The organism is Rhodococcus sp. CH91 (genome assembly GCF_022554085.1).
Taxonomy (GTDB): domain Bacteria; phylum Actinomycetota; class Actinomycetes; order Mycobacteriales; family Mycobacteriaceae; genus Rhodococcus.
Genome location: NZ_JAKFYR010000003.1, coordinates 115,344 through 230,686, shown reverse-complemented (window position 1 = coordinate 230,686; position 115,343 = coordinate 115,344). Strand labels below are relative to the sequence as shown.

Annotated in this window: 81 protein-coding genes and 2 pseudogenes (1 of these 83 only partly in view); 45 read left to right on the top strand and 38 right to left on the bottom strand. The window is 65.9% G+C overall.

Translation table 11 applies throughout. The features are described 5' to 3' along the window. The 8 genes and pseudogenes from MOM01_RS23415 to MOM01_RS07715 form a co-directional block, all read left to right on the top strand. A pseudogene (locus tag MOM01_RS23415) lies at window positions 1-1,346 on the top strand (sugar transferase); it begins 285 nt to the left of the window's first position. 286 nt (window positions 1,347-1,632) lie between these two features. After that, complete coding sequence (locus tag MOM01_RS07730) at window positions 1,633-2,979, top strand: O-antigen ligase family protein (protein ID WP_241384823.1); 1,347 nt, start codon at window positions 1,633-1,635, stop codon at window positions 2,977-2,979. A 3-nt stretch (window positions 2,980-2,982) separates the two neighbouring features. Next, the gene (locus MOM01_RS23410) at window positions 2,983-3,747 is read left to right on the top strand and encodes a WecB/TagA/CpsF family glycosyltransferase (protein ID WP_374112279.1); all 765 of its coding nucleotides are present in this window, start codon (window positions 2,983-2,985) and stop codon (window positions 3,745-3,747) included. A gap of 1 nt (window position 3,748) precedes the next feature. Further along, the gene (locus MOM01_RS23405) at window positions 3,749-4,666 is read left to right on the top strand and encodes a glycosyltransferase family 2 protein (protein ID WP_374112278.1); all 918 of its coding nucleotides are present in this window, start codon (window positions 3,749-3,751) and stop codon (window positions 4,664-4,666) included. A gap of 262 nt (window positions 4,667-4,928) precedes the next feature. Further along, the gene (locus MOM01_RS07725) at window positions 4,929-5,759 is read left to right on the top strand and encodes a glycosyltransferase (protein ID WP_241384822.1); all 831 of its coding nucleotides are present in this window, start codon (window positions 4,929-4,931) and stop codon (window positions 5,757-5,759) included. Next, window positions 5,759-6,574 carry a polysaccharide pyruvyl transferase family protein gene (locus MOM01_RS23400; protein WP_374112277.1) on the top strand — a complete coding sequence of 272 codons (816 nt, stop codon included), beginning with the start codon at window positions 5,759-5,761 and terminating at the stop codon, window positions 6,572-6,574. Before MOM01_RS07725 ends, MOM01_RS23400 begins: the two co-directional genes overlap by 1 nt. Continuing rightward, window positions 6,561-8,009: a lipopolysaccharide biosynthesis protein gene (locus MOM01_RS07720; RefSeq protein WP_241384821.1), complete on the top strand. Its 1,449-nt coding sequence runs from the start codon at window positions 6,561-6,563 to the stop codon at window positions 8,007-8,009. The genes MOM01_RS23400 and MOM01_RS07720 overlap by 14 nt, the downstream gene beginning before the upstream one ends. A gap of 78 nt (window positions 8,010-8,087) precedes the next feature. After that, on the top strand, window positions 8,088-9,416 hold the full coding sequence (locus MOM01_RS07715) for a UDP-glucose dehydrogenase family protein (protein WP_241384820.1): 1,329 nt from the start codon (window positions 8,088-8,090) through the stop codon (window positions 9,414-9,416). 1,205 nt (window positions 9,417-10,621) lie between these two features. Here the strand turns inward: MOM01_RS07715 and MOM01_RS07710 are convergent. Then, complete coding sequence (locus MOM01_RS07710; RefSeq protein WP_241384819.1) at window positions 10,622-12,454, bottom strand: DUF4012 domain-containing protein; 1,833 nt, start codon at window positions 12,452-12,454, stop codon at window positions 10,622-10,624. A gap of 208 nt (window positions 12,455-12,662) precedes the next feature. Between MOM01_RS07710 and MOM01_RS07705 the strand changes: the two genes are divergently transcribed. Together MOM01_RS07705 and MOM01_RS07700 are read left to right on the top strand one after the other, a co-directional pair. Beyond that, the gene (locus MOM01_RS07705; RefSeq protein WP_441347286.1) at window positions 12,663-31,436 is read left to right on the top strand and encodes an amino acid adenylation domain-containing protein; all 18,774 of its coding nucleotides are present in this window, start codon (window positions 12,663-12,665) and stop codon (window positions 31,434-31,436) included. After that, window positions 31,436-33,172 carry a polysaccharide biosynthesis tyrosine autokinase gene (locus MOM01_RS07700; protein ID WP_241384817.1) on the top strand — a complete coding sequence of 579 codons (1,737 nt, stop codon included), beginning with the start codon at window positions 31,436-31,438 and terminating at the stop codon, window positions 33,170-33,172. Before MOM01_RS07705 ends, MOM01_RS07700 begins: the two co-directional genes overlap by 1 nt. On the opposite strand, the gene MOM01_RS07695 is transcribed toward MOM01_RS07700, so the two are convergent. Beyond that, entirely contained in the window at window positions 33,143-33,658 is a 516-nt protein-coding gene (locus tag MOM01_RS07695; RefSeq protein ID WP_241384816.1) for an arsenate reductase/protein-tyrosine-phosphatase family protein, read from the bottom strand. The genes MOM01_RS07700 and MOM01_RS07695 overlap by 30 nt on opposite strands. 156 nt (window positions 33,659-33,814) lie before the next feature. On the opposite strand from MOM01_RS07695, the gene MOM01_RS07690 reads away from it, so the two are divergent. After that, window positions 33,815-35,230: an Hsp70 family protein gene (locus MOM01_RS07690; RefSeq protein WP_241384815.1), complete on the top strand. Its 1,416-nt coding sequence runs from the start codon at window positions 33,815-33,817 to the stop codon at window positions 35,228-35,230. A gap of 22 nt (window positions 35,231-35,252) precedes the next feature. Here MOM01_RS07690 and MOM01_RS07685 read toward each other — a convergent pair whose 3' ends face one another. Next, window positions 35,253-36,509, bottom strand: coding sequence for a YibE/F family protein (locus tag MOM01_RS07685; RefSeq protein WP_241384814.1), 1,257 nt, complete (start codon window positions 36,507-36,509; stop codon window positions 35,253-35,255). A gap of 318 nt (window positions 36,510-36,827) precedes the next feature. Then, window positions 36,828-38,084: a pyridoxal phosphate-dependent aminotransferase gene (locus MOM01_RS07680; RefSeq protein WP_241384813.1), complete on the bottom strand. Its 1,257-nt coding sequence runs from the start codon at window positions 38,082-38,084 to the stop codon at window positions 36,828-36,830. Between the two features lie 166 nt (window positions 38,085-38,250). Between MOM01_RS07680 and MOM01_RS07675 the strand changes: the two genes are divergently transcribed. From MOM01_RS07675 to MOM01_RS07665, 3 genes are all read left to right on the top strand, one after another. After that, a complete protein-coding gene (locus MOM01_RS07675; protein WP_120280264.1) occupies window positions 38,251-38,454 on the top strand; it encodes a cold-shock protein in 204 nt (67 codons plus the stop codon). A gap of 209 nt (window positions 38,455-38,663) precedes the next feature. After that, window positions 38,664-39,836, top strand: a complete 1,173-nt coding sequence (locus MOM01_RS07670; RefSeq protein ID WP_241384812.1) for an alkane 1-monooxygenase — start codon at window positions 38,664-38,666, stop codon at window positions 39,834-39,836. Window positions 39,837-39,930: 94 nt separating this feature from the next. After that, window positions 39,931-40,890 (top strand): type IV toxin-antitoxin system AbiEi family antitoxin domain-containing protein, encoded by a 960-nt coding sequence (locus MOM01_RS07665; protein ID WP_241384811.1) that lies wholly within the window; start codon window positions 39,931-39,933, stop codon window positions 40,888-40,890. A gap of 61 nt (window positions 40,891-40,951) precedes the next feature. On the opposite strand, the gene MOM01_RS07660 is transcribed toward MOM01_RS07665, so the two are convergent. Continuing rightward, on the bottom strand, window positions 40,952-44,065 hold the full coding sequence (locus tag MOM01_RS07660) for a (Fe-S)-binding protein (protein ID WP_241384810.1): 3,114 nt from the start codon (window positions 44,063-44,065) through the stop codon (window positions 40,952-40,954). Window positions 44,066-44,497: 432 nt separating this feature from the next. On the opposite strand from MOM01_RS07660, the gene MOM01_RS07655 reads away from it, so the two are divergent. Then, window positions 44,498-45,190, top strand: coding sequence for an ammonium transporter (locus MOM01_RS07655; RefSeq protein WP_241384809.1), 693 nt, complete (start codon window positions 44,498-44,500; stop codon window positions 45,188-45,190). 509 nt (window positions 45,191-45,699) lie between these two features. Here MOM01_RS07655 and MOM01_RS07650 read toward each other — a convergent pair. From MOM01_RS07650 to MOM01_RS07630, 5 genes and pseudogenes are all read right to left on the bottom strand, one after another. Beyond that, window positions 45,700-47,004, bottom strand: coding sequence for a S1 family peptidase (locus tag MOM01_RS07650; RefSeq protein WP_241384808.1), 1,305 nt, complete (start codon window positions 47,002-47,004; stop codon window positions 45,700-45,702). 160 nt (window positions 47,005-47,164) lie between these two features. After that, window positions 47,165-48,496, bottom strand: coding sequence for a S1 family peptidase (locus MOM01_RS07645; RefSeq protein ID WP_241384807.1), 1,332 nt, complete (start codon window positions 48,494-48,496; stop codon window positions 47,165-47,167). Window positions 48,497-48,631: 135 nt separating this feature from the next. Then, window positions 48,632-50,218: a hypothetical protein gene (locus tag MOM01_RS07640; protein ID WP_241384806.1), complete on the bottom strand. Its 1,587-nt coding sequence runs from the start codon at window positions 50,216-50,218 to the stop codon at window positions 48,632-48,634. Then, a pseudogene (locus tag MOM01_RS07635) lies at window positions 50,209-50,435 on the bottom strand (LuxR C-terminal-related transcriptional regulator); the annotation flags it as partial. The gene MOM01_RS07640 and the pseudogene MOM01_RS07635, both read right to left, overlap by 10 nt. A gap of 124 nt (window positions 50,436-50,559) precedes the next feature. Beyond that, on the bottom strand, window positions 50,560-51,471 hold the full coding sequence (locus MOM01_RS07630; RefSeq protein WP_241384805.1) for a hypothetical protein: 912 nt from the start codon (window positions 51,469-51,471) through the stop codon (window positions 50,560-50,562). Window positions 51,472-51,858: 387 nt separating this feature from the next. Here MOM01_RS07630 and dnaK point away from each other — a divergent pair, with 387 nt between their 5' ends. The 5 genes from dnaK (at window position 51,859) to MOM01_RS07605 (ending at window position 57,671) form a co-directional block, all read left to right on the top strand. Next, window positions 51,859-53,700 (top strand): molecular chaperone DnaK, encoded by a 1,842-nt coding sequence (dnaK, locus tag MOM01_RS07625; protein WP_241384804.1) that lies wholly within the window; start codon window positions 51,859-51,861, stop codon window positions 53,698-53,700. Continuing rightward, complete coding sequence (gene grpE / locus MOM01_RS07620; RefSeq protein ID WP_241384803.1) at window positions 53,697-54,341, top strand: nucleotide exchange factor GrpE; 645 nt, start codon at window positions 53,697-53,699, stop codon at window positions 54,339-54,341. The genes dnaK and grpE overlap by 4 nt, the downstream gene beginning before the upstream one ends. A 33-nt stretch (window positions 54,342-54,374) precedes the next feature. Continuing rightward, window positions 54,375-55,553, top strand: a complete 1,179-nt coding sequence (dnaJ, locus tag MOM01_RS07615; RefSeq protein ID WP_241384802.1) for a molecular chaperone DnaJ — start codon at window positions 54,375-54,377, stop codon at window positions 55,551-55,553. After that, a complete protein-coding gene (locus MOM01_RS07610; protein ID WP_241384801.1) occupies window positions 55,553-55,957 on the top strand; it encodes a heat shock protein transcriptional repressor HspR in 405 nt (134 codons plus the stop codon). The genes dnaJ and MOM01_RS07610 overlap by 1 nt, the downstream gene beginning before the upstream one ends. Before the next feature lie 178 nt (window positions 55,958-56,135). Then, entirely contained in the window at window positions 56,136-57,671 is a 1,536-nt protein-coding gene (locus MOM01_RS07605) for an FAD-binding protein (protein WP_241384800.1), read from the top strand. A gap of 77 nt (window positions 57,672-57,748) precedes the next feature. Here the strand turns inward: MOM01_RS07605 and MOM01_RS07600 are convergent, their stop codons facing one another. The 4 genes from MOM01_RS07600 to MOM01_RS07585 form a co-directional block, all read right to left on the bottom strand. Continuing rightward, complete coding sequence (locus tag MOM01_RS07600; RefSeq protein WP_241384799.1) at window positions 57,749-58,198, bottom strand: hypothetical protein; 450 nt, start codon at window positions 58,196-58,198, stop codon at window positions 57,749-57,751. 83 nt (window positions 58,199-58,281) lie between these two features. Beyond that, a complete protein-coding gene (locus tag MOM01_RS07595) occupies window positions 58,282-59,271 on the bottom strand; it encodes an LLM class flavin-dependent oxidoreductase (protein ID WP_241384798.1) in 990 nt (329 codons plus the stop codon). Between the two features lie 82 nt (window positions 59,272-59,353). After that, window positions 59,354-59,848, bottom strand: coding sequence for a flavin reductase family protein (locus MOM01_RS07590; protein ID WP_241384797.1), 495 nt, complete (start codon window positions 59,846-59,848; stop codon window positions 59,354-59,356). A gap of 78 nt (window positions 59,849-59,926) precedes the next feature. Further along, on the bottom strand, window positions 59,927-60,316 hold the full coding sequence (locus MOM01_RS07585) for a nuclear transport factor 2 family protein (RefSeq protein ID WP_241384796.1): 390 nt from the start codon (window positions 60,314-60,316) through the stop codon (window positions 59,927-59,929). 197 nt (window positions 60,317-60,513) lie between these two features. On the opposite strand from MOM01_RS07585, the gene MOM01_RS07580 reads away from it, so the two are divergent. Next, entirely contained in the window at window positions 60,514-61,137 is a 624-nt protein-coding gene (locus MOM01_RS07580) for a PadR family transcriptional regulator (protein WP_241385116.1), read from the top strand. Between the two features lie 24 nt (window positions 61,138-61,161). Here the strand turns inward: MOM01_RS07580 and MOM01_RS07575 are convergent, their stop codons facing one another. Together MOM01_RS07575 and MOM01_RS07570 are read right to left on the bottom strand one after the other, a co-directional pair. Continuing rightward, on the bottom strand, window positions 61,162-61,923 hold the full coding sequence (locus MOM01_RS07575; RefSeq protein WP_241384795.1) for an IclR family transcriptional regulator: 762 nt from the start codon (window positions 61,921-61,923) through the stop codon (window positions 61,162-61,164). 106 nt (window positions 61,924-62,029) lie between these two features. Beyond that, entirely contained in the window at window positions 62,030-62,899 is an 870-nt protein-coding gene (locus MOM01_RS07570; protein ID WP_241385115.1) for an LLM class F420-dependent oxidoreductase, read from the bottom strand. A 249-nt stretch (window positions 62,900-63,148) separates the two neighbouring features. Between MOM01_RS07570 and MOM01_RS07565 the strand changes: the two genes are divergently transcribed. Next, the gene (locus MOM01_RS07565; protein ID WP_241385114.1) at window positions 63,149-63,946 is read left to right on the top strand and encodes an SDR family NAD(P)-dependent oxidoreductase; all 798 of its coding nucleotides are present in this window, start codon (window positions 63,149-63,151) and stop codon (window positions 63,944-63,946) included. A 37-nt stretch (window positions 63,947-63,983) separates the two neighbouring features. After that, on the top strand, window positions 63,984-64,466 hold the full coding sequence (locus tag MOM01_RS07560) for a nuclear transport factor 2 family protein (RefSeq protein WP_241384794.1): 483 nt from the start codon (window positions 63,984-63,986) through the stop codon (window positions 64,464-64,466). A gap of 63 nt (window positions 64,467-64,529) precedes the next feature. On the opposite strand, the gene MOM01_RS07555 is transcribed toward MOM01_RS07560, so the two are convergent. Together MOM01_RS07555 and MOM01_RS07550 are read right to left on the bottom strand one after the other, a co-directional pair. Further along, window positions 64,530-65,984 (bottom strand): FAD-dependent oxidoreductase, encoded by a 1,455-nt coding sequence (locus MOM01_RS07555; RefSeq protein WP_241384793.1) that lies wholly within the window; start codon window positions 65,982-65,984, stop codon window positions 64,530-64,532. Window positions 65,985-66,038: 54 nt separating this feature from the next. Further along, window positions 66,039-67,076 carry an alpha/beta hydrolase gene (locus tag MOM01_RS07550; RefSeq protein WP_241384792.1) on the bottom strand — a complete coding sequence of 346 codons (1,038 nt, stop codon included), beginning with the start codon at window positions 67,074-67,076 and terminating at the stop codon, window positions 66,039-66,041. Between the two features lie 210 nt (window positions 67,077-67,286). Here MOM01_RS07550 and MOM01_RS07545 point away from each other — a divergent pair, with 210 nt between their 5' ends. After that, window positions 67,287-68,207: an alpha/beta hydrolase gene (locus MOM01_RS07545; RefSeq protein ID WP_241384791.1), complete on the top strand. Its 921-nt coding sequence runs from the start codon at window positions 67,287-67,289 to the stop codon at window positions 68,205-68,207. A gap of 72 nt (window positions 68,208-68,279) precedes the next feature. On the opposite strand, the gene MOM01_RS07540 is transcribed toward MOM01_RS07545, so the two are convergent. The 4 genes from MOM01_RS07540 to MOM01_RS07525 all read right to left on the bottom strand — a co-directional run bounded on the left by MOM01_RS07540 (window position 68,280) and on the right by MOM01_RS07525 (window position 72,065). Beyond that, window positions 68,280-68,921 (bottom strand): Dabb family protein, encoded by a 642-nt coding sequence (locus MOM01_RS07540; RefSeq protein WP_241384790.1) that lies wholly within the window; start codon window positions 68,919-68,921, stop codon window positions 68,280-68,282. Continuing rightward, on the bottom strand, window positions 68,914-69,261 hold the full coding sequence (locus MOM01_RS07535; protein ID WP_085469123.1) for a hypothetical protein: 348 nt from the start codon (window positions 69,259-69,261) through the stop codon (window positions 68,914-68,916). The genes MOM01_RS07540 and MOM01_RS07535 overlap by 8 nt, the downstream gene beginning before the upstream one ends. A 118-nt stretch (window positions 69,262-69,379) precedes the next feature. Further along, entirely contained in the window at window positions 69,380-70,546 is a 1,167-nt protein-coding gene (locus MOM01_RS07530) for a Rieske 2Fe-2S domain-containing protein (protein WP_241384789.1), read from the bottom strand. A 76-nt stretch (window positions 70,547-70,622) separates the two neighbouring features. Next, window positions 70,623-72,065, bottom strand: coding sequence for an MFS transporter (locus tag MOM01_RS07525; RefSeq protein WP_241384788.1), 1,443 nt, complete (start codon window positions 72,063-72,065; stop codon window positions 70,623-70,625). A gap of 278 nt (window positions 72,066-72,343) precedes the next feature. Between MOM01_RS07525 and MOM01_RS07520 the strand changes: the two genes are divergently transcribed. Next, window positions 72,344-73,798 (top strand): FAD-dependent oxidoreductase, encoded by a 1,455-nt coding sequence (locus tag MOM01_RS07520; protein WP_241384787.1) that lies wholly within the window; start codon window positions 72,344-72,346, stop codon window positions 73,796-73,798. A 21-nt stretch (window positions 73,799-73,819) separates the two neighbouring features. Here MOM01_RS07520 and MOM01_RS07515 read toward each other — a convergent pair whose 3' ends face one another. The 6 genes from MOM01_RS07515 to MOM01_RS07490 are packed head-to-tail and all read right to left on the bottom strand — an operon-like array spanning window position 73,820 to window position 80,457. Further along, window positions 73,820-74,875 carry a hypothetical protein gene (locus tag MOM01_RS07515; RefSeq protein WP_308196969.1) on the bottom strand — a complete coding sequence of 352 codons (1,056 nt, stop codon included), beginning with the start codon at window positions 74,873-74,875 and terminating at the stop codon, window positions 73,820-73,822. Continuing rightward, a complete protein-coding gene (locus MOM01_RS07510; RefSeq protein WP_241384786.1) occupies window positions 74,872-75,897 on the bottom strand; it encodes an ABC transporter ATP-binding protein in 1,026 nt (341 codons plus the stop codon). The genes MOM01_RS07515 and MOM01_RS07510 overlap by 4 nt, the downstream gene beginning before the upstream one ends. Further along, entirely contained in the window at window positions 75,898-77,022 is a 1,125-nt protein-coding gene (locus tag MOM01_RS07505; protein WP_241384785.1) for an ABC transporter ATP-binding protein, read from the bottom strand. After that, window positions 77,019-77,966, bottom strand: a complete 948-nt coding sequence (locus MOM01_RS23300) for an ABC transporter permease (RefSeq protein ID WP_241384784.1) — start codon at window positions 77,964-77,966, stop codon at window positions 77,019-77,021. Before MOM01_RS23300 ends, MOM01_RS07505 begins: the two co-directional genes overlap by 4 nt. After that, entirely contained in the window at window positions 77,963-78,907 is a 945-nt protein-coding gene (locus tag MOM01_RS07495; protein ID WP_277609417.1) for an ABC transporter permease, read from the bottom strand. The genes MOM01_RS23300 and MOM01_RS07495 overlap by 4 nt, the downstream gene beginning before the upstream one ends. Beyond that, window positions 78,907-80,457: an ABC transporter substrate-binding protein gene (locus MOM01_RS07490; protein ID WP_241384782.1), complete on the bottom strand. Its 1,551-nt coding sequence runs from the start codon at window positions 80,455-80,457 to the stop codon at window positions 78,907-78,909. The genes MOM01_RS07495 and MOM01_RS07490 overlap by 1 nt, the downstream gene beginning before the upstream one ends. 222 nt (window positions 80,458-80,679) lie before the next feature. Here MOM01_RS07490 and MOM01_RS07485 point away from each other — a divergent pair, with 222 nt between their 5' ends. Both MOM01_RS07485 and MOM01_RS07480 read left to right on the top strand, forming a co-directional pair. Beyond that, window positions 80,680-81,495, top strand: coding sequence for an SDR family NAD(P)-dependent oxidoreductase (locus tag MOM01_RS07485; protein WP_241384781.1), 816 nt, complete (start codon window positions 80,680-80,682; stop codon window positions 81,493-81,495). Continuing rightward, window positions 81,492-82,307: an SDR family NAD(P)-dependent oxidoreductase gene (locus tag MOM01_RS07480; RefSeq protein ID WP_241384780.1), complete on the top strand. Its 816-nt coding sequence runs from the start codon at window positions 81,492-81,494 to the stop codon at window positions 82,305-82,307. Before MOM01_RS07485 ends, MOM01_RS07480 begins: the two co-directional genes overlap by 4 nt. 89 nt (window positions 82,308-82,396) lie before the next feature. Here the strand turns inward: MOM01_RS07480 and MOM01_RS07475 are convergent, their stop codons facing one another. Continuing rightward, on the bottom strand, window positions 82,397-83,938 hold the full coding sequence (locus tag MOM01_RS07475; RefSeq protein ID WP_241385112.1) for an ABC transporter substrate-binding protein: 1,542 nt from the start codon (window positions 83,936-83,938) through the stop codon (window positions 82,397-82,399). 261 nt (window positions 83,939-84,199) lie between these two features. On the opposite strand from MOM01_RS07475, the gene MOM01_RS07470 reads away from it, so the two are divergent. Continuing rightward, window positions 84,200-85,243 carry a hypothetical protein gene (locus MOM01_RS07470; RefSeq protein WP_241384779.1) on the top strand — a complete coding sequence of 348 codons (1,044 nt, stop codon included), beginning with the start codon at window positions 84,200-84,202 and terminating at the stop codon, window positions 85,241-85,243. Window positions 85,244-85,318: 75 nt separating this feature from the next. On the opposite strand, the gene MOM01_RS07465 is transcribed toward MOM01_RS07470, so the two are convergent. Together MOM01_RS07465 and MOM01_RS07460 are read right to left on the bottom strand one after the other, a co-directional pair. Next, a complete protein-coding gene (locus MOM01_RS07465; protein WP_241384778.1) occupies window positions 85,319-86,110 on the bottom strand; it encodes an SDR family NAD(P)-dependent oxidoreductase in 792 nt (263 codons plus the stop codon). Between the two features lie 17 nt (window positions 86,111-86,127). Next, window positions 86,128-86,520, bottom strand: coding sequence for a VOC family protein (locus MOM01_RS07460; protein WP_241384777.1), 393 nt, complete (start codon window positions 86,518-86,520; stop codon window positions 86,128-86,130). 177 nt (window positions 86,521-86,697) lie between these two features. Between MOM01_RS07460 and MOM01_RS07455 the strand changes: the two genes are divergently transcribed. Next, entirely contained in the window at window positions 86,698-87,630 is a 933-nt protein-coding gene (locus MOM01_RS07455; protein WP_241384776.1) for an SDR family NAD(P)-dependent oxidoreductase, read from the top strand. A 51-nt stretch (window positions 87,631-87,681) separates the two neighbouring features. Here MOM01_RS07455 and MOM01_RS23295 read toward each other — a convergent pair whose 3' ends face one another. Beyond that, entirely contained in the window at window positions 87,682-89,544 is a 1,863-nt protein-coding gene (locus MOM01_RS23295) for a sensor histidine kinase (RefSeq protein WP_241384775.1), read from the bottom strand. A 536-nt stretch (window positions 89,545-90,080) separates the two neighbouring features. On the opposite strand from MOM01_RS23295, the gene MOM01_RS07445 reads away from it, so the two are divergent. The 9 genes from MOM01_RS07445 to MOM01_RS07405 all read left to right on the top strand — a co-directional run bounded on the left by MOM01_RS07445 (window position 90,081) and on the right by MOM01_RS07405 (window position 100,784). Continuing rightward, complete coding sequence (locus MOM01_RS07445; RefSeq protein ID WP_374112276.1) at window positions 90,081-91,325, top strand: ABC transporter substrate-binding protein; 1,245 nt, start codon at window positions 90,081-90,083, stop codon at window positions 91,323-91,325. A 32-nt stretch (window positions 91,326-91,357) separates the two neighbouring features. After that, window positions 91,358-94,144 carry a branched-chain amino acid ABC transporter permease/ATP-binding protein gene (locus MOM01_RS07440; protein ID WP_241384773.1) on the top strand — a complete coding sequence of 929 codons (2,787 nt, stop codon included), beginning with the start codon at window positions 91,358-91,360 and terminating at the stop codon, window positions 94,142-94,144. Beyond that, complete coding sequence (locus MOM01_RS07435; protein WP_241384772.1) at window positions 94,141-94,896, top strand: ABC transporter ATP-binding protein; 756 nt, start codon at window positions 94,141-94,143, stop codon at window positions 94,894-94,896. Before MOM01_RS07440 ends, MOM01_RS07435 begins: the two co-directional genes overlap by 4 nt. A gap of 123 nt (window positions 94,897-95,019) precedes the next feature. Beyond that, window positions 95,020-95,832 carry an SDR family NAD(P)-dependent oxidoreductase gene (locus MOM01_RS07430; RefSeq protein ID WP_241384771.1) on the top strand — a complete coding sequence of 271 codons (813 nt, stop codon included), beginning with the start codon at window positions 95,020-95,022 and terminating at the stop codon, window positions 95,830-95,832. 160 nt (window positions 95,833-95,992) lie between these two features. Beyond that, window positions 95,993-96,940, top strand: coding sequence for an SMP-30/gluconolactonase/LRE family protein (locus tag MOM01_RS07425; protein ID WP_241384770.1), 948 nt, complete (start codon window positions 95,993-95,995; stop codon window positions 96,938-96,940). 34 nt (window positions 96,941-96,974) lie between these two features. Beyond that, window positions 96,975-97,880: an SDR family NAD(P)-dependent oxidoreductase gene (locus tag MOM01_RS07420; protein WP_241384769.1), complete on the top strand. Its 906-nt coding sequence runs from the start codon at window positions 96,975-96,977 to the stop codon at window positions 97,878-97,880. 41 nt (window positions 97,881-97,921) lie between these two features. Continuing rightward, window positions 97,922-99,172 carry a cytochrome P450 gene (locus MOM01_RS23290; protein WP_241384768.1) on the top strand — a complete coding sequence of 417 codons (1,251 nt, stop codon included), beginning with the start codon at window positions 97,922-97,924 and terminating at the stop codon, window positions 99,170-99,172. Window positions 99,173-99,181: 9 nt separating this feature from the next. Continuing rightward, on the top strand, window positions 99,182-99,502 hold the full coding sequence (locus MOM01_RS07410; protein WP_241384767.1) for a 2Fe-2S iron-sulfur cluster-binding protein: 321 nt from the start codon (window positions 99,182-99,184) through the stop codon (window positions 99,500-99,502). Between the two features lies 1 nt (window position 99,503). Next, window positions 99,504-100,784 (top strand): NAD(P)/FAD-dependent oxidoreductase, encoded by a 1,281-nt coding sequence (locus MOM01_RS07405; RefSeq protein ID WP_241384766.1) that lies wholly within the window; start codon window positions 99,504-99,506, stop codon window positions 100,782-100,784. A 68-nt stretch (window positions 100,785-100,852) separates the two neighbouring features. On the opposite strand, the gene MOM01_RS07400 is transcribed toward MOM01_RS07405, so the two are convergent. From MOM01_RS07400 to MOM01_RS07380, 5 genes are all read right to left on the bottom strand, one after another. Then, window positions 100,853-101,461, bottom strand: a complete 609-nt coding sequence (locus tag MOM01_RS07400) for a GntR family transcriptional regulator (RefSeq protein ID WP_241385111.1) — start codon at window positions 101,459-101,461, stop codon at window positions 100,853-100,855. 132 nt (window positions 101,462-101,593) lie between these two features. Beyond that, window positions 101,594-102,901, bottom strand: a complete 1,308-nt coding sequence (locus tag MOM01_RS07395) for a CaiB/BaiF CoA transferase family protein (protein WP_241384765.1) — start codon at window positions 102,899-102,901, stop codon at window positions 101,594-101,596. Next, the gene (locus tag MOM01_RS07390; protein ID WP_241384764.1) at window positions 102,898-103,998 is read right to left on the bottom strand and encodes an acyl-CoA dehydrogenase family protein; all 1,101 of its coding nucleotides are present in this window, start codon (window positions 103,996-103,998) and stop codon (window positions 102,898-102,900) included. The genes MOM01_RS07395 and MOM01_RS07390 overlap by 4 nt, the downstream gene beginning before the upstream one ends. Next, window positions 103,995-105,152: an acyl-CoA dehydrogenase family protein gene (locus MOM01_RS07385; protein WP_241384763.1), complete on the bottom strand. Its 1,158-nt coding sequence runs from the start codon at window positions 105,150-105,152 to the stop codon at window positions 103,995-103,997. Before MOM01_RS07385 ends, MOM01_RS07390 begins: the two co-directional genes overlap by 4 nt. After that, complete coding sequence (locus MOM01_RS07380) at window positions 105,149-105,961, bottom strand: enoyl-CoA hydratase-related protein (RefSeq protein ID WP_230791484.1); 813 nt, start codon at window positions 105,959-105,961, stop codon at window positions 105,149-105,151. Before MOM01_RS07380 ends, MOM01_RS07385 begins: the two co-directional genes overlap by 4 nt. Before the next feature lie 123 nt (window positions 105,962-106,084). Between MOM01_RS07380 and MOM01_RS07375 the strand changes: the two genes are divergently transcribed. Then, window positions 106,085-106,843 (top strand): SDR family NAD(P)-dependent oxidoreductase, encoded by a 759-nt coding sequence (locus tag MOM01_RS07375; RefSeq protein WP_241384762.1) that lies wholly within the window; start codon window positions 106,085-106,087, stop codon window positions 106,841-106,843. Continuing rightward, window positions 106,840-107,241 carry a VOC family protein gene (locus tag MOM01_RS07370; RefSeq protein WP_241384761.1) on the top strand — a complete coding sequence of 134 codons (402 nt, stop codon included), beginning with the start codon at window positions 106,840-106,842 and terminating at the stop codon, window positions 107,239-107,241. The genes MOM01_RS07375 and MOM01_RS07370 overlap by 4 nt, the downstream gene beginning before the upstream one ends. 62 nt (window positions 107,242-107,303) lie before the next feature. On the opposite strand, the gene MOM01_RS07365 is transcribed toward MOM01_RS07370, so the two are convergent. Next, on the bottom strand, window positions 107,304-108,074 hold the full coding sequence (locus tag MOM01_RS07365) for an IclR family transcriptional regulator (protein ID WP_241384760.1): 771 nt from the start codon (window positions 108,072-108,074) through the stop codon (window positions 107,304-107,306). 214 nt (window positions 108,075-108,288) lie between these two features. Here MOM01_RS07365 and MOM01_RS07360 point away from each other — a divergent pair, with 214 nt between their 5' ends. From MOM01_RS07360 to MOM01_RS07340, 5 genes are read left to right on the top strand one after another with little or no spacing between them, the layout of a single operon-like run. Beyond that, window positions 108,289-109,488 carry a Rieske 2Fe-2S domain-containing protein gene (locus MOM01_RS07360; protein ID WP_241384759.1) on the top strand — a complete coding sequence of 400 codons (1,200 nt, stop codon included), beginning with the start codon at window positions 108,289-108,291 and terminating at the stop codon, window positions 109,486-109,488. A gap of 40 nt (window positions 109,489-109,528) precedes the next feature. Then, a complete protein-coding gene (locus MOM01_RS07355; RefSeq protein ID WP_241384758.1) occupies window positions 109,529-110,713 on the top strand; it encodes an acyl-CoA dehydrogenase family protein in 1,185 nt (394 codons plus the stop codon). 28 nt (window positions 110,714-110,741) lie between these two features. Then, entirely contained in the window at window positions 110,742-111,653 is a 912-nt protein-coding gene (locus MOM01_RS07350; RefSeq protein WP_241384757.1) for a VOC family protein, read from the top strand. Then, entirely contained in the window at window positions 111,650-113,305 is a 1,656-nt protein-coding gene (locus MOM01_RS07345) for a flavin-containing monooxygenase (protein ID WP_241384756.1), read from the top strand. Before MOM01_RS07350 ends, MOM01_RS07345 begins: the two co-directional genes overlap by 4 nt. Then, a complete protein-coding gene (locus MOM01_RS07340; protein WP_374112275.1) occupies window positions 113,305-115,302 on the top strand; it encodes a flavin-containing monooxygenase in 1,998 nt (665 codons plus the stop codon). The genes MOM01_RS07345 and MOM01_RS07340 overlap by 1 nt, the downstream gene beginning before the upstream one ends. Window positions 115,303-115,343: the final 41 nt, after the last annotated feature.

The window sequence follows — 115,343 nt, the reverse complement described above, 5'->3', positions numbered from 1 at the left end:
CTGAGCGTGTTCCGCACCCGTTCGCGCCGGGTGATCGGATCGGGATACGACGAGTATCAGCGGGTCATCTCCGCCACGCTCGGGATGTTCGGTGCGATCGCGATCATCGCGCTCGTCGCCGATCAGAAGATCGCCCGTGGCTTCCTCGCTATCGCTCTGCCTGCCGGGTTGGCGGGTTTGCTGCTGACGCGGTGGGCGTGGCGGAAGGTGGTGGCGCGCAAGCGTGATCGTGGGGAGTTCCAGACGTCGGTGCTGGTGGTCGGTGGTGCGCAGGCGGTGCGGCATATGACGCGCACCTTCTCCCGCAAGGACGGGGAGGGTTATCGCGTGGTCGGCGTGTGCGTGCCGCGGTATTCGGGTGCGCCGGGTGAGGTGATCGACGTCGACGGCCGGCACATCACGATCTACGGCGATGAGCATTCGGTGGTCGAAGCCCTGAAGCTTTCGCAGGCCGACACGGTGGTGGTGACCGCGACGGAAACCCTCGGTAGTGAGGGCCTGCACGATCTGGTGTGGCAGCTCGAACCGCTCGACACCGATCTGGTGGTCGCGACCGGGGTGGTGGATGTGGCTGCGCCGCGGATCGAGATGCGTCCGGTGGCGGGTCTGCCGCNGGCAGCGTGAGGCAACCTGCGTGCGCCGACGCCGCCGTTGCCGGGGTGGTGGATGTGGCTGCTCCGCGGATCGAGATGTGTCCGGTGGCGGGGTTGCCGTTGATCCATGTGGAGAAGCCGAGCTATCACGGGGCGAAGCGGTCGGGGAAGCGGATCTTCGATCTGGTGTTCGCCGGTGCGGCGTTGGTGGTGCTGGCGCCGGTGTTCGCGGTGATCGCGGTGCTGATCAAGCTCGAGGATCGGGGTCCGGTCTTCTACAAGGCCGAGCGCATCGGTCTCGACGGAACTCCGTTCGGGATGGTCAAGTTCCGGTCGATGGTCACCGACGCCGACAAGTTGGTGGACACGTTGCTGGCGCAGAACGAGGGCGCCGGCCCGTTGTTCAAGATGAAGGACGATCCGCGGGTCACTCGGATCGGCAAGGTGATGCGGCGGTTCAGTATCGACGAACTCCCGCAGTTCCTCAACGTCGTTCGTGGGGAGATGAGTGTGGTGGGTCCGCGTCCGCCGTTGCGGCGTGAGGTGGAGGCCTATGACGGTCGGGTCAAGCGCCGGCTTCTGGTGCGTCCGGGGGTGACGGGGTTGTGGCAGGTCAGTGGCCGGTCGGATTTGTCGTGGGACGAGTCGGTGCGGCTGGATCTGTCGTATGTGGAGAACTGGTCGATGGTGTCGGATGTGTTGATCATCGGGAAGACGGTCAAGGCGGCCCTCGCCAGCGACGGCACGTGTTGAGTGCTTCACAGTTCGGAACCCCCCATTACGGCCGCACATATGACCAGATAAGGGGCACATCGACTGGCGTTAAGGCGGATCTGTTCCACGCCGTCATTCTTGGTAAGCAGCACGCACCATGCCCCGGTCGAAGGACCCTCAATGCGCGAGCCTCCCCCATTGTCTGACTAGGAAGCGTTGTTCGAGCAATGCAGAGAATTCTTGCCGAATCAACTACTCGTAGAGCGAAACCGACTCAACGAAGAATGTCGAGCAAAGACTTCTTCCGGAAAGAAGGACGACGACTTTGACGACTGAAATCCGAGTTCCGATCGCCACGAGCATACGACGCGCGCCGACGGCGACACGGTCGCCAATCGTCGTCGGCACGATCCTCGGTATCGCAGCAGCCTGCGTCGGGCTAGTACTGCCGTACCTTCCGCGAACCCTGAACCCGGCGCTCCTGTTCTCAGTGCTCGCACTTTCCCTTGCGGTACTAAGCAAGCCCAGGGGGGCTCTGTTGCGTACACGGGTCGCGACCCTTGATATCGGGTTTATAGCATTCGTCGTACTCTCGATTATTATCGAATTCGCAAACTCAAGTTTCCTCAGTATCGGCTTTTCATGGTCTTCGGTCGTTACTCACCTCACTGCCTTATTTGCGTACGGAGCTGTGCGTCTCTCTGTTCAACGCATTGAGGATATTTTCACGATCCTGCGAGGAGTGGTAATCGTTGCCGTGCCGGTAGCGGTCATCGGGGCCTTGCAACTTGTCGCCGGCCGAACATACAACAGCCTCCTGGTCGGTGTAACAGACAGCGCCGGGCTTGAGCGCAGGCTCGAACTCGGTTGGCCGCTGCGAGCTACAAGTACGATCGGGCATTGGACCGCCTTGTCCGGGTATCTAACGATGACGATAGCCGCAGCCTGTGCCCTGATGCTGTGGAGGGCGCGTAATTCTGAACCGTACAGGTGGATAAGCCTTGCGATAACCATCATGTTCGTCGCCCAGCTCGCCACAGTGACCTTCGCGCCAATTGCTGTTTCGGTCATCATTGTTGTCGCGACCGCTGTACAGATGCACCTGAAGGTTTCGCACATAATCGTGGGCGCTATCACCGCAGGAACGGGATATATCCTGTTTAATGCCCAGCTGACCCACCGCCTAGACCAACAACTCAACGCTCCCGCGAACCAGTCAAACTCGATACTCCCGGAATCCGTACAGTACCGAATCGGAATTTGGGAACGTGAAACCATACCTGCGATCCTCGATAAACCCGTCATGGGCTGGGGGGTGAACGTATACAACCGAATTTCTACTGGAAATGCACCTAGCCAAATATTCTGGCCTTCGCCTGAATCCGAATGGATGCGTACCGCAATCGCCCAAGGAATCCCCTTGGCAATTATCCAGCTCGCCCTCCTTGTATTCGCCTGGAAGTTGATGAAACACGCCAATGCCAAGCTTCCGGGCGCCGAATACAGGCCACTGGTTATTGCAGGACTCGGAATTATATTTGTCTCTACATTTCATTCGCACTTCAGTAGCGGGTCGGTCTCACTCCTATATTGGATCGCAGCGGCAGCAGCGGCGACGGTCTCCTTCGCCGATCCTGTTGCATCCGAATCCCCCAGGAAAAATAAAGGGTGAGACATGACTAAAATAAACCTCTGGCACATGCGTATCGATCCGATGTCGCCTGCCGAAGTAGCCACATGGATCGCGAGTGACGCAACCTCAAAACGCCTGCTACTGAACCACAACCTTCACAGCACATATTTATTCACCAAGAATCGAGAGTTCCGCGAAGTGTATGCCCTGGCAGACAAAGTTATTATCGATGGACTGCCGGTGCTACTCGTACTCAATCTGGAGCGCAGACTGGCCGGGTACGGGACGTTCTCACGCAACGTGAGGTGTGGTTCAACCGATTGGCTACTCGGCCTCCATGGACTACCCCACGAGACCCGGCTCGCACTGATCGGGGCTAGTGCGGGATCCAATGACGCGGCCGTGGCAGCGCTAGAGAGAAAGTATCCGACATTTCAGGTGCGAGGATGGGATGGATACGCCCAGCTGCAGCACTTGACTAGAACGGATTTCGCAGATCTCAATGAGTTCTCTCCAGACTTGGTACTCATCGGCTTAGGCATGCCGAAACAGGAGAGCTTCATCCTGAAATATTGGGACCGACTGCCGTCTGCAACATATGCGTCTGTAGGGGGCGCGATAGACCAAATATCGGGGCATCAAAAACTTGCACCGCGTTGGACGGGCAAGTATGGGATTGAGTGGATTTGGCGGCTCCTTTCAGATCCACGACGACTTTACGCACGGTACCTGATCGAGCCGTTCAGGCTAATCCCTTCCACAATGCGGTATCGGCAACGCGTTCGCGACGAAACGAAGGTGATTTAAGGTGGAGTCAACTATAACTGTCGTGATCCCAACCCTTGAACGAAGCGAGCTCTATCGAGCTCTGGAAAGCGTGCGCGCACAAACATTGCCGTGTCATGAGGTGCTCGTAATTGTAGACAAGCCTGAAGTATCCCCCGATACTAGACGTTTTCTCAGGGAGAACGAGCGGGCTATATCGACCGGCGGCGGCCGCGGCGGTGCCGTCGCACGCAATATAGGACTTGCACATGCAACAGGCCAATACGTCGCGTTCCTCGACGACGATGACTGGTGGGAGCCTGAGAAGATTGAATCGCAGGTCGACGCATGCAATCGGACGGGCGCAACCGTTTCATGGACGGCCACTCGGTTTCACCAGGACTCCAAAGTGAGAATTATTCCGAGGCGTCCATATCAGGGTGGTGAATTTGTCGGCGACTATCTGGTAGCGCGACCGGGTATACGACACGGCGATGGCTACATACAATCAAGCTCGTTGCTGATCGATAGGCAACTTGCTACTAAGGTCCAATGGGACGAGTCGCTCAAGAAGCACCAGGACTGGGACTTTGTAATACGGCTTGTCGACGTCGAATGCTCGCGATTCACGTATGTTCCCCTTCCTCTCGTGAACGTCCAGCAAGCAAGTGAAAACTCGGTGTCTGCAAGCCGAAAGTGGGCCGCAAGCGCACACTTCCTATTAAAGTTCGATGCCCGTTGGGGTCAACGAGCAAAAGCCGATTTCGTACTCACGCAAATTGTGCGATCCTCTTTGGCGGCCGGCGATATAGAAGGTCTTCGATCCGCAGTTCGGCTGCATCCTCGGGCTTTACCCAACTTTGGCGCAATACTTGTAGCGGGAATGGGCATGTTCGAATTCTTCAAACTCCAAACCGCGCGTTGGCAAAGACGTTCAGAGAAGAGTCGAGATGCGAGCTAATGAGTCAGTCTTAGTCTGGGATCCGAATCCGTTTAACTGCTACGGAGCAGAAGTAGCGCGAGCCCTGAGCAGTAGGTTCAGCGTGTATCGATTCGCGCGTCGCGGTGGCGACGTCAGCAGCCCTTCTGTACGTGACGTGAACGTGTTGCCCGCGCCAGCGGCGGGGAGGCGGGATTTGTGCACAGCGATCCAATATGCACTGGGTGTTGCCATATTTTGCGCTGCGGCGGCCCTGTCTCGACGGCCCGTCGTAGTCACCTGGATGAACACATCGATTGAGAAGAAGGCGATAAGGCTTCTTCAACTAATGCGCTGCCGCACCGCAATAGTCGTGCATAATCCGGTGAAGGGCCGCGACGAGATAGAAACACAGCCGGAAATCGCAATGATTCGCCGGAATGCGACCGTGCTAATTGTGCACGACGAGGATCTTGCCCGCGGCCTCCGGTCGTACCGAAATGTAGTCGTTGCAGCTCACCCTGCCTACTTTGCTTGGGCCGACGCCACAACGAGGGCAGAAGTAGACGAACGCGCGCATAACGTGGCGTTGTTTCTTGGCAGTGCAAGGCCGGATAAAGGTTTCGATCAGCTTCCTGAAATCGCGCACGAGCTAGCAGCGGAGGGCTACTCGCTCCGTTGTGCAATCGGCCGCCTCACTGTAGTTCAGGAATCCACCTTAACAGAGGCCCCTAATATTGAAGTGCTGTACGGAGCAGATGGACACATTTCGAACCAGGACATGAGAGATGCCATTGACGGATCGACGGTTCTGATCGCGCCTTACTCAAATGTCACTGCATCCGGCACCATTTTAATGGCGATGTCAGTAGGTCTCCCCGTGGTTGCATACCACAATGACGGGTTAGAGGAACTAATCGGCCCAAACAGACTGGCTAATCCCGCTACGGCAAAGAATCTGGTTCAGTGTGTTACTAGAACTTCGAACAGTGATTCACAAGAAGTGCTACGAAAAATGCGACTCCACGATGAGCGGGCGAGAATCGAATGGACAGCCGCAATTGAGAGCCTCCTGAGCTATGTTTCCGCACGGGGCGAAAAGTCTAAGAAGGCACGGAATCGGAGGGTGGCATAGTGCCCAACGTATCTGTAGTTCATTGGAATCCGCGACAGCCTGTCGGTCTCCCGTTTACTTCAAGAAGAGTGCGTCTCGGTCGGAGGGTGAACAATTTCGGTGACCTTTTGGGCCCTCTTATAGTGTCTGCGTTACGTCCGCGATTAGATGGGCGTCCGCAATTCAGTCGTGTCCGCCGTCGCCTTCTTGCCGTTGGCTCGATACTCCACCTCGCCCGAGACGGGGACTGTGTTTGGGGGACAGGAGTCAACGGAAAGATACAAGAATTCGAATACACGTTTCGTGAGTTGGATGTGCGCGCGGTCAGAGGTCCTCTAACACGAGATTTCTTGCTATCGCGTGGGTTGAATGTGGAAGAGACCTATGGCGATCCAGCATTGCTGACACCGATTATCTTTCCTTGGCTGGAGGAGGCTTCCAAACAGAAGAAACACAAGATCACAATTGTCCCGAATCTGAACGATTTACCTATGATCGAACATGACGAACGGGTCCTTGATCCTAGGTCTCCATTAGAAGTGTGCCTTAATCGAATTGCTCAAAGCGAGAGAGTGGTCGGAAGTTCCCTTCATGGCATTATAATTGCCGAGGCGCTTGGCATTCCTGCGCGTCTCATTAAATCCTCCGTGGAAGATTCGTTTAAATACGCCGACTACTATTTGGGTACGGGTAGGACTGCCTTCCGGCCGGCATCTTCCGTTAAGGAGGCGGTGGACCTCGGGGGCGAGCCCCCTGTCGTCTGGGATCCAGAACCGTTACTACGCGCGTTCCCAACAGATTTGTGGATCAAGGGTGCGCGTAATGAATCTAGGTAAGGTCGCTGCCCGCGGAACGATGATCTCCTTGGGCGGGCAGTGGACAAAGTTCCTGATCCAGGTCGCGTCGATCATGATTCTTGCGCGCGTTCTGACGCCCACAGATTTCGGTGTTATGGCGATGATTCTCGCGATTGTCGGCGCCGCGACTGTCATTGGGGATTTCGGCCTCTCACTGGCCGCGATCCAAGCAAAGGAGCTTCGGGAGTCTCAACGCATTAATCTATTTTGGATCAATGCTGCGATCGGTGCTGTGCTGTCCGTCATCGTCTTCTTCGCGGCGAGGCCGGTGGCCAACTTTTACGATCAGCCTCAGCTGGTTGGCATAACGCAAGTGCTTGCCGTGATATTTGTATTGAACGGGGTAGCTGTGCAGCTCCGTGCCGATCTCACGCGCTCTATGCGTTTCAGCGCACTTGCGCTGTGCGATGTCTTGGCCCAGGCGGTGGCCTTAGCTGTTTCCTTAGTTCTCGCTTTTTCGGGATATGGCGTGTGGGCATTGGTCGCGCAACAAGTTTGTATCGCGGCGGTTACTTTTATTTGTGCTGCGTGGTGTGTCCGCTGGCTACCGGGTCTTCCGCGAAGAGGCGCGCAAATGAAGAGCCTTCTGTCCTTTGGTGGAAATACAATGGCAACCCAGCTTGTGAATTATTCCAGCGCCAACATTGACTCAGTCCTCTTGGGTCGTGTTCAGGGTGCTTTTGAATTGGGTGTGTATGATCGGGCGTACCAGCTGTTTAAGATACCTATGCAACAGATGGCGGCACCGATGACACGTGTAGCGTTGCCGGTGCTCATGAAGCTCGAGGACGCTACCGATTACATGCGGTACATCGTTAAAGCTCAAAAGGGGCTGTCCTACATCTTACTATCATTGTTTGCTTTTGCTGCGGGGGCGGCAGACCCACTGCTTTATTTGACCCTCGGGGAGGGGTGGGACCGAGCACCGGAAATCTTTCGGCTGTTAGCGATTGGGGGCGCCTTTCAGGCATTGGCGTACGTCTACTACTGGATTTTCTTATCCACCGGACGTGTCGACCTTCATTTGCGGTACAGCCTTTTCGGGCGTCTAGTGATGATCGCTGCTATATTTATTGGTGTAAATTGGGGTGCAGTTGGAACAGCGATTGGGAGTTCCTTCGGATTTTTCGCACTTTGGCTTGTCTATTCGGTCCGGGGGGTCCCTCGAACTGGCGTCTCTAGCTCGCCGATTTTGAAAAGTTCGGTCCGTCCGGGGTGCGCTGCCGCGGGTTTATTTCTGACCCTGCTGGTCGGCGGCGCTTTTATTCCGGATCGCGCGCCGGCGATAGTTGAACTCGCGGTACTACTTGGTTTCGCCATATCGTATGTTTTGCTCGCCTGCTTAATGGTGCGGGGTGTCCGTGCGGACTTGCGGGAGTTGCTTGATGTCGTGCGTGGGGCGGTGGCGCGATAGATCACGGCACTGGGGTGACTTCCATCGAGCAGTATTACATCTACGAACGGTTCAGGTACGCAAGAAAGGACTGAGGTTTTGGGTATTAGGGTAGCTGTATTTGGTACGGGATATTTGGGTGCAACCCACGCTGCGTGCATGGCTGAACTGGGTCACGACGTCGTGGGCGTTGACGTTGATGAGAGCAAGCTAACGGCGCTACGGTCCGGCGAGGTTCCGTTTTATGAGCCTGGGCTTAGTGAGGTTTTGAGGCGAAATATCGAGGCGGGCAGGTTGCGATTCACCTCCTCGTACGCGGAGGCGGCCGAATTCGCGGATGTGCACTTCCTTGGCGTGGGCACGCCCCAGAAGCGGGGTGAGTTCGGAGCAGACATGCGTTATGTGTTTGCCGTGATCGAGGAACTCGCGCCATTACTGACTAGGCCAACTGTTATTTTTGGAAAGTCCACTGTGCCGGTGGGTACAGCCGCACAGTTGGGCGCCTTGGCGCGAGAGCTCGCCCCTGATGGCGTAGATGTGGAAGTCGCGTGGAACCCGGAGTTTCTCCGGGAGGGGTTCGCGGTTAAGGACACCTTGCATCCTGACCGAATTGTGCTGGGATTGGATCCTGCTGCTGAGGGCCGGGCAGAGGACGTAGCCCGCGAAGTCTACTCGGACCTCATTGACGAGGGTATCCCCTTTCTTGTTACTGATCTGGCGACAGCTGAGCTCGTCAAAGTGGCGGCCAATGCCTTTCTAGCGACCAAGATCTCGTTTATTAACGCGATTGCAGAGGTTTGTGAGGTAGCTGGCGCTGATGTGACTACCCTCGCGGATGCGATCGGTTACGACGAGAGGATCGGACGACGATTCCTGAATGCGGGGATCGGGTTCGGGGGCGGTTGTCTGCCGAAAGACATTCGGGCCTTTATGGCCAGAGCGGGGGAATTGGGTGCTGACCAAGCGTTGACGTTCTTGCGCGAGGTTGATGCGATCAACATGCGCCGCCGCACGACTATGGTCGATACTACAAAACGCATTTGTGATGGGTCGCTTCTCGGGAAGCGGATTGCGGTGCTCGGGGCGGCCTTCAAGCCGAACTCCGATGATGTTCGCGACTCTCCTGCTCTTAATATTGCTGGCCAGATCCAGCTGCAAGGCGCTGCAGTTTCTGTTTATGATCCGAAGGCGATCCACAATTCAAAGGCCATCTTTCCTACGCTAGGGTATGGATTGTCCGCGAAAGATGTTTGTCAGGGAGCGGACGCAGTTTTGGTGTTAACGGAATGGGAAGAATTCCGGAAGATGACTCCGTCCGAGATTGAAGGAGTGGTTCGACGCAAAGTAATTGTGGATGGGCGGAATTGTTTGGACCCTTCCGTATGGCGGTCAGCGGGTTGGTCGTACTATGGCGTCGGGCGGTCTTAGTCCCGCCTGTCAGTGAGGTTCGATTTACCACACACCTCTGGAGCCCGTTCATTATGTTGTATCGGGAGCGGGCTCCAGGCCGGCTCCTGCTTGTGGGATGTCGTGCACGAACCCCGAGTTCTGAGCATGCGTGGCCGTAGCAGTCTGGGATTAGATCTGTCGGTGAATGGCGTTGCGGTCGAGGCCAGGTCAATCTGAGTGTCGTGCGATCGCTGTGCCGTCGGGTGTGAAGGCTCCAGTAAAAGTGACACAGGTGCTGCCGTGGCGAGCTTTTGGGTGGCGGGGTTGGTGTAGGCAGAAGCTCGGGCGCACTTTTGCCGGTCGCCGAACGGGGCAGTACCGATGGATGCGCGCCGCTTTGGGGGCCCCACTTCATTTACGTTGATGCGATGCATTGGAGAGAATCGGGGACTACGATTCGAACTCTGCGGTTATTGAGGTTGACGGTCTCTGTTCGAACGGAGTGCAGGGGTTGGGCAAGTAGTGGCAGCGCGAATCAGATTTGGCGGCGTGTCCTCACGCTGGCTGGAACTCCAACGGCAGTGGCGACGGTGGGCACGTCATCTAGAACGACGGAATTTGCGCCGATCTTCGCGTCGGATTCGACAGTGACTCCGCCGAGAATGCATGCCCCAGTCCCGACATACACCCTGTCGCGCAGTACAGGGGCACCCTGACTCGGACCGCTGACGCCAAGGGTCACGCCATGGTAGATGGTGACGTCGGCACCTATCGAGGACTTCCAGTGGACCACAACGCCGCGACCGCCGTGTGGGAGACGGAGGCCAGGACCAACCTTCACCGAACGCGGAATCTCTGCTCCACATATCAATCGCATGAGTACGTCAGGAAATATGGCCAATGCTCCGGGTAGATGGCGTGAGAGACGTAATAGAATGACGGCAATCTTCCCAAAATTGTCTTCGTTCCGTCGCAGGTCGGCGCGCAAGTCGCTGCTAAAACTCATTACTGAACCTCCGGTGGACTTGAATAGTTTTGTATAGATCAACGCGTGAATGACGTAAACGATTACTGGTGCTGATTGGATATCCTGACGTGGATTTCTCCAGGGTTCGGTTGCATGACCCAGGAAATCGACATAGGTGCCGCGTCACCTCTTCGTCATTGCCTAATCGGGAAAGCTAAAATCGGAAGCGATTGCGTGACTCGGCGAGGCTTGCGATCATGGAGCGAGGGTGGAGTGGTCATCCGCAGTTCGGCACGTTTACCACAATATTTGGGGAACTGATGAGTGGTTGCGTAGGAATTCGGGCCATACCCTCGTTTGTAGGTTCGTTGATTTCGTAGGACACCTCTACTGTCTCGCCTTGCGGTATCGGAACCTGCACATTGAACATCGGATGCCCTCGCTCGGCGCTGACGAATGCGAATTCAGGTTTCCCGTCGACGGTGACCTTGTTCAATTTCGCACCCTGAGTTGCGACCAGCGCTAAATCGGTGAGGTTTGTCCCTGTCGGTGCTCCGACCGGATTATCGAACATGCCAGCTACGTAGTTTGTATAGTCTCCGGGCGGAAGTTCGTTCGTCAATCGGACAGTCACTCTCGATTCGCGGGTCTCGCCCTCGCACGATCCTGCTGTGTACTCGATTTCTCGCCGCAGGTAGTAGTCGAGCTTGTTACCGCCGAGGTTGTTGACGACCACGCCTGCATACGGTGCTGGATCGTCGGGAACGGCATGGCCGAGCGGGGTGGTCTCGAGTACCTGCTGCTCTTCCGGCGCGGAACTCCACACGGCCAGTCGGCGCTCACCCGCAGCCCGGCCCAGTGCTTCCAGAAGTGCTTGCGGCCGGGAGATGCTCCCCGTCAGCTTCTGCACGACGGCACGGGCGACGGTTTCGAGGTATCGCTTTCGGGCGGCCTGGTCGTCACCGAACCGCGAGTACGCGGTGGACTGGGTCAGCTCCACGACGTTGTCGGCCGTGATCTTCTCGCCGCCGGCGAGGGTGACGTCCCCGACGACCTCCAGTACATAGCTGAGGGCGACCGGGTCGGTCGCGATGGCTCCGTCGACCCGTTCGCCGGTTTCCTGCTGCCACATGGACTGCCAGATCTGGCCCGCGTAGGGGAAGTGCGGGCTGACGTTGCTGTTGCGGAAGTCCTGAGTAGGACGGCTGTGCCCGTAGGCGCGCTGGAAGTCGGGGCCGAGGTCGATCGGGTCGTAATCGAACCTGAATTCGCGGTTGCTCGTCACGTCGTCGACGGAGATCGCTCCGTCGTTCGCGCGTATGACTGTGAAACCACCGAGCAGCCCGCCCGTGCCGCGCGCCTCGGCGTTCGTCTGGAAACCGACGAAGTAACTCCGCGGACCGTCCGCACCCAGCATGGCCGGCGCGATCTGGGCGGCGAGTGACGTATTGTTCAGCAGGCCAGACAATTCGGACACTTGCGACTGTAGGTCGAGTCGCGCGTCGTCGATGAGGCCGAGCCACGTGCTGTCGACGTTCTGGGCCTGTTTGTCGAGGTCGGTGATCGCCGCGGATGTGCTTTCGAGGACGGGCGCGGCATCCCGGAGGGCTGCAAGGTTGATGCGCGCTCCGTCGAGGATCAGCTGATCGGGGGACACCGCACTGCCGGCGTCGACGGCGGGCAGAAGAACCTCTCCTGTGAGACCGCTCACAATGGTGGTCATCTGGCGAGTGGAATCGAAAGGGCTGCCCAAGAATGGGACTGCACCCGCCACGCGCCAGGGCGGGGAATCGACCGAACTCTGGGCGTCCTGCGCGTATCGATCGGCATCGTCTGCCGACGTGCGCGCTTTCTCTGTATCTCCTGCCAGGAGAGCGTCTTTCGCTTGCATGGCGAATTCCTGGGCTTTCTCCAGATTCGACTTCGCTTGCAAACCCTCGTATCCCAGCCACCCGAAAAATCCGACGACGGCGAGTGCTCCTACGCCGCAGCCGATCTGGACGCGGCGGCGTTTCGTGTGCTGAGCTGCGATCTCTTCGTCGGACAGGCGCCTGCGCACCTTGCGGCGACGCCGATCGGCCGAATGTGACTCACCGGTAACATCGTTCACGCGGCTTGTGCCCCCTTCGTGGTTTCCGTTCGAGACGATAACCCGTCTTGTGCTGACTGCGTGTTCAAGTGGTGAGTATCCGTGTCTGTAAGTAAGCTTCTGCCCAGCGATCGTGACAACGGAGTTGGGAGGCTCTGTCCGCGGTCTGATGACGGGGAGGATTCAAGCACTTCCGCGTCCAAATGTCGGGTGAGGCGAGGGGAGCGTGGTGCATCAATTTCCGCTGTCCCCGAGTCAGCGGGGTCTCTGGTATGCGCAAATGCTGCATCCGGACGTACCTTTCACCACCGCGCAGTACGTAGAGCTGGTCGGCGAACTCGATATCGAGATCCTGCGTTCCGCATGCGTGCAGGCTGCGCGTGAGGTCGAATCGGGTTTCTTGTTCTTCACGGAGATCGACGGCGTTCCCCGTCAATATGTGGACGTCGCGTACGACGACGACGTGCCGTATATCGACCTTCGTTCGGAGGAAGACCCGGAACGGGCTGCTCTCGCCTGGATGACGGAGCGCTACACGCGGCCACTGGACCTGCTGCGCGACCGGTCGATCTTCACGACGGTGTTGCAGATCAGCGACACGCGGTACTACCTGTCGAGCTACGTCCACCACATCGCGCTCGACGGCCAGGGTGCTGTGAACATGCTCAACCGCGCCGCCGAGTTGTATTCGGCGTGGGTCTCCGGATCCGACGCCCCGCCGCTCAAGGCGCTGCCGATTGCGGACATCCTCGAAGTCGAAGCGGCCTACGCCGGGTCGAAACGTCAGGACACCGACCGCCGGCACTGGCTCGAACGCCTCGCCGACCTGCCCGAACCCGTGTCGTTCGTCGACCACGAAGCGCCGCTGGCGGTGCCGGCGCGACGCGCGAATTCCGAACTCGACCCCGAGACGGCCGCAGCTGTTTCGGCGCTCGCACACGAAGCGAACTCGACCGACGTGCCGATCGTCCTGGCGGCCTTCGGCGCGTTCCTCGCTCGCACGACCGGCGTCGTCGACGTCGTCCTGAGCCTGCCGGTCTCCGCGCGCACCACCGCCGCACTGCGCCGCTCGGCAGGTGTGCTCGCGAACGTTGTGCCGCTGCGCCTGTGCGTGGATCCGGCTGCGACGCCGGCCGGTCTCATCCGCGACGTGCAGGTGGAACTGAGCAGCACTCTGCGCCACCAGCGGTATCGATACGAAGACATGCTCGCCGATCTGCGCAGTCTCGGGCGTTCGCGCGACGAGGCGGCCAGCCCCTTCGGCCCGACCGTCAACCTGATGATGTTCCACCCCGAGATCGCGTTCGGCGACGTGACGGGGGAGTACCACCACCAGTCCAGCGGCCCGATCGACGATCTCGCGGTGAACGTCTATCCGAGCGTGGCGGGCCGGACGATGCGCGTCGACTTCGAGGCCAACCCCAATCTCTACAGCGACGAACACCTCTCTTCGCTGCACAGCCGGTTCCTCGGATTCCTGAAGAGGTTCGTGCAGGACGCCGACGTCGCGGTGGGCGACCTCGCGCTCACCGACCCCACAGAACTCAACGGACTGGCTCCCGCCCGTGGCCGCACCGCGCCCGAACCGGCGTTGCTGCCCGACGTCCTCACCCGCCACGCCGCGAGCGACGCTGTCGCCGTGCTGGACGGACACGACCGCCTCACCTACCGCGAACTCGACGCGCGCTCCGATGCGCTCGCTCACGCACTGGTCGCCGCGGGTGCCGGCCCCGAAGAGCGTGTCGCGGTACTGCTGCCGCGCTCGTTCGATTCGGTGGTCGCCCTGTGGGCCGTCGTCAAGACCGGTGCTGCCTACACCCCGCTCGATCCCGAATTGCCGCCCGCTCGCCTCGGCCAGGTGCTGCGCGACATTCGTATCGCTGTCGCCCACGACCGTCCGGTACTACCCGAGCACGTCACCCGCGTCGCGCCCGCCGTCGACGGACCGGCCGACGCGTTCACCGCCGAACACCGACGGCGGCCGCTGCACGTCGACAACACCGCGTGGATCATCCACACCTCCGGCTCCACCGGCACCCCGAAGGCCGTGGCGGTGAGCCACGGCGGAGTGTCGGCGCTCGTATCGACGCTGCGCGACCGCTACCGGGCCGACGAGAACTCACGCGTGGTGCATCTCGCCGCACCGTCTTTCGACGCATCGTTGCAGGAACTGCTGCTCGCCTTCGACGCCGGTGCCGGCCTGGTGATCTGCCCGCCCGACTCTGTCGGCGGACCGGCCCTGGCCACGCTGCTGCACGAGGCCGCCGTCACGCACGCGATCACGGCCCCGGCGATCCTCGCCGCCACACCGAACGAGAATCTCCCCGAACTGCAGGTTCTCGATGCCGGTGGTGAAGCGCTGCCGCAAGCCGTGGCCGATCGATGGTCCACCGGCCGCACCATGCTCAATGCCTACGGGCCCACCGAGACCACGATTCTCGCGACCCTCAGCGACCCACTGGAAACCGGTGCGGGCGTGCCCATCGGCCGGCCGATCGACGGCACGACCGCCGTGGTCCTCGACGCCCGCCTGCACCCCGTGCCTGCCGGTGTGGTCGGCGAGCTGTATCTCGGGGGACCGGGCGTCGCGCGCGGTTATCTCGGCGAACCGGCCCTGACCGCCGGACGATTCGTCGCGTCGCCTTTCGGCGGTCGCCTGTACCGCACGGGCGACCGGGTCCGCTGGAACACCGACGGGCAACTCGAATTCCTCGGCCGTGCCGACCTGCAGGTCAAGATCCGCGGCCACCGCATCGAGCTCGGTGAGGTCGAATCCGTCCTCCTCGCCTTCGACGACGTGCAGGCCGCAGCGGCCACCGTGCACGGCGAGCACCTCGCCGCCTACGTGGTGGGCGACGCCGACCCCGCCGACCTCACCGTCCGCCTCGCCGACGAGCTGCCCGCCTATCTGCGTCCGTCGTCGATCACCCCGCTCGACGCGCTGCCGCTGACTCCGGGTGGCAAGGTCGACCGCCGCGCATTGCCCTCACCCGAGCGTGCCGTCGCGACCGGCTCGCGTCCGCCCAGCGGACCGGCCGAGAAGATCGTCGCGGAACTGTTCGCCGAGCTCACCGGCATCGACGAGATCGGTGCCGACGACGATTTCTTCGCGCTCGGCGGTCATTCGCTCGGAGCCGCCCAGCTCGCTGCGCGCCTCGGTGCCGCGCTCGGCCGCGACGTGCAGCTGCGTGACGTCTTCGCCCACCCCACCGTCGCCCGGCTCGCAGCCGCCGCGGCGACGCGACCGGAATCCGAATCCCGGCCCGTCGCCCTGCCCGACACCGGCCCGTCACCGCTCGCACCCGCGCAGCGCCGGCTGTTCCTGCTCGCGCGCGCTCACGGCGACCCGGCCGCCTACCACCTGCCGTTCGCACTGCACCTCGACGGCGCCCTCGACGTGCCCGCTCTGCAGGCCGCGGTGGTGGACGTCCTGGACAGGCACGACATCCTGCGCACGCTGTTCCGGCTCACCGCCGACGGCCCGGTGCAGGATGTGCTGCCGCTCGATCGTGCCGTCGCTGGTCTGGCTCTTGAACCCGAGAGTGTCGACGGCGACGTCGACGCGCTCGTCACCGAATGGGCCGCGGAGCCGTTCGATCTCACCGCGCAGATCCCGTTCCGTATCCGGCTGCTGCGACTGGCCGACGACAAGCACGTGCTCGCCGTCGTCGCCCACCACATCGCACTCGACGGCGCGTCGTTCGTGCCGCTCACCACCGACGTCGCCACCGCCTATCTCGCCCGCACCGAGGGGGACCCGCCCGCGTGGGCGCCGCTGCCGCTGCGCTACCGGCACTACGCGCGCTGGCATCTCGATCGTCTCGGTGATCCGGCTGCGCCCGACACTCTCGCGGGACGCGAGATCGACTACTGGACGCGCACTCTCGACGGGCTCTCGGACGCCGCTCCGGTACCCACCGACCGTCCCCGCAACGGCGGCTTCGGCCCCGCTGCGGCCGTGGAGTTCACGGTGCCCGCGGAGCAGGTCGAGGCGCTGGGCACCGTCGCCGCCGCACACGACGCCACCACCTTCATGGCCGTGCACGCCGCTGTCGCCGCGTGGCTGTCCGCCTGGACCTCCGGGCACGACATCGCCATCGGCACGGGAACGGCGGGTCGCGACCATCCCGATCTCGACGCGCTCGTCGGCATGTTCGTCGGCACCGTCACGCTGCGTGTGGATGTGGATCCGGCGCGGCCGTTCACCGCCCTGCTCGCGCAGGCCCGCGACACCGACCTCGATGCCTTCGCGCACGCCACCGTGCCGTTCGACCACGTCGTCGACGCGGTGGGATTCACCCCCTTCCACGTGATGCTCGCCTACGACAACGTGGACGTGCCCGACCTCGAGCTGCCCGGGCTGACCGTGCGTCCGCGAGAAATCGCCTCGGCGCAGGCACGATTCGACCTCGAGATCTCACTGCGTGAACTGCGTGACGGCTCGCTCGCCGGTCGCCTCGTCTACGACACGGCACTGTTCGACGACGCCACCATCGCCCGCTGGGTGACCCGCCTGAGTGGAGTACTCGAACAGGTCGCGCAGCATCCGTCGCTGCCCGTGGGTGATCTCGACCTCGGTGCCCCGCCCGTCGAGGTCGCCGAAGCCGGGCCGGAGACGACTCTGGCCGGGATCATCGAGCGGTCGCCGGCATGCGTGAGCGAGCTCGGTGGGCAGGCGGTCGAGATCCGCACGGCGGCACGGCCACTCGCGTGGAGTCTCGTCGAGCGGGGCATCGGGACGGAAGATCGTGTGGCCGTGGTGCTGCCGCGCTCGACACGCTCGGTGCTCGCCGCCGCGGCCGTCGCGCTGAGCGGCGCGGCCTTCGTGCCCGTCGACCCGAACCAGCCCGCTGCCCGCATCGCGCGGATCCTCGAGGCGTCCGGTGCGCGCTACGCGATCGTCGATTCGGACGTACCGCTGCCGGGCGACGTCGAGCCGATCACCTTCACCGTGGAGGCCGATGCCCGGCCGATCACCGACGCCGACCGTGTGCGGCCCCTGCGCGTCGACAACACCGCCTACGTCGTCTACACCTCGGGATCGACCGGCACGCCCAAGGGTGTCGTGGTCTCGCACCGCGGGCTCGGCTCGCTCGCACAGTCGTTCACCGAACGCTTCGACCTGCCCGCCGCTTCCGGCACCACCACCTCCGAGGCGCGGGTGCTGCACTTTGCATCCCCCGCCTTCGACGGTGCGGTGCTCGAATACGTCCTCGCGCTGACCTCCGGCGGCACCCTCGTGGTTGCGCCCGCCGATCTGTTCGGCGGGGACGATCTGGTGGAATTGCTTCGTACCGAAGGCATCACCCACTGGTTCTCGACGCCCTCGGTGCCCACCCAGCTCGACCCGGCCGGGCTCGACGAGCTGCGCGTGATCGCGATCGGCGGGGAGTCGTGGCCGGTCGACACCGCCGAGCGCTGGGCGCCGGGGCGCACCCTGCTCAACGTCTACGGGCCCACCGAGACGACGGTGCTCGCCACCTCGAGCGCGCCCTTCGAACCCGGCGACCGGCTGACCATCGGCACCGGTCTGGTGGGTGTGACCGCGGTGGTGCTCGGTGAACGTCTGCGGCCCGTGCCGGAGGGTGTGACCGGCGAGCTGTATCTCGGGGGCCAGGGTGTCGCCCGCGGCTATCTCGACGCGCCCGCCCCGACCGCCGAGCGCTTCGTCGCGAACCCGTTCGGCCCCGGACGTCTCTACCGCACGGGCGATCTGGTGCGCTGGACGGGACACGGCGACGAGCGGACCCTCGAATTCGTCGGCCGCAGCGACCATCAGGTCAAGATCCGCGGCTTCCGCATCGAACTCGGCGAGATCGACGCGATGCTGCAGACCCACCCGGGTGTGGGCACGGCCGTGACCGTGGTGCGCGGCGACACGCTGGCGGCCTACGTGCACAGCCGCAACGGCCGGCTCGACCCCCGCGAGATCCGGGAGTGGGCGGCCGAGCGTCTGCCGCGGCACATGGTGCCCGCGACCGTCACCGTGCTCGACGCACTGCCGCTCACCGGCACCGGCAAGATCGACCGTGCCGCCTTGCCCGAACCGGTGCTCTCCGCGACCCGCACCGACGGATACCGCAGCGCCACCGAAGAACTCGTCGCCGGTGTGATCGCCGATCTCCTGGGTGTACCGGGCGTCGCCGGCTCCGACGACTTCTTCGCGGTCGGCGGTAACTCGCTGCTCGCCACCCAGCTCGCCGCCCGTCTCGGCGGGGTCGCCGGCCGCCGCGTGGGTGTGCGCGACATCTTCGAACATCCCACCGTCACCGAACTGGCGAACCTGCTCGGCCGGGAACCTGCGGGGGAGCACGTGCCGCTCGTGCACGTCGACGACGAGACCGACGCCCCACTCGCACCCGCGCAGCAACGCATGTGGCTGCTCAACCGGTTCGACGTGGCCGACCGCGCAGACGGCGGCGACCACATCGCCTTCGCGATCGATCTCGGCGCCGACATCGACCTCGGCGCCGTGCGCGCGGCAGCGGCGGCGGTGCTCGCCCGGCATGATTCGCTGCGCACGGTCTTCCCCGACGGCCCGTCCGGCCCGCGTCAGCACGTTCTGCCCGCCGTCGACCTCGATCTCGACCCGGTCGAAGCCGGTGATGATCTCGACGCGGAACTGTCCGACTTCGCCCGCGCGCGTTTCGACCTCACCGCCGAACCGCCGGTCCGGGGACGGCTGTACCGGAGGGACACGGGTCATGTGCTCGCGGTGGTGATCCACCACATCGCCGCCGACGGACTGTCGCTGCTTCCGCTCGGACGGGACGCCGTGGTCGCCTACCGCGCACACCGCGACGGGCAACCGGTCGACCTGCCGGCGCCGGCTGTCACCTACCGCGACTACGCGCGCTGGCACCGGGCCGTGCTCGGCGACGAGAACGATCCCGGCAGCCTCGCGGCGCGGCAGCTCGCCTACTGGAAGCAGACGCTCGACGACGCCCCGCCGCTGCTCGCGCTCCCGACCGACCGGCCCCGCAGCGCGATGACGGCGGGCACGGCGGGTCGCGCATCGTTCGCGATCCCGGCCGAACTGCACGCCGCCGTCGACAAGCTCGCGCGCGCCCACGACGTCACACCGTTCATGGTCGTGCACGCGGCGCTGTCGATGCTGCTGTCCGCGCTCGCCGCCACCGAGGACGTCGTCGTCGGCACGCCGGTGTCCGGGCGCAGCGACGCCGCGGTCGACGATGTGGTGGGCATGTTCGTCGGCACCGTGCCGCTGCGCCTGCGGGTGCATCCCCGGGTGAGCTTCGCCGACCTGCTCGCCGAGACCCGTCGCGCCGATCTCGACGCCTTCGCCCACGCCGACGTGCCGTTCGACCGCATCGTCGACGCCGTCGGTGCCGGGACCGACGCGCATCATCCGGTGTTCCAGGTGATCCTCGCCTACGAGTCGTTCGCGCTCGACGAGTTCACGCTGCCCGGCAGTTCCACCTCGCTCCGTGAGATCCCTGCAGGGACCGCCCGCGTCGACCTCGAGGTGACCGTCCGCGAACGCCGATCCGAGACCGGAACGCCCGCCGGTTTGGAGACGATCCTTACGTACGCGGACGAACTTTTGGATTCGCACACGATTGTGGAGTGGCAGTCGTGGTTTGTGCGTATTCTCGATGCCGTTACCGCCGATCCGGCAGTGCCGGTCGGCGGTATCGAGTTGTGCGGCGCCGGTATCACCCCCGCCGGCGCCGCACAGCGTCTGCCCGCCGAGTCGCTGCCCGAGCTCGTCGCGCACCGCGTCGCCGACGATCCCGCCGCGCTCGCCGTGGTGGGGGACGGCTACTCCCTCAGCTACGGCGCCCTGTGGTCGCGCTCGGGTGCACTCGCCAAGCTTCTTCGCGAGCGCGGCGTCGCCGACGAGGACGTCGTGGCGGTCGCGCTGCCCCGCACACCCGAACTCGTCGTCGCGATCCTCGCCGTCGCCCGTGCCGGAGGCGTCTATCTGCCCGTCGACGTCACACATCCCGGCGCGCGCCTGCAGGCGCTGTTCGACGATGCGCAACCCTCGCTGCTCGTCACCACCGGAACAGATCTCGTGGACTCCCGGCTGCCCGCGGTGCGCCTCGACGATCCGGAGATCGCCACCCGCCTCGACGACGGCGCCCTCTTCGACCTGCCGCTCGCACCGGACCGCGGCGCCTATCTCGTCTACACCTCCGGATCCACCGGCACCCCCAAGGGCGTGCTCGTATCGCACCGCAACGTGCTGTCGCTGCTCGCCTCCACCGTCGACGAGTTCGCCCTGCGCGCCGACGACGTGTGGACGCTGTTCCACTCGCCGGCCTTCGACTTCTCGGTGTGGGAGATGTGGGCGCCGCTGGCCACCGGCGCCCGCGTGATCGTGGTCGATCACCTGACCGTGCGCGACCCGGCCGCCTTCGCCGACGTCCTTGTCCGCCACCGCGTGACGGTGCTCAACCAGACCCCCACGGCCTTCTACCAGCTGGCCGCGACCGACCACCCGCCGCTCGAGGACCTGCGGCTGCTGATCTTCGGCGGGGAAGCCCTGGACCCGGAGCGTGTGCGACCGTGGGCGCAGAACCACCCGGACGTGCGCGCGGTCAACATGTTCGGCATCACCGAGACCACCGTGCACGTCACCTTCGGTGATGCCACCGAGGCCGGTGTCGGGGCGCCGCTGCCCGGACTCGCCGTGGACGTTCTCGACTCGTCGCTGCGACCCGCACTGCCCGGCGCTGTCGGCGAGATGTACGTGCGCGGAGACCAACTCGCGCGCGGCTATCGCGGACGCCCCGGGCAGACCGCGACGCGATTCGTCGCCGCCCCCGGTGGCCGCCGCCGCTACCGCACCGGCGACCTCGGCCGCCACGCCAAGACCGGCGCACTGCACTATCTCGGCCGCGCCGACCAGCAGATCGAGCTGCGTGGCTACCGCATCGAACCCGGCGAGATCGAAACCGCACTGCTGCGCAGCGAGGGCGTGCGCCAAGCCGTCGTGCTGCTGCGCGACGACCGGCTCGTCGCCTATCTCGTCGGCGGCGACGCCACCGCGGCCCTCCGCGAGGCGCGACGCATCCTGCCCGACTATCTCGTACCCGCGGCCGCCGTCGTCCTCGACGCGCTGCCGCTCACGGCCAACGGCAAACTCGACCGTGCGGCACTGCCCACCGCCGAGGTCACCGCCGGCGGGGGAGCGGCACCGCACGGGCCCGTCGAAGAACTCGTCGCGGACGTGTGCGCCGAACTGCTCGGCGTCACGGCCGGCACCATCGGCGCGGACGACGACTTCTTCCACCTCGGCGGCAACTCGCTGCTCGCCACCCGCCTGGCCGGTCGCCTGTCCGACGTCCTCGACACCGACGTCACCGTGCGCGACGTCTTCGAGCACCGCACCGTCGCGGCCCTCGCCGCCTTCGTCGGCGCGAACTCCGATCCACGCCGCCGCGTGCCTCTCGTCGCCGACCCCGACGCGCCCGCACCGCTGTCGGCGGCACAGCAGCGCCTGTGGTTCGTCAACCGCTTCGACCCGGCCTCCCCGAGCTACAACCTGCCCTTCGCAGTGCGCCTCGACGGCGACCTCGACATCGAGGCCCTGGCCTCGGCGGTGGGCGACGTGCTCGAACGTCACCGCACGCTGCGGACCGTCTATCCCGCCGCCGACGAGTACACCGTGCTTCCCGCGGCACGACCCGACCTCGACCCGGTCGCCGTACCGGACAGTGCACTCGGGGAGTTCGTCCGCGACTACGCCGCCGCCGGATTCGATCTCACCGTCGAGCCCCCGGCCCGCATGCGGCTGTACCGGACGGCGCCCGACCGGCACGTGCTGCTCGTCGTGCTGCACCACATCGCGGCCGACGGCTGGTCGCTCACGCCGCTGCTGCGCGACATCGCCGTCGCCTACGAGGCCCGCCTCGCCGGCACGGCCCCGGCGCTGCCGCCGCTGCCTGTGCAGTACACCGACTACGCGCGGTGGCAGCGCAGCGTCGCCGACGAACAGATCCCGTACTGGCTGGACGAACTCGCCGGCCTACCCGAGGAAGTGACGCTGCCCGGCGACCGGCCGCGACCCGCACGCCCCACCGGGCACGGGGCCGCCCACAGCCTCCGCCTCGACAGCGACCTCGTGCGTGGTCTGCACGAGCTCGCCCGCGACGGTCGCGCCACCGTGTTCATGGTGCTGCATGCCGCGCTCGCCGCGCTGATCGCCCGGCACGGTACCGGGCGCGACATCGCTGTCGGCACAGCGGTGGCCGGTCGCGGCGACCCGCAACTCGACGACGTCGTCGGCATGTTCGCCGGCACTCTCGTGCTGCGCACCGAGGTCGATCCCGACGCCACCTTCGCCGAACTCCTCGCACAGGTACACCGCCGCGACCTCGCCGCCTACACGAACCCCGACGCACCCTTCGAAACGCTCGTCGAGCGGCTGCAGCCCGCGCGCAGCGAGGCCCGGCATCCGCTCTTCCAGATCGCGCTGTCGCAGGCACGGCCGGTCTCCTCGACCTTCGCGCTACCGGGCCTGAGCGTGACCGCCGAACCGGTCGACACCGAACACGTCAACGTCGACGTGCAGCTCACCGTCACCGAGCAGCAGGACGCGATCGACCTCGAATTCTTCTACAGCACAGATCTGTACGACGCCGACACCGTCGCCACCTACGCCGGGCGGCTGCGCGCGATCCTGAGTGCGGCCGTCACCGATCCGGACGTGCGGGTCGGGGAGATCGACCTGTCCGGCGACACCGCGCTTCCCACAGAGGGCGCTGCCCCCGGCGCGCCGCGGCCGTTGCGGACATGGTTGTCGCAGGGCGCCGCTGCCGGTGGCGACGGGCTCGCGATCGTGGACGGCGACCGTGAGCTGTCGTATCCCGAACTGGTGTACTACGCCGACGCTCTCGCCGCGCGCCTGCAACTCGCCGGGGTGCGTCCGGGTGACGCGGTCGCCTGCGCCTACCCGCGCTCGCTCGAATCGGTACTCGCCGTGTGGGGCATCGTCCACGCCGGCGCCGCCCCGATGCTCGTCGACCCCACCGCACCCACCGCGCGCCTCACCGGCATGCTCGCCGACGTACGTGTGGGAGTCGGCGAAGCGCAGACGCTTCCGGAGAACGTGCACTGGCTCGAGGTGACCTCCGACGTCGAGGAACCGCTCGCCGACGTCGTCGATCCCGCGCCCGATGCACCGGCCTACTACGTCTTCACCTCCGGTACCACCGGAAACCCCAAGGCCGTCACCGTCACCCAGCGCGCCGCGAGCGCGTTCGCCGAGGACATCGGCGACTACCTGCCGACATTCCCGGGCGATCGCGTACTGCACGTCGCGGCACCGTCGTTCGACATCGCGATACTCGAGATCCTCACCGCCGGGATCTCCGGCGCCACCCTGGTGGTGGCCGGCCCCGACAGCTACGGCGGCGACGCGCTCGGGGAGCTGCTCGACCGTGCCGGCATCACGCACACGGTGATGACGGCCTCGCGGCTCGCGACCGTCCCCGTGCGGGAACTGCCCGACCTGCGCATGCTCATGCTCGGTGGTGACCGCCTCACCCCGGAGGTCGTGGAGCGCTGGGGCGGCGGTCGCACCCTCGTCAACGGATACGGGCCGGCCGAGGCCACCACCTTCGTCACCGTCTCGCGCCCCCTGAACCCCGGCGACGACATCGTCATCGGCGCCCCCGGACGCGGCGTCACCGTCGAGGTGCTCGACGAACGGATGCATCCCGTGCCCGCCGGAGTGGTCGGCGAGCTGTACCTCTCGGGGCCGCGACTGGCTTCCGGGTATCGCGCAGCCCCCGGCCGCACCGCAGCGCGCTTCGTGGCCGGACCGGACGGCACCCGCCGCTACCGCACCGGCGACCTGGTGCGCTGGACCCGGAGCGCGGCACTCGAATTCGTGGGGCGGAGCGACAACCAGGTCAAACTCCGCGGCGTGCGCATCGAACCGGGGGAGATCGACGCAGCCCTCACCGCACTCGACGGAGTCGATCGCGCCGTGACGCTCGTGCGTGCCGGCAGGCTCGTCTCCTACGTCACCGGCGAAGACGTCGACGAATCGACGCTGCGGGCCCGGCTGCGCACGACGCTGCCCGCGCACCTCGTGCCCACCGCCATCGTGCCGGTGAACGCGCTCCCGCTCACCGTCCACGGCAAGGTCGACACCGCCGCACTGCCCGAACCCACCACCGGCGAGGTCGAAGAACCGCGCACCGCCACCGAGGCATTCGTGGCCCGCATCGTCGCCGACGTGCTGGGCGGGAGCGACGTCTCGGTGGGACGCACCGACGACTTCTTCGCGATCGGTGGCAACTCGCTGCTCGCCACCGTGCTCGTCGGCCGCCTCCGGGAGAAGACCGGCACCGCCGTGCCGCTGCGCACCGTGTTCGCGAACCCCACCGTCGACGCACTCGCCGCCGCACTCGACGCCGGTGGCTTCGACACCGACACCGGCCCGGTCGCGATCTCGCCGCGACCCGAGCTCGTTCCGCTCAGCCGCACGCAGCGACGGTTGTGGAGCCTGAGTTCGCTTGCACCCGAGGCTTATCGGATGCGCAGTGAGCTGCTCCTGCGTGGGCCACTCGATCTCGGTGCCCTCCAGGCCGCTCTCGGCGACCTCGCGCTGCGGCACGAGATCCTGCGCACCGACTACGTCGTCAGCGGCGACGGGGTCTACCAGCAGGTCCACGAGACACCGCGCAGCGACCGCTGGCGGGTGCGTCTCGAACGCACCGCGCCCGACCGGCACGTGCTGCACCTCGACGTCGACCATTCGATCGCCGACGGCGCCTCGCTGCGGCCGCTGGTCCGCGACCTGAGCCTGGCCTATCTGGCGCGGATCGAGGGCACCACCCCGCAGTGGGAGCCGCTGCCGCTGCACTACGCCGACTACGCGCTGTGGGAAGCCGAACGCGGCATCCCCGACGGCGACGTCGAACACTGGCGCCGCGCCCTCGACGGGCTGACCGTCACCGAACTTCCCACCGACGCCGCCGGCACCGAGAGCGGGGCACGGAGCGTGGACTTCACGGTGCCCGCCGAGATACGCGACGCCCTCGCCGAACTCGCCCGCGCGCACGGCGCCACCGAGTTCATGGTGCTGCACGCCGCCCTGTCGGTGCTGCTCGCACGGCTCGGCGGCAACGACGACATCGCGATCGCCGCCGTGGTGGGCGGACGCCGCTGGGCGCAGCTCGACGATCTCGTCGGCCCGTTCCTCGACACCCTGGTGCTGCGAGCCCGCGTCGCCCCCGACATGTCGTTCGCGGGGCTGCTCGGTCAGGTCCGGGACTTCGACATCGCGGCCTTCGACCATGTGGCCGTTCCGTTCGAGCAACTCCTGTCGGAGATGCACAGTCCCGCACCGCAGGTCGCGCTGGCGCTGCAGGACTTCGGGATCGCGCCCGTCACGCTCGGCGAACTCACGGTCGAGGCCCGTGAAGTCCTCGACGACACCACGAAGTTCGATCTGCAGTTCACCCTCGCTCCGCGCCCCGACGGTTACATCGGCACGCTCGTGTTCGACGCCGCCCGATTCTCCGGCCGCGCCGCCGAACTGCTCGCCGACCGTTTCGTCGCACTGCTCGGCGCCGTCGCGAACGCACCCGGCAGCATCGTCGGCGAACTCGCCCTCGGCACCCCGGCCCCCGCGCTCGAAGGCGCGGCCCCGGCGCCGGCGCGCACCCTCGCGGAGATGCTGCGCGCCACCGCCGCCGCCCACCCCGACCGTGAGGCACTGCGCGGCGTCGGCGAGTCGCTCACCTACCGCGAACTCGACGAACAGTCCGACGCCCTCGCCGAGGAGTTGCGGGCCCAGGGTGCGTGCGACGGCAGGATCGTGCGGATCGACGCGCCGCGCGGTGTCGACTACATCCGCACCCTGTGGGCCGTCACCAAAACCGGTGCCGCCTTCACGCATTCGCGGCAGGCGGGTGAGACCTGCCTGCCCGGCACCGCCTACGTGGTGTCCACCTCCGGTTCCACCGGCACCCCGAAGCGGGTCGCGGTGACGCACCGCGGGCTCGCCCCGCTCGCCGCCGAAGTGGCGACGCGCTACCGGGTGGGCCCCGGAGATCGCGTGCTGCACGGCTATTCACCGGAATTCGATGCGGCGCTGCTCGAACTGCTGCTCGCCCACACCACCGGCGCGACCCTCGTGGTCGCACCCCCGGAGATCTACGCCGGTCAGGACCTGCACCGCTACCTCGCCGACGAGCGCATCACCCACTACCTGTCGACGCCCACCGTGCTCGGCACCCTCGACCCCGAGGGCCTGCCCGATCTGAAGGTCGTCGCCTCCGGTGGCGAAACGCTGTCGCCGACGCTCGCGGCACGCTGGGCCGACGGTCGCGTCATGCTCGACGCCTACGGACCGACCGAGGCCACGATCGTCGCCACCCTCGTCGACATCGAACCCGGCACCCGTCCCGGCATCGGCCGGCCCGTGCCCGGCACCGTCGCCCACGTGCTCGACGCGCGGCTGCGTCCCGTCCCCGCCGGTGCCGCCGGAGAGCTGTATCTCGCGGGTGAGGGCCTCGCCGCCGGTTATCTCGACGACCCGGTGCGCACCGCAGAGCGCTTCGTCGCTGCTCCCGGCGGCACGCGCATGTACCGCACCGGCGACCGCGTCCACCGCCGCGTGGACGACACCCTCGGCTATCTCGGCCGCACCGACAGGCAGCTCAAGGTGCGCGGCGTGCGCATCGAACCCGGCGAACTCGAGGCCGCGCTGCTCACCCAGCCCGGAATCCGGCAGGCCGCCGTGGTCGCGGTCACCGGCGCCCTCGTCGCCTTCGCGGCCGGAACGGACCTGTCGTCCGCCGACGTCTCCGCGCGACTCGCGCTGGTCGTGCCGCCGCACCGCATGCCCACCCGCGTGCACACGCTCGACCAGCTGCCCGTCACCCCCAACGGCAAACTCGACGTCACCGCCCTCGAACTGCTCGACGCCGCGGCCGCCGACGACGACACCGCCGCCGACCGGCCGCTCACCGACACCGAGGACCTCGTCGTCACCGTCGCCGAGGACGTACTCGGCACCCGCCCGGCCGCGCACCGCGGTTTCTTCACGGCCGGTGGCGATTCGCTCTCGGCCGTGGTCTTCGCCGCGCGGCTGAGCGACGCCTTCGGCACCGACGTGCCGGTGCGCGAGGTGCTGGCCGCCCCGACCCTCGCCGCGCTCGCCGCCCGCATCGAAGCCGGCAACGATCAGCGCATCCCGCTGCGCCGCTACGACGACGGCGGCCCGGTGCCGATTGCGCCCGCCCAACGTCGCCTCGGGATCGTCGCGCGCGCGGAGGCCGGCACCGCCGGTTATCTCGTGCCCGTCGTCCTGACGTTGAGCGGCGACCTCGACGTCGACGCGCTCGCCGCTGCGGTCGGCGATGTGGTCGAGCGTCACCGCGTCCTGCGCACCGCCTTCACCGACGACCTCCAGGTGCCCGTCGACCCGCCGGTGCTCGAACACTCCGCGCCCGCCGACGTCGCTGCGGCCGTCACCGCGACGATCACCACGCCCTTCGACATCACCACCGGGGCGCCCCTGCGCATCCGGTTGTTCGACGTCGAACCCGGCCGCTGGATCCTCGCGGCCGCCGTGCACCACATCGCCTTCGACGGCGGCTCCGTCGGCCCGCTGCTGACCGACCTCGCCGCCGCCTACACCGCGCGGCGTCAGGGAGCAGCACCGGAATTCGAGCCGCTGCCCGTCACCTACGGCGACTACGCCCGCTGGCAGCACGAACTGCTCGGCGACAGCGCCGATCCGGCCTCGCTCGCCGCGCGCCGGCTCGACTACTGGACCACCACGCTCGCGGGACTGCCCGACAGCCCGCTGCCCGTGCCCACGGACCGCCCGCGTCCGGCCCGGCCGAGCCATCGTGGGGCGCAGATCGTCTCGCGTCTCGACGCCGACACCCACCGGCGCCTGCGGGAGGTCGCCCGGCGGCACGACGTCACGGTGTTCATGTTCGTCCACGCCGTGCTCGCCGCGATGCTCGCACGTCGCAGCGGGCGCACCGACATCGCCGTCGGCACCGCGGTCGCCGGTCGCACCGACGCGCGCCTGGACGGGCTCGTCGGCATGTTCGTCGGCACCGTCGTGCTGCGCACCCCGGTCGAGCCGGACCGAGCGTTCACCGACCTGCTGCGCACGGTGCGGACCACCGATCTCGGTGCGCTCGCCCACGCCGACGTGCCGTTCGACGAGGTCGTCGCCCGCTTGGCACCCCGACGCGATCCGGCCTACAGCCCGCTCTTCCAGGTGCTGCTCACCCACCGTGTCGACGCCGGCGGGCCGTTGCCACAACTGCCGGACGTGCAGGTCGTCGAGGCCGACGCCGGAGAACCCGCAGCGCAGTTCGACCTCGTCGTCGAGCTCGTCGAACGCGAAGCGGGACTGGACCTGCGGCTGGTCTACGCGACCGACCTGTTCGACGACACCACCGGCGACGCGATGCTCACCGATCTCGTCGCACTCCTGTCCGCCGCGCTCGCCGAACCCGAGCGTGCCGTCGGCGATCTCGCCGTGCCGTCACCCGCACCGCTCTCGACACCCGGCGTCGAACCGCGCACCCTCCCCGAGATCCTCGCCGGCAGCGTCGAGCGGCATCGCGGACGCATCGCGGTGCGCTCCGGCGATGTCGCGTGGACCTACGGTGGCCTCGACGCCCGCGCCGACGAGATCGCCACGGTGCTCGCGGCCTACGGGGTGCGGCGCGGAGACCTCGTCGCGATCGCGGTGCCGCGCAGCGAATACTGGCCGCTGGCAGTCTGGGCCGTCGCCAAGCTCGGGGCGGCATGGGTGTCGGTCGATCTCACCCAGCCCGAGGCGCGCAGTGCCGCGATCCTCGCCGACTCCGGTGCCCGGATCGGGCTGACCGTCGGCGGCCGCGAGCTCGGATACCTGACCTGGATCGATCTGACCGCCGACCGGAGTGTCGGCTTCGACGAGGCGCAACCGCCCACGCCCTCAGTGACATACGACGATCTCGCGTACACGATCTACACCTCCGGCACCACCGGCACCCCGAAGGGTGTCGAGGTCACCCACCGCGGCCTGGCGACCCTGCTCGAGCTGCAGAGCGCCGTCGCCGGACTCGGCCCCGAATCACGTGTCCTGCAGGTCGCCTCGCACACCTTCGACGCCGCGGTCTTCGAACTGCTCTCCGCCCACGCACACGGCGGTGCGCTCGTGATCGCCCCCGATCACACCTTCGCCGGGGAGCCCTTGCGCGAGTTGATCGCCGACGAGCGCGTCACGCACCTCAACATCACGCCCACCGTGCTGGGAACGCTCGACCCCGACGCCATCGAGCCCGCGACGATCATCGTCGCGGGGGAGACCCTCCCGGCCGCGCTGGTGCGCCGCTGGTCGCGGCACCGGATCTTCAACGGCTACGGACCCACCGAATTCACCGTCGCCCTCTCCCATTCGTCCCGGCTGAGCGGTGAGGGGAAACCGAACATCGGCACTCCGGTGGCGGGAGCCACCGCGTACGTGCTCGACGCACGGCTGCACCCCGTACCGCGCGGCACCGTCGGCGAACTCTACGTGACCGGCGACAGCATGGCACGTGGATACCGGAACGAATCCGGGCTCACGGCAACACGATTCGTCGCAAATCCGTACGGCGAGGCGGGGTCGAGGCTGTACCGGACCGGAGACATGGTTCGGATCCTGCCGAACGGGGTACTGGATCACGTGGCCCGAGTGGACGATCAGGTGAAGATCCACGGAATCCGTGTCGAACCCGCCGAGGTCGACGCCGCCCTGCTGTCCCGTCCGGGCATCGCCGCCTCCGTCACCCTGCCGCGGCCCGGACGCACCGGAGACACCGTGCTCGTGTCCTACATCCAGCCCGAGGCCGGCGGCGCACCCGATGTGGCCGCACTGCGCCGCGCCCTCGCAGGCGAACTGCCCCGCCACCTGCGACCGGCGAGCATCACCGTCGTCGACGCCCTGCCGCTGCTGCCCTCCGGCAAGATCGACCGCGCGTCGCTGCCCGACTCCGACGACGCGGCCGACGAGCCCTACGTGGCGCCCGAAGGGCCCATCGCGCAGGCGGTCGCCGCGGTCTTCGCCCGGCACCTCGACCTGCCGGTCGACGAGATCTCCGCCGACCGTGGCTTCTTCGACCTCGGTGGCAGCTCCATCGGCGCGGTCACCGTCGCCGGCGAGCTGCGCGACGAACTCGGCACCGACGTGCCGGTCGAATGGCTCTTCACGAGCCCGAGCGTCGACGCGCTCGCCGACCGCATCGCCGGCGGCCACAGCGACGACGTCCGCGACCCGCTCGGCACGGTCGTCGAGATCGCCGGTCGCGGCGACGCGCGTCCCTCGCTGTTCTGCGTGCACCCCATCAGTGGACTGGCCTGGATGTACTCGGGGCTCGCTCCGCATCTCGACGGCCGCGGCCTCTACGGCGTGCAGGCAACGGGCTTCGACGACATTCCGGACAGCATCGGCGAACTCGCCGCGCGATATGTCGACGAGATCCGTAAGGTACAGCCCGATGGTCCCTATCACCTGCTGGGCTGGTCGGTGGGCGGCACCATCGCACACGAAATGGCCGTGCAGCTCGTCGAATCCGGGGAGCAGGTCGGTGCGGTAGTGCTGCTCGACACCCTCACGCCCGAGACGCTGCCTGCCGACGCGCATCCCGTCGCAGAGACCGAGCCCGACATCGCCGGGCTGCCCGCACACCTCGTCGCCGAGATCCGCCGCCGCAGCGACGCCGCCGCGGAGGCCGTCGAGAATGCGGTGCGCCGCCACCGGCTTCGCGAATACGACGGCGACATCGACCTGGTGGTCGCCGAACCCGATCTCGACCGGCACCCCGAACTCGCCGCCACCTGGCAGCGATATGTGCGCGGTCTCGTCGTCGAACATCCGGTGCCGTTCACGCACTCGGAACTGGCCGGTCCGGACGCGGTGCGTGCGATCGGCCCCGTGCTCGACGACGTGCTGTCGCGACGCGACGACCCCTACACCGCGCCCGCCGGGTGCGTACGCAGTGTTACCGCAACGAGGGAGACGCCCTGATGGAAGTACATGATTACCTGCGAATTCTGCAGGCGAGGTGGAGGATCGTCGCCGTCACGACGGTGGTGGCGGTCCTCGCTGCCCTCGGCGCCTCCCTGTTGACCACACCGCAATACGAGGCCAAGACACGCCTGTTCGTCTCGACGTCGTCCGGGGCGTCGGTCCAGGAGATCTATCAGGGCAACCTGTTCTCGCAGCAGCGCGTGACCTCCTACACCGAACTGCTCGCGGGCACCACCCTCGCGCAGCGGACCCTGGACAAGCTCGGCATCACCGACATCTCGCCGGTCGAACTCGCCGGCAAGGTCACCGCCTCGTCGACCCCCGACACGGTGCTCATCGACACCGCCGTCACCGACGAGTCGCCCGAACGCGCCCGCGACCTCGCCAACGCACTGTCGGACGAATTCGTCGTCATGGCGCGCGAACTCGAGACTCCCGAGGACGGTGGCCCGCCCACCGCGCGCGTGGTGGTAGAACAGTACGCGGCCACCCCGTCGTCGCCGGTGACGCCGCAGACCACACGGAACGTCGCGCTCGGCCTCGCGGTGGGTGTGCTGCTCGGCATCGCCCTCGCCGTGCTGCGCGACCGCCTCGACAACACCGTCAAGGACCGCGCGGTGGTCGAGGAGATCGCCGGAACCGGTGTGGTGGGTGTGATCCCGCTCGAGAAGGCACGCCACGAGGAACCCGCGATCGTCTTCGCCGACGCCAACAGCGGCGACGCCGAGGCCTACCGCGAGATGCGCACCAACCTGCAGTTCCTCGAGGTCGACAATCCGCCGCGCGCGATCGTCATCACCAGTTCGCTGCCCAGCGAGGGCAAGACCACCACGGCGGTCAACACTGCGCTCGTACTCGCCGAGGCCGGACACTCCGTCGTGCTCGTCGAAGCGGACCTGCGCCGCCCCCGGGTGTCGAAGTACCTCGGTTCGCTCGGCGAGGCCGGTCTGTCGACCGTGCTCGCCAACCAGGCCTCCCTCGAGGACGTCCTCCAGCCCACCCGCTTCGACGGACTGTGGGTGCTCGCGGCCGGCGGCCTGCCGCCCAACCCGTCCGAGCTGCTCGGCTCCGCGCATGCACGTGAGGTCATCGAGGACCTGCGCTCGCGATTCGACTACGTCATCATCGACGCGCCGCCGCTGCTGCCCGTCACCGACGCGGCCATCCTGACGAACATCGCCGACGGCGCCCTGCTCATCGCCCGCTACGGCAAGACCACCCGTGAACAGTTCACGCGGGCGGTCGGCAACCTGCGTGCGGTCAACGCGAACGTGCTCGGCACGATCCTCGCGATGACGCCCACCAAGGGCCGCGGCACGGCCTACGAGTACCGCTACTACTACAGCTCCGACGGCGAGGGCGGCACCAAGGCCACTCCGGCCGCGGCGACGCCTGGCACCCCGACCGCATCGGTCGGAGCCCGTCGGGTGCAGTCGCCGGTACCGCCCGCGCTCCCCGCCCGGCCGGAGCCGGAGCAGCCGGCTCGCGCGACACAGTCGGCTCATGCGGCGCCCTCGGCGCCCATGGAAGGCCCGGCCCGGCCGCAGAACGGTCACCGTCACGCCGAGCAGCCGGCCACACAGGCCTGGACGACGTCGGAGCCCTACGGCCACAGCGACCGGTACCAGCCGCCGCAGGCGTACTCGGCCGAGCCGGTGTCCGCTCGATCCGGGACGCACGCACCGCGGCGGCCGGGGGAGGGCTCAGACCCGGAGACCGGCGAGCAGAGGTAGCAGCAGGTCGGCGATCTCCGTGCCGACCGCGACGAACGTCTCCTCGTCGCGGCCGATCGGATCGACGATGTCTTCCGGCCCGGGCGCAGACGACTGCGCCCGGGCCGTCGCCAACTCTGCGACCGTCTGCGCCCCGCTCTCGCTGTGCACCCGGGCGGCCTCGGGCAGGGTGAACGTCACTCGCATCTTCCGGGGCGCCAGCTGGATGACCTTGCCGCGCTGCCGCTCGCTCATCGTGATGATGAGGTCGGCGTCCTCGGCGATGGCCGGGGTGATCCGGCGTGCGGCGAAACCGGTGGGGTCGCCTCCGAGCTGCTGCAACACGAGGGCGGCGGTGGGTTCCATGCCGTAACCGACCATCGCCCGGGTGCCCGCGCTGTGCGCCGACAGGTCGTCGCGGCCGGCTTCCGCGGCGTACGCGACGGTCAACCTCTCTGCGGTCGGTGATCGGCAGATGTTTCCGGTACACACGTAGAGAATCCGCATCGGTCGATCCTATGGGAGGCGCCCACGGGGTGCTCGGCCGCATCAAGATCGTTCGAACGGCCCTCATGGGATGTCCGGATCGTTCTGTACCATCGTCTGAGTTCGAGGCGCCGGGGGAGCTCACGCAGCTGGCGCAACCAACGTCGAAGGCGGCTGATGAGTTCGATTCTCGGTGTAACCGTGGGGGAGAGCGCCGTTCGGGTCGTGCGACCGGTCGACCGTACGACCCCGTCCGCAGGCTTCCAGTTCCAGGTGGTGGAGACGGGTAAGGACGATCCGGCGCGACTGGCCGCCGGCACCCTCGGAGTGCTCTTCCAGACCGGCGTCGCCGGCGATCCGATCGAGCGCGTCGGGCTCGTCCACCGCGATCAGGCGCAGGCCGAGCGTCTGCGCGCCGCCATGGCCGCCGAACACCTCGACCGCTACGTGCTCGTCTCCGAGCCCGAAGCCGCCGTGACCTACCTGCAGTCCACCGGAGAGCTCGGGAGCAACACTGCCGTCTTCTACGACCTCGGCGACGCCGGCCTCACCGTCACCGTCGTCGACCTCGTCTCCCGCGAGGTGCTCGCCGAACGCACCGACAGCATCGGCGGCCGGGTGTTCGACAACGCGATCCGTGCCCACCAGCTCGACACCAACGGCGTGTGGCGTCCCGACGACCCTGCCACCGACGACGAGCTGTCGGCCCAGTGCCGCGAAGCCAAGGAGAAGCTCTCGAAGAGCGAAACCGTGGCGGTGCCCGGGGCGGCCGGTGTCGTGCTCATGTCGCGCGAGACGTTCGATCCGCTCATCGCGCAGTGCGTCGAGTCGTCGGCACAGTTCGTGCACCAGGTGATCTCCCGTGCCGGTCGCAACCCGGATGCGGTGGTCCTGCTCGGCGGCGGCGCGCACATCCCGCTCGTGCAGGAGGTGCTCCGTTCGTGGCTCGGCCTGCCGCTGGTGGTACCGCACGAACCGGAACTGGTCCTCGCCAAGGGCGGGGCGATGGTCGCCGCCAAGCCGCCCAGCTCGCAACCGGTGTCGACGCTCACCCGCATCGTCCCGGGCAGGCCCACCTCGAGCACCGCCGACACCGAGCAGATCCCCGTCGTCACCGCAACGGTCGCCACTCCGACCGGACGAGCTCCGGGTGCGCAGGGAACTGAGGCGGGCAAGAAGCCCTGGTGGTCGTCGCTGGCCGGTCGCGGCCCGACGGTCAGCGGCAAGCAGATCTCCGGAGCCGGTCTCGCAGGCACGGCCCTCGCGGTCGTCGCGGTGATCGGAGTGGCATTGAGCACCGGTTTCACCGGTTCGTCCGACGCCGAGACGAGCCCGACCCAGTCGTACACGCCGTCGAGCACGTCGCCGCGACCGAGTCCCACGCCCGCGGTGGCGCCCACGGAGGTCACCACGACCACGTCGGCGACCCCGGAACCCGAGCCGACGACCTACTCGCCGCGCCCGGTCCCGCCTGCGCCCGAGCCACCGCCTCCGCCCCCGCCGACGATCCCCGGTATCGGCCTGCCGGTGCCGACCCTGCCGCCGTTGCCCACGATCGAGCTGCCCCGGCTGCCGGAGCTCCGTCTGCCCTGATCCGGTGGCAGTGCGGCCGGAGTCACCGTGCGTGCCGTCCTCGGATCTGCTGGCCGGGAGCGTCCGTGCGGGCGAGGATCGCGGCGATCGCCGTGGTCAGCGGTACCGACAAGGTCAGTGCGATGCCGCCGACGCACGCGCGGACCAGTTCGATGGCCACGGCGTCGCTGGTGATCACATCGGTGATCGAGCGCCCCGCCACCGAGAACAGCAGCAACAGGGGCAAGGCGCCGCCGGCATAGGCCAGCACCAGCGTGTAGACGGTGCTGGCGATGTGGTCGCGGCCCACCCGCATCGCCGCCGAGAAGATGTGCCGCCGCGACGACTCGGGATCGAGCGCTGCGAGTTCGAAGGCCGACGACGCCTGGGTGATGGTGACGTCGTTGAGCACACCGAGTGAGCCGATGATGAAGCCGGCCAGCAGCAGGCCCGAGATCGACACGTGCCCGATGTACAGCTGCACGTCGGTGTTCTGTTCCTCCGACAGGCCGGTCAGGTGCGTCATGCGGATGGTGACATAGGACAGCGCCGCGGCGAGCGCCATGGAGGCGAGTGTGCCCAGCAGCGCCGAACTGGTCCGCAGATTCACCCCGTGCGCCAGATACAGCACGGCGTACAGGATCAGCGAGCCACCCACCAGCGCGACCGGCACCGCGGGTTTGCCGTCGAGCAGCGCCGGGAGCATGAAGCCCACCAGCACGCCGAAGGCGACACCGAGCCCGATCAGGGCGCGCAGACCGCGCCAGCGGGCGATCGCGATCACGACGATCGCGAACGCCGCGATCACCAGAGCCAACGGAAAACCGCGTGCGTAGTCGTAGAAGGAGTACTGAGTGACGCCTGCGGGATCGGTCTGACGGACGATGCGGATCTCGTCACCCGCCTCCAGTTCGGGCTGCCCCGGGCCCGGAATCACCTCGAGGAGAGTCCGGCTACCGGCGTCGGGCCCGGATTCGATGGCGACGATGCTGCGCTCGCATTCGAAGGCGCCGGTTGCAGGGGGTGCCGGTTCACCGGTGAAGACACGGCCGAAGGAAATGCTGCCGCACGGCCCGGGGCCCTGTTCCACGACCGTGCCGGCCTCGGTGACGACTGCTCCGCCCCCGGTCGTCTGGAAGGGCGCGGGGATGTCCACGGTGCGGCTGCTCGGCCACAGCAGGGCGGTACCGATGAGCACCGCGACACCGATCGCGGTCAGCATCCCGACGACGATCTTCGCGGCGACCGGCCCCAGCGGGGCGGGACCTTCGGCATGCCCATGGCCGTGTCCGTGACTCACTCGGACAGGCTAGCCAGATCGGCGGGAGAAGTGGGCTGGTGGTGGCGGGGAGCAGGGGGGGTGTCCCCGCCACCGTCACCTGACCTCGCACAGGGGGGATGGCGATAGTCAGGGAGCCCGGCACTTTGCAGTGCCATAAGACAAATTACTGGGTTTTTTCGGGACCGGGGAGGGATTGATCATGTGGTGATCGTCACGAACTACGCAAAAACCGCTGTTCGGGTGACCTCCTGCACGCTGTGATCAGGGACTTTGGTCCCAAAAGTGCCCAGATCACTGTTCGGCAACAATTTTCGTTCCGGCTCCGAAAGATCTGTCCTACTGCTTGTACGACGAAAGGAAATTACCGATCCTCTCGATCGCCACCGCCAGGTCCCGCGCCCACGGCAACGTCACGATGCGCAGATGGTCGTGGTTGGGCCAGTTGAAACCCGTGCCCTGCGTGACGAGGATGCGTTCCTGCAGCAGCAGATCCTGCACCAGCTTCTCGTCGTCCTGGATGTCGTAGACCTCCGGATCCAGACGCGGGAAGGCGTACAGCGCACCGCGCGGCTTGACGCAGCTGACCCCCGGGATCGCATTGAGCCGCTCCCATGCCACGTCGCGCTGCTCGAGCAGGCGCCCGCCCGGCAGGACCAGGTCGTCGATGCTCTGATAACCACCGAGCGCCACCTGGATCGCGTGCTGCGCCGGCACGTTGGGGCACAAGCGCGTCGAGGCCAGCAGGTCCACACCCTCCAGGAAACCCTCGGCGTGATCCTTCGGGCCCGTGATGACCATCCACCCGGACCGGTAGCCGGCCACCCGGTACGCCTTCGACAGGCCGTTGTAGGTCAGGCACAGCAGGTCAGGAGCGAGCGACGCGAGGGAGACGTGCTTGGCGTCGTCGTACACGATCTTGTCGTAGATCTCGTCGGCGAGGAGCAGCAGCTGGTGCTTGCGGGCGAGTTGCACGATCCGCTCGAGCACCTCCTGCGAGTACACCGCACCCGTCGGATTGTTCGGGTTGATCACCACGATCGCCTTGGTGCGTTCGGTGATCTTGGACTCGATGTCCTCGATATCCGGATTCCAGTCGTTGGTCTCGTCGCACAGATAGTGCACCGGCGTACCGCCCGCGAGCGAGGTCATCGCCGTCCACAACGGATAGTCGGGCGCGGGGATGAGCACCTCGTCGCCGTCGTCGAGCAGCGCCTGCATGGTGATGGTGATGAGCTCGGAGACGCCGTTGCCCAGGTAGACGTCGTTGATGTCGAACTTCGGGAATCCCGGTACGAGCTCGTAGCGCGTGACGATCGCGCGTCGTGCGGAGGCGATGCCCTTGGACTCCGAGTAACCCTGCGCATTGGGCAGCGCGGCGATCATGTCCTGCACGATCGTGTCGGGCGCCTCGAACCCGAACGGCGCCGGGTTGCCGATGTTGAGCTTGAGGATGCGATGCCCCTCGGCCTCGAGCCGCGCGGCGTGGGCGTGCACCGGCCCGCGGATCTCGTACAGCACGTTCTGGAGCTTCGACGACTGCTCGAGCCGACGACTGATGCGGTGGTGAAGTTGGCCTTGCTCCTCGGTAGTCACGGCTTACATGGTGCCACCGTGCTGCAACACGATTTCATCCGCGTTTTCTCGGGCGTGATAACGAGTCGGGAAACAAGACGCGACGAATGTCCGGATCAGTGCGATGATCGAAGTCCGTTCAGGCCGCACGTCGGGGTGACGTGCGGGAATGCAAGGAGCAAGTGGTATGGCGCAGGGCACTGTCAAGTGGTTCAACGCGGAGAAGGGCTTCGGCTTCATCGAACAGGATGGCGGGGGAGCTGACGTTTTCGTTCACTACTCCGAGATCCAGGGCTCGGGCTTCAAGACCCTCGACGAGGGCGCGCGGGTCGAGTTCGAGATCGGGCAGGGTCAGAAGGGCCCGCAGGCCCAGGGCGTGCGCATCATCTAGGTCGCATCAGCCTTCCGCATACGGCGGCGTCGCACCACGGTGCGGCGCCGCCGTCGTGCTCTGTGCCGTCCACCACACGCGAGACAGGTGCTACCTGCCGGTAGCCACGGCTTGTATTGTGTACCCGGGTCGTGGGGTCACAGTTTGTTTCTTCCCGGTACAAGACATATTCGTGCCGGACGGGTTTTCCTTATGGGGGATGGGTGTTGGTGGATTCGGCGACTCCTCGCTACGAAACGCACGGTGGATGGTCCGACCCCAAACGGTATCTGTGGCTGTACGGCCTGGTCGTTCCGCTCAGCCCGTTCCTCGCCTACGTGCTCGTCCACTACCTGCACCTGGGGCTGTTCTGGGCCACCGGTGCACTCGTCATCGCGGTCGTCTGCCCGCTGGTGGACGCCTTCGCGAGACTCGACACGAGCAATCCGCCCGAGAACATGTTGAAGGTGCTCGAGGACGATCGGTACTACCGCTATTGCACCTATCTGTATCTCCCGCTCCAATACGCAGGACTGGTGTTCGGCTGCTGGATGTGGGTGTCGCAACCCATGGGCGGCGCCGAACAGTTCGCGCTGGCCGCGACCCTCGGAATCGTCGGCGGTGTCGGTATCAACGCGGCACACGAACTCGGCCACAAGCGCACCACCATCGAACGGCGACTCGCGAAGGTCGCTCTCGCCCAGTCGTTCTATGGGCACTTCTACGTCGAACACAATCGCGGGCACCACGCGCGGGTCGCCACCCCGGACGATCCCGCGACCGCACGCATGGGCGAGAGCTACTGGAGCTTCCTGCCACGCACCGTCTTCGGCAGCCTGCGCTCCGCCATTCGGTACGAGAACGCGCGCCTCGGGCGTCGCGGCAAGTCGTTCTGGAACCTCCGGCACAACGACCTCCTCAACGCGTGGGCGCTGAGCGTGATGCTCTACGGAGCACTCGTCGCGGTATTCGGCTGGACGATCCTGCCCTGGCTGGTCGTGCAAGCGGTGATGGCGATCATGTTCCTCGAAGGCGCCAACTATCTCGAGCACTACGGCCTGCTGCGCGACAAGCGTGAGGACGGCAGCTACGAATGCGTCCGGCCCGAGCACAGCTGGAACAGCAACCACGTGTGTTCCAACCTGTTCCTCTACAACCTGCAGCGGCACAGCGACCATCACGCCAACCCGCTGCGCCGCTACCAGACGCTGCGCTCGATGCCGGCGGCGCCGCAACTGCCTGCCGGATATGCGGTACTGATCATCCTGGCGCTGTTCCCGCCGCTGTGGCGGCGGGTGATGGATCCGCGACTGCTCGAGCACTACGGCTACGACCTGTCGCGGATCAACATCCACCCCCGGAAACGCGCCGCCCTGCTCGCCCGCTACACGTCGGCAGCGTAGGTCCGGTCCACAGGCAGCCCTTTCATCCCCAACACGGCCCGTACGGGCCCTTTCGGCGTCGGTCCTGCATCGCCCGCGGGTGACGCTGGGAGCCATGGGGAAGATCATTCGCCGCGACGAAGCGCTCCGGCGAGGAGTGACGGCGTCGGAGATCCGGCGCTTCGTCCGCACCGGAAGCTGGACGCGACTGGCGAAGGGACTCTACGTCCCCTCGGCCGACTACGAGGACGCGGACGACCGGGGACGGCACGCATATCGCGCACAGGCCTCGGTGACGAATTCCGCGAAGGGCACCGCGCTCAGCCACGTATCGGCAGCGGTCCTGCTCGGCCTCGAGACATGGCAACTGCCGCTCTACGACGTCCACCTCACGCGCAACCGTTCCGGAGGGGCGACGAGGGCGCCGGGGCGGGTGCTGCACGCGTCGCGGTTCGGCGAGGACGAGGTCGTGGAGATCGAGGGCGCACGGGTGCTGCAGGTCGCGCGGACGGTCGTCGATCTGGCTGCCACGATCCCGTTCGAAGCTGCCGTCGTCGTCGGTGACCAGGCCCTGCGCACCGGTCTCGTGACCGTCGACGAGCTGTCCACTGCTGTCGAACGGATGGGACGTCATCCGGGACGCGCCCGCGCGAGCCGCGCGGTCTGCTTCATGAACGATCGCAGTGACAGTGTCGGCGAGTCGCGCAGTCGGGTGCTGATGGTCCGCGAGCAGTTGCCGATACCGGAAACGCAGGTCGACGTGTTCGACGCGACCGGAGCGTGGCTCGCGCGCGTGGACTTCCTCCTGCGCGAGCACGGGGTGATCGGCGAATTCGACGGGCGGATCAAATACCGACGTGACGGCGTCGCGTCGATGGATGCGGAAGACGTCGTCTTCCGGGAGAAATTGCGGGAGGACGCCCTGCGTCGCGCAGGCTGGGTGGTCGTCCGGTGGACATGGGCCGACCTGCAGACCCCGGGCGAAGTGGCGAGACGGATCCGCGAGGGGATCGCCCAGGCGGCGCGGTCGGGGAGACCGACAGGAACGTGGGCGGTACGGAAGCTCGCAAGGTAGCGGAAAAGCTCGCAGCCCCGGTGACGGGTCACCGGGGCTGCGAGCTTTACTTCAGACCTGCTTACTTACGGCCAGGCGCCTTGGCGCCGGGCTTGAAACCGAGCGCGCCCGGCTTCGCCTGGGGCGCCTCGACCTCCGGCTTCGCCGGAGCCTCGGCCTGGGGCGCCTCGGCCTGGGGAGCCTCCGGCTCGGGCTCCGGTTCAGCCGGAGCGGCCGGAGCCGCAGACTTCTTGGCGCCCGGGCCCTTGAGGCCGCTCTTGAGTTGCAATCCGCCCGGCTTCGCCTTCGGGATCGCTGCCTCCTTCGGCGCCGCAGCAGGAGCTTCGGCGGCAGGAGCCTCGGTTGCCGGCGCTTCTGCGGCCGGCGCTTCCTCGGAGGGAGCAGCAGGTGCCGCCGCAGGAGCCGCCTTCTTCGGGCCGGGACCCTTGAGGCCGCTCTTGAGCTGCAGGCCGCCCGGCTTCGCCTTGGGCACTGCCGGAGCTTCTGCCGCCTCCGCTGTTTCCGCTGCGGGAGCAGCCGACGCTGCAGGTGCGGGAGCAGGCTTGGCGGCACCCGGGGCCTTGGCGCCCGGAGCCTTGAGGCCGCCCTTCATTTGCAGTCCGCCCGGCTTGGCCTTCGGTGCTGCGGGAGCCTCGGCTGCGGGAGCCTCGGACGGCGCCGGTGCAGCCGGAGCCGCAGCCTTCTTGGCGCCCGGTCCCTTGAGGCCGCCCTTCATCTGCAGTCCGCCCGGCTTCGCCTTCGGCGCAGCGGGGGCCTTCGGTCCGCCGGGAGCCTTGAGGCCGCCCTTCATCTGGAGTCCGCCGGCCTTCGGTGCTCCGGTGGTCTTCGGCGCTGCCGGCGTTGCCGCCGCGGCCTCGACCTCCTCGACACGCTCCTTCTCGACCTCTTCGGCGGTTTCCTCGACCTCGACCGGAGTCTTCGGCTGCTGGACCACCTTGATGTTGTCGCTGAGCTTCGCGGCCTCGACGCGCGAGATGGACTCGAGCATCAACTGCGCGACGTCGATGACCTCGACGCCCTCGCCCTTGCCCTCTTCCTGACGCGCGGTGACGCCGTCGGTGAGCATGACGCGGCAGAACGGGCAGCCCGTCGCGATCTTGGCGGGATTGGTGGTGAGCGCTTCGTCGACGCGGTCGATGTTGATGCGCTTACCGATCTTCTCCTCCATCCACATGCGGGCACCACCGGCACCACAGCACATGGACCGCTCGCCGTGACGCGGCATCTCGACGAGCTTCGCGCCCGACGCCGCCATCAGCTCACGCGGAGCGTTGTAGACCTTGTTGTGCCGTCCGAGGAAGCACGGGTCGTGGTAGGTCACGTCCTGGCCGACGGCCTTGACCTGGACCAGCTTCTTCGACCGCACCAGGCGGTTGAGCAACTGCGTGTGGTGGACGACCTCGTAACTGCCGCCGACCTGCGGGTACTCGTTGTTCAGGGCGTTGAAGCAGTGCGCACACGTGACGACGATCTTGCGCTTGCCCGGCTCGACACCCTCGAACACACCGTTGAGGACCTCGATGTTCTGCTGAGCCAGCTGCTGGAACAGGAACTCGTTGCCCGCGCGGCGAGCGGAGTCGCCGGTGCAGGTCTCCTCCGCACCGAGCACCATGAACTTCACGCCGGCGGTCGCGAGGAGCTCGGCGACGGCCTTCGTGGTCTTCTTCGCGCGGTCTTCGTAGGCACCGGCACAGCCGACCCAGAAGAGGTACTCGTATCCGTCGAAGCTGTCGGCATCCTGGCCGAAGACCGGGATGTCGAACTCCATCTCGTTGATCCAGTTGAGACGGTCCTTGGCGTTCTGGCCCCAGGGGTTGCCCTTGTTCTCGAGGTTCTTGAACAGACCCGCGAGCTCGGACGGGAAGTCCGATTCGATGAGCACCTGGTAGCGGCGCATATCGATGATGTGGTCGACGTGCTCGATGTCGACCGGGCACTGCTCGACGCACGCACCGCAGTTGGTGCACGACCACAGGGTCTCGGTGTCGATGACAGGGGCGAGTTCGCCGGCATCGACGAGCGCCTCGGTCTCGCCGACGAGCTTGCGACCGGCTTCCTCGCGCGCCGAGGCCGGGATCTTGCCCAGCTTGGCCTCGTCCGGGTTGCCCTCGGCGTCGACCAGGCCGACCTCGTCGCCGCCGATGTCCGTGCGGCCACCGGCCAGCAGGTACGGAGCCTTGGCGTAGCCGTGGTCGCGCAGCGACGTGATGAGCAGCTTGGGCGAGAGGGGCTTGCCGGTGTTCCAAGCGGGGCACTGCGACTGGCAGCGACCGCACTCCGTGCAGGTCGTGAAGTCGAGCCAGCCCTTCCAGGTGAAGTCCTCGATGCGACCGGCACCGAAGGTGTCCTTGTCCGGGTCGGCGTCCTCCATGTCGACGGGCTTGCCGCCCGACATCATCTGGCGCGCGGCACCGAGGGCGGGACCGCCGTCGTCCTCACGCTTGAAGTAGATGTTGAAGAACGCGGAGAAGCGGTGCCAGGCGACACCCCAGGTGATGTTGCGGCCGACGATGTACAGCCACACCATGCCCGACATGAGCTTGACGAACGCGAAGACCGACACGAGCTCGGGGCTTGCGGGGAGGATCTTGGCGACCTGCATGGTGAAGAAGTCGGTCGAGAGGTGACCCCCGCCGTAGGTGGCGATCTTGCCGGCCTTCACCAGGATCATGCCCAGGCCCTCGAGCAGCACGACCGTCTCGACGAAATAGGCGGCCTTGAAGTTCGAGCCGCTGAAGCGCGACATCCTGCCCGGCCGGCGCGGGTGGTTGCGCTGGCGGATGACGATCAGCACGAGGATGCCGATCACCGTGCCGATGCCGAGGATCTCGTCGATGAAGTGGTAGACGGCGGTGTTGCCGATGATGGGCCAGTGGAACTTCGGGTCGAATGTCTGGCCGTAGGCCTCGAACCAGACGATTGCGCCCAGCATGAAGCCGATCATCACCAGCCAGTGCGCCCAGCCGACGGTGCGGAACTTGACCATCTTCGTGTGCGCGAGGAATTCGACGATCATCTGCTTGAAGCGCGGGAAGAAGGGCCGCCACCGATCGGGGGCCGGCTGGCCGATCCGGACCGTATTGACCATCTTCAGCGCACCGCTGATGAAAGCGAACCAACACACGAGGCTGAGCAGCACGCCGATCGTGCCCAACGTAATCGTCAGGGCATTCATACGTGGCCTTTCGTGTCGGGGGCGGCCGTGCGCCGCCTGGTGTAAGTCTCCGCATCGTAACGCACGTTAAGTTACCCGTCGGTAACTTGGTCTGATCTGAGGTTACCGGCCAGTAGCTTTGAATGAGATCCGAAGCGGAGAACGTGTGCCCAGTCACGCTAGTTGTCAAACGTGATGGTCCTGCTCGTCAGGATGTCCTAAGTCGACGCGACGGTGCGGATAACGAGAATGCCTCGCGCGGGCGAATCGTGCCACGATCAGGTCGATTTCGAGTGGATAGGGTATAACGCCCGAGATGTGATGTCGGTTATGATCTGCCGCGTACATGGAGTTCTGATGCGGGTGTGAATGTCGGGGCCGTAGAACTCCAGGTCGGTCACACAATTGGGGGGCGTCCCGACGGGCGTGCGCCATGTCACAGAACGGAAACACATGAAGCTCAAGAAGCTTGCCGCTGTGGCGACGATGACGATCGCCGCCATGGGAATCACCGCCGGCACTTCGTACGCCGCTCCGGCTGCATCCGACGAAGACACCATCAACTACGAGGTCCGTCCCGAGGGCGAGTCCGTCGTGACCGTTATCGACGCAGGCACCTTCCAGGTTTCCGGCGACGGTCGGAGCGTCGAACTGCAGGACGACGGAGGCAACACCATCCTGAGCCTGCCGCTGGCGATCCAGCTCGGCGACCTGCAGCTCCCCTTCGAGCGTGAGGTCAGTGAGGACGGCAAGACCCTCACCTTGACGCCCGTCACGGACTTCTCGAAGGCGGTGCCGATCGCTCCCGAGGACAAGGTCGGCCCGAGCATCACCCCGGTCGCCCTGAGGGTGAGCGATGTCGCCTCGCCCGAGGAGAACATGAAGGCTCAGCAGAACTTCGCATCGCAGCTCGCTCTCGCGAGCGCTATCGGCAGTGCTTCCGGCGGCATCATCGGTTGCATCGTCGGCGTCGTCACCGGTGCGCCTACGGGCTTCCTCGCGTCGATTCCGCTTTGCGCAGCAGGCGTGCCGATCGGGGCGGCGATCGGCACGATCGTCGCAGGCGGTCCGACCCTGATCATTTCCGGTATCGGTTATCTGCAGACTCTCGCAGCTCCCCCCGGAACTACCCAGTGGGCTGAGTAGTTCCTTCCGGAACACGGTCCCGTCACTCCGGTGACGGGAACCCGGCGATCCCCGCGACTTCCCGGATTCGGGTGAGTCGCGGGGATCGCTGTTTCTGTGGGGCCAGGCACTCGACGAGCCGGACAGCAGTTTGCTGTGGCCCCCCGATTCATCGACACACGGCCGATCCATCGGATGTCACGAAGACGCCCGGAATCCACCGAAGCGTTCGGGCGTCATCGCTTCGGTATCAGCCGAGCATCAGAAGCAGATTGATCAGATTCCACAGGACTTGCTGATCCGTGAGCAATGCCGCGACACTTCCCGCGAGCGATGATCCGAGCACTTCGTTCCTCCCCTCTTGCCTTTTGTTCCGGCGGCCGACTTGAGTGGTCCGTCCCAACCGAGTTAGCCTAGCCTGATTCGATCTTGATACCCAGCGGCGCTCCAAGAGTGAACGGTGGGCGACGCGACGAGGCCCGGCCTTCCGAATTCGGAAGACCGGGCCTCGTCGTGGCGTGGAGTGTGTCCTACCAGGTGCGGACCTTCAGACCCGGGTTCTCCGCCAGAACCGTCTTGATCGGCGTGGCGAACAGTTCGGGGCTCTCGCCGAGCAGACCGCTGACGAAACCGGCGATCTCGCACATGCCGTACTGGCCGACGTTCGAGGCGCTCGAGATTCCGAGTGCCAGGGTGCCGGTGACCAGAGTGCCGCCGCTGTCGCCCTGCAGGGCGCACAGGTTGGTCGAGAAGCCGTTCTCGAGTACGCGGTGACCGATCTCGACGTTCTGGCCTGCGGCCGTCACGACACCACAGCTGTAACCGGTGCGCAGGCCCGACTTGCAGACCGGAGCTCCGACGACGGGATCGGCGACACCGGTGATCGGCAGGGGAGCGGCGAGCGGGACGCGCACACCGTTGTTCTCGAAACGGCCCTCGGCCTCGGGGGTGGGCCGGATCAGTGCGTAGTCGCTGCGGTCGAGCACGGTCTTCTCGAAGGAACCGAGATGCTGACCGAGCGCGTCGCCGACGAGCTGGTGCACCTGTGCGGCCCAGCGGGTGCCGGCCTGAGAGCGATTGGGATCGCAGTGACCGGCGGTGATGTTCACGGGGCGGCCGTTGCCGTCCTCGGCGTTGAAGCCCAGCGAGCAGCGCAGCCCCTCGCCGGCACCCATCGCGGCGTAGGCGTCGCCGCCGAAGAGAGCGTCAGGTGCGGCGATGCCGGCGATGTGCTGAAGATCGGTAGCGCCCTCGGGGGTCAGCTCGGCGGGGGCGAACAACACCCGCACGCCGTCGAGGAAATCGGGGAGCTCGAAGCCGGAGACGTTGTCGGCGCGCACGACGACGTCGTTGTTGACGACGTCGATGGCGATACCGCGGACGACATCGGCAACGGCAGGCGGCTGGGTCTCGAGCCAGTCGCCCAGGGCGCCGAGCTCCTCTTCGAGGGCATCCTCGCTGCGCTGCGCTTCGGCGACGGTGAATCCGGCATCCTCCGCGGCGCTGCGGGCTTCGTCGAAGCCTTCGCCCTCGGTGAGGCCGACCGTGGCGGTGCCCCGATCGTCGAGCCAGACACCGGCGAAGACGGCGTCGAACTGTTCACGTGCCTTCTCCGCGAAGGCGGCGAGTTCCTGGCTGCGCTGCGCGTCGGCGAGGAAGCGTTCGGCGTCGATCTGAAGGTCGCGCTGCAACGCCTCGACGAGCTCCGCCGGCAGAGCCGACGTCTGCACCGGTTCGGCTTCGGGTTCGGCCTGGGCTATTGCAGCGGCAGGTCCGAGGAGCAGCAGAGCGGCCGAACCGATGACGGCCGTCCGACGTGCGAAGGTGCGTCGCATGGATACCTTTCTGATTCCTTCGCGGCTTGCGCACGCGAAGGCGCCGTCCCCCGCGGATCGGCGTCCGTCCGATCCTAAGGGGTAACGGGTGAAGCACATAGGTGCTTCCGGTGACGAATGGGACTCGTGTTACCGACGTGGCGAGCTCGACGGAAGGCGGTTATGCCGGATTCGCCGCGGTACGCACGCGGGTGCCCGTCGCGTCCTGGATCTCCTCGATCGGGATGCCGAGGCTCGAGGTGCCACCGTTGGGGGCGAGCACCATGTTGGCCTCGACGCAGTTCGGTGCGCCTGCGCTGTTGGAGCCGCTGATGACACCGAGCGCCAGCGTGCCGGTGACGATCGCGCCACCACTGTCACCCGCGAGGGTGCATGCGGAGGTGGCGAAGCCTCGAATGGTGCTGGAGAAACCGGACTCGTAGGTCAGCTGGGTCTCGATGCGGTCGGCGACGACGACACCACAGGTGAACGACGAGGACTGACCCGACTTGCAGACGGGCGCTCCGACGACGGGAACCGCCGTGCCGGTGACAGTGAGTGTCGAGCCGTTGCCGCCACGCACCACCGGCCGGTCCAGACCCGCCTTGACGCCGGCCTCGTCGAAGGTGACGATCCCGTAGTCGAGCGTGCTGTCGGTGCCCACCGTCGACTCGGTGAATGTGCCGATGCGGACGCTCTCGTCGATGTTCGCCCGGTTGGGCAGGTAGACCGTCGAGCCACCGTCCGCCCGGGCCACAGCGTCGCAGTGGCCGGCGGTGAGGTTCACGGCATTGCCGTCGGCGTCGACACCGTTGAAGCCGAACGAGCAGATGCCGATGCGCTCGATGGGCGTGGCACGCACGTCGCCGTCGGCGGTGATGTAGGTGTCGCCACCCATGGGTGCCGGGTCGTTCGGCGGCATTCCCGGGGTGAGCTGGACCTGCACGTTCGCGATCAGGGACGGAAGGTTCAGGGCGCGACCGACCGGCGAGTTCACGATGTCGACGACGATCTGGTTGTTCAGCACATCGATCGAGGTGGAGTTCACCTGCGACGACACTTCGCGCGGGAGCCCGGACACCCAGCGGTTCAGCTCGGCGAGGGCCTGTTCGAGACCTTCGGCCGACACGGGCGCGACCGTCGCGTGGTAACCGTCCGAGGCGGCCTGTTCCGCGGCGTCGCGGTTCGTGACGGCGATGACGGGACGGCCGTCCTCGCCGAGCCAGGCACCGGCGAACTCGGACGGGCGCTCCGAACGGAAGTTGCGGGCGTAGTCGCCGAGTTCCTGAGCACGGGCCGCGCGGTCGAGGTATTCCTCCGGCGTCAGGCCGAGATCACGCTGAAGCGCTTCCACCAGTTCGGCAGGGAGTTCCGGCGCGGGCAACTGTTCGGAGGGCGCGGCGGTCGCCGTCGAGCTGAGAGGCACTGCCAGCAGAACCGCGGAAGCCGCTGCGACGGCGACGCGGCGGGTGGTGGAACGGACAGCGGCGCGCGACGCCGACGAGAGACGCATGGAGGCCTTTCATGTGTGCTCGATGTGCTCTGAACAGGTGTTTCGAGGATTCGGCGTGCCGACCCGCGGACAGCCTACGGTACAAACCGGTGGGTACCGATAGTGCCGTAGGTCACCACTGAGATCCTGCGTTGTCTAGTTCCCGGTCTCACTCGTGGGGGGATCGGTGGGCTCCACGGGCTCCTCCGGTTCCGACGACTCCGTGGGCTCGGGCGTGGGGTCGGGCGTCGAGGGTGTGGTCGTCGTCGGTCGACTGCCACCGCTGTCGTCACGTCCCCCGCCGGAGTCGGGCTGGTTACGCCGCGACCATCCGGTGCTCGACGTGGTCGAGGACGTACTCGAGGTGCCCGATGTGCTCGACTCGGACGACGACGAGGAGGACGACGACGAGGACTGCCCGCTCGTACCTGTGGTCGGATCGATCCAGGTCTGTTGGACGGCCGGCGGCGCGACCGTCGCCGGCGCTTCCTCGGTGGACGACTCGGCCGACGTGGTGCTCGTGGTCTCCGTCGTGCTGCGCGGGGCCGGTCTCGGCTCGGACGCCGAGGTCGAGGGCTCCGCGGGCGTCTCGGCGACCTGCGTGCCTGCCGTGGCCGTGGGGGAGTCGCGCAATCCGAACACCAGGGCGCCGACACCCACGAGCAGCGCTATCGCTGCGGCCGCCGCGATGACCGCGATCTTCGGCGATCGGCGTGCGGGCTTCTCGTCGACGGGGGTGCTCGACGCCGACACTCCCGCGACCGTCGCCTTCGACGTGTTCGGTTCGGATGCGTCGGCCGGACGAGTGGGTGTGCCTCCCGGAGGGGGAGTGGTCGTGATCTTCGCGATCACAGCGGTGATCTCGGGGTCGAGTTCGCTGCGGCGGGGCTCGGCGAGCTTGGTGGTGGGCAGGATCTGTGTGGAACCGAGAAGATCCACCGAACCGGCGGCTGCGGCGAGCGCGGCTCCGCGCACCATCGTCTGGTGCGGTTCGGGGGCCAGAGCGCACCGCACACCGAGGCCGGTCTTCACCGACTGCGCGACGAGCTGGGCCGCACTCGGATCCACCGCTTCGTCGATCGTGACGACGATCGCGTCGAGATTGCTCACGAGCCAGCCGAAGGCTCCGAGAGCGGACGAGAGCTGGGAGGCGACCGACGGGGCGTCGCCCTCGGAGAAGCGGAAGGCCTTACCCGCCGCGACCCCTGACCGTACGAGTGTGACGGTCGAGCCCTCCGGATCGATGTGGTAGACGGCGACGAGCCGGCCCGACTGGTGCGCAACCTGCGATTCGAACCACGCGGCCGCGGCCTCGGCGTCGGAGACGAGCGACACGTGGCGCAGCCCCACGTAGTCGAGCGCGTTGCGAAGCACCGCGACCGTGGAACTGGGCCAGTCGGTGGGGTGGGTCGCGACTGCCGTGTAGGGGGTGTCGCCGATGATGGTGGCCGCGTCGGCGAGCAGGCATTCCATCGCCGTCGCGACGAGGTCTTCGGCGCGGGAGAGCGACCCGTCGTTGGCCCGGACGCCACCCGAGTGCCCGAGACGGCCGACGAAGTCGGTGAAGGAACTGGTGTGGCCGTCGACGACGTGATGGTCGCCCAGGGTCGCGGTGCCGTCGGAATGCAGGTGCACGGCGGTGAACCGCTCGATCGGCGCGGGGTCCGGCCGTCCCGGCGTCGGCGAGGTGACCGCAACCGACGACACGGTGGTCCCCACCCTCAGGCCTACGCCTACGGACATGCCGGCTTTCCTCCATCCCGGTCGGAGTGTGTACGACGGTGCGTATCTGCGCCGTGCCCCATGGCTCGGAGTGACAACCGTTCCGAGCGGGAACCGGCGCCGAGTCGGCGCCGGATACGGGCGACATGATGTTCCACGGTCTGGGCGGAAATGTACAGGTGGTTTCCGACTTCGTGGTAGATGAGGACGGAACGACCAGGTCGGCCATCTGCGCTTCCGCAACTCTTCTTCTCACGCCACCGAACTCGTCGCGCGCCGTGGCGGTGCCGGCGTAGCTGTTGCGTGCTCACGGGGACGGATGCTCGCCGTCGTCATCGAGTATGCGTCTCCCGACCGGGCAACTATCGCCGTCGGGCTCGGCCGGCCGCGTGCACCAGGCGGGCGCGGACCTCCTCGAACCGGAACAGATCCGCCCACGTCCACCGGACGACCTCGAAGCCCAGCGCACGAATCGCGTCCTCGCGTAACTTCTCGCGATGGACGGCCTCGGCGGTCGCGCCCGGCTCGTCCGAGCCGTATTTGCTCCTCCCGTCGAATTCCCCCACCACGCCTTCGTCTTCCCAGAAGAAGTCGGGGCGGGCGACGAATGCTCCGGACGCGGTCCGCAATTCGTGTTGCAGCTTCGGGGCGGGTAGCCCTGCGGACCGGATGCGCACGCGGCTGAGCGACTCGCCGGGACTTTCGCTGCGACCGTCGAGGAAGGCGATGATCCGGCGCGCAGCGGCGATCCCGTGTTTCGGGCCGGATGATGCCAGAGCGTCGAGCAGCGCAGGCGCGATACCGGAGTGCATCCGCAGCGCTGTGTCGCCGGCGATCACCGCCGACTCGACCGGCAGCGTTCGTGCCAGGTCGACGACCGTCCGTGCGACGGTCGTGACCTGCAGTCCGGCGACGACGCAGAGTTCCTCCGGCAGATGGTCGCCCTTGTGCACGTGGAGGGTCGGGGTGCGTCGTCCACTCGACGGGCTGCCGCGGCCGATATGGACGGCAGAGAGGTCGACGTTCCAGAGAGGAAGACCGTGGAGCACCGCGGCGGAGACGTGACTGATCACGGTGCCCGGGGCGATGCGTCCTCTCAGCGCGAGTACGCGTGCGTGGTGGAGTGCGGGTGGATCGAGGTCCAGCGCACCCTCGACGTAGACGCCGCGCGCGACGTTCCGCAGCTTTCCGGATCGGACGGCCTGACGGATCTCGTCGGAGGTCGTCCCGCCGGCGAGCAGGTCGGAGCGGAGAAAGAAGTTCGGTTCGTCCATGCTCCGAGGGTCGGGGGTGCGACGGCGTAGCTCGGGGCGAGGAAGGCCCGGTCGGCTCCTCTGGGGATCGAACCGAATGCTGTGGACAACCGGTCCTGGCGCACTTGTGCGGACAGAGACGCAGTGTCGACGTCGTGTATCCGTCCGCGGAGCGAGCCACCAGCAGTGCAAGTAAGTGATGTGCATCACCATCGGAACAAATCCTCACGACCTGCCGTTGGATGAGTCAGGCAACTTGAGCGATGCGGACTCAACTTGGCTTGACGGTGAGAACCGGTCGGGTGCAGTCTTGAGTCGACCGCGCTCACTCGAGTCGGGCAGGCTCAAGTTGGGCATGGAACGTTTCGCGGTGCGCAGGCACCGCGGCAGGAACATTGGAGGAAAGTTATGGCTCGTGCGGTCGGCATCGACCTCGGAACCACCAACTCGGTCGTTTCCGTTCTGGAAGGCGGCGAGCCCGTTGTGGTCGCCAACGCCGAGGGGTCCCGTACCACCCCGTCCGTCGTCGCATTCGCGAAGAACGGTGAGGTTCTGGTGGGTCAGCCCGCCAAGAACCAGGCGGTCACCAACGTCGACCGCACCATCCGTTCGGTCAAGCGCCACATCGGCTCCGACTGGACCGTGGCCATCGACGACAAGAAGTACACGCCTCAGGAGATCAGCGCTCGCACGCTGATGAAGCTCAAGCGCGACGCCGAGGCGTACCTCGGTGAGGACATCACCGACGCGGTCATCACCGTCCCGGCCTACTTCAACGACGCACAGCGCCAGGCGACGAAGGAAGCCGGCACCATCGCCGGCCTCAACGTCCTGCGCATCGTCAACGAGCCCACCGCGGCTGCCCTCGCGTACGGCCTCGACAAGGGTGAGAAGGAACAGACCATCCTGGTCTTCGACCTCGGTGGCGGCACCTTCGACGTCTCCCTCCTCGAGATCGGCGACGGCGTCGTCGAGGTCCGCGCGACCTCCGGCGACAACCATCTCGGTGGTGACGACTGGGACGAGCGCATCGTCAACTGGCTCGTCGACAAGTTCAAGGCACAGCACGGCGTCGACCTGACCAAGGACAAGATGGCCCTGCAGCGTCTGCGTGAGGCCGCCGAGAAGGCGAAGATCGAGCTGTCGTCCTCGCAGTCGACCTCGATCAACCTGCCCTACATCACGGTGGACGCGGACAAGAACCCGCTGTTCCTCGACGAGCAGCTCACCCGCTCGGAGTTCCAGAAGATCACCGGCGACCTCCTCGAGCGCACCCGCGCTCCGTTCCAGCAGGTCGTCAAGGACGCCGGAATCTCCGTCGGCGACATCGACCACGTCGTGCTGGTCGGCGGCTCGACCCGTATGCCCGCCGTCACCGATCTGGTGCGTGAGCTGACCGGGGGCCGCGAGCCCAACAAGGGCGTCAACCCCGACGAGGTCGTCGCCGTGGGTGCCGCTCTGCAGGCCGGCGTCCTCAAGGGCGAGGTCAAGGACGTGCTGCTGCTCGACGTCACCCCGCTGTCGCTGGGTATCGAGACCAAGGGCGGCGTGATGACCAAGCTCATCGAGCGCAACACCACGATCCCCACCAAGCGGTCGGAGACCTTCACCACCGCCGACGACAACCAGCCGTCGGTGCAGATCCAGGTCTTCCAGGGCGAACGTGAGATCGCGGCGCACAACAAGCTGCTCGGTTCCTTCGAGCTCGGTGGTATCGCACCGGCTCCGCGTGGTGTCCCGCAGATCGAGGTGACCTTCGACATCGACGCCAACGGCATCGTCCACGTCACCGCCCGCGACAAGGGCACCGGCAAGGAGAACACGATCAAGATCCAGGAAGGCTCCGGCCTGTCCCAGGAGGAGATCGACCGGATGGTCAAGGACGCCGAGGCTCACGCCGAGGAGGACCGCAAGCGTCGCGAGGAGGCCGAGGTCCGCAACCAGGCCGAGTCGCTCGTGCACCAGACCGAGAAGTTCATCAAGGAGAACGAGGACAAGGTGCCGGCCGACGTCAAGACGAAGGTCGAGGCTGCCGTCAAGGAAGCCAACGACGCGCTGTCCGGCTCGGACATCAACGCGGTCAAGGCTGCCGTCGAGAAGCTCGCGACCGAGTCGCAGGCACTCGGCCAGGCCATCTACGAGGCGCAGGGCGCCGACGGTGCTGCCGCCGGTGACGGCGCGGCCGCAGGTGCCGACGACGTCGTCGATGCCGAGGTCGTCGACGAGCCCAACGATTCGGAGAAGAAGTGAGTGCGGGTAAGCCCGAGCAGGAACCGGTGACCGTCACCGACAAGCGACGGATCGACCCCGAGACCTTCGAGGTGCGCGACCCGGCCGACGAGCCGCGCGCCGAGGAGGGCGAGGTGATCGAGCAGGCTCCTGCACAGGGCGAGCCGGAAACGGCCGAGAAGCCCGAGGGACAGTCCCAGGAAGCGAAGGAACTCGCCGAGCGCACCGCCGATCTGCAGCGCGTGACCGCGGAGTTCGCGAACTACCGTCGCCGCGCCGAGGTGCAGCGCACGGCGAGCGCGGAGGAGGCCAAGGCTTCCGTCGCCGCGAAGTTCCTCGACGTCCTCGACGACCTCGATCGGGCCCGGGCGCACGGCGACCTCGAGTCCGGTCCGCTGAAGGCACTGTCCGACAAGCTGATCGGCGTGTTCGACAGCCTCGGTCTCGTCGGTTTCGGTGTGGAGGGCGACCCCTTCGACCCCGAGCTCCACGAGGCCGTCCAGATGGAGGGCGACGGTCATCACCCCGTACTGGGCGCGGTGCTGCGCAAGGGCTATCGCTTCGGCGACCGCATCCTGCGGCACGCGATGGTGACGGTCACCGACGGCGATCCGGCGGACACGCCGGGTAACGCGCCGTCGGCGGAGCCCGGAACAGAGTAAGAAACAAGAAAACGCGAGAGGAGGAGGCGCCCGGTGAGCCAGCGGGAGTGGATCGAGAAGGACTTCTACAAGGACCTGGGCGTCTCCCCCGACGCGACGCAGGACGACATCAAGAAGGCGTACCGGAAGCTGGCGCGGGATCTGCATCCCGACGCCAACCCCGGCGACGCGAAGGCCGAGGAGCGCTTCAAGGCGGTCAGTGAGGCCAATGCCGTCCTGTCGGATCCCGCCAAGCGCAAGGAATACGACGAGACCCGGCGCATGTTTGCCTCCGGTGGATTCCCCGGAGGTGGTGGCTTCCGTCCCGGCGCCGGCGGCTTCTCCGGTGGCACCGGAGCGACCTTCGACATCGGCGACCTGTTCGGCGGTGGCGGTGGTGGCGACGGTGGTCTCGGCGACCTGTTCGGCGGACTGTTCAACCGCGCCGGTGGCGCCTCCACGGCCGGCCGCTCGCGTCCGCGACGCGGATCCGACGTCGAAACGGAGACGACACTCGACTTCCGGGATGCGGTCCAGGGCGTGACGGTTCCGCTGCGGCTGACCAGTCCGGCGCCGTGCACGACCTGTCACGGCAGCGGCGCCCAGCCCGGAACCAGTCCGCGTGTGTGCCCGAACTGCAACGGAAGCGGTGTGGTCTCCCGCAACCAGGGTGCGTTCGGTTTCTCCGAGCCCTGTGACGACTGCCGGGGCAGCGGATCGATCATCGACAATCCCTGCACCGATTGCCGGGGCACCGGTGTCCAGAACCGCACCCGCACCATCACCGTGCGGGTTCCCGCCGGCATCAAGGACGGATCGCGTATCCGTCTCGCCGGCCAGGGCGAGGCCGGATTGCGGGGCGCCCCCTCCGGCGACCTGTTCGTCACGGTGCATGTGCGCCCCGACCGGGTCTTCGGCCGGGAAGGCGACGACCTGACCCTCGTGTTGCCCGTGAGCTACGGCGAACTGGTGCTGGGCGCGACCGTCTCGGTGCCGACGCTCGACGGCCGGGTCGGACTGAAGATTCCTGTGGGCACGGCAGACGGCCGGGTACTGCGCGTACGCGGTCGCGGTGTTCCCAAGCGCGACGGCGGCGCCGGAGATCTGCTGGTGACCGTGAAGGTCGCGATTCCGCAGAATCTCGACGAGAAGGCGACGGAAGCACTTCACAACTATCTTCGTGCAGAAGAGGCAGGCGGCTTCGACCCTCGAGAGGGATGGGCAGGTGCGTGATGAGCGAGACGAGAATGCCACGGGATCTGTCACCGGACCCCGATGCGCGCGTCTACGTCATCTCGGTGGCAGCAGAACTCGCCGGGATGCACGCGCAGACGCTACGTAACTACGACCGGCTCGGACTCGTCACACCCCACCGCACCAGCGGTGGCGGGAGACGGTACTCGCCGCGCGACGTCGAACTGCTGCGCGAGGTACAGCGACTGTCCCAGGACGAAGGTGTCAACCTCGCTGGGATCAAGCGGATCATCGAACTGACCAACCGGGTCGAGGCCCTGCAGCATCGCGTCGCGGAACTCAACGCCGAGATCGCGCAGTTGCGTTCGACCCGCGGTGATCTGGTGCCGGTGGCGCGCAGCAACGCCCTCGTGGTCTGGAAGCCGCGCAACCGACGGGACTGACCGCACCGCGGTCGAGCGGGACTGACCGCACCGCGGTCGAGCGGGACTGACCGCACCGCGGTCGAGCGGGACTGAGCGCGCGATTTTCTCCCGCCCAGCGAGATGAGCGTGTCGGGACCCGTCGTGGTCTGCCTAGTGTGGCGTGTTCCACACGAACGGTCTACGGAAGGCAGCAGTCATGGCGGAGTGGGCGGAAGAATGCGACGTCCTCGTGGTGGGGTCGGGAGCCGGAGGGTGCTGCGGTGCTTACACCGCTGCGCGTGAAGGGCTTTCGGTGATCCTCGTCGAGGCGTCCGAATATTTCGGTGGTACCACGGCGTATTCCGGTGGAGGCGGTGTCTGGTACCCCACCAACGCGGTGCTGCAGCGTGCCGGCGACGACGACACCCTCGAAGACGCCCTGACCTACTACCATGCGGTCGTCGGTGATCGCACCCCGCGTGAGCTGCAGGAAGCCTACGTTCGCGGCGGCGCCCCGCTGATCGACTACCTCGAATCCGACGACGACCTCGAGTTCATGGTCTACCCGTGGCCGGACTACTTCGGCAAGGCGCCGAAGGCCCGCGCGCAGGGCCGCCACATCGTCCCGTCGCCGCTGCCGATCGCCGAGGATCCCGAGCTCAACGAGTCGATCCGCGGGCCGCTCGGCCGCGAGCGCAACGGCGAGCCTCTTCCCGACATGCTCATCGGTGGCCGTGCCCTCGTCGGTCGCTTCCTCATCGCACTGCGCAAGTACCCCGACGTGCAGTTGTACCGCAACACTCCGCTCGAAGAACTGGTGGTCGAGGACGGAGTGGTCGTGGGCGCGATCGTCGAGAGCGGTGGCGAGCGTCGCGCGATCCGCGCTCGCAAGGGTGTGGTCCTCGCTGCCGGCGGATTCGATCAGAACGACGAGATGCGCAGCAAGTACGGCGTTCCGGGCGCAGCACGGGATTCCATGGGGCCGTGGTCGAATCTCGGCAAGGCGCACCAGGCGGGTATCGCCGTCGGTGCCGATGTGGACCTGATGGGCGAGGCCTGGTGGTCGCCGGGGCTGACCCACCCGGACGGACGTTCGGCGTTCGCGCTGTGCTTCCTCGGCGGTATCTTCGTCGACCAGGACGGCAAGCGGTTCACCAACGAGTACGCCCCCTACGACCGGCTCGGCCGCGATGTCATCGCCCGCATGGAACGCGGCGAGATGACGTTGCCGTTCTGGATGATCTACGACGACCGCAGCGGGCAGGTTCCGCCCGTCGGTGCGCCGAACGTGCCGCTCGTGGAAACCGAGAAGTACGTCGACGCGGGACTGTGGAAGACCGCCGACACCCTTGCGGGCCTCGCCGAGCAGATCGGTGTGCCCGCCGACGCGCTCGAAGCGACCGTGGCGCGGTGGAACGAACTGGCCGCCAAGGGCGCCGACGACGATTTCGGCCGCGGTGAGGAGCCCTACGATGTGGCCTTCACCGGCGGTGGGTCCGCGCTCGTTCCGATCGAGCAGGGACCCTTCCATGCGGCGCAGTTCGGCATCTCCGATCTCGGCACCAAGGGCGGACTGCGTACCGACACCGTCGGACGCGTGCTCGGCGGCAACGGCGAACCGATCCCCGGCCTGTACGCGGCGGGTAACACGATGGCCGCGCCCAGTGGCACCGTCTATCCCGGCGGCGGCAATCCGATCGGCGCGAGCGCACTGTTCGCGCACCTGTCCGTGATGGACGCGGCCTCGCGCTGAGCGCCCGACACGACCGGGCCCGGAAGAACACCTGCTGCGTGTTCCTCCGGGCCCGGAGTCGTATCGGCCGGGTCGTATCAGCGAGTGACGGCGAAGTCCGCTGTCATGAACGGATATCCGGCATCGACCCGCGCCGCGACGGCATATCCGTGGCGGTTGACGCCCTCGATGTGGGTACCGTCGCCGTTCGCGACGCCGGTGCCGTAGTTGTTGGCCATGAGCGTCACGGTCGCGTCACCGGGCATCGTGTAGTCGATCTGGACCCCGAAGCCCCGGCGGTCGGAACTGCTCGCCGAGACGGTCTCGCTCGACCGGGCCGGGACCACCGTGGCCGGTTCGTCGACCCAGCTCCCGTAGGGATTGTCCTTCGACGTCAGCACCATCGGTGCGTCCGTGTCGTTGCGGATCGTCACCGTGATGGTGGGTCCGTCGGCGGATTGCGAATCGGCTGCGGCGGTGGCCGGCGCGGTGAGTGCTGCCGCGACGGTGAGAGCCGCGGCGGCGACAGCGCGGGTGCGGTACTTCATTCTGCTCCTGCGATTGACGACTCGGGTTCTGACCGGTCGCCGAAGTGTACCCGCCGGTAGCCTGACGCGTAAGCCCTCGTCGATCAGGCCGGGACCAGGTCGCTGACCTCGGCGACGAGCTCCAGCGAGCGCAGCCAGGCGTCGCGTCCGGGAGCCGAGGAGACGACGATCAGCTCGTCGGCCTGCGCGTGTTCGGTGAAGCGGTCGAGGTAGTCGCGCACCTGGCCGGGAGTGCCCACGGCCGTGTACCGCAGCATCTCGAGCACCTGCATCCCGGCGGGGGATTCGAGCAGCATGTCGATCTCCTCGTCGGTGAAAGTGCGTCCGCGTCCGACCATCTGCACGACCCGTGCGCGCTTGGTCGCCTCGAACAGCGACAGCGCTTCCTCGGTGCTGTCGGCAGCGATGACGCCGACGCCGGCGATGACGTAGGGCTCCGGATGCTCGGGGGAGGGCTGGTACTCGCGGCGGTACAGCTTCACCGCGTCCTCGAGCGCCTGCGGAGCGAAGTGTGATGCGAATGCGTACGGAAGACCCAGCAACGCAGCAAGTTTCGCCCCGAACAACGACGATCCGAGGATATACAGCGGAACGTCGGTCCCCTTACCGGGAATCGCGTCGACGCCCGGGATCCGCGAGTCGCCCTTCAGGTAGGCCTGCAGTTCGAGGACGTCCTGCGGGAAGGTGTCGGCCGACGACGGATCGCGGCGCAGTGCTCGCATCGTCTTCTGGTCGCTGCCCGGGGCACGTCCGAGACCGAGATCGATCCGGCCCGGGTGCAGGGTCGCGAGGGTGCCGAACTGTTCGGCGATCGTCAGCGGGGAGTGGTTGGGCAGCATGATGCCGCCGGCGCCGAGACGGATCGACGAGGTGTGCGCCGCGACGTGCGCGATGAGCACGCTGGTCGCCGAGGATGCGATCGTCGGCATGTTGTGGTGCTCGGCGTACCAGATACGTCGATAGCCCCACTGCTCGGCGAGCTGGGCCATCTTCACGCTCGCCTCGAAGCTCTCGCGGGCGGTCTCACCCGTGCCGATGTGTGCGAGGTCGAGGATGGAGAGGGGAACGGTCACCGGGAGTCCTTCGCGTCGGGGCCCGGTATCGGCCGCCGGGCACACCCCCGCAACAACCTCCCGGAGTGACCGTCTATTCCCCTCACATCCGTTCGAAGCCGCCGTAGGTGCCCTGGAAGAACAGAAGCGGGCCGTTGGCGTGCAGAGTCGTCAGTCCGGTGACCCGCGCGAGCACGATCGTGTGGTCGCCGGCCTCGTATTCGGTCTCCACGGTCGCCTCCACCCGCGCGAGCGCGCCGTCGATGGCCGGTGCGCCGTTGTCGCCGGGCTGCCACCGCACCCCGCGGAACTTGTTCCCCCCGCTCACCGCGAATGCGCCGCACAGTGTGCGCTGGCTCTCGGACAGGACGTTGACGGCCAGGCTGCCGATCGCGCGGATCTTCGGCCATGTCGTCGACGTGCGCGCGGGGCAGAACGAGATGAGCGGCGGATCCAGCGAGACGGACGCGAACGACTGGCACGCGAAGCCGAGCGGCTCGTCGCCGTCGAGCGCGGTGATCACCGTGACGCCCGTGCAGAAATTGCCCATCACATCCCGGATCCGCCGAGGATCCAGCACCGCGTGTTCCGCTGTCATCGAGAAGCTCCTATCGGTCGGTTCGTTCCAGTGTCCGTCACCTGAGGTGCGGCGTGCGAACCGTGTCCCGCCGATCGGTCAGCGAACACGCATGTCGCCGGGTGCCCAGACTGCGCGCATGCTGGTGATGCGCCCGTCCTCGTCGAAGGTCATGATGTCGATCGGCTCCACTTCGTAGGTCTGCTCGCCGGCCTTCGTGACGACGCGGAAGTGGAAGGCGGCGGTCGACCCGCTGACCCGGAGCGTGAGCAGTTCGGTGGTGTTCTCCGTGGCCTCGACACCCTTGTAGAACTCGGCGATCGCTGCCCGGCCCACGCGAGGCTCACTGCCGGCAGGATCCTCGAGGGTGGCGTCGTCGGCGTAGAGGGCGGCGATGTCGGCGGCGACACCGGCGGCCACGGCGTCGAGATAGGCCTGCACGGTGGTGCGGATGCGCTGCGAACGGACGTCGGCGTCGGAAACGGTCATGGTTGCTCCTGTGGCAGCATCGGCGAGAACGGTCGCGCTGACGTTATTCGTGTCGGGGCAGGGTTGGGGTTGTGTTCCCGCGCAGCGGGAGATTCGGCGCGAAGGCTGCGCACCGGCGTTGTTACCCTTTCGCAGTGTCCGAACACGGTGCCGATTCGTATCCCGCCCTTCCTGCCACGAGCTGGGCGGTCCTCGGCATGTTGTCGTTCGGCGAGGAACTCACCGGCAACGATCTGAAGAAGTGGGCCGACTGGAGTATCGGCTTCTTCTACTGGAGTCCGTCCGTCAGCCAGGTCTATGCGGAATTGAAGAAACTCGAGAAGCTCGGTTTCGTACGGTCCCGCGCAGTGAGCGAGCCGGGCGCGAGGGGGCGGCGGGTCTACGCCATCACCGAGTCCGGTATCGACGCGGTGCGGACGTGGTCCCGTGAGGCACCGGTGGAAATTCCGGTGCTGAAACACGGTGTCATGCTGCGCATGTACATGGGGCATCTCAACGACCCGGAGCAGCTGAAGGCGATCGTGCGCGACCACATCGTCAACCTCGAAGACAAGTTGCGCCGCGCCGGAGAACATGCGGAGCATTCCGATCGGGAGCCGGGCTGGGGCTTCTCGCAGATGAGTCTGCGCTGGGCCGAGCGGTACTTCCGGGCCGAGATCGAGTTGTCGAATCAGTTGATCGAGGATATCGACAGTGCTGCAGAACGGTTCGCGCACAGTGAGATCGACGAGTTCGGTATGCCTCGCCCCCGGAATCCACGCAGCTGGAGAGGTGTTGCGAACGGCGGTCCGTTCGACGAGGCGGATTCCGACGAAGGGTGACTGCGGGGTTCCAGGGGCTGCAGGTCAGGCGTACTGATGCTCTCTGACGCTGGGTGCTGTGCGGAGCGACCGGCGATTCTGCAGGGTAGGGACGACGTGATTGCGGTCGAGTTTCCTCCAGATGGCCGTGGCGGCCATACGGACCGGCGCGGTCAGCCGGTGCTCGAAACGCAGATGGGGTAGTGGGCCGCACAGTGACACGGCCGCGACGGCGGAACCCACGGGACCGACAGGCACCGCGATACATCCGAAACCTGCCAGCGATTCTTCCTTCTCGAAGGCGATTCCCTGCTCACGGATACCCTCGTAGACCTCACCCGGGGCGCCCTCGTACGCAAGGAGTGCCTTGCCGAGGGCGGTGCTGCGCGCCGGTCGGCGGCCGCCGATGCGTGTAGGTACCGCTGTTGCGAGACGCCCACCGAGCTTTTCCAGGTAGACGAGGTCGTCGCCGTCGAGGACGGCGAGGTGGACGACGAAGCCCGTGACGCGATGGAGTTCCTGCAAGTGCGGTAGAGCGGTGGTGTGAAGCCTGTCCTGGTGCACGGCGAGCGAACCGAGTTCCATCAGGCGAAGCCCGAGTGTGTAGTCCCGGCCTTCCCGGTGCAACCACCGCATCGACACCAGGCGCTCGAGCATGCGATGGGCCGACGACCGGGGGAGGCCGGTCCGCCGCACGATCTGAGCGAGAGTGAGCCGCCCAGCCCCGTCGAACGCGTCGAGCACGAGGCCGACGCGATCGAGGACTGCGCTGGGTGCCGTGTGATCGGCTTCCACCTGAATCGTCATGACTGCTCCTACAACCGCGGCGCTCTGAGCGCGAGGACGTGGGTATTTCGATTAGGAATAGTGCCACATCCCGATGCGGTTGTGAAGCGGATCACGAAAGCGCGGGTCAGCCCTCGGGCGTTCGGAAGGCGTCGCCGTACAGACTCACCAGAGTCTCGAGTTGCTCGCAATAGTGGTCGGCCGACTCGGCGACCACGCCGGCCCCGATGATCGTCGCCCCCGCCGCCACCGCGCGATCGAGTTTTCTCCTCGCCCCGTCCGGGTCGCCCAGTGGGTCGAGTCCGGCAGCCGGCAACACGACCTCGAAACCGGGCTGCGGCTGTCTCCTGCTCAACATCGCCTGCACGTCGTCGAACGACAACCCGAAAGGAACCCAGCCGTCGGCCAGCTCGCACGCCCGTCGCAAGGAGCGTGGTGTGCGCCCACCGATCCACAGGGGCACCCGCGGTTGTACCGCGTGCGGCTCCACGACCATGTCGGAGAACTCGAAATAGTCTCCGCGATAGGAAGGTACGCGCTCGGAGAGCGCGGCACGAAGCGCAGCCAGGGAATCGTCCGCCCGCGCACCGCGATCGGTGAACGGCACGTCGAGCAGATCGAACTCTTCCTGCAGCGTGCCGACGCCGAGTCCCAGGATCAGGCGACCCCCGCTGACCGCGTCGAGGGTGCCGTAACGCTTGGCGATCTCCAGCGGGTGGTGATAGCCGAGAACCAGAACCTGTGTGGCGAGCCGGATTCGTTCGGTGCGCGCCGCCAGGTAGCCGAGCGTGGCCAACGGATCCCAGTACGTTCCGCCACGAACTTCGGCGACGGGCACCGGCACGGCGACATGTTCACTGCAGGTGAGGTGATGAAATCCCAGGCGGTCCGCGGTGACCGCGATCCGTGTCAGCTCGTCGATCCCGGCGGTTGCTTCCCACTCGCTGGACGCGCCCGGAAGTCGCGTGACGATCGGGCTGGTGATTCCGATTCGCACCTTCGGGTCTCGGTTCGGCACAGGCACCATGACACTCCTTCGCAATGTTGTCTCTCGGCAGTCTGCGCGCGGCGGGCGAGTGAAGCACGAAGCATCCCGATCTACGGGAGGCCTCCGGGATGCATTCCTCCGCCGTCGTTAACCTCGCACCGTTCGAGCATCGGGTAAACCACTTGTCGATCTTCATGGTCGCCAATGGAAGATGTTGCGCGACAATCCGAAAGTCTATCGAGCCAGTAGAGGAAAATTCTGATGGATCTGCAGAAGTACGGGCCGTGGGCAGTTATCGCCGGCGGCTCGGAGGGTGTGGGTTCCGAGTTCGCGGAACAACTCGCAGAACAGGGCATGAACCTGGTACTGCTCGCACGAAAGGAAGGACCGCTGACGGCGACGGCCGATGCCTGCCGTGCACACGGAGTCGAGGTTCGGGCACTGTCGGTCGATCTGCTCGCCGCGGATTCCTTCGATCGCATCAAGGAAGCCACCGCGGATCTCGAGGTGGGTCTGCTCATCTACAACGCCGGCGCGAACACCTACGGCCACGAGTTCGTCACCGGCGATCTCGAGCGCTTCCAGGCCGTGATCGATTTGAACATCACCGCGCAGTTGAAGTTGGTGCAGCACTTCGGTGCGCTCATGCGTGAGCGCCGGCGCGGCGGAATCCTGCTTGCAGGGTCGTTGAGCGGATATCTCGGTTCGGCCCAGATCAGTGTCTACTCGGCCGTGAAGTCCTTCTGCCGTACATTCGCGGAAGGACTGTGGCTGGAGATGCGGGACTACGACGTCGACGTCCTGGAGCTGGTACTGGGGCTGACCCGTACTCCCGCGATGGAGCGGGCAGGATTGAAGATGGATACGCCGGGTTTGCAGGTCTCCGAACCTCGTGACGTCGCCGCACAAGGCCTGGCGAACATCGCCAATGGTCCCATCGTCGTGGTGAAGGGGGTCGAGGAGGCTGTTGCCAGGAACAGTGGGCACAACCGTGCAGAGCTGTTGCTCGGGGCTCGAGCCGCCGGAGCGAAACTGCTTCCGCCTCCCACGGAATGAGTGATCGGATGCTGGCACCAGGAAGAGGAGTATCACGATGAACGACGACCGGCTGTCGGTTCTCGAGCAACGGTTGAAGGACGTCGAGGATCGACTCGAAATCATGAATCTGCTCGCTTCGTACGGCCCTCTGGTCGACAGTGGAGATGCGGATGCCACAGCAGCGCTGTGGACGGAGAACGGTGAATACGACGTTCCGGGGCTCCACATGCGTTCTCGCGAAGACGTTCGCTCGATGGTGAGATCCGCTTCTCATCGGAAGCTCATCGAGTCCGGCAGTACGCATTTCATCGGTCCTGCACACATCGCTGTTGATGGTGACCGGGCCGTTGCCGTCTGTGAATCCGTACTGGTTCTCCGCGACGGTGACTCGTACCGGATCCTACTGTCGGGAAGCCATCGCATCACTCTCGCCCGAGTGGAGGACGAGTGGAAGATCCGGCATCGGATCACCCGTGAGCTGAACGGTGACCCCCATGCTCGGGAGTTGCTGTCCCCGACAAATATCGCGGAAAGCTGAGGGCACGAACCAAAATGTCCGAACGGTCGGATGGTCGATCCGCCGACCGTTCGGACGTCGAACTCAGCCGCTACGACGAGCCGCGTGGGCACCCGCTATGCGACCGAACACGAACGCGTCGGCAATGTGGAAACCGCCGTCCTTGGCCCAACTGAATGTCGAGCTCACCGTGCCCGCGGCATAGAGCCCCTCGATGGGATCGCCATCTGTATCGAGTACACGAGCGTGTTCGTCACGACGCGGACCGCCGTTGGTCCACGCCAGCATCGGTCCGCTGCGGTAGGCGTAGAAGGGCGGCTCGAGGAGTGGCGCCAGCGTGGCAGCGGAACGCCCGAATCGCTCGTCCACTCCCGCCGTGCATGCAGCGTTGTACGCCGAGACGCTTTCTGCGAGAGCATCCGCGGGCAATCCTGTCGCCGCAGCCAGCTCCTCCAGGGTGTCACCACGCTGGATCCAGCCCGCGTCGATCTCCGCCATGTTGTCGGCGCTCCACCGGTAACCGTTCATCAGCACGTTCCATCCCACCGGGAGGACATCGGCCGAACCGCTGATCGGACCGGCCGACCTGGTGTTCTCGTCGAATACGACCCACATGGGGCGATGCGGATGCAGAACGTACTTTCCGTCGATCAACGCCTGTCCGTGCCCGGACGGAACGAACTCGTCCACGAAGCGCCGGCCTGTCTCGTCGACCCAGATCACTCCACGTGAATGGACGAACATCGCGAAGTAGCCGTGGCGGGAGGCCGGGTCGGTGATGCCGTTGACCGCCATCATGTTGTCCATGTGCCACAGATCCGCCCCGACCTCCTGTGCCATACGGAGGCCGTCGCCGGTTGCGGCGGTGCTTCCCCACACCGGTACGTCGTCGAGTCCGAGATGGGTGCGCACCAGTTCGGGGTCGCCTTCGAAGCCGCCGGTGGCGAGCACGACGCCGCGCCCGGCGGTGATGCGTCCACCGCCGGCGGTGACGACGCCGGTCACGGAACCTGTCGCGGAGTCGGTCGTCAGACGTGTTGCGGGCGTTTCGTACCGCACATCGATTCCGCGATCGCGTAATGCCTTCTCCAGGACTGCGAAGAGCCGTCCGTGTCCCAGTATTCCTTCCACACAATGCAATCCGCCGTAGCATTCACTGCCCGGCAGCTCCGGATATTCCGCTCCGGCCGAGTTGTAGTGACCGTGCGGTCCGACATCGACACCGAGAGAGGACACCCACGCGGATACCTGACGGGTTCCGTGCGACCACGCCTCGACGACAGGTTCGGGAAGCGCCCGGTCGCCGCACAGTGCGCGCAGATATACGGCGGCGCGTTCGGGATCGTCGTGGTGGAACCATCCGCCGCCCGACACCCGCGTATTCCCGCCGGCCTCCTCGGCTCCGGACTTCTCCAGTACGACCACCCGGGTGCCCGCATCGTGAGCGGCCAGTGCCGCGGCGCAGCCGGCGGCACCCATGCCGACGACCACCACGTCCACCTGCTCGACATCGGTCTGCGATTCGGGCTCTCGGGACATCGTCGCCTCCTGGGGCGTCTACGAGCGAGCCGGGTTGCACCGCTCGCGGAAAAGCTACGAGGCAGTTCTGGATTCCCGCACGTCCATCGTCTGCTCACTGGGAGGAAATCGAACTCGGGCGAGCTGAGCGAAACGTGCGGAGACCAAGGCGCCGACCTCCGTCATCGCCTCCCTGGCTCGTGCAAGTGCGTGGGTCTGCATGAAGAAGCCGTGCCCGACCCCCGGATACCGGATGACGGCCGTCGACACCCCCGCTTCCTGCAGGCGGCGCCCGTAATCCTCCACACCGTCCCGAAGGGGATCGGCGTAGCCACAGATCACCACGGCCGGAGGGAGCCCTCTCAGATCGGTCGCCAGCACCGGGGTTCCGTACTCGTCGTCCTTTTCCGGATCGTCGCCCAGATACAACGATTTCATCCAGTCGATGTCCTCGGCCCTGAGGAACGGACTGTCGCCGAAGCGGCGCATCGACGGCCGGTCGCACCGCCGTTCGAGGCCGGGATAGACCAGCACCTGCTGAGCGATCCGAGGGCCGCCCTCGTTGCGGGCCCGGAGTGCTGTCGCCGCGGCCAATCCACCGCCGGCACTGTCTCCGCCGACTCCGATACGGTCCGGATCCAGGCCCAGATCGTGAGCGTTGTCGTGTGCCCAGCGGAGCGCCGCGCAGGCTTCGTCGTGGGCCACGGGGTATCGGTGCTCGGGGGCGAGCCGGTAACCGACATTGATCACCACGGCCCGCGCGGATTCCGCGACCTCGCGCGCCAGACGGTCGAACGAATCGAGAGTGCCCATGATCATGCCTCCACCGTGGAACCAGACCAGTGCGGGTGCATCTCGATCGGGCGTCGAGTGAGGGCGGTAGATGCGCACGGGAACGGTGCCGTGGGGGCCGGTGAAATCCCTGGTCTGCACGGAGCGCATGTCGGGGCCGGGGGGCCGGACGATCGACTCGAGTGAGTGGCGAGCTGCTTCGATCCCGGTGTCCTGCAAGGAACCGACGCGTCGCGCGCGGATCGCCTCGACCAGCTTCCTCACGTCGGGATCGTAGACGTCGTCGTCGGGTGCGGGCTCGGTACCGTGAGCGGCAATCATGGTGTCGCTTCCTCCAGATCTCCGGTCGCCGGCGATCGGTGACCGTCGGGTGTGGACTGCTCTTCATCCTCACTGCCCGGTCCGTCCGATCGAAGGCGTCGTCCCACTGAGCGTGACGTATTTCGGTCGACCGCTGGCCGGGAGATCAGGTTCCGGACCCGTCGGCCCCGGCCCTAGCGTGGCCGAACGCACCACATCGAGGAGACCCACATGTCATTGCATCCCGAAGTCGAGTCCATGTTGAAGGCCCTGGACGCGGGCTTTCCGGATGTCACCACGGTTCCGCCTCCGGAACTCCGTGACCTGATCCGCAGTCGTCGTGCACCTCTTCGACAGCTGCCCGCCATGCGGGACGTGCACGACATCACGATCGAGGGGCCCGGTGGAGACCTCGCGCTCCGCGTCTATCGGCCCGAGCGTCCCGAGGACGAGATTCCGGTGGTGGTCTTCGCCCACGGCGGTGGTTTCGTGTTCTGCGATATCGACAGCCACGACGAGTTCTGTCGTTCGATGGCGGAGGGAGTCGGGGTCGTCGTCGTGTCCGTCGACTACCGACTCGCACCGGAGCATCGCGCGCCGGCAGCGCACGAGGACATGTACGCGGCGCTCGAATGGGCGGCCGCCAACGCCACGGTGTACGGCGGAGATCCCACGCGCATCGTGCTCGCAGGTGACAGTGCCGGGGGAAATCTCGCCGCGACCGTGGCCATCGCAGCGCGCGACGGCGGCGGGCCGGCAGTGTTCGGCCAAGCACTGTTCTATCCGGTCATCGACGACGATTTCGACACGGAGTCGTACCGGAAGTACGGGTCGGGGTACTACAACACCACCAAGGCGATGAAGTGGTACTGGGAGCAGTACGCGCCGGACGGCACCGACGACCCCCGCGTGATCCCGACGCGGGCCGATTCGCTCGCCGGGCTTCCGCCGGCCGTCGTCGTCACGGCCGAACTCGATCCGCCCTGCTCGGCCGGTGACGACTATGCGCAACGACTCGCGGAAGCCGGGGTCGACGTTCGGCACCGACGATTCGACGGTCTCTTCCACGGCTTCCTGACGTTTCCGTCGCTGTCGTTGACGGAGCCTGCACGGCAGGAGATCTGGAAGATGATGCGCTCACTGTTCGAGTGAGGTCGCTCCACTGAGGACGAGCCCTCGGACCATCATCGATGGTCCGAGGGCTCGTCGTCGTTCGGCAGTGTTCTACTCGATCGCGATGTCGTCCACAGCGCAGAAGGTGTGGCACACCCGATCGCGGACAACGAATTCAGGGCACTCCGGATCGAACCAGCGATCGACGATGCTCCAGTGAACCGGATGATTCAGGTACTGCCCCATGAGAGCGTCGTGATCGGTGAACTCCTGCTCCCACACGTGCGTCCATTCGGTGCGGCCCACCGAATCGGCTACCCGGCTCAGCCGCCATGCGACGATCGAGGGGATGTATCCCGGCATCTTCAACAGGTCGCCTTCGAATTCCTCGACGGCTTCGGTGGGGCTGCCGGGATCGACCCGCACCAGCAGCACCCGGTAGACCGTGCGAGGCTCGTCCGGGCGTGTGCGTGCCGGAGAAGCGGGATAGCCGACTCCGTCCACATATGCCGCGATCGGCGCACGGAGGGTGGCGTCGAAACGGCAGATGTCCCGAGCGGCGGTCTCGGCGGAGGGAAAGCGAAGGTGGACCAGGACATCGCCGCCGTTGATCACGCCGGGCAGGGTGGGAGCGACGAAGTGTCCGACGGTGTCGAGTTCCTTGGCGGCGATTCGAACGGCGTCGATGTATGCGGCGCGTTCCGACGTGCTTGCGGACTCGTCGAAATGGACGACTCTGACCACGTTATGCATCGGCGAGTCCTTCGATGTCGGCGGCCTGGGCGGCCATCGTCCGGGAGCGCTCGGTGATGTATTCGTTCATATCCGACCACCACCGTCCGAGTTCGGGGTCTCGCCGTCCCTGTCGGGTCATGTTCCACCACGACGTCACGCCGTCGACCGACCACGTGATGGTGACTATGTTGGCTTCGTCGTCGGACCAGAGTGGAGGGCTGACGAGAATCCGGTCGAGCGTCATTCCTCGTCCACGTCCCCCCGGTACGTATTCGGCGACGTATCGGTCGACGAACGTACGTGCACATCCCGGCTTCGTGACCACACGGTCGACCACGAAGATCTTCTCGTCTGCCATACCGGAAACCCTACGGACGACCGGGCTTCTCGGCAGGGGTGCATCCCGCTTCGCGGGAGGGTTTTCCTGATAGAAACAAGCAGGCCCACACGGTTGTCGTGTGGGCCTGCCATCAACTTCACAGGTTCGCGTCGACCTGGTCGGCGCTCGCTCGGGCGATGTTCTCCTCGACCTCTCGCTTCCAGCTCGACACAGCTCGATCCGTGTCGATCTCGAACTCGAAACGCCTGGTCATGTCTTCGGTGACGTCGTCGACATCGACGTAGAACTGCTTGTACCAGCGGCGGAGCTGATACACCGGGCCGTCCTCCTCCGACAACAGCGGATTGTCGATCGGCGCCTTGTTCTTCCAGATCTCGACGTCCTGCTCGAACCCGACCTCCACGCCTGCCGCGAACTGCGCGGCCATCTCGTCGGCTTCGGCATCGCTCAGCCCCGGCAGCTTCTTCACCATCGCGCCGTATTGCAGGACGAAGGAGTTGTCCGACACCGGGTAGTGGCAATTGATGAGAACGGTTTCGATCTTCTGGCCGCTCGACTCGTTCTCGAGCCAGTCGATCATGTACGAGGGTCCGAAATACGAGGCGTACGACTTGTTGGGGATATCCGGGTTTCCGTAGTTGGTCCCGAGCTCCATGTCCTGGCGGCCCTTCGAGTGCATGATCTGGGTCGCGACGTGGCCCTCGAAAACGTTCTTGAAGAACACGGGGAAGGCGTAATGGACGTAGAAGAAGTGCGCCATGTCGACGACGTTGTCGACGATCTCACGACAATGGGATCCCTCGATGAGGATGGAATTCCATGTCCAGTCCGACCATTCGGACGAGCCGACACCCTCGATCTCGGGAATCGTCACGTCGGCCGGAGGAGGATTGCCCTGCGGATCGTGCCAGACGAACAGCTGGCCGTTGCGTTCGAGCGTGAGCCACGCCCGCGTCCTTGCCAGCGGCGGCACGCGGCGGGCGTAGGGAATGTCTGTACAGCGGCCGTTGCTGCCCCATCGCCAGTCGTGGAACGGGCATGCGATGGAGTCGCCCTTGACCGTTCCCTGGGCGAGATTACCGCCCATGTGCCGGCAGTAGGCGTCGAGCACCGCGAGTTCTCCCTTGCCGGTCTCGAAAACGACCAGGCTGGTGCCGAAGGCGTCCACTTGATGCGGCTTACCGTCCCGGAAGGTTCGTGCGAGTCCGAGGCAGTGCCACCCCCTGGCGAACCGAGCAGGCGGAGCCGCCGCCTCGATTTCGCGGATCTCGTCGTTTCTGTTCTCTGCTGTGCTGTGTGACATTGTGTCCTCCGGACGGATCGAAATGTGGGGCGGGCGCAGAGGTTGTCACCGTCTGCGTGGTGAACAGGGTTCGCTTTCAGACTGTGGTGCCGGACATGTCGACGCCGTCCTGGTCGCTGCTCACGGGCGAGTCGACAGCGTGCGCCTGCTGCGGCCGGCCGATGAACAAGCAGATCGCCGCCACTACCAGCGAGCACAGCACGAACCAGCCGACTGCCAGACTGAGCGACGCCGACGTCGGCATGGTCGTCCCCGGCACCGTCCACAGCGAGATCATGACCGACACGATGGCGACGCTGATGGCGGAGAACGCCTGGCGCGCGGTGGCCAGCACTCCGGTCGTGACGCTGGTGACGTCCTCCGGTACGGATTCGATGACGATCTTCGGGTAGCCGGTATAGGCGAATGCTGTTGCGACAGCAGCAACGACGAACACAGCGATCATGACCGGCAGCGACTTGTGGCCGACGAGAATCAAGAGGTTGGCCACGGCGAAGAGGGCGGCCCCGATGAAGAACGCGGTCCGGCCGCCCCAGCGCCCTGCGACCACTCCTGCGATCGGGGACGCTGCGAATCCGACGATCGCGCCGATACCGCCGATGAGACCCGCCACAGTGGCCGACATACCGAGTCCGACGGGCAGGGAGGCCGGAGCCTGGAGAATCATCGGAGTGACGATCTGGACGGCTCCGACAGGACCGAGAGCCAGAACTGCTACGCCGATCAGATTGAGGGTCATCTGCTTGTTCGCGAGTGCGCGGAGGTTGACGAGGGGTTCTGCCAGACGCAATTCCCATACGGTCCACACACTCAGGACGGCAAGACCCCCGACGATGAGGGCGAGCACACCCACACTGGTCCAACCCCATGTCGGCCCCTGCGTGATGCCGTAGAGCAGGGCTACCAGGCCCGGGGTCAGCAGTGCAGCGCCCAGATAGTCGAACCGGGGGAGCTCCGTGCGTGTGTGGCTGCCGGGCAGGGCGAACGCCGCGACCACGGACGCGACGACGGCGAGAACGGCGGCGAAGACGAAGATCATGTGCCAGTCGGCCACATCGAGCAGGACTCCCGCGACGAAATAGCCGCCCGAGCCGGCCAGCAGGGCCGCGCCGCTGATGTATCCCACGGCGAGCGACACCTTGCCCGGCGGAAGTGTCTCTCGTGCGAGCCCGTAGCAGAGCGGCAGGATCGCGCCGGCGACGCCCTGCACGCCTCGACCGAGGATGATCGCACCCATCGAATCGCCGAAGACGCTGATGACGGAGCCGAGTGTCGACGCCATCATCGCGATGATCAAGACCTTCTTGCGGCCGTACAGATCACCGAGGCGGCCGCCGACAAGCGCCGTCGTCGCGGCGACGAGCATGAAGGCGGTCACCGCCCACCCGGTCGTCGAGGCCGGTGCATCGAAGATCTCGCCGAACCGCGGCAGGGCGATGAAGATCATCCCGGCCTCGAAGGCGCTCACACATTCCGCCAGGACCAGGGCAGCGATGATGAAGGTCGTGGATCTGGTCACCGCTGCACGATCGAGACGACCACCGGGCGGCGGGGTTGAGGGATCGGACATCCGTTGTCCTCCTGAGACGAGGCGAGGGTGGTTTCACCGCCCGCTGCGGCGAAACCGTCGTTCTCCGTCGGCTCACGCCGATCGAACCGATTCGGGACGAGTGTCGGCGGTCACCATCGTGAGTGCCTCGCTCACCGACCACTGAGCGGGACAATCCATCCCTTTTCGTGTGGGAGGAGTGGGACGGTGCGGCCGATCCGCCTTGTCGCTACCCCGAGGAGAACGCGATGTCCGACGATTCCGTCCGTCCCCTATCCGAGTCCGAGATCTCGACGTGGGATCTCTCCGCCGACGTCGTCGTTGCCGGTTACGGAATTGCCGGTGTCACTGCTGCTGTCGAAGCTGCACGTGCCGGCGCCGACGTCCTCGTCCTCGAACGATCCGGTGGCTGGGGCGGCGCAGCGTCCATGGCAGGTGGATTCATCTACCTCGGCGGCGGAACCCCGTTGCAGAAGGCGTGTGGCTTCGACGACACGGTCGAGAACATGAAGACCTTCATGAAGGCTGCACTCGGCCCCGCTGTGGACGAGGCAAAGATCGACGCGTACTGCGAGGGCAGCGTCGACCACTACAACTGGCTGGTCGAAGCCGGGGTGCCGTTCAAGGAGGAATTCTGGGGCGAGCCCGGTTGGGAGCCGGCGCACGACGAAGGGCTGATGTACTCCGGGGGAGAGAATGCCGCACCGTTCGCGGGTGTGATTCCTCCGGCGCCGCGAGGACATCTGCCGAAGATGGACAACAAGAAGACCGGCGAACGCGGGGGCGGGTACATGCTGATGAAGCCACTCGTCGAAACAGCCGAAAAGCTGGGTGTGAAAGCAGAATACGACATCCGGGTCCTGACCGTGGTCGTGAACGACGATGGCCGGGTCGTGGGCGTGGTCGCGCGCCGGTACGGCAGGACGATCGCCATCCGCGCCCACCGCGGTGTCGTGCTCGCGATGGGAAGCTTCGCATTCGACGAGGAGATGGTGCGCGACTACGTGCCGGCCCTCCTCGGACGTCCCGGGTCTGCTGTCGACGCGCACGACGGCCGGGCGATCCGGATCGGACAAGCACTCGGTGCTGCGACGGCCCACATGGACGCTGCGGAGGTCGCCGTCCACACCTCACCTCAGCTCATGGTCCGCGGAATCCTCGTCAACGCGCACGGGCAGCGGTTCATCGCGGAAGACACCTATCCGGGGCGGATCGGGCAAGCGATCCTCTTCCATCAGAACAACGAAGCCTTCCTGATCCTCGATCAGGACGCGTACGACGAAGCGCTGCAATCGGGTCCTCCGCTCCCGCAGCCTGATTGGGTGTGCGAAAGCGCCGGTGAACTGGAACAGGAGATGGGACTGCCCACCGGCACGCTGACCTCGACCGTGGACGTCTACAACATGCACGCCGAGGACGGATCCGACCCGTTGTTCTTCAAGAACGAGAAATGGGTGCGGCCGATCGGAACGCCGATCGCAGGGTTCGACCTGCGCGGTATGACGAGCGGGTTTCCCCTGGGTGGCCTGAAGACCGATACGGACTCCCGCGTGCTGCATGTTTCGGGAGAGCCGATAGCCGGTCTCTTCGCGGCCGGGCGGTGCACCGCGGGTGTCTGCGCCGGTGGTTACGCCAGTGGTGCCAGCCTCGGAGACGGCAGTTTCTTCGGCCGGCGGGCAGGTGTCGGTGCCGCACGCGGGTAGGCGGTAGAGCGCCGCACCAGCTCACACCACTCCCGGAACATCCAGCGGTGCATCGGCCGGGTACTCGGCCGGTGCCATCGCATACGCACGGGTGAGGACCGATACGAATTCCCGATCGTGCAGCGGATCCGACGGCTCGGGACACTCGATGCCACGGCTGCGCAGATCCTCGCGGAACATCTCGACCGTGAGATCGAGTGAGAGATCGTCGGTGTGCTCGAAGTAGCGGCGCACATCCGCGAGGTCTTCGAAAACGAATGCTCCGTAATGGAAAAGGAAGCGCATCTCGCTGTCGTGATATCTGGCGATTTCCTCGCTGCCGTTGTGGATCGCCCACTCGCTCGTTCCTACGCCGCGAATCGTCGAGTCGAGCCGCAGGCCCGGGACCGTCCGCTTGGAGCGAGGTCCACTCGCTTCACCGCGGTGGAACATCTTCTCGTTGTGGGTGAGGATCCCGCTGTTCCGGAACGGAGCCGTGAACCGCGCGGGCGGCCTGTCGGGTCCGTCGGGCCAGTAGGTGAATCCCCCGTCGACGTCGGAGTCGTAGAAGTAGGCGATCACCTGACCGGACCGAAGCTCCCACCTTTCGAAAAGACCGGACTTCGCCATCACGCTCGACAACCAGGTGGGAGTATCGAACTTGTCCATCCCGCGCCAGCTCGGACTGTCGAAATGGCCTGCGTCGAAGCTGTGGGCAGGAGCGCGGAGGTTGAACAGGAAACTGTTCGGGATCGCGTACGCCGCGCCGTGCATCTCCCTGATCAGATCGAGAAGCCGACGGCTGTAACAGATGTCGTGCGCAGAAGGTTCGAGAGCCACGCCGTAGTTTCCGATATAGCCGCGGAAGGTCGGCGTCAGCAGATCCGACAATTCCAGGTCGACGTCCCGGCCGCGATTCTTGGGGCCGGCGACGGCCATGTACTCCTCAGCCGAGGAGAAATGCTGCGCTGCAATCAGTTGCCACGGTCCGCGGTGTCGGACGATGTCGAAGAGGATCGTCTGCTCGTCGGCCGTATAGATGTCCTCCAGGAACAGGGGAGGCGCGACGGGGATCATCGGGTGACGGCCTGCGGTCACGATATCGATCCTTCCCGGCCGGAACTGGTATCCAGCGGGAAATGGCATGCGACGTAGTGTGCGGGTCGCAACTCGCGCATCTGCGGCTCCTTCTCTGCGCACAAGGCCTGCGCACGAGGGCATCGCGTGCGGAACCGGCACCCGCTCGGCGGATCGAGAGGGGACGGCAGATCACCCGACAGGGTGAGCTGCTTCGGGGCGACATCGGGATCGGGTTCGGGGATCGCCGAGAGCAAGGCCTCGGTGTACGGGTGCAGCGGATCGGCATAGAGCAGGTCCGGTGACGCGACTTCACAGATCTTTCCGAGGTACATCACCATCACCCGGTCGCTGACGTTCTTGACGACAGCGAGATCGTGAGCGATGAACAACAGCGTCAGCCCGTACCGTTCCTTCATGTCCTCGAGCAGGTTGAGGATCTGGGCTTGGACCGACACGTCGAGAGCAGAGACCGGTTCGTCGCAGATCACCAGTTCGGGCTCCACCACCACGGCGCGTGCGATCGAGATGCGTTGGCACTGACCGCCGGAGAACTCGTGGGGTCGCCGGTCTCCCGCGCCCGCCGGGTCGAGGCCGACCACGGACAGGATGTCGTCGACCATCGCCTGCTTCTCTGCACGGCTGCGTCCACCGGCGACATCCAATCCTTCGGCGACGATGTGCCGCACCTTGCGCAGAGGATTGAGCGACGAAATGGGATCCTGGAAGATCATCTGAAGGGTGCGCCGCGCCGAACGCAATTCACGCGGAGACATCGCAGTCAGATCGACACCTTTGAATTTCACCTCTCCCGAGGTGGGTCGCGGCAATTGCATGACGGCTTTGGCGACGGTCGACTTTCCGCAACCCGATTCGCCCACCACGCCGAGGGTTTCGCCGCGTTCGATATCGAAGCTGACGTCCGAGACGGCGTGCACCTTCCCGGTGCGCCCGGTGTCGTATTCGACGACCAGATTGCGGACCGTGAGCAGCAGATCGTGGCTGTCCGCTTCCCGTAGATGTGCGGTTCCTGTGCCGGCCATCTAGAGCACGCTCCTCGAGTCCACGGGAAGACCGGCGGCGGTCCGCCCTTCGTCCAGATTGGTGGTCCACGCGTCGTCCCCGGCAGGTGTACCGACGGGGTGGAAACAGGCGTGCCGGTGCCGGTCGCCGGTCGTTCCGTCCGTGGTCAGTACCGGTGTCTCGACGAGACAACGCGGTCGTGCGTGGGGGCACCGCGCCGCGAACGCGCATCCCGGCGGGGGATCGACGACGGTGGGTGGCCGGCCCGGAATCGCGCGCAGCCGGGTATGGCTGGGATCGGAGATCCGGGGAATCGACCCCACCAGCGCACGGGTGTAGGGGTGCCTCATTTCCTGGAACAGGACCTTGGTCGGTGCCTGCTCGACGACTCGCCCCGCGTACATCACCGCGATCTCGTCGGACCTTCCGGCAACGACGCCGAGGTCGTGCGTGATGAGAACCATCGCCATGCCCTGCTCGCGCTGCAGTCGTTCGAGCAGAGTGAGGATCTGGTGTTGCACCGTCACGTCCAGTGCCGTCGTCGGCTCGTCGGCGATCAGCAGTCGCGGCGAACATGCCAGCGCCAAGGCGATCACGACGCGTTGACGCATGCCTCCGGATAGATTGTGCGGGTACTGTGTCAAACGTTTGCGTGGTTCGGGGATGCCCACCCATTCGAGCAATTCCTCGGCGCGGGCGAGAGCTTCGGACCTGCTCATCGGAAGGTGCCGGCGCAGGGTCTCGGTGAGCTGTGAGCCGATCGTGAGGACCGGAGTCAGCGAAGTCATCGGGTCCTGGAACACCATGGCGATCCGCGCACCCCACAGCTTCCGGGCTTCCTCCCGGCTGAGAGTCGCAGTGTCGCGACCTTCGAATTCGATCCTCGAGCCGCTCCGCACCACGGCACTCGGAGCGAGGATGTTCATCACGGCCCTCGACAGCACCGACTTGCCGGAACCGGATTCGCCGACGATCCCGAGTGTGCGTCCCGGCGCGACGTCGAGCGTGACGCCGTCGACCGCCCGGACCATGCCGCGCGGTGTATCGAACCAGACACGCAGATCGGTCACCGCCAGCGTCGGTGTCCCGGTGTCCTGCTGCAGTACCTGAGTCACAGCGTCGATGTCCTTTCCGTTGACGGTCACAGCGACGACTCCCGGCCCACGCGTCCTCGAGCCCAGTCACCGACCCGATTGAGGGAGAACACCGTGAGGAAGAAGAACACGCCCGGGACGAGCACCAGAGCCGGGTTCTCGTAGAGACTCTCCCGTCCGGCGGCGATCATTCCTCCCCAACTCGGTGCCGGTGGAGGGACACCGAGTCCGAGGAAGCTCAGTGACCCTTCGGCGACGACGAGGGTGGCTGCGACGACGGTGGCGAACGAGACGACCGGCAGCAGCACGTTGGGCAGGATCTCCCGGCGGAGTATGCGAGTGCTGCTCGATCCCATGGACTTCGCCGCGATGACGAATTCGCGATCCGCATAGGCGATGGTGTTGGCACGGGCGATACGCGCGAACGTCGGAGCCCCGACGACGCCGAGTCCGATCGCAAGAGTCACCGCACTCGGTTCCCGCAGCGCGACCAGCGCGATCAGGAGGATCAACGGCGGGAAGGCGAGGATCGTGTTGGTGGACAGATCGAAGACGACGTCGAATGCGCGACGGAAATACCCCGCGATGAGACCCGCGGCGGTACCGATCACCATCGCCACCAGGGTGGCACCGATCGCGACTGCCAAGGAGATCCGTGCACCGTGCAGCGCGCGGCTGAGTTGATCGCGTCCGAGTTGATCGGTACCGAGGATGTGCTCGGCATTCTGGAAGGGGGGTAACGAATACAGATTTCCCACGACATCGGGAGCCGGCAAGGGCAGCAGGTCGACGAACAGCGCGGCGAGCACGATCGTCACCAGCCAGCATCCGCCGAAGAATGCCCCGACGTCCCGGCGGCGGCGACGCCCGGCGGGTTCCACTTCGGCCGATGGCGGAGTGAGTTCGTCGACGGGGGCGCTACCGTCCTGCGGATCGAGGATCGGAAGCCGTTCCTCGGAGACGACCGAGGCGGGTTTGTCGAGGCTGTGGCTCACGAAGTCCTCACTCTCGGATCCAGAAGCGGGTAGGTCAGGTCCACGAGGGCGTTGAGTAACACGTACGCGACGGCCACCACGAGGACGATGCCTTGCACCAGGAGGAAATCCCTGCCGGTGATCGCAGTGATCACCAGGGTGCCCAGGCCGGGGAGCGAGAACAGCGTCTCGACGATCACCGTCCCTCCGATCAGTCGGCCGAGCGACACGCCCATCACCGTGAGTAGTGAAAACGCGGAGGGACGCAGCGCGTGGACGAGCAGGATCCGTGGTGTGGACAGTCCTCGTGCCCGGGCAGACAGGACGAAGTCCTGTTGCAGCGTCGCCACCATGTCGTTCCGGAGAAGGCGGATGAAACCCACCGTCTCGACTGCAGCGAGTGTCACGACCGGGAGAACAAGGCTGCGTAGATGGGGCACGAGTCCTTCGGACAGTGGTGTCCATCCGGTGACCGGCAGGGCCGACAGTGTCACCGCGAAGACGAACACGAGCAGCACGCCGAGGAGGAAGCTCGGGATCGACAGGGTGATCGAACACAGGAACGTCGCGATACGGTCCACGATGCCGCCGGGCCGATAACCCGAGTAGACACCGACAGGGATGGCGATGAGCAGTGCGAGAAGAATCGACGACATCGCGAGTTCGAGGGTGACGGGCAAACGCTCGAGGATCGATTCCGTCACCGGAACCTGGGAGTGCATCGAACGTCCGAGGTCACCCTGGAGCGCACCGCCGAGCCACGCCGTGAAGCGTTCGGCGAGCGACCCGTTCAGCCCGAACCTCTCTTCGGCAGCGGCACGCATCTCCGGACTCGCGCCCTCGGGCAGGACCGAAGCGAGACGATCGCCCGGGATCGTCTCCAGGAGAAGAAACGTCGTCACGCTCACCAGGGCGAGAACCGCGACGAGCTTTGCGATCTGCCGCACTGCGGACCGGTACATCACTGCTGAATCCACGCCAGTTCGGGACGGAACCAGTACTGGTACGCCACTTCGACGCCGTGAACGTTCGCCGGGCTGATCAGGTCGGTGCGGGCGTGGCGCCAGAAGCGATAGGCGTTGGTGGCCACCAACTCGTTGATCGCCGTCTTGTATGCGCTCTCCACCACTGCTGGGTCGTTCGATGTGTGAGTGAGATCGAGAGCCTCGTCGACGGTCGGGTTCGAATAGCCCGAGTTGTTGGACGACCCTCCGGTACGGAACACCTTGTAGAGATTGTCGGGATGGGCACCTCCGAGAGCGCTGACGATCAGGTCGTAGTCGCCGGAGGTCAGTGCGCCCGCGAAAGCAGCACCTTCGAGAGACACGATGCGCACGCGCAGACCGTCGACTTGCTGCAACTGGGACTGGATCAATTCGGCCGTCTGGCTCAGCACCGGGCTCCCGGCGGTGAGGACATACGTGAGCTCGATATCGCCGGTGCCGGTACGGGCGCGGTAACCGTCGAGGAGTTGCTGGGCGCCTTCCACGTCGCGTGCGGGCCAGAGCGAGGCCGCATCGTGGAACGGGCTGTCCTCCGGGACGAAACCCGACGCCACAGGTTCGCCGGGGTAGACGGCGTTCATGATCTGCTCGTTGTCGATCAGCTTCGCGATGGCGGTGCGGACATCGGGATCGGCGAGTGCGCCGCGATGACTCGGCCGGATCCCTGTGCCTCCGAGCAGGGCGCCGTGAGCGACGTTCATGCCCGCACTTTCCGCCCGTTCGGCATATTTCTGCACGGTGACCGCCATGACGTCGACTTCGCCGGCCTGTAGGGCATTGAACCGCTGGTCGTCGGCGGGGATCGTCTTCAGCACAAGGCGGTCGACATGCGGACGGGGCTGGTCCCAATAGGACGGATTACGGTCGAGGACCATCTCCGTGCCGCGCGCCCACGACGTGAGGGTGAAGGGGCCCGCGCCTACCGGATCGTTGCCGAAGTCGGCGCCTTTCGTCTCGATCGCGGTGGGGGAGGCGATATATGCGAGTGCCTCGGTGAGGCCGAAATCGAGTTGGTAGTTGACCTCCTTCGATGTAACCGACAGGGTCGTCGGATCGACGACCTCCCAGTCGATGGTCTTGGCGACGGAGGCGCTCGGCGATAGAAGTGCCGGATCGAGTATGCGGTCCCAGTTGAACGCGACGGCGGCTGCATCGAGCGGAGTGCCGTCGGTGAAGCTCAGGCCGGGCCGCAGTTTCAGGGTCCAGTTCCTGCCGTCCTCGGTGGTGAACGACTCCGCCATGCCCGGTTCGATCTCTCCGGTCTCGAGGTCGTAATAGAGCAACGCGCCGTATACCGCTTGACACGGACCGACCCCGATGCCGATGGCGCAGGTTGCGGGATCGACCGATTGTGCCTCGGTGTTGTACGAATACACCAGCGTGCCACCGCGTACGGGGTCGCCGGCAGGCGACGCGGAAGACGCCGCTTCACCGCCGCACGCGGACACGAGCAAGGCGACGGCAGCACCGATACAGGCGGCCGTTGTCGGACGCGGACCAATCTTCACAGCACTCTCCTCGACGACATCGGGGGTCAGGCGCGGGGGCGAACGGAGACCAAAGACAATGAGTGCATTAGGTCACAGGTCACAAGGAAGGCCGAACCGATTGTTCCACTGAGTGGGTGGTCGGGTGGCTCGGTGGTCGTGTGAATATCTTTATGGATCACAGTAATTGCCGAGTCGTGTTCGTAATCCGCGACACGGCTCAGGTCGACGGAGCGGAGAACGATGAAGGAACTGTGCGGTCGCATCGCGGTCGTCACCGGCGGTGCACATGGGATCGGGTTCGGGCTGGCGACCAGATTCCTCCAGGAAGGGATGAAGGTCGTCGTCGCCGACAACGACAGTGACGGCCTGGCCCGAGCGGAGAAGGAACTGTCCCGTTCGGGTGAGGTTCTGACCGTGGATACCGATGTCGCCGACCCGGATTCGGTTCAGGCGCTGGCGGACGCGACGATGGACCGGTTCGGAGCCGTTCACGTCCTCTGCAACAACGCGGGTGTCGGAGGTCTACAGCGATTCGAGACGACGAGCCTGGCAACCTGGAACTGGACCCTCGGCGTGAATCTGTGGGGCGCCGTGCACGGCTGCCACATCTTCCTGCCTCTCCTCGCGGCGCAGGACGAGGCGTACATCGTCAACACGGCCTCCATGTCCGGCTTCCTGACCGGCCCGTATCTGCAGCCCTACACGGTGTCGAAAGCCGGTGTGGTCGCGCTGTCCGAGGCTCTGGCGAACGAGTTCGCGAAGGAATATCCCCACATCGGGGTCGCCGTGTTGTGCCCGGCCTACACGGCGACGTCGATTCGCCACGACGAGCGCAATGCTCCCGCGGGTCATGTGCCGCGCAGTCTGGCGGATCCTGCGACGGCCGAGCTCCGGGAGGCGGTGGACTCGATGATCGAGAAGGAGGGTATTTCGGCGGACGCCGTCGCCGATCTCGTGGTTCGCGGGATGGCAGAGCGTAAGACGCACATCTTCCCGCATCCGGAATGGCTGGACCGATGGCAGGAACGTGTCGACAAGGTGAGGGCGCAAGTATGAGGAATCTGCAGGGTCGCGTCGCGGTCGTCACAGGTGGGGCGAGCGGGATAGGCCTGGGACTGGCGACCCGTTTCCTCGAAGAGGGAATGAAGGTCGTGATCGCGGACATCGATGTGCACGGTCTGGCCGTCGCGGAGGCGAAGCTGTCCGAGCTCGGTGACGTGCTGGCGGTGAAGACCGATGTGGCGCGGGTGGACTCGGTTCAGGCGCTTGCTGATGCTGCCGTGGCTCGGTTCGGTGCGGTGCACATCTTGTGCAACAACGCAGGCGTCGGTGGCACACAGCGGTTCGACACCGTCGGCCATGCGACGTGGGAATGGACGATCGGAGTCAATCTGTGGGGAGTGATTCACGGATGCAGGATCTTCCTCCCGATCCTTGCGGCGCAGGACGAGGCCTACATCGTCAACACGGCGTCGATGGCCGGATTCACGTCCGGTCCGTACCAGGCAACCTACAAGACCACCAAGGCCGGTGTTGTAGCGCTGTCGGAATGTCTGGCGAACGAGTTCGCGATCGAGCACCCGAACGTCGGGGTTGCAGTCCTGTGCCCGGCCTACACGGCTACCGAGATCCGCAACGATGAACGCAACGCCCCTGCCGGCCATGTACCGCGCGCGGTCGCCGATCCCGGGTTGAACGACAGACGAGAAACCGTCTACAGCACACTCGAGCAGGAAGGTATCTCACCAGAGGACCTCGCCGCCCTGGTCGTCGATGCCCTCGCGGAGCGCAAGACGCACATCTTCTCGCACCCCGAATGGTTCGACGTCTGGCAGCAGCGGGTCGACAAGGTCCGCGCTCAGCTCTGATCGTTCTGCGCCCGGATCCGATCGGACTGTGCCCCGGCTCCTCGAGGAGCCGGGGCACAGTCCCGTGTTCTACCGGAGGCAGCGCAGGGTTACCGGAACCAGGCCAGTTCCGGGCGGAACCAATACTGGTAGGCGGGCCGCACGCCCTGGACATCGTCGGGGCTCAACAGACTGACCGTCGCATGCCGCCAGAAGCGGTAGGTGGACGCCGACACGATCTGCTCGATCGCTGTCTTGTACGCACTCTCGACGACAGCCGGATCGCCGGAGGCGCGCGTGATGTCCAGTGCCTCGTCGACGGCCGGCTCCGACAGTCCCGCACCGTTGGAAGCGCCTTCCGTGTGGAAGACCTTGTAGAGATTCTCGGGATGGGCGCCGCCCACGGAGGCGATGATGAGGTCGTAATTCCCGGAGTTCAGCGCCGCGGCATAAGCGCTTCCGTCGAGGGGCTCGATGTTCAGCCTCAGGCCGTCGACCTGTTGCAGTTGAGCCTGGAGCAGCTCGCCGACCTGGGTCAGGACCGGACTGCCGGCAGAGATGTTCAACGACAGTTCCACCTCCGCTCCGCCGTTCCGTGCGCGATATCCGTCGACGAGTGCCTGAGCACCTTCGACGTCGCGGGCAGGCCACGCGGATCCCGGGCTGTGGAGAGGACTGTCCTCGGGGGTGAACCCGGTGGCGGTGGGCTCGCCCGGATAGACGGCGTTCATGATCTGCTCGTTGTCGACCAACTTGTCTATCGCCGTGCGCAGGTCGCGATCCGACAGCACACCGCGGCTGCTCATCCGGAAACCGGTCCCACCGAGCATGCTCGTCCGGACGGCCCGCATCCCCGCGTTCTCGGCGCGGTCCGCGTACTTGTCGAGGGTGACGGTCATGACGTCCACCTCCCCTGCCTGCAATGCATTGAATCGCTGATCGTCAGCGGGGATCGTCTTGATCACGAGGCGATCGACATAAGGGCGGGGTTGATCCCAATAGCCGGGATTGCGGTCGAGGACCATCTCGGTTCCCCGGGCCCAGGAGGTGAGGGTGAACGGTCCCGCACCGACAGGAGCGCTGCCGTAGTCGGCCCCCTTCCGTTCGATGGCAGCAGGGGACCCGACGAATGCGAGGTCTTCGGTCAGGGCAAGGGGGAGCTGGTAGTTCACGTCCTCCGATACCACCCGAAGCGTCAGCGGGTCGACGACCTCCCATCGGAGGGTCCGTGCCACAGTGGCAGCACGGGAGAGCTGGGCAGGATCGAGGATGCGATCCCAGTTGAACGCGACGGCTGAGGCGTCGAGGGCGGTACCGTCGGTGAAAGTCAGGTTCGGCCGAAGCGTCAGCGTCCATGTCCTTCCGTCGTCGGTGGTGAAGGATTCGGCCAGCCCCGGCTCGAACTCGCGACTTTCGGGGTCGTAGTACATCAATGCGCCGTAGATCGCCTGACACGGATGCATGCCCACACCGATCGCGCACGTGGCCGGATCCACGGATTGCGCCTCGGTGTTGAAAGCGTAGGTCAGGGTGCCCCCACGCTGGGGTTCCGCGGACGATGCGCCGGCAGGAGAGGAGGAGCCGGAACATCCGGTGGACAACACGGCCATGGCTACGGCCGTCCCGATCGCAGCAGCGGCTCGTGGACGCATCTTCACATTCGTCTCCTCGGATACAGGTTGTCGATCGGCACTGCGCACGGGAATGCTCGTTTCTCCGACGATCAGGCCACAGAGGTACCGGTGCGGCGAACCCGGCGTTCCACCCACCGGGCGGATGCGATGCGCACAGGGTGAAGTCGACGGCAACCTCCCGCTCCGTGGAATCCGATCTGAACCGACGCGATCGAAAGTGCCTACTGTGAACCGGATTGCCGTTCCGCCGGGCTGATGCCGCGGCAGAGAGGAGCCCCCATGACTACCCTCGAGCGCCATCCGATGATCCCCGTGGCACCGCCTTCCGTGATCGACAACTTCTATACACCGGAAGAGATCGCGACGATCTTCTCCGTGATCCGGGAAAACGGACCGTGGCGCCTGATTCTTGCTCATCATTTCTCCTCGACGGAGGAGTATCTCGCGATCTCGGGCGGAAAAGACCGCAAGCCGGACGCGAAATTGTCGGACTTCGTCGCTCCGGTGTTCCGGGGCTTCCTCGGTAACGACGGCGTGGTCTTCTACCCCGACCTACACGACATCTACTTCGGACGCAAGCTTCTCGACACTGCACGGTCGCTCCACGGAGCGAAGTACGGCATGGCACACGACCTGCTCTTCAACTTGTGCGGCCCCTCGCACAGTTTCGATCCGGGCCATTTCGACACCGCGGTCTTCCGCGGCATGGGACTGTTCAACACACCTATCTGGCTGTTGGCGATCATGTCGAAATCCGGGCTCTTCGATGCGTGGGAGGTCAAGTCGGCCCAGGTCCTCACCTACTTCAACAGGTCCGACATCGACGGCGGCTTCACGTACTGGCCGGACGGCCCGGACGAGGATCCTGCCCGGATCGCGGCTCCGTTCTGGAATACCGCCTTCCTCACGGACAATTCCCGGATGTATCACCGTAGGGAATCCAACGGAGCCAGGGACGAGCGGGACTATCCCGAGTTGGACATGAAGACCGAGTTGCATGCAGTCGCCGACGGTGAGTGGTCCGTTCGCAACGGTGACGAAGAGATTCGCCGATTCGGTGAGGCCGACATACGATTGCTCGTGCACTACACGGCCTTGTTGTTCGACGATATCGACGATGTTCGTCGCTACCAGGACCACACCGACGACCTGAATCCCGACAAGGTGTTCGGAATGCTGATCGACGACATGCGAGCCAAGGGGCATGCGATCGACGAACCGAGCGACCCGATGAACGACATGGGGTTCGTTGCACGATTGACGGAGTTCTACAAGATGGCGCCCAGTCGTTATCCGGCGGAAGCACCGCTCGAAGTGCGATGAGCGATCGCTCTTCCGTGCCCGGCTCACGCCGGACACGGAAGAGCGGATGCCGAAGGTATGTGCTGCGTGGGCAGGTCACCGTGCCGGCAGAGTCGGACGCATCCGTATCCCGCCGTCGACTCGGATCGTCTCCGCGTTGAGATAGGAATTGTCGAGGCATGTCGTCGCCAGCGCCGCGACCTCGTCCGCCCGGCCCATGCGCCGGGGGAACAGGACGTCCTCGGCCAGTCGCGCCTTGTACGCGGTGGATGCATCGGATGCGCCGTAGATCGGAGTATCGACGAACCCCGGCGCGATCGTGTTGACGCGTATGCCGTATTCCGCGAGATCGCGTGCCAAAGGCAAGGTCATACCGGCCAGAGCGGCTTTCGCGGCCGAATAGGCGACCTGGCCCGCTTGGCCGTCGAACGCCTCTACGCTCGAGACCATGAGAACGGATCCACGCTCACCGGTGTCGTCCGGTTTCTGAAGCGCCATCGCCGAGGCTGCACGCCGTATCACGGCGAACGTTCCCAGAAGGTTGATCCGCAGTACGCGTTCGAATGCGGCGAGATCGTGCAGGAGTACGTCGTTGTCGTTCACCGCCACGATTCGTTCGGTGTGTCCGATGCCGGCGGAAGTCACGACACGGCGCAGCGGTGCCAGGCCGATCGCGGTATCGACAAGTTCCGCAATTGCTTCGGGATCACTCACGTCGCATCGGACGAACGTCCCCCCGACCTCCGATGCGACGCCCTCGCCTGCTTCGACGCAGATGTCGCCGACGACGACGTGGGCTCCGGATTCCGCCAGTTCACGTGCCACCGCGGCGCCGATACCCGACGCACCTCCGGTGACAACTGCCGTCGTTCCTGTCAGCGTGCGCATGTATCGCCCTTTCCTGTCTACAGATTCTGGGCGATCTCGATGAGATGTCCTTCGGGGTCCTTGACGAAAGCCACCGCGAACCCGATGTCGGGCATCTCCTCGATCGGTGTATCGACAGTCCCGCCTGCCTCTTCGACCGCGCGCACGGTGGCGGCGATGTCGGTCACGTTGAATCCGAGTACGGACTCTCCTACCGGGGGAGTGGGGCGCTCGACGTACCGCCACACGATCAGTGAGGAGTCGTCCCCCCGGCCACTGGTGAGGATGATCTCCTCCACGGCGTCGTTCCCTCGACCCACGGTGAGCCTGTTCTTCTCCTTCATGCCGAAAGCCGCGGCGTAGAAGTCGGCTTCGGCCTGAATGTCCTCGACGAATATCTTCGTGAAAGCGAAACGTGTGCCCGTGTCCATGGATCTCCCTGCCGGATCGTCGTGTGATTCGAGGATGTTCGTGTGTATTTCGCCGGGGGGTGACTCCACGCGGCAAGTCGAAGTTCCACTGAGTGGTTCATTGCATATGCGGCTCAGTATGTTTCGAGAATTCTCGTAGTCGGTAGGCCGACTGAAAGAGGAGACATGTCCGAGACGATGAGATTCGATGGTCGCGTTGCCGTTGTCACGGGAGCCGGTAACGGTCTGGGGCGCGCGTACGCTCTGTTGCTCGCGGAGCGTGGAGCCACAGTGCTCGTGAACGATCTCGGGGGCAGTATCCACGGCACGGGATCGGACCGGGGACCGGCGTTGCGGACGGTCGCGGAGATCGTCGACGCAGGGGGCGTCGCCGAAGCCAACTTCGACTCCGTGGCAACCGGGCCCGGTGGTGCCGCCATCGTTTCTCAGGCCCTCGAGACGTGGGGGCGAGTGGATATCGTCGTGAACAATGCCGGCTCGGTCGTCTCTCGTGGACCGATCGACGAGAATACCGACGAGCAGTACCAGGCAGACCTGATGGTCGCGGCGGGCGGGACATTCTTCGTCACCCGTGCGGTATGGCGGCACATGTGGGATCGCGGTTACGGCCGCATCGTCAATGTCTCGTCGGCGGCGTTCCTCGGAATGCGGAGTTCGGCCGGATATCCCGCAGCAAAAGGCGCGACGTGGGGTCTGACGAGAAATCTGGCGCATCGTGCCGCGGCCGACCACAAGGACATCAAGGTCAACTGCGTGATGCCCACAGCGGCCGCGAGAATGACAGAGCTCATGGGGGACACCATCTCTGCAGGCATGGCGAAGTACTACCCACCCGAATCGGCGGCACCCGCAGTCGCGTATCTGGCGCACGAGGACGCGGCCGTGTCGGGCGAGATGTTCGCCGTCGGCGGAGATCACATGCGCAGAGTATTCGTCGGAATAACGCCAGGATTCCAGGCGGAGCCGGGAGAACTGTCTCTCGAGGGGATTCGCGACAATCTCGACGTGGTCATGAGCACCGAGAACTACATCGTCGCGCGGAATGCGCTGGACAAAGTCATGCTCGACCCGCGGGTCCCGTGGCAGGACGGTGTCGGTTCGGTGTTCTAGGCCGAGCAGGGGTCCCGATCTCTTCTGTTCACGTGCGTCCGATGGAAACGCCTACCGAAGGGTCTCCGGTTCGTCGAGATGTCGTGCCCATCCGTCGGGCAGGTGCAGTCGACGGGGACGTTCCGTCATCCGGGTGGGAGTGTCGTGTTCCACTTCGACGAGAAGTTCCGGCGGGAAATACACGGACGCAGTGATACCGGCGTTCGAACCGAAATCGAAGGTGCGCCGTAGTCGCACGCTCATACCGTTGCGTGCAGCGAGGCGTCCCACGACGTACAGGCCCATTCGGCGAGGAGCGGAGACGTCGGCATCGTCGCCGGCAGTGAGGCGAGTGTTGATCTCGTCGAGAGTGTCCGGCGGTATCCCGACACCGGAATCCGCGATCTCGAGCAGAAGGCCCCCACCGACGGCGGCCGAGAACTCGAAGTTCACCGATGACGGGGGTTGCGATGCGCGTAGTGCATTGTCGACGAGTTCGGTGAGCAGATGAACCACGTCGGTGACCGCGGCACCGACGAGATAGCCGCTCGGTGTCCTGCCGATGCGGACACGCTGGTAGTCCTCGACCTGGGAGACGGCGCCGCGAAGGATGTCGCCGAGTGGAGTGGGTGCCGCACGAGTCTGCGGGCGGGAGTCGGAAAGGACGAGCAGGGAGTCACCGGTCCGGCGGATTCGTGCCGCAAGATGGTCGAGCGAGAACAGGCTCTGCAGCCTCGCGGGGTCCTTTTCCTGGTATTCCAAGGCCTCGATCAATGACAGTTGCCGGTCTACAAGTGTTTTGTTCCTTCGAGCCAATGTCTCGAACATGATCGCCACCTGACGCCGAAGATGTGCTTGTTCGCCGGCCAGGCGTAGCGCTTCGGAGTTCATCGAATCGACGGCCCGGGCAACCTCCCCGATTTCCTCGCTCGTATGCACGTCGATCGGATGGAGCCGCACGGTGTCGACGTCGGCGCCGTTCTTGACCGCTTCGATGGCAGCGGGAAGTTCGTGGTGTGCGGACGCAAGAGTGCCGTCGCGCAGTCGTCTGAGTGGCACGGACAGGGCGCGGGCCACGGCGAGGGCGACGGCGAGCGCGATCGTAAGGGTGGCGGCGACGACAGCCGCGTCCCTGATGGCCACCGCGCGGGAGCTCGACGTCAGCCGGTCCAGCGTCGACGTGATCTGCTCGACGGCACGGCTGTTCATCTCCTCGTAAGGAGTGAATGCCGCCAGCATCGTTCCTTCGAGTTCCGTCTCGGAGTTTCCATCGGACACCATCCCGGCGAGCTGCCTCTGCCGGAGGGACAGGTTGTCGAGCAACTCGTCGATTCGTCCGTTGTCGAGAGACGTTCCCCGAAGAAGTCCCAGGGTCGATTCCTCGACATGCATGGCTCTCTGCGCAGTGATGAGTGCAGCCTCCGGGTTGGCGACGAGAAGCCCCAGCGCGTTCGCCTGGTCGAGGAGCGTCCGTTGAGCTGTCCATGCATTGAGCATGTCGGTTCCGGCGGTCAGCACCTCGGTGTTCTCGGCGAGGTCGAGCACCGCGCGAAACACCCCTTCGCATCGGCTCAGGAAATCGACCGTGAGCCGTTCGAGTTCTTTCGTGGAGACGCTGCGACCGTATGCGGATTCGTGGAGTGCGCGTCCGTCGTCGACGAGTCGCGCGATGCTCCCGGCAATCGCAGTTCCGAGGACTTCCGGATCGGCATGGAGTTCGAGGTTCCGGGTCGACTCGGCGATCTGCTCCTGATCGGCGATGGTGGGTAGTCCCAGAGTGATCGAGGTGGAGGCGGCAATGACGACATAGGAGAAGTCGAAGAGAGCGGGGATCGCCGCGATCTGTTCCGACAGTGTGTCGAAGCGCCGGGCTTCGTCGAGTTTCGCCCCGGCCCGTAGCGCGCCGAGTGCAGCAGCGGCAAGTAGGGGTATCACGAGCAGAACAGCGAGTTTGTGGACCAGCCTCCAGTTCGAGAGTCGCGAGGGCCTCGGTAGTCGTCGTCTCCGCTGTCGATTCATCGTTTTCCTCATGTCGTCCGGGCCCTGCACCCGAGGTGGTTCACGCCGGGCAGAGTGCTCCTACGATTCGCAGTGGCTCGGTCGTGAGTTCTCATATGCGTTCCACGGCTCCGGATCTCGGCTCGAACGGCGCCGACGTGGAGGATGGCGCTCGGAGTCGGAGAAACGAACCCCGAGTTCCCGCTGAGCGGACCGTGGGAACACGAATCGTGTATCGATGTACTGCAGTGCGATCGTGACGAGGCGCGTCAGGCACAGGGTGGGTCCGCACGTCGGCCGAGCTCGCGCCTGCCCGAGGGCATCCCGTTGAACGGGAGATCGTCGTCCACTGCGCTCGGAGATCCGCACATAATTCACCGCCCACCTCGGAAGTGACTTGGATCACTTATCCGTAAATATGTGCCCCGCATCTCACGGGATCGGGCGTCCCCTCGTGTGAAGGAGTCCGAGTTATGAATTCGAACGGTCGGAATCGACAGTTCAGGACGATTGCAGGTGCGAGCGCGCTGATGCTTGCCGGAATGTTCGGAGCCGCAGCCTGTGCCGGTGACGAACCGCAGAGCGAGGCAGCGGCGGCCATGTCGTCCACCTCCGCACTGCCGAGCGAACCGGCGAACGGCGAGCCGGTGAAGATCGGCTTCGTCTCGACGGAGGGCGGTGCGGCGGTATCGCTGCCGGAGATGCGGGAGGGGGCCGAGGCTGCGGTCGAGTACCTCAACAACAACGGTGGCGGACTCGCAGGCCGTCCGGTCGAGCTCGTCGTCTGCAAGCAGCAGGAGGAGCCCACCTCGGCGACAGCCTGTGCGAATCAATTCGTCGAACAGAAGGTGGCAGCCGTGCTGTCGCCCGGCACATCCATGGGGCCCGCGATCGTTCCGATCGTCATCGGGGCCGGCATCCCGTACGTCACGCTCAACGGGGTCGCGCCGATCGAGTTGACGTCGCCCGATGTCGCCTCGCTCTCCGCCGGTCTGCCCGGAACCCTGACGGCGGCCGCGACGGCGGCACAGCGGGAAGGCATGTCGACGTTCACCATGTTCGCCAGCGACGGCGGCGGAATCGCGGCGATGATCGACCAGATGGGCAAGCCGATCTTCGAAGGCTTCGGAGTTCGACTCGACGTGGTTCCGGTGGCTCTGGGCATCCCGGATCCGACCCCTGTCGTCACCTCGGGGCTGGCGAACGATCCCGAAGGCGTCAGTTTCATCGGTGATGCCGCCACCTGCACTTCGGTGTTGAAGGCAGTGCAGACCACGGCACCGACCGTGAAGAAGGTGCTGATCCCCACCTGTCTGGACGAGAACGTGGTCAAGGCCATCGGCATCGACAATGTGAAGGGCAATATCGGAATCACCGCGACCGACGCGCTGTCCGACCGGCCGGACACCGTGTTGTTCCGCTCGATTCTCGCGGAGTACGCCCCCGATCTCTCCCCCACGGGATACGGCTCCACCGGCTACCAGACCGTGATGGCTCTTGCCGGCGCGACGGAGGGCATCACGGGCGAGGTGAACGCCGCGTCGATCCGCGAGGCGCTTCGGGCCAGTGAGAACGTCGAGATGCCGGCAGGCGGCGGCATCGCTTTCACCTGCAACGGAACTGCCTTCCCGGCCATGCCGTCGATCTGCTCGTCGCAGATGCTGATCGGTGAGATCAACGAGCAGGGCATTCCTGTGGATCTCACGGTCACGGGCTGACGGTACCGGCTCGAATCTCACAAGGACGCACAATGACCGACCATCTTGCTTATCTCGTCCTGGGTCTCGGCAACGGAGCCGTGTACGCAGCCATCGGGCTGGCCCTCGTGATGACGTTCAAGAGTTCCGGCGTCGTCAACTTCGCCACCGGAGCCGTGGCCCTCTACACCGCCTACACCTACGCGTTGTTGCGTACGGGTGAGCTGATGGTCCCGATACCGGGACTCCCCCGAACGGTCGACCTCGGTGGACCGCTCGGGGTGGTCCCGGCCATTGCGCTGTCGCTCGTGATCGCGGCGTTGCTCGGTGTGCTCTTCTACGCACTCATCTTCCGGCCGCTTCGTCATGCACCGGTGATCGCCAAAGCCGTGGCGTCCATCGGGCTCATGATCGTGCTGCAAGCACTGATCGCATTGCGCGCCGGCACCGAGATCGTCGCGGTGGAGCCGATCTTCGCGCTCGACAGCATCACCATCGGCTCGCGGCCGGCACCCACCGACCGGATCTGGCTGGCGGTGACCATCGTTGTGATCGCTCTGGTCGCCACCCTGGTGTTCCGGTTCACCCGCTTCGGGATTGCGACGGAAGCAGCGGCCGAGTCGGAGAAAGGCGCCTATCTGACGGGTCTGTCGCCCGATCGGATCGCCTTCGGCAACTGGGCGCTGTCCTCCGTGGTCGCGGGTCTCGGCGGCATTCTCATCGCGCCGATCGTCGCCCTGAATCCTGTCGCCTATTCGATGTTCATCGTTCCGGCACTCGCTGCGACCCTCGTGGGCAATTTCCGCTCGATCTGGGTGACCGTCGTCGCCGGAATCGCGATCGGGTCGCTGCAGGCGGAAACCACGAACCTGCAGGCCGTCTTCGACTGGTTCCCGCGCGCAGGTACGGCCGAGGCCATCCCTCTGTTGCTGATCCTCGTCTTCCTCGTGTTCAAAGGGCGGCCGCTACCCGATCGCGGAAGTATCGTCCGCCAGCGGCTGGGCCATGCGCCACGTCCCGAGCGGATCGTCGTTCCCGCGCTCCTGGCTGTCGCGGTCGCTGTCGTCGCCCTCGTGTTCACGGGCGGCAGTTATCGCGCCGCAATCATCACCAGCATCATCTTCGCAGTGATCGCACTGTCTCAGGTGGTGGTCACCGGCTACACCGGCCAGGTGTCGCTGGCGCAACTCACGCTCGCCGGGGTGGGCGCGTATTCGATCAGTGTGCTCAACACGCATCTCGGAATCCCGTTTCCGTTCGCACCGCTCATCGGTGCGCTGTTCGCGATGGTGATCGGTATCGTGATCGGCCTGCCGGCCCTTCGGGTGCGCGGGTTGCCCCTCACAGTGGTGACGCTGGCCCTGGCGGTATTCCTCGAAGCCTTCTGGTTCCGGAACCCGCAACTCAACGGTGGTGTCGCGGGTGCCCCGGTGGACACGCCGCGGATCTTCGGGATCGATCTGGGAATCGGGGCAGGGGAGGGCTATCCACGCCTTGCGTTCGCCTTGATGTGTCTGGCGGTGCTGGCCGCAGCGGCGCTCGGCGTCGTCCGGTTGCGGCGCAGCCGGCTGGGAACCGACATGCTCGCGGTCCGGGCGAACGAGCGGTCTGCTGCGGCATCGGGGATCAACGTCCCCCGTACCAAATTGACGGCGTTCGCCATCGGGTCCTTCCTTGCAGGCCTTGCCGGTTCCCTCATGGCGTACCAGCAGACACTGGCGACGCCGGAACCGTTCACGGTGTTCCTGGGTATCACCCTGTTCGCGATCATGTACATCGCCGGCATCACCTCGGTCACCGGTGCCGTCCTGGCCGGGATCATCGCGCCGGGTGGCCTGCTGTTCCTGCTCGCCGACCGATTCCTCCACATCGGCGACTATTACGCAGTGATCAGCGGGATACTGCTCATCGTCACGATCATGGCCAATCCGGACGGCATTGCCGGCAGGCTGCTCCGCGTCCCGTGGCCGGCGATCCGGAAGTCACGCGCAGGTGGAGTGCAGGACCACGGGAGGGCCGCACCCGTGGCCCCGCAGTTGCCACCGTCCACGACGAGCGAACCGCTGCTGTCCGTGGAGGGAATCGGCGTGAAATACGGAACAGTGCAGGCGGTGTCGGAAGTCTCCTTCGACGTCCGTCCCGGGGAGATCGTCGGGCTCATCGGCCCGAACGGTGCAGGCAAGACCAGCGTCATCGACGCCGTTACCGGTTTCGCGCCCGCGACCGGGACCGTTGTCCTGGACGGCGAGGATGTCAGCGATCTCCGGCCGCACCGACTCAGCCGGAGGGGACTCGGTCGCAGTTTCCAGGACGTCGAGCTCTACGACGACCTGTCGGTCGTCGAGAACGTGACCGTCGGTGCCGCCCGGGGAACCGAATCCTCCGCGGTGGCAGTCGCGGAACGCGTGCACGCCGTCCTGCGCACGGTGGGCCTCGAGGATGTTGCGGATGCGGAAGTGTCGACGTTGTCTCAGGGCAGACGCCAGTTGGTGTCGATAGCCCGGGTGCTGGTCGCGGCTCCGAAGGTGGCCCTGCTCGACGAACCGGCCGCAGGCCTCGACAGTTCCGAGAGTCGCTGGCTCGGCGAGCGTCTCCTTGCGGCACGTGACGCCGGTACGTCGATCCTGCTCGTCGACCACGATATGGAACTCGTCCTCACGATCTGTGATCGCGTCGTCGTCCTGGATCTGGGGCGAGTGATTGCGTGCGGCACACCGGCGGAGATCCGGGCCGACGAACGCGTGATCACCGCGTATCTGGGACTCCCGCTCGACCGGGCGGACCTCGAGCACGACGCGAGTCCCGAACCGACCCATGACTCCCAGGAGGCGCTCTCGTGAGCGGACTGACGATTCGGAATCTCTCGACGGGTTACCTGCCGCAGCGACCGTGTGTCCGGGACGTCGACCTGCGCGTGGAAGAGGGGACGATCACCTGTCTGCTCGGTCCCAACGGAGCCGGGAAGACCACGCTGTTGCTCTCTCTCGCGGGGTTGCTGCCCCGGTTCGGCGGTGAGGTGATCGTGGACGGACTCGATGTCGTCGCGGGCCGGCCCCGTGACGCCGTGCGTTCGGGGATGGTGCTCGTCCCCGACGACCGTGCCCTGTTCCGGGAGCTGAGTACGACCGACAATGTGCGTCTCGCCGTCCGTGATCGGCGTCGTCGCTCCGGCGCCGTCGACGAAGTGCTCGAGTATTTCCCCGCGCTGGAGAAGAGGTTGCGTGTCGCCGCGGGCCGCCTCTCGGGCGGTGAACAGCAGATGCTCGCCATCGCCCGGGCGATTCTGCAGCGGCCCAAGGTCCTGTTGATCGACGAATTGAGTATGGGCCTCGCCCCGGTGATCGTCGACGAGATCCTGTCGGTGCTTCGGCGGTTGGTCGAGGACCGGGGGATGTCGGTGCTCCTGGTCGAACAACATGTGCGTCTTGCGCTCGACGTCGCCGACCGTGCCGCCGTGCTGGTGCACGGGTCGGTGGTGCTGTCGGAGGCAGCAGCGACCCTCGCGGCGGATCCCGGCCGGATCGAACATGCCTACATGGGTTCGGGGCCGGATATCGACGGGGAAGGGAAACGGACAGCGGTGGGCGCGTGATCCGAAGACGAGTGCATTCCGTCTCCCGCTGTGCGGTCGGCTCCGAACATTCGTCGAAATCCGTCCGGTAGACGAAGACCGTGCGGTGACGCGCTGTGCGCCATCGGAGAAGGAGAAGATCGCATGCGCCTGGACGGGAAGGTCGTCGTCGTGACCGGAGCCGGCAACGGCATCGGACGACAGACGGCGCTGACACTGCTCGATCGGGGAGCTCGGGTGGCGCTCGTCGACAGGAAAGAGGAATGGCTGCACGAAACGCAGGTGCTCGCCGGCGACCGGTCCGGTCACGTGTCGCTGCACGTCGTGGACGTCACGGATTCGGTGGCTGTCGACGCGTTGCCGCCGGCCGTCATCGCCGAGCACGGCCGGATCGACGGACTGGTCAACGTTGCCGGCGTCATCCACCGGTTCGCCCCGGTCCTCGAGCTCGACCGGGGTGAGATGGAACGCGTCCTGCAGGTCAATCTCTGGGGCGTCATCAACATGTGCCTGGCGTTCGTGCCCGAACTCCGGCAGCGGCCGGAAGCCGCGCTGGTGAACATCGCCAGCTTGTCGGGTCTCGTCCCGTTTGCCGGGCAGACCGTCTACAGCACCTCCAAGGGAGCCGTCAAACAGTTCAGCGAAGGTCTCTACCAGGAACTCTCGGACACCGGTGTGGCTGTCACCACGGTCTATCCCGGCAACATCGCCACCGATCTCAGTACTAATTCCGGCGTCACGATGATCGACGCGGGCGGTCGCCGAGTGCGTGCGACGACACCGGAACGGACAGCGGAGTCGATCGTCTCCGGGATGGAGAAGGGCAGCTTCCGCGTGATCATCGGCCAGGACGCGAACCTGCTCGACCGGCTGGTCCGTCTTGCGCCCCGGTGGACGACGAATCTCGTCGCCAGACAGATGAAGAGTGTGCTCCGGACGCACCCGGAAGGAAGCTGACCGCTCAGCGGGATGCACCCCGTACAGGCGATTTTTCGGGACCTAGGGTCCCTCATGAACGCATTTGTGACGTAGTTCACGGCCCTGTGGGTCGTTCTCGTCGCGTTGGCAGAACCACCGTGGACACCTGCGCCCGGTCTCTCTCACTGGAAGGCACGACATGACCAACGTAGTTGCCGACACCGCCGCCGCTGTCGCAGAGGCGAAGGCGCGCATCGTCGAACCCCGCAAGATCGCGAGCGGGTTCTCGTGGCCCGAGTGCCCGCGCTGGCACGACGGCGCCCTCTGGTTCACCGACATGTACACCTCGACACTGAAAACCCTCGACGCCGACGGCAACGCGACGGTCGTCGTGGACGCGTCGGGCCGCAGTGCAGGGACCGACGTGCCGATCCACCTCGGCGGTTTCGGATGGCTCCCGGACGGCCGGCTGATCGTCACCTCCATGCGTGAAAAGCTCGTCCTCGTTCACGGCGGGAAGGGCCCCGACGACCTCGAGGTACTCGCTGATGTCTCGGCGTTCGCTCCGGACGCCATCAACGACATGGTCGTCGATGCGGAGGGCCGTGCGTACGTCACCCAGCTCGGATTCGACCTCTTCGCCGGTGCCGAGCCGGTGGCGTCCCCGATCATCGTCGTCGAGCCCGACGGGACCGTATCCACCGCAGATCAGGTCGGCCCGCTCATGTGCGCCAACGGTATTACCATCAGCGCCGACGGAACGAAGGTCTTCACCGCAGAGGTGACGGCGCAGAGACTGACGGTCATCGACCGTGCCGCCGATGGATCACTGTCCAATCCTCGTCCGTTCGCCGCCTGCCCGTTCCTTCCCGACGGAATCGGACTCGACGCCGAGGGTGGCGTGTGGGCGGCGATGCCCGGCAGCGGTTACGTGGCCCGCTTCACCGAGGACGGCATGACGGACGCCGTTCCGGTCCCGCTCGAGAACGGCGTCGCCTCGGCCTGCATGCTCGGTGGTCCCGACCGCACCACGCTCTACATGACGGTCGGGGTCGAGGTTTTCGACTTCGAGAAGTCCGCACGAGAAGCACTGGGAACCATCTGGGCTGCCGACGTTTCCGTGAGCGGCGGCGACACCCGCCCCTGATTCCGATTCTTCCCACCACATTCGAGGACAAGCCATGACATTGGATTTCAACGACCGCGTGGTCGTCATCACCGGAGCAGGTCGCGGAATCGGCCGCGCTCACGCCGAACTGCTGGCCGCGCGTGGTGCCGCCGTGGTCGTCGGTGATCTCGGTGCCACGATCGACGGCTCCGGGATCGACGGAGACGACCCGGCAGCGGAGGTCGTCGCGGCGATCACCGCGGCGGGTGGACGTGCCGTCGCATGTGCCGCCGACGTCGCTACGGAGGAAGGCGCCAATGCCCTCGTCGACATCGCCCTGGCGGAATTCGGCCGGCTCGACGCCGTCATCAACAACGCGGGCATCGTGCGCACGGCGCCGTTCGACGAGGTTCCCTACGAGGAGTACCAGCGTCACCTCGATGTCCACTACTTCGGTGCGCTCCGGTTGTGCCGGGCGGCATGGCCGCACCTGCTGAAGTCACCGGCCGGCCGCGTGGTCAACACCATTTCCCAGGCGATGCTCGGTAATCCCGACATGTCGCATTACGGCGGATCGAAGGGCGCGCTGTTCGGCCTTACCCGCAACCTGGCGGTCGAAGGGCTGGCATCGGGGGTGAAGGTCAACGCCATCGCGCCCGGTGCGGGTACCCGGATGGCCGAGGCGTCCGCGGACACCCTCTCGCCCGAGGTGATGGAGTACATGCGCACGCAGTTGCGTCCCGAGCACGTCGCTCCGGTCGCTGCGTACCTGGTCCATCCGGACTGCACCGTCACCGGTGAGGTGTTCAACGTGGCCGGCGGCATCGTCAATCGTCTCGCTCTGGTCAACACGGTAGGCATCCACGACCCCGATCTGACGGTCGACACCGTGGCCGAGCGGATCGGGGACATCATGGCGATCACCGCCGACGCTGTGCCGCAGGTCGTCGCCCCCCTCGAGGTTCCCGCCTCGTCCTGAGCGGAATCTCCCGACATCGGTTCAGCACCAGGAGAATTACAGTGAGTTCAACGGAAACCTCCACGACTTCCACCGATCAGGTGGTCGACACCTCCTATCCGTTCGCGGCCGTCCCCCCGCAGGACGCCGTCCAGCGCTACGTCGCCATCTCGGCCGAGCGGCCCATGACCAAGATGACGATGCCGATCGGCGGCGACGTCTGGGTCATCCACCGGAACGCCGCAGCCCGCGACATGCTCAGCGATCCTCGCTTCGTCCGGAAGCCCTTCCGGACCGGCGAGCGGGCCGTGCCCTATTTCGTCGAGTTCCCGGACTTCCTGAAGTCCACGATCCAGTTCGAGGATCCGCCGCACCACACCAAACTGCGCAAACTCGTACAGAAGTCGATCTCACCGAAACGCGTGCGCGCCATGCGGGAATCGGCGATCGAGTTCGCGAACGAGCTCATCGACGACATGGTGGCCAAGGGCACCTCGGCGAATCTGGTCAACGATTACGCCGTGGCGTTGCCGATCCAGATGCTGTCCAACCTGCTGGGCGTTCCGCCGGAGGACCGTCCGAAGTTCCAGAAGTGGAGCGCTGCCACGCTCGCGGTGGCGAACATGCCCGAGGACGAGGTCGTGCAGAACATGACCGAACTCTTCATGTACCTGAGTGCTCTGATCGAGGATCGGCGCAAGAATCCCCGGGAGGACCTCCTCAGCGATCTGGCCAACGCGCCGGACAAGGACGATTCGCTCACCGACGGGGAGATCCTGCCCATCGCGATGATCCTCATCGTGGCAGGCTTCGACAACACGGCGAACTTCATCTGCTCCGGTGTTCTGTCGCTCCTGAAGAACCCCGAGCAGCTGGCGGTTCTTCTCGAGGATGTCGACGCTGTCGCCCCCACGGCAGTCGAGGAAATCCTCCGCAACGGCCGTATGGCCATCTACGACACCGTCGCGGGAGGCGGTGGGCTTGTCCCGTTCGTCGCCACCGAGGACGTGGAGATCGACGGCCAGCTCATCGCCGAAGGCGAAGCGGTACTGGTGGATCCGGCTTCGGTCAATCACGATGCGGTTGCGGTCGCAAACCCCGGTGCCTTCGATGTACGCCGCAAGGACAATCCGCATCTCACCCTGAGTTACGGCTTGCACCACTGCCTCGGAGCACCTCTGGCGCGGATGGAGATGCAGGTCGCGATCAGCGAACTGTTCAAGAGACTGCCGGATCTCAGGCTCGCGGGTGAGGCTGTGGTGGACAACGACAACCTCACGCAGCCCATCACCGATCTGCCGGTCACCTGGTAGGGATTCGACATGCCCAAAGTCTTCTATGTCCAGCCCGACGGAACCGAACGCGTGATCGACGGTGTGGCCGGCGATTCCGTGATGTCGACCGCGGTACGCAACGGAGTGGCCGGAATCGTGGGGCAGTGCGGTGGATCGCTCTCGTGCGCGACCTGCCATGTCTACCTCGCTGCGGAGGACCAGCAGTTCTTCGATGCTCCTTCGGAGGACGAGGACGACATGCTGGACTGCACCGCCAGCGATCGCGAGGACTCGTCGCGACTGTCGTGCCAGCTGGTTCTCCGGGATGGTGTCGATCTGCACGTGACGATCCCGGATGAGCAGGCGTGAGATGAGTGGACACGTGAAAGGCGCCGACGGACTGCCACGCAGTGTGGTGGTCGTCGGCGCCTCGCACGCAGCGGTGCAGCTGGCCGATCGGCTCAGACTCGACGGGTACACCGGGCCTCTGACGTTGATCGGCGGCGAGACGCACCCGCCCTACCACAGGCCGCCGCTGTCGAAGGCGTGGCTGAAGGGGGAGGCGACGCCGGACCAGCTGGTGCTGCGCGCAGCAGAGCACTACTCGGACAACGAGATCGACGTGCTTCTGGGGACGACGGTCCAGCGGGTCGAGCGTGACGGCGACGGCGTCGCGCTGCACCTCGAGCGATCCGATGGGTCCGTCGAGACGCGCACGTTCGGTCGACTCGTGCTCGCCACCGGCGCTCGGGCGCGGCGATCGGACATTCCGGGTTCCGATCATCCGGATGTGCTGGTGCTGCGTGAACTCGACCATGCGCGCCGGCTGGCGGACCGTGTTGCCGCCGGGCCGGTGGTGGTCATCGGAGGTGGTTTCGTCGGTCTCGAGGTCGCCGCCACACTCCGGGGACTGGATGTCGCTGTCACGGTCGTGGAGGCGGGCCGGCAGTTGATGGGTCGTGCGGTCGGAGCAGGAACGGCCGAGTTCCTGCTCGCGGCGCACCGCGAGATGGGTGTGGACGTCATCCTCGATGCCAAACCCGTCGAGATCGCACTCGACGGTGATCGGGTACGTGCGGTCCGTCTCGACGACGGTCGCGAGATCGCCGCAGCGACAGTGCTCGTGGGTATCGGTGCGGAGCCACGCACCGAACTCGCCGAGCAACTCGGACTCGCCTGTGACCGTGGCATCGTGGTGGACGAACGTTGCGCGACCTCGGACGGGCACATCCTCGCCATCGGTGACTGCACCGTGCAGGAGACGGACGGGGGAGCGCGGGTACGTCTGGAATCCGTCGACAACGCGACCACGCAAGCCGACACGGCGGCCGCCACGCTGCTCGGACGGGAGGTGCCCGCCCGGCCGGTGCCGTGGTTCTGGTCCGACCAGGGATCGTGGAAACTCCAGATCGCCGGGAGGATCGACGGGCACACGGATGTGGTGGTCCGTACCGATCCGAGCAAACCGCGTCGCCGCGTCACGCTCTATTTCGAGGACGACCAACTGCTCGCCGCCGAGTGCGTCAATGCGCCCGCCGACTTCGTCGCATTGCGGTCGGCGCTCGCGCGGGGTTACCGCCCGTCCCGAGAGTTGCTCTCGGACACGACGGTACCGGTGAAGAAACTTCTGGGTACCGTTCCTTCTGCATGAGATGACGCGACGAAGCCGGCTCGGTACAGATGCACCGAGCCGGCTTCGTCACGTCCGGGATTACCGGGTCACGAGCCCGATCGAGAAGTGTTCCGCAGAAGCATGCTCGTGCCGGCTTCGCCGCCGCGTCGATGCTCGTTCATCAAGGTGATCAGACGTTCGTTGTCGTGGTCGGCGAGCGCGTCGATCATGTCGTCGTGCTCCGCTATCACGCGTCGTCGTACTTCGGCGTCGAAGAGATACGCCGCGTGATACGGCATCGCAAGCCGCCACAACCGGCGGATCTCCGACACGACCAGCCCCAGCGGGGAACGATCGAACATCGCGAAGTGGAAATCCTGGTTCGCCAGGCGCATCTCGAGCAGGTCCCCACGTTCCGCCGCGTCCGCGACACGCTCACCCAGCATACGGATCTCGGCGAGCGCGTCGGCGTCGAAGGCGGGAAGGGAAGCCAGGACCTCCCGTTCGAGCGCATCACGCATCAGATAGATCTGGTCGAACTCGGACTGTTCGAACCTGACCACGGTGTACCCGGCATTGCGGCGATGTTCGACGAGCCCCTGTGACGAGAGCTGACGCAGTCCTTCCCGGATCGGGAGCCGGCTGACCCCGAGCCGTTCGGCCATCTGCTCCTGTCGCACAGGCTGCCCGGGGAGCAGATCGCCGGTGACGATCATCCGTTCGATCTCGGTGGCGACCCATTCGGCACCGCGAACGGCCGGTGAAGGACCGCTTTCGGGCACATCATCCCTCGGCGCCGCTCGTCGGCTCACCGTGCTCCTCTCTCCTTCGTTACCGTTCCGAGTCGCTCACGTACGCGTCGATCGTGAACTGCCCAGCGCGCCGGTGGCTCGCAGAGCGGCGACAGCATCCTCGCTGTATCCCATCGAGTCGAGGACCGCCTCGGTGTCGCTTCCGAGAGGCACCGCCGTCCGGGGAGTTCGCGTCGCGGTCCGTCCGAGCTTGATCGGCACACCCAGGCCACGATAGTCGACGGTGTCGAGGAAGAGCCCACGGTGAACGGTCTGGGGCGCCGTGAGGGCCTGGTCGACGGTGTTGACGGGGCTGGCGGCGACACCGGCACGTTCGAGTTCGACCGCGAGATCGTCGCGTTTCCAGCCGGCGACGAGTCCACCGAGCAGGTTCGAGAGTTCGTCGCGATTCTGCGACCGCACGCCGTTGGAGACGAATCGTGGATCGTCGGCGAGATCCGGCCTGCCCAGGACGGTCACCAGGGAGCGGAACTGCCGGTCGTTGGCGGCGCTGACGAAGAAGTCGCCGTCGAGGGCGGCAAAGACCTGATACGGCACGACCGTCGGGTGATAATCGCCCGTACGTTGCGGCACCTTCCCGCTCGAAACCCAGTTCGACGCATGGGGGTGCAGGAGCGAGATCACCGAGTCGAGAAGTGTGATGTCCACGAGTTGCCCGCGTCCGCTGCTGTCCCGCTCCCTCAGCGCGAGCAGGATCCCGCTGACCGCCATGTGGGACGCGACGATGTCGACGATCGGAACTCCGACACGCAAGGGATTGCCGTCGGGATAACCGTTGACGCTCATCAAGCCACCGAAGGACTGCAGCACCGCGTCGTATCCGGGTAGTCCGCCCATGGGCCCGTCGACACCGAAGCCCGTCACCCTGCAGTAGACCAGCCGAGGATTGTCCTCGGCGAGCACGGTCTCGTAGTCGAACCCCCACCGAGCCATGGTGCCGGCCTTGAAGTTCTCGATCACCACGTCGGCGCCACGCAGCAAATGCGACAGCACTTCGCGGCCCGCGTCCGTCCGGAGATCGAGACAGATGTTGTCCTTGCTGTGGTTGAGACCGGCGTAGTATGCGCTGCTCTCGCCGGAATCGTCGAAAGGCGGTCCCCATCCGCGTGTTTCGTCACCGGACGGCGCCTCCACCTTGATCACCTCGGCGCCGTGGTCGGCGAGAGTCTGGGCGGTATACGGCCCGGCGAGGACCCTGCTGAGATCGAGTACGCGGAGTCCGGCGAGCGCGCCGATTCCGGTGTTCCGATCGGCCGCCCGCCACGCGGCGCGACCGTCGATCACCGAATTGCCGTCGACGGTCGTCGCTGCGGACGTGTGGCCTGGGGAAGTGGAGACGTTCATGCCGGGCTCCTGTGCGTCGTCGGTGCGGTGTCGTGCTCTGATCGTGTTCCGGTGACGACATCCCACACGTCGATGCCGTCGTCGAGGATGCGGCTCGCCAGGTCTTCCGCCCAGAACTGTTCGGAGCCGAATCGGTCGCGCCAGCTCCACAACGCGGTGGTGAAACGGCCGAGGCTGTGTTCGGAGGTCGTGCCGATGGCACCGTGGATCTGATGGCCGGCAGCAGCGACGGAGTGCGCGGACATCGCGGTCACCACTTTCGCGGCTGCTGTCGTGAGCCGGCCGATCTCCGGGTCGGCGTGCGTGGCGATCGCGGAGTCGACGGCGATCTCCATCATGGTGGTCCGGGCGGCGAGCTGCGCGAGTTGTTGCTGAACGGCTTGGAATTTCGCGAGCGGACGTCCGAACTGGGTGCGCTCGGACGCGTAGCGGACGGTGTGATCCTGTACCGCCGCGGCCGCAGCCGCCGTGGCGGCCGCGTAGGCCAGAGCGCCACGGTGCAGGAATTCGGTGAGGGAAACCGGTGAACTCCCGTGGAAGGCGACGGGTGCATCCCGGAAGACGATGTCGGCGTAGGACACGCCGGTCAGGTCGGTTTCGGCCGATATCTCGGCGCCGCTCCCGGACATGGTTACGACGGCGATCGAGGAACCGTCCGCGCCGGGTTCCGGGGGGAGGATCACGACGAGGGTGTCGGCGTCGGCCGCGTAGGGCACGCCTGTCACCGTGCCGTCGAGCAGGAGGGTGTCGCCGTGACGGCGGATCGAACAGTGCGCTTCACCTCCTGCGACGGTCGCGATCTCCGTGGTCAGCACGTGCCCCGCTGTGGCAGCGAGCCAGACCGCGAGGATGCCGTGCTCGACGAGGGGCACCAGTGCGCCGTGCCGCGCTGCGGTCGTCACGACTGCGAGTGCGTCGCCGAGTGCCGCGCCACCCCCACCGGCAGCTTCCGGTACGCCGACGGTGGCGAAGCCGCCGTCCGCAAGGTGCGTCCAGAGGGCGCCGGACATGCCTTCGGCCGGCGTCTCCGGATCGACACCCACGCGCTCGATGATCGCCGCGGTGGTCTCCGTCAGCTCGGTGGTGAACTCGCTCATCGAACCCCCAGTCCGCGCGCGACGATCCCGCGCAGAATTTCGTTGGTACCACCCCTGAGGGTGAACACGGGTGTGTGCAGAACGCTGTGGGCCAGCATGCGCGCGAGCGGGTCGGCTCCACCACGCCGGGCGACGAGGGCGCTCGAGGCTCGCACGGCTTCCACCAGATCGCCCTCGAAGGTCGACCCGACATCCTTGACCATCGCTGCGAGTACGTCCGGCTTACGGCCGGCCGTGAGCTCGGCCGCAACCCGCAAGGACATCCGGCGTAGTGCCCACGCTCGTGCTGTGAGAGTGCCCAGCGTCTGTCGCTGTCCGGGCGTGGCCCCGGTCGCCGCGAGGTGGGCTGCCCATGCGCGCAGCAGGGGCATCGTGCTCAGATAGCGCTCGGGACCGGATCGTTCGAAGGCGAGTTCGCCCATGACCTGTGCCCAGCCGTTTCCACGCTTGCCGAGCAGGGCCGCCGCAGGCACCTGCGCGCCGTGGAAGACGACCTCGTTGAAATGTGCCTGTCCGTCGATACTCCGCAAGGGGCGGATCTCGATGTCGGGGTGGGGGAGGTCGACGACGAACTGGGACAGACCGCTGTGGCGGTCACCCGGTTGTCCGTCGGTACGGGCGAGCACCACCATCGCATGCGCGAGGTGGGCTCCGGTCGTCCAGACCTTGGTTCCGGTGATCGTCCACGAATCGCCGTTGTCGACGGCGCGGGTGCGCACCGCGGCCAGATCCGATCCTGCGTCGGGTTCGCTCATGCCGATCGCGAAGAACGAACGGCCCGAGGCGATTCCCGGGAGATATCGTCGCTTCTGCTCCTCGGAGCCGTTGGCCAGGATGCTCGGGGCCATCTGGCGGTCGGCGATCCAGTGCGCCGCGACGGGAGCGCCGTGCGCAAGCATCTCCTCGCTGACGACGAAGCGCTCGAGTGGGCTGCGTCCGTGTCCGCCGTACTCCGTGGGAATGGTCATGCCCAGCCAGCCTCGTTCGGCCACGCGAGCGCTGAAGCCGGGGTCGAATCCGGTCATCCAGCTGTCGGTGTCCGGTACGAACCCGCCTGTGGCGCTCTCGTGGGACAGGAAGGCTCGTACTTCGGTACGCAGGTGCTCGAGCCCGGATTCGATCACGTCGAGGTGCTCGGTCCCTGTGACGGTCATGAGCGGCTCGGTCCTCGCGACGACCACGATGCCCGGCCCTTGCGGGCCATCGACCACATCTGTACGCCGCGTTCGATCTCCAGCGCCGATTCCCAGCTCACGGCGGGCGGTCCCAATTCGAGGCGTGCGCTCGTCATGATGCGTCGAGTCAGTTCGGGATCGGCGGCGGCCGTGCGGGTCAACTCCTCGACGGTGCCCGGTATGTCTTCGGCGGCCACCGCGGTGTAGGCGAGTCCTCGCGCCACGGCTTCGGACCCGTTCAGGGACTGGCCGCATGCGGCAAGCGCGATCGCCCCCGACCAGCCCATTGCGCGTCCCAGCAGGGAGATATGGCCACCACCGGGATGGATGTTCCGGGCGGAGAAGCCGCTGTCGAGGACGGTGTCGGGCGTGACCACCATGATGTCGGCGGCCATGGCGAGGTTCAGTCCTGCCCCGACAGCGCCGCCGACCACGACGGCGATCGTCGGTACCGGTAGCGATCCGATCCGCACGAAGGCGTTGTAGACCGCCGACGTGCGTTGTACTGCTTCGGGAGATGCCGGATCCGCAGACGAGGATGCGAGGTCGCGAGTGTCGGCACCGCTGCAGAAATAACTGCCGCGGGCGTCGATCACCACAACACCGATGGCCGTGTCGGATTCGACCCGGTCGCAGAAGGCTGCGATCTCGGCGGCCATCTCCAGGGTGATCGCATTCTTGCGGCGCGGATTGTTCAGGGTCAGGCGGGCGACGCCGTCTGCGACGGAGCAGAGAATCGGTTCGGCCGGGCCTGCGCCCAGGTCCGAATCGGATGAGATCTGGGTCATGCGGAGACCCTAACAGATCCGCAGCGATTATTGGATCCAATATTTGTTGACAAAAAATGGTCGACTGTTGTGCACTGGGCCACACCACGATTCGTCGAATCTTGTCGACGGGAAGGAGTACCTGTGTTCAGTCTTGCCGGACGCATCGCGCTCGTCAGCGGTGCCGGTCAGAGTGTCGGTGAAGGAATCGCGAAGGTCCTTGCACGGCAGGGGGCGTCGGTCATCGTCAACGACCTGTTCGCAGATCGGGCCGAGAAGGTCGCCGCGTCGATCGTCGAGGAGGGGAACGCGGCGGTCGCATCGGCGTTCGACGTCACCGACTACGACGCCACGCTCGAACACGTACGAGCGGCGGAGAAGGAACTCGGCGGCCACGTCGACATCGTCGTCAACAATGCGGGCGTCGCGGAAGGACGCGTGATCAAACCGTTCCGCGAGTTGTCGCCCGAGGAGTGGCGCGCTCCGATCGATCTCAACATCTTCGGCGCGATGAATTGCATCAAGGTCGCCATCGACGGGATGTGCGAGGCCGGCTGGGGCCGGGTCGTCCAGATCTCGTCGGGTTCCGCACGCACGGGTCAGAACATCAATCAATCGATGTACGCCACGGGTAAGAGCGGTATCGAAGGGTTCATCCGTCACCTGGCGGCCGAGACCGGACAGTACGGTGTGACCGCGAACATCGTGGCGCTGGGCCATCAGAAGAACCTCGAGGACAAGATGAGTCCGGAGATGATCGAGCAGATCCTCCGGACCATCCCGATCGGCCGCCTGGGCGATCCCATCGAGGTCGGCGCGTTCTGCGCCTACCTGGCCTCGAACGAGGCCGGCGGAATCACCGGTCAGACGCTGGACTTCAACGGCGGGTCCCAAACGCGATGACCGTACAGAGTCCGGATACGCAGACGTTGCTCTCACTCACTGCGCTGAGGGTTGCCGACCTGGAAAAGTCGGCCGAATTCTACATCCGGGGATGCGGATTCGTGCACGACAAGGATCTGGACACCCCCGCCTTCCGTGCGTCGATCGTCCGGGCCGGTGCCGCAGGTCTCGAGCTCGTCCTGCCGACAGGCATCGACGCGGAAACCCCGCACGATCACGGCCACATGTTCGTCAAGATCGTGTTGAACACCGACGACGTCGAGGGGAGGATGGCCGACGCATGTAGTCACGGTGGCGTCGAGGAGACACCGGCGACGAAACTCGAGGCCTACGGAATGGTGGTCGGCACGGTCCGCGACCCGGACGGTTATCTCGTGGAGTTCGTGCAGCGCGGCTGATCCGAACTCGTCGACGCGACGGCCGGCGCGGGGCGCATATGTCCCGCGCCGGCCGCTGTCGGTTAGTGCCTCGAAAGATCTGTCGCGACGCAGCGCTGCCAGATCTCGCCGGCCAGAACCCGTAAGGGCCCGATCATCTTCTGATGATCCAGCACGCTCACGGGGGCGCACACGGACAGCGCTGCGAGATTCCCGTACATGTGATCGGGAGGACCGATGGACACCCCGACACAGGCCGTGCCGGGGAATGCCTCCCCGCGGTCGAATGCGGCGCCACGATCGCGCACCTGGGCCATCTCGTCGTCGAAACGGTTCCGTCCCGAAGGTGCTGTCGCGGAGTCGGTCCGGGCACTGTCCGGAGGCGTCCGGGACGAGACCGCCGAGTGCGCCATGATGACCTTGCCCAGGGCGGTCGTGTGGGCCGGCACCCGCTGGCCGACGGCCGTCGGCGTCGACCCCGAGGTGCGTCCGTTCACCTTGACCAGATAGACGGTGTCCCCGCGGTCGACGACTCCCAGTTGCACCGTGAACCCGGAGCGATGTGCGAAGGCATGCATGAGAGGACGCGCATGATGCAGGAGCCGGTTCTGATTGAGTGCCGCCTGACCCATTTCGTACGCCTTCACTCCGAGCTCGTAGGTCTGCTCGGGTGATCTGGCGAGCCAGCCCGCATTGGCCAGCTGTTCCAGCAGGCGGTGTGCCGACGAGCGGGGGAGCCCGGTGCGCGCCGTGACCTTGGCCAACGTCATCGGGCCCGTGCTCAGGGCCTCCAGGACCAGGGAGATCCGGTCCACGACGGACACGGGCAGCCCATCGGTGCGTGACGTACTCACATTCTCCTCCTGACACCCCCAAGTGTGACGCGCGTCACGGTACCTGCGATGCGCCGCGCGCGGCAACCACGAACAGACCGTGCCAGGTAGTCCCTCGCTCGTCGAAACTACCCTCCCGTTGTGCGGGAGACGGACATCACAGCGACGTCCGGGTTCTTGATCCTGGTCACTGTGCGACGGGTGAGTTGTCGCGATCAGCCGACCAGGAGGCACCGTGGGTTCCACAGACACCGAAGATCAGGTCCGCACCATCGATGTCGGCACGCCGCCGGAGCGCTATGCGCGAGGATGGCACTGCGTGGGGCTTGTGCGTGATTTCGCAGACGGCAAGCCCCATCACGTCGACGCGTTCGGGACCTCGCTCGTGGTGTTCGCCGGTGAGGACGGCAAGATCAACGTTCTCGACGCCTACTGCAGGCACATGGGCGGAAATCTGGCACAGGGATCCGTGAAGGGCAACACCATCGCCTGTCCGTTCCACGACTGGCGCTGGCGCGGTGACGGTAAGTGCGCCGAGATTCCCTATGCGCGTCGCGTCCCGCCGCTTGCCCGCACCCGGGCATGGCCGGTAGCGGAAGTGAGCGGTCAGCTCTTCGTGTGGCACGACCCGCAGGGCGGCACGCCGCCTGCGGAGCTCGCCATTCCCGAGATTCCCACCTACGGCGACCCCGGCTGGACCGACTGGGTGTGGAACTCGATCGAGGTGACCGGATCCCACTGTCGCGAGATCGTGGACAACGTCGTCGACATGGCGCACTTCTTCTACGTCCATTACGGGATGCCGACCTACTTCCGAAACGTGTTCGAAGGCCATACGGCTACCCAGGTGATGCGGTCCCGGCCTCGGGAAGATGCCGCCGGCGTCAGCCAGAGCACCAACTACAGTGAAGAAAACCAATCCGACGCAACCTATTACGGTCCCTCGTACATGATCGACAAGTTGTGGAGCGGCGGCCGTGATCCCGAGTCGACGCCGAACATCTATCTGATCAACTGCCATTACCCCATCTCTCCGACGGCCTTCCGCCTGCAGTACGGCGTGATCGTCGAAAGGCCCGAGGGAATGCCTCCGGAGCAGGCGGAGCAGATCGCCCAGGCCGTCGCCCAGGGCATCGCGATCGGATTCGAGCAAGACGTCGAGATCTGGAAGAACAAGTCGCGGATCGACAATCCCCTGCTGTGTGAGGAGGACGGTCCCGTCTACCAACTGCGGCGGTGGTACGAACAGTTCTACGTCGACGTCGAGGACATTCGACCCGAAATGGTCAACCGCTTCGAGTACGAGATCGACACCACGCGCGCACTGACGAGCTGGCAGGCCGAAGTCGACGAGAACGTCGCTGCCGGACGTAGTGCCTTCGCCCCGAACCTCACCCGGGCTCGTGAGACGGCCTCCGCCGAATCGGGATCCTGACCCCCAATTCCGCATCACTACATACCCTCCTGGAGAAACCATGAGTTACGAAGTGCTCGACAACATCGTCGCCATCGCAGACGAGATCCGCGCGGGGGCCGACGACTCCGACCAGCTCGGACGGCTGACGAACGACGTGGCCGCCGGTCTCCGGCAGTCCGGCATCATCCGGCTGCTGCAGCGGAAGAAGTACAACGGGTACGAAGCACACCCTCGTGAGTTCGCCGAGACGGTGATGAAGACCGCCAGCATCTACGGTTCTGCAGGATGGGTCGGCGGGATCGTCGGTGTCCACCCGTGGCAGCTCGCCTTCGCCGACCCCAAGGTGCAGGACGAAGTGCTCGGCACCGACGCCGATACCTGGCAGGCGTCGCCGTACATGCCGGGCGGGATCGCGGTTCCTGTCGACGGTGGGTACCGGATGTCGGGACGGTGGCAGTTCTCGTCCGGAACCGATCACTGCGACTGGATCTTCCTCGGCGCGATGGCCGGCGGTGAGGACGGCGCTCCCATCATGCCGCCCGTCAGTCTGCACGTGATCCTTCCGCGTTCCGATTACGAGATCGTCGACGACTCATGGGATGTCGTCGGTCTGCGTGGCACGGGCAGCAAGGACATCGTGGTGAAGGACGCGTTCATTCCCGACTACCGGGTGATGGATGGCGGAGCGGTGATCGACGGGACAGCGGCCAAGGAGTACGGCGTCACCGAGACCCTCTATCGGATGCCGTGGTCGACGATGTTCCCGCTCGGCATCACGTCCGCCACCATCGGGATCTGTGAAGGTGTGCTCGCGGCCGGAATCGACTATCAGCGCGGGCGCGTCGGTGCGGCGGGAACGGCCATCAAGGACGATCCGTACGTCCTGCATGCACTCGGTGAAGCGGCCGCAGAGATCGACGCGGCCCGCCAGCAACTCCTGGCGAACGTCGATCGCATCTGGGATCTCGTCGACTCCGGCAAGGAGGTCGACTTCGAAACCCGTGCCACGTCGCGGCGCAACCAGGTGCGCTCCGCCTGGCGGGCCGTCCGTGCTGCGGACGAGATCTTCGATCGCTCGGGTGGGAATGCGCTCCGCGTCGACAATCCGTTGCAGCGGTACTGGCGGGACGCGCACGCCGGCCTGCATCACGCCATCCACGTCACCAGCACCACCTATCACGCGTCGGCCATGGCGTCCCTCGGAATCGACGTTCCGGACGGGCCCCTCCGCGTGATGATCTGACACTTCTTGCGTACTCGAAAGGAATTCTGTGACTGAGATCAAAAGCCTCGGCTACGTCCGCGTCCAGGCCACCGACATGGCCCGCTGGCGCGAACTCGGGTTCGACGTACTCGGCTTCGCACCGGGCACCGGTCCGGAGGAGGACGCACTGCACTTCCGCATGGACGAACGTCCGGCTCGGATCACCGTCGAACCAGGCGACACCGACCGCGTGACCGCAGTCGGCTGGGAGGTCCGGGACGGTACCGCTCTGCGGTCCCTCGCGGACCGGCTGACCACCGCGGGATACGAGTTCGAGGCCATGCCGTTCGACACATGCGAGCGACGGCGCGTCGAAGGCGGGCTGATCATGAAGGACCCGGGCGGTACTCCGCTCGAATTCTTCTTCGGGCCGGCTCTCGATCACAGCCCTGTGATCACGCGCTACGGACAGAGATTCGTGACGGGTGCACAAGGCCTGGGGCACGTGGTGATGCCTACCACCGCCTTCGACGAATCGTTCCATTTCTACACCGACGTGCTCGAATTCCTTCCGCGAGGAGCGTTCCGCATGCCGACGCCTCCCGGCGTGGACCCGATGCGCATCCGGTTCCTCGGTGTCAACCAGCGTCATCACAGTCTGGCGCTCATGCCCAGCCCCGAGGATCGAGACCCCGGACTCGTTCACGTGATGGTGGAGGTCGACTCTCTCGATGCAGTCGGTCGTGCCCTCGATCAGGTCACCGCCCGGGACTTCCCGGTGTCGTCCACGCTGGGCCGTCACACCAACGACAAGATGGTGTCCTTCTATGTTCAGGTCCCCGGCGGATGGGACATCGAATACGGCACCGAAGGCATGCTCGTCGACGAGACCTACTACACGGCCGAAGAGATCACCGCGGACAGCTATTGGGGCCACGAATGGTTGTGGGCCAAGCAGATGAAGGAAGCGGCCGTATGATTCCCGCAACGCCTTCGAGTGATGTCGACGCCGTCGTGATCGGTGCGGGCATCTCCGGGCTCTACGCCGTGTACAAGCTCCGAGAGCGCGGCATGACCGTCCACGGCTTCGAATCCGCCGCGGGAGTCGGGGGGACCTGGTTCCACAACCGTTATCCGGGTGCCCGCTGCGACGTCGAGAGCATCGACTACTCGTACTCGTTCGACGAGGAACTGCAGCAGGAATGGACGTGGTCCGAGCGGTTCGCCACTCAGGAAGAAATCCTGGCGTATCTGGAACACGTCGCCGACCGGCACGACCTGCGGAGCGCTTTCGAGTTCCTCACCCGGGTGGTGTCCACCGTGTACGACGAGGAGTCGGCGCTGTGGACCGTCACCACCGATACCGGACGATCGGTCACGGCGCGATTCTGCATCATGGCAACGGGGGTGCTGTCGGCGACGAACCGGCCCGACATTCCCGGCCGCGACACCTTCGCCGGCGAGTCCTACCACACCGGTGAATGGCCTCACGAACCGGTCGAGTTCGCCGGCAAGCGTGTCGGAGTGATCGGAACGGGTTCGTCGGGCATCCAATCGATTCCTTTGATCGCGAAGGAAGCCGACCACGTGTTCGTCTTCCAGCGGACCCCCAACTATTCGCTCCCGGCCGGCAACCGCGCGCTGACCGCCGAGCAGATCGCCGAGGTCAAGGCGACATATCCGGAGCGACGGCGACTGGCCCGGATGAGCGGTGGAGGCACCCCGTTCACCCCGTACCCGAAGGGCGCGATGGAGGTCGACGAGGCCGAGCGTCGCAGGGTCTACGACGAATGGTGGCAGCGCGGAGGTTATCTCTTCGCGAAAGCGTTCCCGGACCAGACGACCAACCTCCAGGCGAACGACACGGCCCGCGAATACGTCGAAGCGAAGATCCGGGAGATGGTGAAAGACCCGGAGATCGCGAACCAGCTGATTCCGAACGACCATCCCATCGGTACGAAGCGCATCGTCACCGACGACGGATACTTCGAGACGTTCAACCGCGACAATGTGACGCTGGTGAATCTGCGAACCACGCCGATCGCGGAGATCACAGAAGACGGCGTGCGCACGAGCGAACACCACTACCCCCTCGACATGATCGTCTTCGCTACCGGGTTCGATGCGATGACGGGGGCGCTGGCACGTATCGATATCCGTGGCCGCGGGGGACGTACCCTCCGAGAGGAATGGTCCGCAGGACCGCGAACCTATCTGGGGCTCGCGTCCCACGGGTTCCCCAACATGTTCTTCATGGTCGGTGCGGGCAGCCCGAGCGTCCTGGCGAACATGGTGCTGATGGCCGAACAGCAGGTGGACTGGATTTCGGACTGCCTCGACCATCTCGACGAGCACGATGCCACCTCGATCGAAGCGACGGAGCAGGCCGTCGACGAATGGGTGGCCGAGTGCAACGAGAAGGCCGCAGGCACTCTGTTCCCCTCGGCGAACTCCTGGTACATGGGTGCGAACATTCCCGGCAAACCACGAGTGTTCATGCCGTACATCGGCGGCTTCGCGAATTACGGCACCATCTGTGCCGAGATCGCGGCAGCCGGCTACAAGGGATTCGAGATCGCGCGGCGAGGGGCGATCCGGACGCCTGCCGATTTCTCGTCGAAGAAGGACTGATGATGACCGAGACGATGTCCCTCGGCGCGGGTGCCGAGCACGTGGAAGACCGCCAGGCTCTGCTGCACGCCGCCATCGATGTGTGCGATCCGGCACCGCTTCTCATGTCCCTGGTCCACGCGACCGGCGACACCGGCCTGCTCGACGAGTTCGCAGCGCGCCTGACGATCAGCGAGCCGGGCAACCACTATCGCACCGGGACGCGTCCGACGACGCCACCGGGACAGTACCCGGAGGAGGTGGTCGCAGATATCCGGGCGCGCGCCCACGAACTGCTCACGCCGGATGCAGGAGATCGGCTGGGTGTCCCCGACCCGGATCTGTTCCTCCGCATGGCGACGGTTGCCACCTCGGAGCGCGTCGACGAGGAATTCGTTCCGATTCTCCGTGAGCAAGCGGGCTTCGTCCTGTCCGAGCGCTGCGTCCCGGTCACACGGACACCGGCGCCGGAGTTCTCCGTGATCGTGATCGGTGCCGGGATCGTCGGTATCAACGCAGCGATCAAGCTCGGCCAGGCCGGTTTCACCTACCGTGTGTTCGAAGCTCGCGACGAGATCGGCGGAACCTGGTCGCGCAACACCTATCCCGGTGCTGCCGTCGATACGCCCAGCCACTACTACTCGTATTCGTTCGAGCTGAATCCAGGATGGTCCAAGTACTACCCGACCGGAACCGAATACCAGAAGTACCTGAAGGGTGTCGTGGACACCTACGGAATCACGGAGAACATCTCGTTCCGCACGCGGGTGCAGTCCGCGCGGTGGCTCGACGATCAGCATGTCTGGGAGGTCACCGTCGAGTCCGCCGACGGGACTCGCGCGGTGCACCACGCCAAGGCCGTCGTGACAGCGCTCGGGATGCTCAACGCACCGAACATTCCGGATGTCGAGGGGATGGACACCTTCGGCGGCACCATCGTGCACACCGCCGAATGGGACGACAGCCTCGACCTCACCGGTAAACGCGTCGTCGTTCTGGGTACGGGATGCACGTCCGTCCAGGTGGTCGCGAGCATCGTCGATCAGGTGGAGGCACTCGACGTCGTCGTCAGGTCGCCGCACTGGATCGTCCCCGAGAAGGCTGTCGTGAACCAGGTTCCGGACGGCGAGAAATGGGCACTGGCCCATCTTCCCCGCTATCACGAGTGGTTCCGGTTGCGCTCGTACTGGTTCGCCTCGGACAACCTCTATGTGATGCCACGCATCGATCCCGAATGGGCGAAGACGCACTTCTCGGCCTCGCCGGCGAACGAGATGGTGCTCCAGACGGCGTTGAACCACCTGCAGGCGAGCTTCCCCGACCGTCCGGATCTCATCGAGAAGCTGACGCCCGACTTCCGTCCCTACAGCAAGCGGATCGTCAAGGACCCGGGCTTCTTCGCGGCGCTCACCCGGGATCACGTGACCCTGCATCGCGCGTCGTTCCGGGAGGTGACACCGGAGGGTGTGGTCACGACGGAGGGCACCTTCGTGCCCGCCGACGTCATCGTTCTCGCGACGGGTTTCAAGCTGGAGTTCACGACCTCGATCGACATCGTGGGGACCGAGGGACGTACCCTCGCCGAGCAGTGGAAGGGGGGTGACGACCCTCGGGCGTATCTGGGCATCCAGGTGTCCGGTTTCCCCAACCTCTTCGTCACCGCGGGGCCGAACTCGGCGCCCAACCACGGTGCCGGCCACAACATCCTCAGTGAGGAACACGTCCACTACATCGTCGAGTGTCTGCAGTACCTCGTGGAGACCGGGCACGACGCGATGGATGTGCGGCAGGATGTGCTCGACGAGTACAACCGCAGGGTCGACGAGGCGCTGGACAAGACCGTGTGGGTGCACCCCGGTGCGGAGACCAACGGCTACTACCGGAACAGCGAAGGACGCGCCGTCGTGCCGTGCCCGTGGCGGCTCGTCGACTACTGGACCCTGCTGCGTGAGCCGAATCCCGACCACTTCGAGTTCTTCGACTCCGCGCACACGAACGGGGAGGGGAGGCCGGCATGACGATGCAGGCACTGGCGTGCGAGCAGTGCGGACTGGGTGTG

What these genes read in the sequence shown, in the direction of transcription:
- MOM01_RS23410 (WP_374112279.1), top strand. Translation starts at nt 2,983, where the DNA reads ATGACTAAAATAAACCTCTGGCACATGCGTATCGATCCGATGTCGCCT.
- MOM01_RS07725 (WP_241384822.1), top strand. Translation starts at nt 4,929, where the DNA reads ATGAACACATCGATTGAGAAGAAGGCGATAAGGCTTCTTCAACTAATG.
- MOM01_RS07720 (WP_241384821.1), top strand. Translation starts at nt 6,561, where the DNA reads ATGAATCTAGGTAAGGTCGCTGCCCGCGGAACGATGATCTCCTTGGGC.
- MOM01_RS07700 (WP_241384817.1), top strand. Translation starts at nt 31,436, where the DNA reads ATGGAAGTACATGATTACCTGCGAATTCTGCAGGCGAGGTGGAGGATC.
- MOM01_RS07695 (WP_241384816.1), bottom strand. Translation starts at nt 33,658, where the DNA reads ATGCGGATTCTCTACGTGTGTACCGGAAACATCTGCCGATCACCGACC.
- MOM01_RS07690 (WP_241384815.1), top strand. Translation starts at nt 33,815, where the DNA reads ATGAGTTCGATTCTCGGTGTAACCGTGGGGGAGAGCGCCGTTCGGGTC.
- MOM01_RS07675 (WP_120280264.1), top strand. Translation starts at nt 38,251, where the DNA reads ATGGCGCAGGGCACTGTCAAGTGGTTCAACGCGGAGAAGGGCTTCGGC.
- MOM01_RS07665 (WP_241384811.1), top strand. Translation starts at nt 39,931, where the DNA reads ATGGGGAAGATCATTCGCCGCGACGAAGCGCTCCGGCGAGGAGTGACG.
- MOM01_RS07660 (WP_241384810.1), bottom strand. Translation starts at nt 44,065, where the DNA reads ATGAATGCCCTGACGATTACGTTGGGCACGATCGGCGTGCTGCTCAGC.
- MOM01_RS07655 (WP_241384809.1), top strand. Translation starts at nt 44,498, where the DNA reads ATGAAGCTCAAGAAGCTTGCCGCTGTGGCGACGATGACGATCGCCGCC.
- MOM01_RS07650 (WP_241384808.1), bottom strand. Translation starts at nt 47,004, where the DNA reads ATGCGACGCACCTTCGCACGTCGGACGGCCGTCATCGGTTCGGCCGCT.
- MOM01_RS07645 (WP_241384807.1), bottom strand. Translation starts at nt 48,496, where the DNA reads ATGCGTCTCTCGTCGGCGTCGCGCGCCGCTGTCCGTTCCACCACCCGC.
- MOM01_RS07640 (WP_241384806.1), bottom strand. Translation starts at nt 50,218, where the DNA reads ATGTCCGTAGGCGTAGGCCTGAGGGTGGGGACCACCGTGTCGTCGGTT.
- MOM01_RS07630 (WP_241384805.1), bottom strand. Translation starts at nt 51,471, where the DNA reads ATGGACGAACCGAACTTCTTTCTCCGCTCCGACCTGCTCGCCGGCGGG.
- dnaK (WP_241384804.1), top strand. Translation starts at nt 51,859, where the DNA reads ATGGCTCGTGCGGTCGGCATCGACCTCGGAACCACCAACTCGGTCGTT.
- MOM01_RS07610 (WP_241384801.1), top strand. Translation starts at nt 55,553, where the DNA reads ATGAGCGAGACGAGAATGCCACGGGATCTGTCACCGGACCCCGATGCG.
- MOM01_RS07605 (WP_241384800.1), top strand. Translation starts at nt 56,136, where the DNA reads ATGGCGGAGTGGGCGGAAGAATGCGACGTCCTCGTGGTGGGGTCGGGA.
- MOM01_RS07600 (WP_241384799.1), bottom strand. Translation starts at nt 58,198, where the DNA reads ATGAAGTACCGCACCCGCGCTGTCGCCGCCGCGGCTCTCACCGTCGCG.
- MOM01_RS07590 (WP_241384797.1), bottom strand. Translation starts at nt 59,848, where the DNA reads ATGACAGCGGAACACGCGGTGCTGGATCCTCGGCGGATCCGGGATGTG.
- MOM01_RS07585 (WP_241384796.1), bottom strand. Translation starts at nt 60,316, where the DNA reads ATGACCGTTTCCGACGCCGACGTCCGTTCGCAGCGCATCCGCACCACC.
- MOM01_RS07580 (WP_241385116.1), top strand. Translation starts at nt 60,514, where the DNA reads ATGTTGTCGTTCGGCGAGGAACTCACCGGCAACGATCTGAAGAAGTGG.
- MOM01_RS07575 (WP_241384795.1), bottom strand. Translation starts at nt 61,923, where the DNA reads ATGACGATTCAGGTGGAAGCCGATCACACGGCACCCAGCGCAGTCCTC.
- MOM01_RS07560 (WP_241384794.1), top strand. Translation starts at nt 63,984, where the DNA reads ATGAACGACGACCGGCTGTCGGTTCTCGAGCAACGGTTGAAGGACGTC.
- MOM01_RS07555 (WP_241384793.1), bottom strand. Translation starts at nt 65,984, where the DNA reads ATGTCCCGAGAGCCCGAATCGCAGACCGATGTCGAGCAGGTGGACGTG.
- MOM01_RS07550 (WP_241384792.1), bottom strand. Translation starts at nt 67,076, where the DNA reads ATGATTGCCGCTCACGGTACCGAGCCCGCACCCGACGACGACGTCTAC.
- MOM01_RS07545 (WP_241384791.1), top strand. Translation starts at nt 67,287, where the DNA reads ATGTCATTGCATCCCGAAGTCGAGTCCATGTTGAAGGCCCTGGACGCG.
- MOM01_RS07540 (WP_241384790.1), bottom strand. Translation starts at nt 68,921, where the DNA reads ATGCATAACGTGGTCAGAGTCGTCCATTTCGACGAGTCCGCAAGCACG.
- MOM01_RS07535 (WP_085469123.1), bottom strand. Translation starts at nt 69,261, where the DNA reads ATGGCAGACGAGAAGATCTTCGTGGTCGACCGTGTGGTCACGAAGCCG.
- MOM01_RS07530 (WP_241384789.1), bottom strand. Translation starts at nt 70,546, where the DNA reads ATGTCACACAGCACAGCAGAGAACAGAAACGACGAGATCCGCGAAATC.
- MOM01_RS07520 (WP_241384787.1), top strand. Translation starts at nt 72,344, where the DNA reads ATGTCCGACGATTCCGTCCGTCCCCTATCCGAGTCCGAGATCTCGACG.
- MOM01_RS07510 (WP_241384786.1), bottom strand. Translation starts at nt 75,897, where the DNA reads ATGGCCGGCACAGGAACCGCACATCTACGGGAAGCGGACAGCCACGAT.
- MOM01_RS07495 (WP_277609417.1), bottom strand. Translation starts at nt 78,907, where the DNA reads ATGTACCGGTCCGCAGTGCGGCAGATCGCAAAGCTCGTCGCGGTTCTC.
- MOM01_RS07485 (WP_241384781.1), top strand. Translation starts at nt 80,680, where the DNA reads ATGAAGGAACTGTGCGGTCGCATCGCGGTCGTCACCGGCGGTGCACAT.
- MOM01_RS07480 (WP_241384780.1), top strand. Translation starts at nt 81,492, where the DNA reads ATGAGGAATCTGCAGGGTCGCGTCGCGGTCGTCACAGGTGGGGCGAGC.
- MOM01_RS07475 (WP_241385112.1), bottom strand. Translation starts at nt 83,938, where the DNA reads ATGCGTCCACGAGCCGCTGCTGCGATCGGGACGGCCGTAGCCATGGCC.
- MOM01_RS07470 (WP_241384779.1), top strand. Translation starts at nt 84,200, where the DNA reads ATGACTACCCTCGAGCGCCATCCGATGATCCCCGTGGCACCGCCTTCC.
- MOM01_RS07465 (WP_241384778.1), bottom strand. Translation starts at nt 86,110, where the DNA reads ATGCGCACGCTGACAGGAACGACGGCAGTTGTCACCGGAGGTGCGTCG.
- MOM01_RS07460 (WP_241384777.1), bottom strand. Translation starts at nt 86,520, where the DNA reads ATGGACACGGGCACACGTTTCGCTTTCACGAAGATATTCGTCGAGGAC.
- MOM01_RS07455 (WP_241384776.1), top strand. Translation starts at nt 86,698, where the DNA reads ATGAGATTCGATGGTCGCGTTGCCGTTGTCACGGGAGCCGGTAACGGT.
- MOM01_RS07445 (WP_374112276.1), top strand. Translation starts at nt 90,081, where the DNA reads ATGAATTCGAACGGTCGGAATCGACAGTTCAGGACGATTGCAGGTGCG.
- MOM01_RS07440 (WP_241384773.1), top strand. Translation starts at nt 91,358, where the DNA reads ATGACCGACCATCTTGCTTATCTCGTCCTGGGTCTCGGCAACGGAGCC.
- MOM01_RS07430 (WP_241384771.1), top strand. Translation starts at nt 95,020, where the DNA reads ATGCGCCTGGACGGGAAGGTCGTCGTCGTGACCGGAGCCGGCAACGGC.
- MOM01_RS07425 (WP_241384770.1), top strand. Translation starts at nt 95,993, where the DNA reads ATGACCAACGTAGTTGCCGACACCGCCGCCGCTGTCGCAGAGGCGAAG.
- MOM01_RS07420 (WP_241384769.1), top strand. Translation starts at nt 96,975, where the DNA reads ATGACATTGGATTTCAACGACCGCGTGGTCGTCATCACCGGAGCAGGT.
- MOM01_RS07410 (WP_241384767.1), top strand. Translation starts at nt 99,182, where the DNA reads ATGCCCAAAGTCTTCTATGTCCAGCCCGACGGAACCGAACGCGTGATC.
- MOM01_RS07405 (WP_241384766.1), top strand. Translation starts at nt 99,504, where the DNA reads ATGAGTGGACACGTGAAAGGCGCCGACGGACTGCCACGCAGTGTGGTG.
- MOM01_RS07400 (WP_241385111.1), bottom strand. Translation starts at nt 101,461, where the DNA reads ATGATCGTCACCGGCGATCTGCTCCCCGGGCAGCCTGTGCGACAGGAG.
- MOM01_RS07395 (WP_241384765.1), bottom strand. Translation starts at nt 102,901, where the DNA reads ATGAACGTCTCCACTTCCCCAGGCCACACGTCCGCAGCGACGACCGTC.
- MOM01_RS07390 (WP_241384764.1), bottom strand. Translation starts at nt 103,998, where the DNA reads ATGAGCGAGTTCACCACCGAGCTGACGGAGACCACCGCGGCGATCATC.
- MOM01_RS07385 (WP_241384763.1), bottom strand. Translation starts at nt 105,152, where the DNA reads ATGACCGTCACAGGGACCGAGCACCTCGACGTGATCGAATCCGGGCTC.
- MOM01_RS07380 (WP_230791484.1), bottom strand. Translation starts at nt 105,961, where the DNA reads ATGACCCAGATCTCATCCGATTCGGACCTGGGCGCAGGCCCGGCCGAA.
- MOM01_RS07370 (WP_241384761.1), top strand. Translation starts at nt 106,840, where the DNA reads ATGACCGTACAGAGTCCGGATACGCAGACGTTGCTCTCACTCACTGCG.
- MOM01_RS07355 (WP_241384758.1), top strand. Translation starts at nt 109,529, where the DNA reads ATGAGTTACGAAGTGCTCGACAACATCGTCGCCATCGCAGACGAGATC.
- MOM01_RS07345 (WP_241384756.1), top strand. Translation starts at nt 111,650, where the DNA reads ATGATTCCCGCAACGCCTTCGAGTGATGTCGACGCCGTCGTGATCGGT.
- MOM01_RS07340 (WP_374112275.1), top strand. Translation starts at nt 113,305, where the DNA reads ATGATGACCGAGACGATGTCCCTCGGCGCGGGTGCCGAGCACGTGGAA.